Raw genomic sequence first — 113,469 nt, forward strand, 5'->3', positions numbered from 1 at the left:
CGGCCGCGCCTACATGCAGGAGATCGCGCGCGTGAAGAGCGGTTTCCAGGGCCTCAACTACGCGATCTACCACGATCGTTACCGCCGCACCGACGAAGGCTGGAAGTTCTCCGAGCGGGTCTACGAGATCCGGTACTTCGACACCACCCCGCTCACGGGCTCGGCGCCGGCCTGGGACCCCCACACGACCGAGGAGGCACGATGACCGTCTCGACTCCCGCCACACAGTTCACCGACCCGGCGCCCGCCGACCGCTTGGAGCGGGCGGCCGGCGCACTGGCGGGGCACGGCTTCACCGTCGAGATCCTCGATGACGCCACGGGCGCGCGGAACCGGGTGCAGGAGTTGATCCCGGAGAACGCCAGTGTGTTCACCGCGGCCAGCGAGACGCTGCGGCTGTCCGGCGTCGACGAGGACATCAACACCAGCGGGCGGTACCGGGCAGCCGTCAAACCCCGCGCGGTGACCATGGACCGGGTCGCCGAGGCGGACGACATCCGGCGCCTGATCGCCGTCCCCGACGTCGTCGTGGGCAGCGTCGCCGCGCTCACCGAGACCGGATCCCTCGTGGTCGCCTCGGCCTCCGGAAGTCAGTTGCCCGCGTACGCCGGTGGCGCCGGGCGCGCCATCTGGATCGTCGGGGCGCAGAAGGTGGTGCCCGATCTGGACACCGCACTGCGCCGCCTCGAGGAACACGCCCTCCCGCTCGAAACCGCCCGCGCCCTGGAGGTGTACGGACAGCCCAGCGCCGTCAACCAACTCCTGGTCCTCAACGCGCAACCCCTCACCGGCCAGGGAATCGTCCTGCTGCTCCGCGAGGCGATCGGGTTCTGAACGGGACGCCGGACGTGGCCTCCCCCAGCTGACGCCGGGGGAGGCTCACGGCGCGTGTGGGTGTCAGGCCACGACGTCGATGTACGTCGAGGGGCCGTAGCTGGATCCGCTGACCGGGGTGACGTACATGCGGACGGTCCTGCCCTCCTTGAGGTCTCCGCCCTTCCACGGGCTGCAGTAACCGGCGGTGTGGCCGCGGGTGTCGACGCGCCGGTCCATGATGCCGTCGTAGTCGTAGTCGAGCGCGGTCTCGATGCCCCAGCCGTCCGACTTGGTGTCGCAGGCGCGGATCGCGTCGCCGGGGATCGAGCCGTCCGGGTCGGCGTTCCACGTGGCGCTGCCGGCGCCGCTGGGCGCGTAGATGGTGACCGTTCCGGCCCAGGCCTGGCCTTGCAGGCCGACGACCAGACCGATCGCGCAGGCGCCGGTGGCGAGCGCTCTGATCACGGTGCTTCGGGTCTTCATGGTGTCCCCTCCCCTTGCCGGCGGACCGGTGCCCGCCGACGCTCGGGAGGAGAATGCCATACGTAGATCAACTTCGGGAGACGGGACGCCCGCTCTCCGCACCGCTCACTTCTCCACCAGCCGCTCCATGAGGGCGGTGGCGGCGGCGAGCGTGCGCAGTTCGGCCTCGTCGAGCTCGCCGGCCAGGGCCTGGACGAGCCAACTGTGCTTGGCGGCGCGGACCGAGGCCAGGGTGCGCCGGCCGCTCTCCGTGATGGCGACGACGGACTGACGGCGGTCGTCCGGGTCGGGCGTGCGCGCCACGAAGTCCTGTTCCTCCAGGGCGGCCAGGGTGAGCCGCATCGACTGGGGCCGCACGTACTCGGCGCGCGCGAGCGCGGCCGTGGTGGCGGGACCTTCGCCGTCGAGGCGCGCCAGTACGGTCCGCTGCGTCGGGGTGAGGAGGCTGTCGGGCGACGCGGTGCGCAGTCGCCTGAGCAGCCGTCCGACGACGGCCGACAGATCGGCGGCCACCTGTTCTGCGAGCGGATCGTCCGCGGTTTCTCGCTGCATGGCCTCACCGTAGAAGGTCGACAGGCAGCCTTGCAATTTCACCCTATTTCGCCTGACGGGTCGGCATGGGGAAACCATGCGCCGTCACCCCTCTTCCTGCTGGTCCGACCAGTCGGTATGTTCACCTCCTGCGGACCCATCCCGACTTGCCCTGACTCACCGCTTCAGCCCACGGAGACGCCATGACCCTGCACGCGCCCGGCATCCAAGGACACTGCGACGCGCGCTTCGACGCCGTCCGAGCCGCCTTCGAGGAGAACTTCGACGAGCGCGGCGAACTGGGCGCGGCCGTCACCGTCCTGGTCGACGGCGCGCCCGTCGTCGACCTGTGGGGCGGCTGGGCCGACGCGGCCCGCACGCGCGCGTGGGAGCGCGACACGGTCGTCAATGTGTGGTCGACGACCAAGGGGCCGACCGCCCTGTGTGCCCACATCCTCATCGACCGCGGCCTGCTCGACCCGGACGCGCCGGTCGCCACGTACTGGCCGGAGTTCGCCGCGGCCGGCAAGGGCGGCGTACTCGTACGGCATCTGCTGTCGCACCGTGCCGGGCTGGCCGGGCTGCGCGAGCCGCACTCCCTGGAGCAGCTCTTCGACTGGGAGCTCACCACGTCCCGGCTTGCGGCGCAGGAGCCCTGGTGGGAGCCCGGCACGGTCTCCGGCTACCACGCGCTGACGTACGGGTTCCTGGTCGGCGAGGTGGTCCGGCGCGTCAGCGGGCTGCTGCCGGGCGCGTTCCTGGAGCGCGAGGTGACGGGCCCGCTCGGCATCGACTTCACGATCGGGCTGCCGGACAAGGAGGCGGGCCGCGCGGCGGAGATGGTGCACCCGCGCGCGCAGGCCGACAGCGAACAGGCCGCGATCTTCGCCCAGTTGGCGCCGGCCGCCCTCGCCGCGCTGACCAATCCGATCGCGGGCGCGTCCGAGGCCAACACCGCGGCATGGCGGGCCGCCGAGATCCCGGCCGCCAACGGTCACGGCACGGCGCGCGCCGTCGCCGCGCTGTACGCGATCGTCGCGGGCAAGGGCCGGTCCGGCGACCATCAGATCCTGTCCCCGGAGGCCGCCGAGCGGATCCGCGAGGGTCAGGGCAGCTGTCGCGACCTGGTCCTGGGCGCCGGGTTCACGCACGAGACGGAGCTGGGCCTCGGCCTCTGGCTGAGCGGGCCGAACGGCTCGTACGGGCCGAACCCGCGCGCGGTCGGACACGACGGCTTCGGCGGCTCCTTCGGCTCGGCCGACCCCGAGTCGGGTGTCGCGATGGGCTATGTGATGAACCGGATGGGCCCTCACATCGCCGACGACCCGCGGAAGATGGCCCTGATCAGCGCCGTGTACGACGCTCTCGGCTGACATCCGACCGCCGGAAACCGGCCACCACGCGCCCCTCCCGCGCGCCCTTACCGCCGCGCAACCTTACGGTAACCACATGGGCAGTTCGCCAGGCTAATCTGCTAACTGCCCAAGAGGATTACGAGGCGACGCGACCAGGGAGCCGACCGGATGGCACGCGGCACGACGACAGCGAGGGCCTGCCTGATGGCCCTCACCGTCGGCATGCTCGTCCTCCAACTCCTGGTCAGGAGCGCCCCCTCCGCGTCCGCCCACGAGTCGGTGTCACACACCGGCGGCCCGGTCGCCACCTGCGACGACACCGACCTGCCCCGGAGTTCGTCCCACCACTACCTGCCCCGCGACCGGCACCGCGCCGAGGAGTACGTGCCCGACGGCCCCGTGCGCGGGGCCGCGTGCCCGTGGCAGGTCCAGGCCGGGGAGCCCGGCGTCGCGCCGACGGCAGGCGCCGGCGAGAGGTCCCCGCACCGCCAGCCGAGACGGGCGGCCGACTCCCTCCCCGTCATACTCCAGGTCTTCCGCTGCTGAGAGCGCCCTGGGCAGGAGCAGTTCCCGCGGGTCTTCGGCGCACCCTCCTGCCCGCCTCCCGTGACACTCAGCACGTGTAGGACTACGCGCCCCGCACGGGGCGCGCTGGAGGTATGCGCTCGTGAAGCGTTTGGTACCGCGGCAGGACTTCGCCGCGTCTCTCGTCGTGTTCCTGGTCGCCCTGCCGCTGTGCGTGGGCGTGGCCGTGGCGTCCGGCGTCCCGGCCGAACTCGGCCTCGTCACCGGCATCGTGGGCGGTCTGGTTGCCGGGTCCATGCCCGGCAGCAGTCTTCAGGTGAGCGGGCCCGCGGCCGGGCTCACCGTGCTCGTGTACGAGGCCGTGCAGGCGTACGGCCTGCCGGTGCTCGGCGTCATCGTGCTCGGGGCAGGGCTGCTCCAGCTCCTCATGGGCAGCCTGCGCCTGGGCCGCTGGTTCCGGGCGATCTCCGTGGCGGTCGTCGAGGGCATGCTTGCCGGGATCGGTCTCGTACTGATCGCCGGGCAGCTCTACGCGATGGCCGACACACCGGCGCCCTCCTCGGGGCCGGACAAACTCGCCGGGCTGCCCAGTCTGTTGATCGACTCGGCCTCCTCGCCGAAGGCGCTCGCCGCGCTCGCCCTCGGCGTGGGCACGATCGTCGTGCTGCTCGGCTGGAAGCGGCTGCCCAACGCGGCCCAGGTAGTGCCCGCGCCGCTCGCCGCGGCGGGGCTCGCGACGCTCGCGGCCGCCGGGTTCGGGCTGCCGGTCGCGCGGGTCGAGGTGCAGGGTCTGATCGAGGCCGTGCAACCGCCCGGCGCCGACGCGTTCGGGCAGCTCGCGAGCGTCGGGGTGATCGGCACCGTCCTCGCGTTCACCCTCATCGCCTCCGCCGAGAGCCTGTTCAGCGCGGCCGCCGTCGACCGGATGCACGACGGGGCGCGCACGTCGTACGACAAGGAACTCATCGCGCAGGGCGCGGGCAACACCGTGTGCGGGCTGCTCGGCGCACTGCCGATGACGGCGGTGATCGTACGCAGCTCCGCCAACGTCCAGGCGGGGGCCCGCACCAAGGCGTCCCGGATCCTGCACGGGGTGTGGCTCCTGCTGTTCGCGGCGCTGCTGCCCGCCGCGCTCGGCGTCATCCCGGTCGCGGCGCTCGCTGCCGTCCTGGTCCACGCGGGCTGCAAGCTCGTCCCCGTACGGCAGATCGTGGGGCTGTGGCGTGAACACCGGGGCGAGGCGCTGGTGCTGCTCGTCACGGCGGTGTCGATCGTGGCGGTCAGCATGTTCGAGGGCGTGCTCATCGGCCTGGCGCTCGCGGTGGCGAAGACGGCGTGGGAGGCCTCGCACGTACGGCTCGACGTCATAGACAAGGGCGCGGGACCGATCCAGGTGTATCTGACGGGCAACGCGACCTTCCTGCGGCTGCCGAAGATCCTCGACAGCCTGGAGGCGCTGCCGCAGGACCGGCCCGTCGTGCTCGACCTGTCCGGTCTTCACCACCTCGACCACGCCTTCGGGACGGCGCTGCGGAACTGGGTGGACCGGCACAGCGGCGCCGACACGGAGCCCGTCAAGGTCACTCCGGGCCAGGCGACTCCGGGGGGCTGAGACCGGCCCGTGCGGCGCGCTACGCCGTGATCGCGCCGAGCAGGGCCCGCGCGCACAGGTCGCGCACCTGATCCCGTGACAGCTCCGGCTCGTCGAGCCACTCCAGGCACACGGCCACCATGAAGGCCAGCCAGCCGCGGACGGCGAGCCGGAGCACAGGGGATTCGCCGTCGATGTGGGAGCTGTCGGGGTCGGCGGCGAGCGCCTCGACGATCTGGCGCTCCTGCGCGGCCAGGCCCTGCCGGTACACCTCGCGCACGGCCGGGTCGCCCGCGGCCTCGGCGCGGTGAAAGGCGCGGAAGCCCTCGCCGTGGGCCTCCACATAACCGAGGAACGTGTCCAGGCCCACGGCGATCTGCTCGCGCACGGGGATCCCGGGAACGGCCGCGGTCAGGCGCAGCATCCGCTCGCTCTCGCGCTGGACGACGGCGGCGAAGAAGTCCCGTTTCGTCGGGAAGTAGTGGTAGAGCAGCCCGCGCGAGACGCCGGCGATCTCGGCGACCTGCTCGATCCAGACGTCGTCGTACGTGCTCTGCGCGAAGAGCCGCGCACCCACGCTGAGCAGCTGTTCCCGGCGCTCCTGCGTGCTCAGCCGACGGCGCGTGCGCTCCTGCTCCCTGGCGGCCATGCCAGCACTTTACCCGCATTACTTGACGTGAATTCAATAGCGGGACCACACTGGGAGGCGTATTGAACCCACGTATAACAGCGGCTCGGGTACACGCACTCTCTACGTCCAGCAGGTGGGGATCATGGCTCAGTTGACGCAGCCGGCAACGGATTCGGCACCGCCGAAGGGCTTTCGCAGCGCCGAGCTCGGCTGGCCCGGACTCGACCGGATTCCGCACCCGCCGCGACGTGTGCCTTTCGTCGGCGACATCCTCGGCGCGAACGTGCGCACGCCGGTGCAGGACTCCATGCGGATCGGCAAGGAGCTCGGGCCCGTCTTCCGCCGCAAGGCCTTCGGCAACGAGATCGTGTTCGTCTGGGGCACGCGGTTCGCCGCCGACATGGCCGACGAGTCGCGCTTCGCCAAGCATGTCGGCCTGGGCGTGGCCAATCTGCGGCCGGTGGCCGGTGACGGCCTGTTCACCGCGTACAACCACGAGCCCAACTGGCAGCTGGCGCACGACGTGCTCGCTCCCGGTTTCGGCCGTGACGCGATGGAGGGCTACCACCCGCTGATGCTGGACGTCGCGGGGCGCCTGATGGCGGCCTGGGACGCCCGGGAGGCGGCGGGCGAGGCCGTGGACGTGCCCGGCGACATGACGAAGCTGACCCTGGAGACGATCGCGCGGACCGGTTTCGGCCATGACTTCGGATCGTTCGAGCGGGAGCGGCCCCACCCGTTCGTGACGGCCATGGTCGGCACGCTGTCGTTCGCGCAGCGCCGCAACGTGGTGCCACCGGCGCTCGCTCCCCTGCTCCTGCGGAGCGCGGAGCGGCGCAACGCCGCGGACATGGCGTACCTCAACCGGACCGTGGACGACGTCGTCGCCGCGCGGCGGGCCGCGTCCGGATCACGCACCGGCGGGCAGGGCGACCTGCTCGACCGCATGCTGGAGGTCGCCCACCCCGACACCGGGGAACAGCTCTCCCCCGAGAACACACGACGCCAGGTCATCACCTTCCTCGTCGCCGGACACGAGACGACGTCGGGGGCGCTGTCGTTCGCGCTGCACTATCTGGCGCACCATCCCGACGTCCTCGCGAAGGCGCGCGAAGAGGTGGAGCGGGTGTGGGGCGACGCGGACGAGCCCGCGTACGAGCAGGTGGCCAAGCTGCGCTATCTGCGCCGGGTTCTCGACGAGTCCCTGCGGCTGTGGCCGACGGCTCCGGCGTTCGCCCGCGAGGCCACCGTCGACACGACGCTCGGCGGGATCCACCCGATGCGCAGGGGTGCTTGGGCGCTGGTCCTGACCGCGCTCCTGCACCGCGACCCGGAGGCGTGGGGTGACGACCCGGAGGCCTTCGACCCGGACCGCTTCGCTCCCGCGGCCGTGCGTGCGCGCGCCCCGCATGTCTTCAAACCGTTCGGCACAGGTGCACGTGCGTGCATCGGCCGCCAATTCGCCCTGCACGAGGCGACGTTGGTACTCGGCCTGCTGCTGCGGCGTTACGACCTGCACGCCGAACCGGGCTACCGACTGCGTGTGGCGGAACGCCTGACGCTGATGCCGGAGGGCCTGCGGCTCAACCTGGGACGCCGGGCGAAGGTCCGTACAGCGGACTGAGTCCGACGCCCGAGTTCGACGACCGAGTCCCCCTCGGCTCTCGCGTCGAAGGCGAATTGTCAGACCCGTGCGCAAGAGTGGAGGCACATGTCTGTACATCCACGTCTTCGCCGAGCTGAGGGGCCCATCGATATGAACGCGACCAGGAGTGCCGAACTCGCCGCGGCCCAGGCCTGCCTGCGCCTGCTGCACACCGCGCGCGCCGCACTGACCGGATGCGAGCCGGCCACCGCCGCCTCACTGCTCGCCCTGCCGATCGCGGAAGCCGACGCGGCTCTGGACAGGGCGGGACTCGCGGGGAACGAGGCGTGGCTGCTGGAGAAGCTCTACGACTTGGGAACGGAGAAGCGCGTTCATACGTGAGGCAGGTGTACTCGTCGCGTACTCGTCCCCAGGTGAGGCGTGTGTGCGTCCGTAGGTGACCTGTGTACGTCCGCTTCCCGCGTTCCCGCGCATTCCCTCGACCGGTCAGGAGAGCTCGTTGACGATCCCACCCGTGGTCCCGCACCGCATCGACCCGGCCGGTGGCTGCCCGCACGCGGCGAACGCGCGGCTGCTCGACCAGGGGGTCGTCGCCCCGGTCGTGCTGCCCGGTGACGTCGAAGGCATGGTGGTCCTCGGCCACGACGCCCTCAAGGACTTCCTCGCGCACCCCGATGTCGCCAAGAGCGCCCGGCACTTCACCGCCCTGATCGAGGGCCGCATACCCGACGGCTGGCCGCTCATGACCTTCGCGACCGTGCAGGGCATGACGACCGCGGACGACGAGGACCACCGGCGGCTGCGGTCGCTGGTGAGCCGGGCGTTCACGGCGCGGCGCGTCGAGGCTCTGCGGCCGCGCGTCGAGGAGCTGACCGGCGAGCTGCTCGACGGGCTGGAGGCAGCCGTGGCCGAGGGCGAGGACGTCGTGGAGCTGCGGCGGCAGTTCGCGCTGCCGCTCCCGATGAGCGTGATCTGTGAACTGCTCGGTGTGGACGAGGAGTTCAGGGGACGGCTGCACCATCTGTCGGGCCAGGTCGTGGCCACCGACATCGGCCCACGCGAGGCAGTGGCCGCCAACCGTGAGCTGGTGTCCGTCCTCGCGGCGGTCGCCGCGTCCCGGGCGAGCCGGCCGGGCGACAACCTGACGAGCGCGCTGATCGCGGCGCGCGAGGAGGACGGCGACCGGCTGAGCGAGCAGGAGCTGATCGGCACCCTGCTCCTGATGATCGTCGCCGGGCACGAGACGACGCTGAACCTGATCACGAACGCCGTGCGCGCCCTGTGCGCCCACCCCGACCAGCTCGACCTCGTCCTGTCGGGCGGGGCGTCCTGGTCCGACGTGGTCGAGGAAACCCTGCGCTGGGACAGCCCCGTCAGCTACTTCCCGTTCCGCTACCCGAAGTGTGATCTGACGGTGGGCGGCACGGTGATCCCCCGGGGCACTCCGGTGCTCGCGGGCTACTCGGCGGCGGGGCGTGACCGGAGCGCGCACGGCCCGGACGCCGACCGGTTCGACGTCACCCGAGCCTCGGCCGCCCGCCATCTCTCGCTCGGCCACGGCCCGCACTACTGCCTGGGGGCGCCGCTCGCCCGTATGGAGGCCACCGTCGCCCTGGAGCGCCTGTTCACCCGTTTTCCCGGTCTCGATCTCGCCGCGCCCGACGCGGAGCCGGCGCGGAAGGCGGGCTTCGTGGGCAACAGCGTCGACCAACTCCCGGTGCGCCTGCGGCCGGTGGCCGGGGCGGCCTGAGGAACGGCACCCGGGATACCTGGTCCTACGCCGCGCGACCTGCGCCGATACGGTCCCTCCGCCCCTGTGCCCAGGTCCGCCCGGCCCCCCAGACTGACCCTATGGACGCCTCACACACCGACGCCTACCTCCGCCGCATCGCGACGCCGCGCCCCGCGGCGCCGACCGCGCAGGCGCTACGCACCCTGCACCTCGCACACCAGCGGACGTTCACGCGGTCGCTGGTCTGCTCGCTGGTCACGGACGAGGGCCGGCTGACCCTGAGCGGACGCACGCTGAAGACGACGGCCGGCGGCGAGCGCCGCAGTACGGAGCTCGCGTCCGACCGGGAGGTGCTGGACACATACCGTGACTCGTTCGGCATCGAGCTCGACCGGGTGCCGCCGGAACCGGCCGCCTGATCCGGCCCTGCGGCCCTCCGGCTGCGCACCCCTCTGCGGCTCTCCGGTCTCTGCGACTGCCCGGTTCTCAGCTGCCGGCGGTGTGCTCGGCGACGGTGCGGTCGAGGGCGGGGGCGAGCCAGTCGAGGGTCAACTCGGCGCGGCGCGCGAGCCACCCGGGGCCGGGGGCGGTGTCGGCTTGGCCTCCCTCGTACCGTCGGCGTTCGATGTCCGCCACGACCTCGGCGGGCGCGCCCAGTTCGGTGAGGACGGCGAGTGCCTCGGCCTTGCTGATCAGGGTTCCCTCGCGCAGGGTGACCGTGGCCCGGGCCAGGACCATCAGTCCCAGGTCGACCCAGACGTTCTCCAGCCACAACTCGGGGCGCCCGGTCCTGGGCCGCCAGTACCCGGCCAGGTCGGTGAGGATGTACTCCCTGAGCGTGCGGTCGTCCACCGGCGGCAGGGTGCCCGCGATGGGATCTCCATGGAGCACCAGGCCGTAGGTGTGGAGTTCGCGCCGAGTGATGGGCGTGACGGTGCGGGTGTAGGCCTCCCGGTGGGCCCAGGTGAAGTGCGTGCGGTCAGGGTCGTCGAGGTCCCCGTGCGGCATGTAGGAGCAGTGGAGGTGGGCCGCGAGGGGCAGTTCCGCGTCGATTCCCTCGTGCAGCGTGGCGAGCCGCGTCTCCTCGTCCGGCTCGAGCGGGTGCGGGACGACGACGATCAGGTCGAGGTCGCTGCGCCCTTCCTGATAGTCCCCACCGGCGAGCGACCCGTGCGCCCACAGCGAGAACGGGGCAGGCGATGTCTCGCGCAGCCCGGCCAGAAAGCGGTCGAGCAGGTCGGTCGTGGCCGCCGGATGTGCCTCCGCTGTAGTCATCCGGTCAGTCTGCCAGGAGTCAACTGGGCTTGTACGGCTGGTCCGTAGCGTTCGGTGATCTCCTCAACCGGGGCGGAGCGCACATGGGCGCCACGTGCGATTCCGTACATGACGCCGAGACCGAGGAGCAGGGAGACGGCAAGCTCGGCGCGCAGGCCCGCATCCGGTCCGTGCAGGCGCTCGGCGAGGCGGTCGCTGACCTGCGCACGGAAGTTGGCGCGCAGGATGTCGCCCTGTTCGCCGTGGAGCGGGGCGAACACGATGCGCAGGATGGGGTCGGCGCCGTGCTCGGACTGGCCGGTGAGGATGTGGCGCACCATGTGCCGGCCGAGGTCCTCGAGGGGCGCGTCGAGGAAGGTCTCCACGTCCGCCTCGAAGTTCATGACCTGGGAGAACAGGGCGTCCTTGTTGCCGAAGTACTTCAGGATCAGCGGGGCGCTGACCCCCGCGCGCTCGGCGACGGCCTTGAGGGTGATGTCGGTGTGCGCGTGCCGGGCGAGGAGGTGGCGGCAGGCGCGGATGATCGCGGTCTTGGTCGCCTCCGCGTCGCGGCGCGCCGGCCCCGACCGGTGGTCATCTCTCACACCGGAGGTGGATTCCGACGCGGCGGATGCCGTCGGGGCCGGGCTCGTCACGGGGTCACGCTCCTTCGAGGGCCTTGTCCGTCCGCCCGGTCGTGCCGCCGGCGGACGTGCGCCTTCCATTGTCCGCCGCGTCGGCCGGGACGGTGAACGCCGCCGCTGTCACCACGAGGGCGACCGCACCGGCCATGACGAAGGCCATCTGGTAGCCGCGCAGCGCGGGGAAGCCGGCGCCGGTGGCGTGGTGGACGAGGATCGCTGCGACGGCGGCGCTGGAGACGGCCTGGCCGATGGTCCGCATCAGGACGTTCACGCCGTTCGCGGACGCGGTCTGGCCCACGGGCACGGCCCGCAGGATGAGGGTCGGCAGCGCCGAGTACGCGAACGTGGTGCCGGTCGACACGATCGCGGCGCCCAGGACGATCACCCACAGGTCGCGGCTGTCCGCGATGCGGACGACATAGCCGAGCGCCATCGCGGCGCCGCCGATGGCGAGGCTCACGCGGGGGCCGCGCGCGGCGGAGACGCGGGCCGACACCGGTGACAGGAGCAGCATGATCACGCCGTTGGGCAGCAGGCACAGGCCGGTCTGCACGATGGAGAGGCCGAGCCCGTAACCGCTGGACCTGGGCGCCTGGACCAGTTGCGCCGTGACGAGCGAATTGGCGTAGAAGGCGAATCCGGCGAGCAGGGCGGCGAGGTGCGGCAGGCCGACGCGGCGGCCCACGGCGAGCCGGAGGTCCACCAGCGGTCGGTCGGCCCGCAGCTGCTGCCACGACCACAGCGCGAGGATCACGACGGCACCGGCGAACAGGCCGACCACGCGGGCGCTGTCCCAGCCCCACTGGCCGCCCTGCGACACGGCGAGCAGCAGGCAGACGAGGCCGCCGGCGAGCCCGGCCGCGCCGAGCGTGTCGAACCGGCCCGGTTCGCGTACGGGTGACTCGCGCACGGCCCAGCAGGCGAGCGCGAATCCGAGCGCGCCGAGGGCGCTGGTCGCCCAGAACATGACGTGCCAGTTCGCGTACTGGACGATCAGGGCGGCGAGCGGCAGGCCGAGCGCGGCGCCGATCCCGACGGTCGAGCTCATGAGGGCGACCGCGGATCCCGTGCGGTGGGGCGGGAGTTCGTCGCGCAGGATGCTGATGGAGAGCGGAACGACCGCGGCGGCCGCGCCCTGGAGCGCGCGTGCCGCGATCAGGACGCGGATGTCGGAGGTGAGCGCGCACAGCACCGACCCGCCGGTCATCAGCCCCAGCGCGAGCAGCAGCACGCGCCGCTTGCCGTACATGTCGCCCGCCCTGCCGAGCACGGGGGTGAGGACGGCGCCGGCGAGGAGGGTCGCGGTGACCGTCCAGGAGACCGCGCCGGGCGAGGCTCCGGTCAGCCGGGGCAGGTCGGGCAGCAGCGGGACCACGACGGTCTGCATGACGGCCATGAGGATGCCGCCGAAGGCGAGGACCGGGATCGTCAGCCGGCCACGCAGGCCGGACAGAGGAGCCATTTCGGGGCGTATGTCGCTTTTTATGTCGGGGTTTATCGCGGGCTCCATGGGCGCTCCGGTGGACGCCTCCAGGTCGGGGGCGGGAGGTGTGGTGAATTTCCATTCACCTACGTGGTGAATCAGTATTCACCAGAGCGCTCGCATATGGCCAGAGCGCCCGAACGAAGCCCCCGCATACCCCTGCATACCGGCCTGAACAGTCGGCCCGTCGCCGCCTCGCGCACCGCATCGACGAACCCCTGGAGGGCCGGCCGCGAGGGGGCCGTGTCGCGGATGGCCGCGCGGATCACCCGGATCGGCTCCGGTTTTCGGAGCTTGCGCAGGACGACGTCGGGGTGCCGGTTCCTCAGGCCCATCAGAGGCATCAGGCCGATTCCCATTCCGTCGCCGACGAAGCCCTGGGCGGTCGCGTGATCCTGGCTCGCGACGGAGAAGTCGGGGCTGAATCCGGCGGCGGCGCAGGCGTCGCGAAGGGCCTCCGCCCGCGCGGTGACGCACGGCGGGGCCGCGGCGCCGGCCGTTCCTGTTCCGGCCGCGGACCGCCAGCCATACTGCCGACCATGACTTCTGCTGCCACCATCCTTCGCGTCGGGCTCGTCGGCACCGGCGCCTGGGCCTCGAAGACGCACGCCGCCGCACTGCGGGCCCATCCCGGGACGGATCTCGTGGGTGTCTGGGGGCGCAGGCCCGAGGCCTCGGCCGCGGTCGCCGCCGCCCATGGGACGCAGGTCTTCGAGGACGTCGACGAGCTGTTCGCGGCGTGCGACGCGGTGGCGTTCGCGGTGCCGCCGGACGTACAGGCCCCGCTCGCCGCGCGGGCCGCCGCCGCGGGCTGTCACCTTCTCCTCGACAAGCCACTGGCCACGTCGGTGCCCGCGGCCAGGGAGGTCGTGGACGCCGCACGGGCCGCCGGGGTGGCGTCCGTCGTATTCTTCACGATGCGCTTCGCGAGCGTCACCTCCGGCTGGCTGGCCCGACAGGCCGCCGAGGGCGGCTGGTTCACGGGCCGGGCCGACTGGTACGGGGCCCTGTACACCCCCGGCGACACCTCGGAGCTGACCACGTCGCCGTGGCGGGTCGGGCGCGGCGCTCTGTGGGACGTCGGCCCGCACGCCCTGTCCGTACTGCTTCCGGTGCTCGGCGACGTCACGTCCGTGACGGCCGCGCGGGGCCCGGCGGACACCGTGCATCTGGTCCTCGCGCACGCCTCGGGCGCGTCCGCCACAGCGGCGCTGAGTCTGACCACTCCGGCGAAGGCGGCGGACGTCGCCGTGGAACTGCGCGGGGAGTCCGGCATCGCGTCGATGCCGACGGGCGGTGAGTCGGTCGACGCGTTCGGGGCGGCCGTCGACGCGCTCCTGGAGTCGGTGCGCACGGGACGGCCGCACGCCTGCGACGCCGCGTTCGCGCTGCGTGTCACGGAGATCCTCGCGACGGCCGAGGCCCGCCTCGCGTCACCCGGCGGCGAACCAGGCCCCGGCGAGTGAGTCGAGCGTCGCCTCCGGCGGCGCGGGCAGTTCCCGCAGGTACCAGGGCAGATCGCTGTACACGTGCAGGAGGGTGTACGCCATCACAGTGCGGGGCGCGAACGCGCGGCCGTAGGCCTCGGTGAAGCGGCTCATCAGGCGCGGGTCGCCCCCGGTGACGAACAGGCCGACGGCCACGAAGTCGTACGCCGGGTCGCCGATCATGGCGGGCTCGAAGTCGAGGAGTCCGGTCAGCTTGCGGTTCCGGGGGCCGACGACGAGGTGCTGGCGCATGAACTCCGTGTGCAGCAGGACGCGTTCGGGCCCGCGCGGCAGCGTGACGGAGTCGAGGAAGGCGGGGATCTGCTCCAACCAGCCCTCCGCGAGGCCGCGTTCGCGCTGCTGCTGTACGGCGCCCGCGCGCTGCCTGCGCATGAATGTGTCCCAGTCCTCCGGGCCCACCCCGCCTGCGAGGGGCGTGGGGTCGAGGGCATGCAGTGCGGCGAGGCATGCTCCGGCCTCGCCGACGATGCGGTCCTGGTCGGCGCGCGGGATGCCGGGCCAGGCCACGGCCAGGTCCGCGCCGTGCAGCCGGGACATCAGGACGTAGTGCCACCCGTTCTCGTACGCGCCCGCCGAGCGGACCTCGGGGGTGGGGACGGGGAGCCGGCCTTCGAGGTGGGCGAGGACCCGGGCCTCGGTGACGCCGTCCTTGGCGGAGGCGGCCGGAAACAGCTTCAGGACGTGCTCGTCACCGACGGCGTAGACGGGCTGAGTGCCCGCTTCGAAGCGCGTGAGCGGGATGCCGGTGAGGCCGAGCCGGGCGCAGAGGTGGTCCGCTCCCCGCCGCATGACCGCTTCGTCGGGGACCACGGCGTCCCATTGTTCGTCGGTTTCCACCAGGGGCAGCATGGCTCGCACCTTAGGGCGCGGGCCGGAGGGCCTCAATCGGGAATCCGGTGCCGTTGCCTGCCGAAAGCGGGTCCCGCCCGGGACTTGACCCGCGCGGCCCCTTCGGGGTCCGATCACCCATGGCCCCGCCGCGCGACCCAGGGACTGTGACCGCATGACATTGCAGATCAGCGCCACCAACCCCGAACACCCGGCCCTCCTCCTCGAACTCCCCTGGCACGTCCCCCTGGAGCAGTGGCCGGACGAGTATCTGGTGCCGCTCCCCCGTGGCATCTCGCGGCACGTCGTGCGCTACGCCCGCGCGGGCAGCGAGGTCGTCGCCGTGAAGGAGCTCGCCGAACGGCCGGCGCTGCGCGAGTACGAGCTCCTGCGCACCCTCGACCGACTCGCGATCCCCGCGGTCGACCCCCTCGCCGTGGTCACCGGCCGCACCGATACCGAAGGCGCGCCCCTCGAACCCGTCCTCATCACCCGCCACTTGGGCGGCTCGCTCCCCTACCGCTCCATGTTCGAGACGACGATGCGCCCCGGCACCGTGCACCGCCTCATGGACGCCCTCGCCGTCCTCCTCGTACGGCTGCATCTGGCGGGGTTCGCCTGGGGGGACTGCTCGCTGTCCAACACCCTGTTCCGCAGGGACGCGGGCGCGTACGCCGCCTACCTCGTGGACGCCGAGACCGGGGAGCTGCACCCCCGGCTCAGCGACGGGCAGCGGGCGTACGACATCGAGCTCGCCCGGGTCAACATCAGCGGCGAGATGCTCGACCTGGAGGCGTCCGGCGCCCTGCATCCCTCCATCGACCCGATCGCGTTCGGCACGGAGATCGGGGAGCGGTACGACGCGCTCTGGACGGAGCTGACGCGCACCTCCGTCTACCCGGCCGGCAAGCACCACTACATGGAGCGCCGCATCCGCCGTCTCAACGACCTCGGCTTCGACGTCGCGGAGATGCAGATCTCGCACGCGGACCAAGGGGACACCGTCACGTTCGTGCCGAAGGTCGTGGACGCGGGCCACCACCAGCGTCAGCTCCTGCGCCTCACCGGCATGGACGCCGAGGAGAACCAGGCCCGTCGTCTCCTGAACGACCTGGAGAGCTGGATGGCCACGCAGGACGACTACGCGCCGGACGATCCTCCCGCAAGTTCTCGGCTGCGCTCGAACAGGGGGGACCCCCATGGGGCGCGCGCCGAGGTCCTCGCGCACCGATGGGTGCGCGACGTCTTCCGCCCGACGGTACGCGCGGTGCGCGACCACGTGCCGGACCGGACGGACGCGGCCGAGCTCTACCACGAGCTCCTCGAACACCGCTGGTACCTGTCCGAGCGGGCGCAGCACGACATCGGTCTCGACGCGGCGGTCGCGGACTACGTCAAGAACATCGCCGGCCGCTCGCGCCCCTTCAACTCCCCCTCCGCGAACGGACCGCAGCCTCCCGCCTGACCGGAACTCTGCCGCTACGAAGATCGTCGGGGACGGAACCGGTGACGCGGCCCGGTCGTGGTACCACCGAGGAAGACGCACGACGAGGGGAGACGGACATGTCCGGGAGTGTGCGGGTCGACGGGAACAGTCTGGTGCTGCCGGGCGGTGCGCGGGTGCGGTTCGTGCGCACGCTGCGCCTGCCGGAGACCGGAACGCATCCGCTGCCTCCGGGGCTCGGCGAGTTCCCGGTGCGGCGGGTCGAGGACTACGCGGACTCGGTGCCGCCTCAGTGGCGGGCGCGCGGCGGCGTGATGCTGCCGATGTATCTGCGCGAGGCGATGTGGCTGAGCTTCGCGGGAACGGTCGAACCGGCCGCGCTCCAGGTGGGCGTGGGCAAGGTGTGCGCCATCTCGGGGCTGCCGTGGAGCAGCCGGCTGTCCCGGGATCCGCAGAACTACGTCGTGCTGCCTCGCCAGCCGTGGCTCGACGGCATCAAGTCCGGTAAGGGCACGGTACGGCAGTTCGTGGCGCTGCCCCTGGGGCTCGGCGCCACGGTCGAGGGCCAGGTCACGGGCGAGGAGACCTGGGGCGGGATCCAGCTCCAGGCCTTCACCCTGAGCGAGCCGGCGCTGGGGGCCTGGCGCGCGGAGGAGGCCCGCAAGCGGGAGGCCGCCGCGCGGGCGGTGCCGCCTGCTCCCGGCGGCATGCAGTGGATGGGGGGCTCCTCCGGCGGTTACGGGGCCGCGCCCATGCCGGCCGCGCCAGGTGCGGCGCCGATGCCGGCCGCGCCGGGTGGGGCGCCGCAGGCTCAGGCGGCGCGTTCGATGGGTCTCGGCGCGGGCGGCACGATGCGCCAGCAGGTGTTCCGGGACGACCGGCCCGCGTCCGACTGGGCCGAAACGGCCGCGGGCCGCGTATTTGTGCACCTGGTGACGCCGCCGGACTGGCGCCGCATCACGGGCGAGGAGCCGCCGCCGTCGCCGGTGGACCGGGCCGCGTACACGAGGGCGGGGCTGCCCTGGTTCAACTACTACGACGAGAGCGCGGAGGATCTCGCGCCGTCGGACACGCTGGGGGCGGTGAAGCCCGCGGGTGAGTGGCTCGGCGACGACCACGAGCCGTGGCAGGCGCCGGGCGCGCACCAGGTCAAGCCCCTGGGGGACGCGGGCAAGCCGGTGGAGGACGGCGACTGGTGAGTGCGCTGTGCGGCGGGGTCGGTCATCCGCCGGCCCCGCCCTGCGGCCGGCCCGCGTGCGCGGCAGCCGTCGCGCGGCTGGGCATGCGCGGGCGGCCGGTACCGTGGCCGCTACGTAATGGCGAGTGACGGCACCGGCCGCAGCCAGTGAGCCCTTGATCTGCCCGGGAGAAGTGCCCGAACTGGGCCAAGCGATGCACTTTCCGGTCACATGGATCGGAATATGACAACTGGCCTTGCACTGTTCCCGAAACGGATCCGAGGGTTCGACGGATACCCAACACCGGGAAATTCAGCCATTTTCGAGCGTCCCGGTCCAGGTGTCCCATCGGCGTGGCCGTGCAGCCCCTGGCGTTCAAACCAGCAGGTCGCCGACCCCACGGGCTCCATCATGACGCACTGGCTGATCGTTTTCTTCGGGCAATGTTTATTACCAAAGGCGATGGGAGTAATTAGACTGGACTCGCTCAACTCGGCGTGGACCTCAAGGGATTACCCACCATGAACAAGACGGCGCTCCGCGCCCTGCTCCGTGAACGGCGCGCCCTGATAGCCCCCGAATCCCACGGCTTCACCCGCCCCACGGGCCAGGGCCGGCGCGCCCCTGGCCTCTCCCAGCACCAGGTGGACCAACTGCTCCACCGCACCCTGGGGACGTACCACCGGCTGGAATCGGGCAGTTACCCGAACCCGCCGACCGATCTGCTGCGCGAAGTGGCTCACCTCTTCGATCTCAACGAGCAGGAATGGGTCTCTCTCTGCCGGTACGCCCTGCTTCAGGATCCCCCGGGCCCGCTGCGCCCGTCGTCCGGCAAGGAGATCCCAGGCATCTGGCAGGAGGCTGTCGACGGCATCGAGCACATGGCGTACATCACGGACGCCTCCTGGGACATGCTCACCTACAACAGCGCGTTCGCGGCGCTGTTCCCCGGCGGCCACGCTCCGGCGAACACCATGCGGTGGATGCTGCTCGACCCGGAGGGACGCAAGCAGCTGACCGACTGGGACACCGCCTGGGTGCCCTGGATCCTGCCGCAGCTGCAGGCGGCCATCGCCACGCGGCCGCATGACGAGATCCTGGCGCAGATCGAGAAGGAGGTCCTCGCCGATCCCCAGCTGGCCGGCGTCTACGAGGCGGGCGGCGCACTGTTCCACCCCGACGGACACGAACGCCCTCTGTGTCACACGGAGAAGGGCCCTGGCTGGGTGTCGATCTGCGCCGCACAGCCCATGACCGCGCCGGGTTCGCGCCTGTTCATCCTCATCTTCCGTCCGGGTCAGGTGCTGAATCACCCTCGGCCACCGATACTTCGAGCGCGTTGAAGTAATTTGAGCAGCACCCCCCACGCCCAACCCTTCCCTGTGGGAGCCGCTCGATGACCGCCTACGTCTCACCACCCCGGACAGTTCTCGGTGCCCACAAGGTCACCACCGAGGAGATATCCGACGACATCCGCACCCACCATCCGGATCACCCCCGGCTTGCCACGCTCCTGCGTGTAGTGGACAACTGCGGTGTACGGACCCGCTACTTCACGCGCCCCCTGGACTCCCCCACGATCTCAGGGGCGGCAGACGTCCACGAGCGCACCCAGGCCGCGTTCGACGACGCACTCGAACTGTCGGAGAACGCCGCGATCCTCGCCCTCGAGGCGGCAAACCTGCACACGAACGACATCGACGCGATCGTCACGACGCACGCAACGGGGTGGGCCGTACCCAACCTGGACATCCATCTCGTCAACCGGCTGGGCCTGCGCCCCACGACGCGCCGTATCGCGATGACCACCGCAGCCTGCGGCGGGGGCGCCCAGGCTCTCATCCGCGCTGCTGACCTGGTCGCCGTCCGCCCCGGCAGCAAGGTCCTGGTCGTGGCGTCGGAGGTCCTCTCCACCTCCTACAACCACAGCAACGCGACGATCGAGTCGATGATCTACAAGGCGCTGTTCGCCGACTCCGCCGCGGCGACCGTCGTCACCAGCAGCCCGCTCTCCCCCGGATTCGCCATTGAGGACACCTTCGAGTACACGCTCCCCGCGAGTCAGGAGCGGTATCGCGGGCGGCTCGACGCCATGGGAATGCACTTCGAGTCCACCAAGCAGGCACCCACGACCGCGGCCGAGACCCTGTCCGTGGTCGCGGACTGGGTCGGCGCACGTCCTGTCGACTTCGCGGTGATCCACCCCGGGAGCCACAGCATCATCTCCACCACGGGCGACACCTTCGGCCTCGGCGAACACGGCACCAGGCACTCGACGGAGTCGCTGGTCAACGAGGGAAACCTCGGCGGGGCCAGCGTTCTGCGCGTGCTCGAACGCACCCACAGCGACCCGCCCGCCGCAGGATCCCAGGGCCTCGCCGTCGCCTACGGCCCCGGCTTCTTCACCGCCGCCCTCCACGGCCACTGGCACGCCTGAAACGGCACCCAGCCCCTCATCCCATGCCCTCAGGCGGGATCGGCTCTCCCCGGCTCATGACGAACCGCAGGTCCGCGAGCGCCTCGAGGCCGGCGCGGGGGTCGCCGGAAACGGCGATCAGGTCGGCCGGGCGCCCCGGGGCGAGCAGTCCCGCACGGCCGCCGGCGCCGAGCGCGTCGGCGGCCTCCGTGGTGGCCATGTCGACGACGCGCGGCGCCGGCATCCCGATGTGCTCGAAGAACGTCAGGCTCTGGCGCAGGCCGTCGAACCCGGCGCGCTGCACCCCGGCGTCGGTACCGGCGATGAACCGAACCCCGCGCTCCGCCATGGTCCGCACCTGGCCGAACAGCCTCTCGGCGCGCTCGGCCCCGAACACGGCCGGCAGCTTCCGCCAGTGCGGACTGACGGTCGGGCAGACGCGGATCCCGCGCTCCACGATGGCGTCGAGCACGTCGTCGCGCAGATCGTTGCCGTCCTCGGTCATCCAGGTGCAGTGTTCGAGTGTGTCGACGCCCGCGGTCACCGCGGCCTCGATCCCCGCGGTGCCGTGCGCATGAGCGGCGACCGGCAGCCCGGCATCGCGCGCCTCCTCGACGACGACGGCCAGCTCCCTCGCGCCGAACTGGGCCTGCCACGTGGCCGGTCCGCCTCGCGTCAGGGCGCCGCCGGTCGCCATGACCTTGATCACGTCAGCGCCCAGCTCGGCGTTCCGCCGTACCAGGTCGCGCAGTTCGCCCTCGCCGGTGACCTCTCCGCCAAGGAACCAGCAGTGACCGCCCTTAGGGGTGACAGGCGTCGTCGCGGCGACGATCCGGGGTCCCGGTACCGCGCCGGACTCGATCTCCTGGCGCAGCCGCAGCGTGAGCCGCCCCCGGTCCCCCAGGTCCCGCACCGTGGTGACGCCGCTCGCCACGAGCCGCGCCGCACGCTCCCTCATGACGGCGAGCAGCGCCTCGTCGTCCTGCCCTTCGAGCGTCCCGACCGGGTCCGTACCCGCGTCGAAGACGAGGTGGACGTGCGCGTCGACGAGTCCCGGCAGCACGGTGGTGCCCGGCAGCGTGATGCGCTCGTGCCGCTCGTCCGCCAGGGCCTCGACGTCGGAGCGTCTCCCCGCCGCGACCACGGTGTCCCCGTCCGTGAGAACGGCACCGTCCTCGACACAGCGGCCGCCGGGACCGGTCACCACACGCGCCGCCGTGATCAACTTCCTGCTGCTCATCCTGACCTTCCGAACGGTCGGAAAAAGGGCACCCGGGAGTGTGTCATGAAACGGGCCCTATCGGGCAGGGCACCAAGGGTCATGCACCGCGAGGGGCTCAAGGGGAACAATGGACAGGCGGCACGGACCGGGCACCCTGGGAGCACGGGACCCGTACTTCGACAACGCGAAATACCTGACGATCGTGCTCGTGGCATGCGGGCACGCGTGGGAACCACTGACGTACGGGAGCCGCACCGTGACGGCGGTGTATCTGGGCGTGTACGCCTTCCACATGCCGGCGTTCGCTCTCATCTCCGGCTATTTCTCCCGAAGTTTTGACATGGCGCCCGGCCGGCTGCGCCGCCTCGTCGGCGGGGTCGTGGTGCCGTACGTGCTGTTCGAGGTCGCGTACACACTGTTCTACCGGTGGGCACAGGACGATCCGGAGTATCCGATCAGCCTGCTCGACCCCTGGTATCTGATGTGGTTCCTGGTCGCGCTGTTCATCTGGCGGCTCACCACGCCCCTTTGGCTGCAACTGCGTCACCCGGTGCCCGTCGCTCTGGCGCTGGCCGTGTTCGTGTCGATGACGCCCGACGCGGGCGGTGACCTGGCGCTCCAACGGGTGATGGGCTTCCTGCCGTTCTTCGTCCTCGGGCTGACGCTGCGGCCCGAGCACTTCGAGCGGCTGCGCACACGGCGGGCCCGGCTGTGGGCGCTGCCCGTGGCGGCCGCGGCGCTGATCGCCGCATACGTGGTGGCGCCCTGGTTCGACGCGGGCTGGTTCTACCACCGGGGCAGCGTCACCGGCCTCGGCGCCCCCGCCTGGGCGGGACTGGTCACGACCCCGGCCCTGTTCGCCCTCGCCGTCGTCCTCAGCGCCTGCTTCCTGGCGTGGGTGCCGGGACGCAGGACACTGTTCACGACACTGGGCACCGGGACGCTGTACGCGTACCTGCTGCACGGCTTCCTCATCAAGTCGTCCCGCTTCTGGGGCTGGTACGACCACCCGTGGCTGCACACTCCGGCGGGCGAACTGGCGGTGACCGCCACGGCGGTCGCCGTCATCACCCTTCTGTGTACGTCTCCCGTGCGGTGGGCCTTCCGGTTCGCCGTGGAGCCGCGCGTGCCGTGGGCGTTTCGGCGTACGGAACCGGTGCGGGAGGCCGAACCGCCGGTGACCGGCGTCCCCGGCGAGCGGGTCCTGCGCCCCTAGCCTGTGCCGAGTCGCCGAACCTTCAGCCGGACATTCAGCCGGCCCCCAGAGAGGCACCCTCGTGAACCGCACCCGCTTCCGCCGCTTCCGGCTGCTGCTCCCCGCGGCCCTGCTCCTCGCCTCCCTGCCCCTGCTCGGCGGCACGGCGCACGCGGGCGGCACGTGTTTCGCCACGCACGAGGACGCCCCGATCTACGCGGGCAACAATCCGTGGACGGACATCGTCGGCCATCTGGACCCGGGCATCCCGGTCAACGGCACACGGCAGGGCGCGGACGAGTTGTGGCGGGTCTCGCGTACGGACAACGGCGCGCCCCTCGGATTCATGCGCGCCGCCGACCTCACCTGCGACGGCGGCTGATCGCCTGCGCCGAGGAAAGCAGGGCGTGCATGCGCTCGTTGAGCTGCCCCAGGTCGTCGGCGGGCGCGTGGAACGGGAGGCGCACGTCGGCCTGGCCGCGGATGCGTTCGAGCCGGAGGGTGATCCCGTGCCGGTCGACGGCCAGGGGCTGGACCCGGACGACGCCGTGCAGGCTGTCCACGTCGACGAGCCGGGTGAGCTGCTCGACGGCTTCGGGGTGGCAGTCGGCAAGATGGGTGAGCAGGCGGGGTTCTGCCGCGGTGAGGGGGTCGGGCACGGTCTCGGCGAGTTCGTCGAGACCGATGCCCGTGCGACCGGTACGCGTCTGGAGTACGGCGCGGACGGGCCTGAGCACGAACTGCTCGCCGTCGGGCTCGAGCGCCCCGGACAGCAACAGACGCGCGCGGATCCGGTCCCTGACGGGTACCGGCGCGGCGTCCGCGAACTCGATGAGCGCGGTCGGCTCACCCCGGGGCGCGCAGACCACGGCGGCGGACAGGAGGCTGTCGGCCGGCGGCTGGATCCGTACCTCGCCCTCATCGGTGACGCGATGGGATCCGACGAGGTCCTCCCGCCCGATGTCCGTCGTCACTTCGCACGACCAGGCGGTGGCCAGAATTGATCGCGCGCGTGCCGCCGCGGTGGGAGCGGCGGCACTGATCTGTCGGACACCCATCCGAACCTCCTTAGGTAAGCCTTGCCTAACTTATCGGAGATTCGCGGAGGGGGCCAGTACGCGTGAGGGCGGCGAACGCCACGCGATCGGGCGGTGAATATGCCATACGCCCACGCGTGTCGGCCGGGAGCGGCATCATGCCGCCATGGACGGTACTGCCCTTCTGCGGGACCTCTTCACGCCGGACGAGTACGACGCGGTCCGCTCGCACGCGGACCACCTGGGCGTGACGGTGGTCGAGTACGTACGTCAGACAGCCGCCGAACGTGCCCTGGAACGACTGCACTTGGCGCAGGCCATGGAGGCGCAGGACCTGCGCCTGGGGAAGCTGTCGATACCGCACGTCGAGCGCGGCCGCTGCGGCGAAGGATCCCCCGCGCTGCAGCGGTTCCTGGACTCCCTGACGCATCCTCCGGAGGCGAAGAGCTGACGCGAACGGTCCCGAGCCGGATTGGCCGGGGCGCGCCGGGGCAACCGGCCTCCATGACCCCAGAGACTGCGGCACGTCGGAGAAAGGGCCAGGATCGCAAGGGCCGGGATCGCAAGGGCGAGGCACGGAAGCGGGCGCCACGGAAACCGGCGGCGCGGAAACCTGTGGCGCGCAAGCCGGCGACACGGAAGCCGGTGCCGTGGGGGCGGATCGTCGCCCGGGCGCTCATCGCCGGCTTCGCGTTCTCGGCTCTCGTGGCGTTCTCCGCGGTCCTCGCCCGGCTGACCCTGACGCCGTCCCCGGCGTCGGCGGACGTCGCGGGGTCCAACATGCGGCCGGGACACTCCCTGCGCCAGTACGCCGAGTCGTACACGTTCCTCGGCGCGTGCAAGCAGATCGGCGGGAATCTGCTGCTCGGTGCGCCCTTCGGGCTGCTGCTTCCGGTGCTCGTGCCGCGCAAGGGCCGCATGCTGCGGGTGCTCGCGGTGACGGTGCTCGTGATGGCGCTCGTGGAGCTGGCGCAGGGCGCGATCGTCGAGGGACGCGCCTTCGATGTGGACGACGTGATCCTGAATACGACGGGCGCCCTGATCGCCTACTTCCTGCTCGGGCGTCGCATCGGGCACAGCTACCACGCCCTCGCGCGGCCGTCGGGCCGTAACCGCTTGGCGATCAGAATCCCGGGGAATGGGGCTCGTTACCGGGGAACACCCGGCGCCACAGGCGACGGAAGGAAGTGATCGTCATGCGTGCGCCCAAGCGCGCCGTACGGCGGCCCGCACGCGTGGAGTACCTCTTGCCGCAGGGCTCGGGCTCGGCCCGCTGGGCCCGGCGCCTCACCCAGGAATTTCTCGCGGGACGGAGCGCCGGCGGCACGCACGACGCGGTACTCGTCGTCTCGGAGCTGGTCGCCAACGCGGCCCGGATCAAGGGCAGTCACTGCCGTATGAGTCTGTGCCTGGACGCGGACGAGCTGACCGTCTCGGTCCATGACGACAGCCCCCACCACCCGCGCCTCAAGCCGGCTTCCGTGTCCGCGGAGTCGGGCCGCGGCATCCCGCTCGTCGACGCGCTGTCACGCCGTCTGTGCGTGGTCCCGGACCCGTACGGCGGCAAGACGGTACGCGCGGTACTCGCCCACCCCTGACGGCCGGCGAGCACCCGGGCGGCAGCACTCCGTCCGCCGCCCGGCCTGATCGCCCGGCTCAGTGCCCCCTGGCGATCCACTCCTCCAGGTGAGGCGCCTCGGCCCCGATGGTCGTGCTGTCGCCGTGCCCGGTCCGCACGACGGTCTCCGGCGGCAGCGTGAGGAGCCGCTCCCTGATCGACTCTACGATGGTCGGGAAGTCGCTGAACGACCGGCCCGTCGCCCCGGGGCCGCCCGCGAACAGCGTGTCGCCGGTGAAGACGGCACCGAGGTCCGGCGCGTACAGGCTGACCGCGCCGTGGCAGTGCCCCGGCGTGTGCAGCACGGTCAACTCCACGCCCGCCACCGCCAGTTGCTGACCATCGGCGAGTTCTCCGTCAGGCGTGCGGTCGGGGTGCTTCTGCTTCCACAGCTCCGTGTCCGCGGGGTGCAGGAGGATGGGCGCCCCGGTGCGCTCGGCGAGCGCGGGCGCCGCGTCGATGTGGTCGTCGTGCGCGTGGGTGCACACGATGGCGACGAGCCGCCGGTCACCCACGGCCTCGGCGATCGCGTCGGCGTCGTGCGCCGCGTCGATCACGACGACCTCGCTGTCGTCCCCGACGAGCCATACGTTGTTGTCGACGTCCCAGGTGCCCCCGTCGAGGGAGAACGTGGCGGACGTGACGAGGTGTTCGATGCGCGCGCCCGCCATCAGAAGACCACCACCGAGCGCAGCACGTCGCCGTGGTGCATTCGCTCGAACGCCTTCTCCACGTCCTCCAGGGCGATCGTCTCGGTCACGAAAGTGTCGAGGTCGAGCCGGCCCTGCCGGTAGAGGTCGATCAGCATCGGGAAGTCGCGCGAGGGCAGACAGTCGCCGTACCAGGACGACTTGAGCGCGCCGCCGCGCCCGAACACGTCGAGCAGGGGCAGTTCGAGCCGCATCTCGGGCGTGGGGACGCCGACGAGGACGACGGTTCCGGCGAGGTCGCGGGCGTAGAAGGCCTGCTTGTAGGTCTCCGGGCGGCCGACCGCCTCGATGACGACGTCGGCGCCGAACCCTCCGGTCAGCTCGCGTACGGCCTCGACCGGATCGGAGGAGCGGGAGTTGACGGTGTGCGTGGCGCCGAGCTTCTTCGCCGTCGCCAGCTTCTTGTCGTCGAGGTCGATGGCGATGATCTTCCCGGCACCGGCGAGGTGGGCGCCGGTCACGGCCGCCGCGCCGACCCCTCCGCAGCCGATGACGGCGACCGAGTCGCCGCGGCCCACGTTGCCGGTGTTGATGGCGGCTCCGAGACCGGCCATGACGCCGCAGCCGAGCAGACCCGCTGCGGCGGGCGACGCCTCCGGGTCGACCTTGGTGCACTGCCCGGCGGCGACGAGCGTCTTCTCGGCGAACGCGCCGATGCCGAGCGCGGGCGACAGCTCCGTGCCGTCGAGGAGCGTCATCTTCTGCTTCGCGTTGTGCGTGTCGAAGCAGTACTGGGGACGCCCGCGCAGGCAGGCACGGCACTGCCCGCACACGGCACGCCAGTTGAGGATCACGAAGTCGCCCGGCGCTACCTCCGTGACGCCCTCGCCCACGGACTCCACGACGCCGGCCGCCTCATGACCGAGCAGGAACGGGAACTCGTCGTTGATGCCGCCCTCCCGGTAGTGCAGGTCGGTATGACAGACCCCGCACGCCTGGATCTCGACCACGGCCTCCCCGGGCCCGGGATCCGGCACGACGATCGTCTCGATCCGCACCGGCTCTCCCTTGGCCCGCGCGATCACGCCTCGCACCTGCTGCGCCATGACGATCAGCCCTCCACTCGCTCGTCGCATCGTTCTTCGCCATCTTCACAGACGGGCCCCCGATCCGGGGCGGGGTGACGAGGAGCGCGACCGCACGGGTCGCTAGCATCCGAAGCATGTCTGTCTACGAGAATGTCGAGATCGCCGCCCTCCAGGGCGGCCCCGCCGACCTCCCCCAGTACGAGGGCAAGGCCGTCCTCATCGTCAATGTGGCCTCGAAGTGCGGCCTCACCCCGCAGTACGCGGCCCTGGAGCAGCTCCACGCCGAGTACGCGGGCCGCGGCTTCAGCGTGCTCGGGGTCCCCTGCAACCAGTTCATGGGCCAGGAGCCCGGCAGCGCCGAGGAGATCGCCGAGTTCTGCTCGGCGACGTACGGCGTGACGTTCCCGATGACCGAGAAGGTCGAGGTGAACGGCGAGGGGCGCCACCCGCTGTACGAGCGTCTGGTCACCACGGCGGACGCGGAGGGCCACGACGGGGACATCCGCTGGAACTTCGAGAAGTTCGTGCTCTCCCCCAAGGGCGAGGTCGTCGCCCGCTTCTCGCCGCAGGTCGTGCCGGACGCCCCCGAGGTCCTCGCCGCGATCGAGGCCAACCTTCCCAAGTAGCGGTTACGCGGGTACTCCGCTCGCCGGCCTCCGTCATACCCCGCTCCGAACAGTCGGCGCGGGGTGTGTCGAAGGCTCCGTGGCCGACCGGGCCGGGCGCGATGACGGCGCGGCGGAACGGCTCGCCCGCGGCGCGGCCTCGCGCCGCTCCCCCGCGTCCACGACAATGGCTGCGATGGCACCCGAACCCGTCGAGTCCGCCCCCGGAATCCGGCTCTCCTCCGCCAGGGGTCGCTGGATCCTCGCCTGTGTCGTCCTGGCCTCCGGGATGGCGATGCTCGACGGCACGGTGGTGAATGTCGCCCTGCCGACCATCGGCCGCGATCTCGACGCGTCCCTGTCGAGCCTCCAGTGGGTCGTGAACGCCTACATGCTGACCCTGTCCGCCCTGCTCCTGTGGGGCGGAGCGCTCGGTGACCGGATCGGGCGGCGGCGCACTCTCGTGCTCGGCGTGGCCTGGTTCGCGGTCGCGTCGGCGCTGTGCGGGCTCGCCCCCGACCAGGGTGTACTCATCGCGGCCCGCGCGTTGCAAGGAGTGGGCGGTGCGCTCCTCACCCCCGGGTCGCTGGCCCTCGTACGGTCCTCGTTCTGCCCCGAGGACCAGTCGCGGGCCGTGGGCGCCTGGTCGGGGCTCACGGGTGTGGCGGGGGCGCTCGGGCCGTTCCTCGGCGGGTATCTGATCGACGGACCCGGGTGGCGGTGGATCTTCCTGATCAATGTGCCGCTGGCCGTGATCGTGCTGCTGATCGCGGTGCGGCACGTGCCGGAGAGCCGTGAGGCCGGGGTCGCCGGGACCCGCTTCGACATGGCGGGCGCATCCCTCGCCGCCCTGTGTCTGGTGGGCGTCAGTTACGCGCTGATCGGGTCGTCCGGCGGCGCGTCCCTCGTGTCGACGGCGCTGCCCGCCGTACTCGGTGTCGCGGCCGGCATCGTCTTCGTCTTCGTGGAGCACCGGCGCGCCGAGCCGATGCTGCCGCCCTCGCTGTTCCGCTCCCGGCTGTTCAGCGCGGCCAACGCGATGACGCTGTGCCTGTACGCGGGGATCGGCGGCATCCTCTTCCTCATGCCCGTACAGCTCCAGATCGCGCTCGGCTACAGCGCGCTGGAGGCGGGTACGGCGACGCTGCCGATCACCGTCCTGATGCTGCTGCTCTCCCCCCGTGCGGGCGATCTCGCGCGCCGTGTCGGGCCGACGCCGCCCCTGGTCGCCGGGCCGCTGATCGCGGCAGTGGGCCTGCTCCTGATGCTGCGGATCGGGCCCGGTGCGTCGTACGTGGCCGATGTGCTGCCCGCGGTGGCGGTGCTCGGTCTGGGCATGAGCGTGTTCGTCGCGCCTCTGACTGCCACCGTCCTGGCGTCGGTGGAGCCGGGCCGCGCCGGGCTCGCCAGCGGCGTCAACAACACGGCGGCCCGGATCGCGCAGCTCCTCGTGGTGGCGGCGCTGCCGCTTGCGGTGGGCCTGTCCGGGGACGCGTACACGCAGCCGGACTCCGTCAACACGTCGTTCCACCGGGCGGCCATGGGGTGCGCCCTGCTGTTCGCGCTGGGGTCGGCGACGGCCGTCGTGTTCATCCGTCCGGCGGCGGTCCGGCCGCGGCTGGAGGAGGCTCCGAAGCCGCAGTGCCGCTCGCATCTGGGTGTGGCGGCGCCGGCGTTGGAGCCCGGGCCGCACAAGCGGGACCAGGGGAAGGTTCCGTAGCGGCGGGCCTGCGGACCGGCTCAGCTCCCGAACGGGACCTGGGGTGCTGTCAGTGCTGCCGCTTCCTTGTGCGGGTGTGCCCAGAGCCCGCGCGCTTGCAGCCGCGGCAGGACGCCCTCACCGAACCAGTACGCCTCCTCCAGGTGCGGGTATCCGGAGAGCACGAACTCGTCGATGCCGAGGCGGTGGTACTCCTCGACGCGGTCGGCGACCTCGTCATGGCTGCCCACCAGCGCGGTACCGGCGCCGCCGCGCACGAGTCCGATGCCGGCCCACAGGTTCGGGTGGATCTCCAGGCTGCCGGAGCTTCCGCCGTGCAGGGCGAGCATGCGCTGCTGGCCCTCGGACTCGCTGCGCGCCAGCCCCTCCTGGACGGACCTGACGGTGGCCGGGTCGAAGCCCTGGAGGAGCCGGTCGGCCTCCGCCCAGGCCTGCTCGGCGGTGTCGCGCGTGATGACGTGCAGCCGGATCCCGAAGCGGACGGTGCGGCCCTCCTTCTCGGCGAGGCCGCGGATCCAGGCGATCTTCTCGGCGACCTGGGCGGGCGGCTCGCCCCAGGTGAGGTAGACGTCGCTGTGCCGCGCCGCGATCTCCCCCGCGACGGGCGAGGAGCCACCGAAGTACACCTCGGGAACGGGGTCGGGCAGCCGGGCGAGCCGGGCGTCCTGCACCTGGAGGTGTTCGCCCGCCAGGTCGACGGTGTCGCCGGCCCACAGCCTCCGGACGATCTCCAGGAATTCACCGGTGCGCGCGTACCGGGATTCCTTGTCGAGGAAGTCGCCGTAGGCGCGCTGCTCGCGGCTCTCGCCGCCCGTCACGACGTTCAGCAGAAGCCTGCCGCCGGTCTGACGCTGGTACGTGGACGCCATCTGCGCGGCGAGCGTGGGCGAGACGAAGCCGGGCCGGAACGCGACGAGGAACTTCAGGCGCTCGGTCTGCTGGCTGAGCATCGCGGTGGTCAGCCACGCGTCCTCGCACCAGGCGCCGGTGGGGGTCAGCGCGCCGACGAAGCCGAGGTCCTCGGCGGCGCGGGCGATCTGCGTGAGGTAGCCGATGGACGGGGGCCGGTCACCGCCCGCCGCGGTCACGGGTGTGCCGTGACCACCGCCGACGACGTGGCGGCTGTCGCCGTTGGTCGGCAGGAACCAGTGGAAGGTGAGGGACACGGGCGGACTCCGATCGCAAGGGACTACAACAGGCTGTCAACAGGCCCCGACTGGACCGGAGTTGACGCGTCAGCTCGCCGCGGCGAGCAGGGGCCTCGCGGTGCGTGTGAGCGCGCCGGAGAACTGGTCGACGACGCGGCCGAGCGCCTCGGCCGACCCCGGCGCGACACCGACCGTGCCGTCCGGGGCTACGGTGATGTCCTTGTCGAGGGTGAACCACCCCTGGACGATGTGGTCGGCGCCCATGGAGTTGAGGACGGGCCGCAGCGCGTAGTCGAGGGCGAGGACATGGGCGGTGGTGCCGCCGGTGGCGAGCGGCAGCACGGTCTTGCCGTCGAGTCCGTACTGCGGCAGCAGGTCGAGGAGCGCCTTGAGGAGCCCGGAGTACGCGGCCTTGTAGACGGGCGTCGCGACGACGACCCCGTCGGCGCGGGCGAGGAGCTCGGTCGCCTCGACGATGGCCGGGTGGGCGAAGTCCGCGCCGAGGAGCGCCTCGGCGGGCAGGGCGCGGACGTCGAGCGCATGGACGTCGTGGCCCTGCGCTTCGAGCCGCGCGTCGAGGTGACGCAGGAGTCGCGCCGTGCGGGAGGTGGCGGACGGACTTCCGGAAATGGAGAGGACGGTGGCCATGACGGGACCCTTCGGACTGGAATTCGGCACGTGGAACACGGGCACTGCGAAAGGACCGAACGCGGGAAACTCGGGAGTGCCGGAATTCAGGAATTCACGCGTGCCGAATACACGGTGCGGTTCAGTGCGGTGTGGTGGGAAGCCGTGCGGAAACCGATCGGCACGGTGGAGGTTCGACGACGGCGGTCGCCGCGGAGGCGGCCTGGTCGCCGGGGCGCGTGTGGCTCGTCAGAGGGCGCGGCAACAGAAGGAGCTGGAGACGCGCGCGAGGTCGACATGGCGTCGCCGCGTGAGGTCCAGTCTCGTGTTCATGCCACCGATCCAACCAGGGGCGCGTCGCGCCAGTCAAGAAACCTCCGTGCCGGTCTCGCATCGCGGAACGGCCTTTTGATGACGGGAGAATAGACACGAAGGGCGAGTCCCTTTCGGGAATCCTTTGGCGAGTGCGGTTTATTCGGCGCGAGCCCGTACCCTCGTGCGCCGCACCGCGACCCGGTGCACGATGGCTGCATGCTGTTCTCCCGGCTCGCACAGGTGTCCCAGGAGGTCGCGGCCACCAGGGCGCGGTCGCGGAAGATCGCGCTGCTCGCCGAGCTCTTCCGGGCGGCGGAGCCGGACGACGTAGCGATCGTGATCCCTTACCTGGCGGGACGCCTCCCGCAGGGGCGTCTCGGCATCGGATGGCGGGTGCTGCGCGACCCGGTGGCGCCGGCCGCGCAGCCCCGGCTGACGGTCCAGGACGTCGACGCCGCGCTGACCGCCCTCGGCAATGTGGCAGGCGCCGGGTCGCAGGCCGAACGGACCCGTCTCGTCGGGGAGTTGATGGGCGCCGCGACCGAGGACGAGCAGCGGTTCCTGTTCGGTCTGCTCACCGGCGAGGTGCGGCAGGGGGCGCTCGACGCGGTGGCTCTGGAGGGGCTGGCGCGGGCGACCGGCGCGTCGCCGGAGGAGGTCCGGCGCGCGGTGATGCTGACCGGGTCGCTCCAGGTCGTGGCACAGGCCCTGCTGACCGAGGGCCCGGACGCGCTGGGCGAGTTCCGACTGACCGTCGGGCGCCCGGTGTTCCCGATGCTGGCGCACAGCGCGTCCTCGGTCGGGGAGGCCGTGGACAAGCTCGGGGCGTGCGCGGTGGAGGAGAAGCTGGACGGCATCCGCGTACAGGTCCACCGCGACGGCGACGTCGTAGGCGTCTACACGCGCACGCTCGACGACATCACCGACCGGCTGCCCGAGGTCACGGCCGTGGCCGCCGGGATCGACGGGGACCGCTTCATCCTCGACGGGGAGGTCATCGCGCTCGACGGGGACGGCCGGCCGCGCCCGTTCCAGGAGATCGCGAGCCGTGTGGGTTCGCGGGTGGACGTGGTGACGGCCGCCGGGTCCGTCCCCGTGGTGCCGGTGTTCTTCGACGTCTTGTACGCGGGCGGGGACGAGCTGCTCGATCTGCCGTTCGCCGAGCGCCACGCGTGCCTGGCGCGGCTGGTGCCGCAGGTGATGCGGGTGCGGCACGTCGTCGTTCCGGACGGAGAGGACGCGGCGGCCCGTGGGGCGGCCGACGCGTTCTTCGCCGACGCCCTGCGCCGCGGTCATGAGGGCGTCGTCGTGAAGGCGCTCGACGCCCCGTACAGCGCGGGGCGGCGCGGCGCGTCCTGGCTGAAGGTGAAGCCCGTACACACGCTGGACCTGGTGGTGCTCGCGGCGGAGTGGGGGCACGGCCGGCGCACGGGCAAGCTGTCGAATCTGCACCTCGGTGCGCGCAGGCCGGACGGCTCTTTCGCGATGCTGGGCAAGACGTTCAAGGGGCTCACGGACGCGCTGCTCGCCTGGCAGACGGAACGGCTGCGGGAGCTGGCCACGAGCGACGACGGACATGTCGTCACGGTGCGGCCCGAGCTGGTCGTGGAGATCGCCTACGACGGTCTGCAGAGGTCCACCCGCTACCCGGCCGGCGTCACGCTGCGCTTCGCGCGCGTGGTGCGGTACCGCGAGGACAAGAGGGCCGAGGACGCGGACACGGTCGAGACGGTGCTCGCCGCGCACCCGGCCCCGTAACAAGACCGTTCCTTTGCCAAATATTGGGGCCGATAGGGTGACACCTGGCGCCCGGTAAGTGCAGGCGCCATGCATCACCCAGGACAAGCACGGACAAGGGGAGAGCTGTGCCCGCTTCACGTCTGAGCCGCACGCCACTGCCGGGGATCGGCTTCCGGTACGACCTGACCACCCGCGACCGACGCCAGGTGTCGGTGGTCGCGCACCGGGACGGCGGGCGCACCCTGAGCGCCTACCGGACCGACGACCCGGACGCCTGCGACCTGTCGCTGAAGCTGACGTCCGGTGAGGCGGCCGCGCTGATCGACGCGCTGATGCCGTCCCACCACAGCCCCAACCTGCTGCACACCACCGATCTGGGCCTCGTCGCCGAGCGCGTCGAGATCGGCGCGACCTCGCACTGGAACGGGCGCCTGCTCGGCGAGACGCAGCTGCGCACCGAGACCGGCGCCTCGATCGTGGCCGTGCTGCGGCGCGCCGAGGCGATCCCGTCGCCCACCCCCGACTTCCGGCTCGCCGGCGGGGACACCGTGATCGTCATCGGCACCCGCGAGGGCGTGGAAGCGGCGGCGACGATACTCGGAAGGGAGTGATCGGATGCACTCCGCGGTGTTCCTCATCGAATTCGGGGCGATCATCCTCGCGCTCGGCCTCCTGGGCAGATTCGCCGGGCGGTTCCGGTTCTCACCCATCCCCCTCTACCTCCTCGCGGGCCTCGCGTTCGGCGAGGGCGGGCTGCTCCCGCTCGGCGCGAGCGAGGAGTTCGTGGCGATCGGCGCCGAGATCGGCGTCATCCTGCTGCTGCTGATGCTGGGCCTGGAGTACACGGCCAGCGATCTCGTCAGCAACCTCAAGACGCAGTACCCGGCGGGCCTCGTCGACTGCGCGTTCAACGCACTGCCGGGCGCCGCGGCGGCGCTGCTGATGGGCTGGGGCCCGGTGGCGGCCGTCGTCCTCGCCGGTGTCACGTGGATCTCGTCGTCGGGTGTGATCGCCAAGGTGCTCGGCGACCTCGGCCGGGTCGGCAACCGGGAGACCCCGGTGATCCTCAGCATCCTGGTCCTCGAGGACCTGGCGATGGCGGTCTATCTGCCGATCATCACGGCGCTGCTGGCAGGGGTCGGCTGGGCGGCGGGCGGTGTCACGCTGGCCATCGCCCTCGGAGCGGCGGGCCTCGTCCTGTTCCTCGCCGTTCGGTACGGCCGTCACATCTCCCGGTTCGTCTCCAGCGACGACCCGGAGAAGCTGCTCCTGGTGGTGCTCGGCCTGACGATCCTGGTCGCGGGGATCGCGCAGCAGCTCCAGGTGTCGGCGGCGGTCGGCGCGTTCCTCGTCGGCATCGCCCTGTCCGGTGAGGTCGCCGAGGGCGCCCACTCGCTGCTGCTGCCGCTGCGCGACCTGTTCGCCGCCGTGTTCTTCGTCTTCTTCGGCCTGCACACCGATCCCGCGAGCATTCCGCCGGTCCTGCTTCCGGCGCTCGCTCTCGCGGTCGTCACGGCCTGCACGAAGATCGCAACCGGCTACTGGGCGGCGCGGCGGGCGAAGATCTCCGTCAAGGGCCGCTGGCGTGCCGGCGGCGCTCTCGTGGCGCGCGGCGAGTTCTCCATCGTCATCGCGGGCCTTGCGGTCACGGCCGGGATCGAGCCCAGGCTCGGTCCGCTGGCGACCGCGTACGTCCTGATCCTCGTCATCGTCGGACCGCTGACGGCACGCTTCACCGAGCCCGTCGCGATGCGCGTCTCGCGGTGGCGGCAGCGCGGCGACGCACCGGCCCCGGCGGTCACCGCGGGCGCGGGGATCGTGCCCGCGCCGCGGGACGCGCAGGAGCCGCTCGGCCCCGAGGCCGAGGCCCAGTCCGGGCGGGCATCGAACTCCTCGTCCTGATCCGGTCACCCGCCCGGTCGTCGGCCGTCCAGGTCGCCGCCCGGAGCGGGGGCCTTCGGCGGGGGGCGGGGGCGTCAGAGTCGCCGTACTCGGAGGGCCGCACGGAGAGCGCCGTTCACCTGTAGCCCGCCGACACTGGTCCCATGGCGTACAAGAAGCAGAGCGCGGGCCTGCTCCTGTTCCGGCGCTCGGCCGCCGGTACGGAGGTGCTGCTCGGACACATGGGCGGCCCGTTCTGGGAGCGGCGCAAGGCCGGGGCGTGGACGGTGCCGAAGGGCGAGTACGAGGACGACGAGGAGCCGTGGGCGGCGGCGCGCAGGGAGTTCCAGGAGGAACTGGGACTTGCGCCGCCCGACGGCACGCCCATGCCGCTCGGCGACATCGTGCAGTCCGGCGGCAAGCACGTCACCGTGTGGGCCGTGGAAGGTGACCTCGACCTGGACGGATTCGTGCCCGGCACGTTCACGATGGAGTGGCCGAAGGGCTCGGGGCGCAGGGCCGAGTTCCCCGAGCTGGACCGCGCGGCCTGGCTCGGGCTCGACGCGGCGCGTCCCCTTGTGGTGCGGGCGCAGACCGTCTTCCTCGACCGGCTCGCCGAGCACGTCTGACGGCCGCGCCACCGGGTACCCGGTCCGTCCGCGTTGCGCGGCGCGACGTGGCGCGGCAAGGTCGAAGCACCGCGCAGAGGAGGTCACCCCCATGCCCATCGCGACGGTCAACCCCGCGAACGGCGAGACGCTCAAGACGTACGACGCCCTGACCGACGAGGAGATCGAGCACCGGCTCCTTCTCGCCGCCGGCACGTTCCGCACGTACCGCACCACCACGTTCTTCGAGCGGGCCCGGCTGCTCCAGGCCGCCGCGGACCTGCTCGACGCGGACCGTGACGACATCGCGCGCGTCATGACCACCGAGATGGGCAAGCCCGTCGTGGCGGCCCGCGCGGAGGCCGCGAAGTGCGCGAAGGCGATGCGCTGGTACGCGGAGCACGCGCAGGAGCTTCTTGCCGACGAGCACCCCTCGGCCAAGGACGTGGAGGACTCCGGCGCGGTCAGCGCCCATGTCCGCTACCGGCCGCTGGGCATCGTCCTCGCCGTGATGCCGTGGAACTTCCCGCTGTGGCAGGTCGTACGGTTCGCCGCGCCCGCCCTGATGGCAGGAAACGTGGGACTGCTCAAGCACGCGTCGAACGTGCCGCAGACCGCGCTCTACCTCCAGGATCTGTTCCGCAGGGCCGGGTTCCCCGACGGGTGTTTCCAGACGCTGCTCATCGGCTCGCGCGCGGTCGAGGGCGTACTGCGCGATGAGCGGGTCGTGGCGGCGACGCTGACCGGAAGCGAGCCGGCGGGGCGTTCCGTCGCCTCGATCGCGGGCGACGAGGTCAAGAAGACAGTCCTGGAGCTGGGCGGCAGCGACCCGTTCGTCGTGCTGCCGTCGGCCGACGTGGCGAAGGCGGCGAAGGTCGCTGTGACGGCGCGGGCGCAGAACAACGGGCAGTCGTGCATCGCGGCGAAGCGGTTCATCGTGCACACGGACGTGTACGACGAGTTCGCCGAGCTGTTCGTCTCCGGGATGCGGGCCCTGCGGGTGGGCGACCCGATGGACGAGAACACCGACGTCGGGCCGCTCGCCAGCGAGCAGGGCCGCTCCGACCTGGAAGAACTCGTGGACGACGCCGTGGAGAGCGGCGCGACGGTGCTGTGCGGCGGCCGACGGCCCGAGGCGTACGCCAAGAGCGGCTGGTACTACGAGCCGACGGTCATCACCGACATCACGGAAGACATGCGCATCCACCGCGAGGAGACCTTCGGCCCGGTCGCCACGCTGTACCGCATCGGCGACCTGGACGAGGCCGTCGCCCTGGCCAACGACACACCGTTCGGGCTGAGTTCCAACGTGTGGACCCATGACGCGGCGGAGATCGACCGCTTCGCCCGCGACATCGAGGCAGGCGGCGTCTACGTCAACGGAATGACCGCCTCGCACCCGGCCTTCCCGTTCGGCGGCGTCAAGCGCTCCGGCTACGGCAGAGAGCTCTCGGCCCACGGGATCCGCGAGTTCTGCAACATCACTACGGTATGGGTCGGGGCCTGAACCGTCCGCGCCGGCCCTTGAGGTCAGGGATCAGGGGCGGGCCTGCGGCATGACCCGTGGGGCACGCACCATGAACACGTCGACCGGGTCCTCCGATTCGAGGGTGAAGCCGTGGCGCTCGTAGAGGCGGCGGGCCGCGCTGCCCTGGATGACGTCCAGGCGTACGGTTTCGCCCGCCGCGTCGGCCCGGTCGAGCAGTGCGCGCAGGACGGCCGTGCCGAGACCCCTGCCCTGCTGTTCCGGGGCGAGGTAGAAGTGCTCGATCCACTGGCCCCCGGACTGTGCGGGGCGCATCGTGACGCTGCCCGCGAACGCGCCGTCGGCCAGGACGACGGAGGTGTACCGCTCGGAGAAGGTGTCGCGCAGCCGCTGCCGCACTCGGTGCTCGTCGTAGCGGCCGAGGCGCACCAGGTCCGGTCGCATGACGACGGCGCGCAGCTCGGCGATCGGCTCCACGTCGGCAGGCCGGGCAGCCCTCAGCTCCCACCGGACGCCGGGCGGCCGGCATGCCTCAGAAGCCTCCTGACCAGGCGGTTCCGCGTACTCCGTCGTGCGTATGTCCATCGCCGAAGTATCACAGAGGCCACGTACGTCCCGGTGCGCCGCCCGGGGGCAACGGCTGAGGTTCGGCCCCCGCACGTGAGTTGGCGGGGGCCGAACCGCGCACTACGCGCGCGTGACGGTCAGCCGCGGGCCGCCAGCAGGTGGTCCATCGCCAGCTGGTCGAGGCGCTCGAAGGCCATGCCGCGGGCGGCGGCCGCCTCCACGTCGAAGCCCTCGAAGGCGCTCGCGTCGGCGAGCAGCCCCGACAGACCGTCGGCAGCGGTGGGCTGCATCAGCTCGTCGAGCCGCGAGGCGCGCAGCGCCTCCTGAACCTCCGGGTCGGCCCGGAACGCGGCCGCACGCTCACGCAGGATCAGGTAGTTGCGCATGCAGCCCTCGGCCGACGCCCACACGCCGTCGTAGTCCTCGGTGCGCGGCGGCTTGAAGTCGAAGTGCCGCGGCCCCTCGTACCCGGCGGTCTCCAGCAGGTCGACCAGCCAGAACGCCGAGCGCAGGTCGCCCGCGCCGAAGCGGAGGTCCTGGTCGTACTTGATGCCCGTCTGGCCGTTGAGGTCGATGTGGAAGAGCTTGCCCGCCCACAGCGCCTGGGCGATGCCGTGCGAGAAGTTGAGCCCCGCCATCTGCTCGTGGCCCACTTCCGGGTTCACGCCGTACATCTCGGGCCGCTCCAGGCGCTCGATGAAGGCGAGGGCGTGGCCGACCGTGGGCAGGAGGATGTCGCCGCGCGGCTCGTTCGGCTTCGGCTCGATCGCGAACTTCAGGTCGTAGCCCTGCTGGACGACGTACTCGCCGAGCAGGTCGAACGCCTCCTTCATCCGGTCGAGCGCGGCCCGTACGTCCTTGGCCGCGCCGGACTCGGCGCCCTCGCGTCCGCCCCAGGCGACGTACGTCTTCGCGCCGAGTTCGACGGCGAGATCGATGTTGCGGATGGTCTTGCGCAGGGCGTACCGGCGTACGTCCCGGTCGTTCGCGGTGAACGCCCCGTCCTTGAAGACGGGGTGCGTGAAGAGGTTCGTGGTGGCCATCGGGACGATCAGGCCGGTGGCGTCGAGGGCCTGGCGGAAGCGCTTGACGTGGGACTCGCGCTCGGTGTCCGAGGCCCCGAAGGGGATCAGGTCGTCGTCGTGGAACGTCACCCCGTAGGCGCCGAGGTCGGCCAGGCGCCGCACGGACTCGGCCGGGTCGATGGCGGCGCGGGTGGCGTCGCCGAACGGGTCGCGTCCCTGCCAGCCGACCGTCCACAGGCCGAAGCTGAACTTGTCGTCGGGGGTGGGTCGGTACGTCATGTCGCGGCTCCTCGTCAGTCATGCCTATTTCGTCATGGCACTTTACAAATTAGTATGCAGACACGTCGCTGGGAAGAGGCATCTGGGGGGAGCATTAGGTGAACGCTCTGTCGCACATGCACTTCGGACTGCCACGGAATCGTCTTGTCGGGAACGGGAGAGCCGCATGTCATCAGCCGATGGACCACTCGTCGTCGGGGTGGACAGCTCCACGCAGTCCACGAAGGCCCTGGTCGTCGACGCCGCCACGGGCGCGGTCGTGGCGAGCGGCCAGGCACCGCACACGGTGAGCGCGGGGCAGGGCCGCGAGAGCGACCCCGAGCAGTGGTGGACCGCCCTGTGCGAGGCGCTGCGCCAGTGCGGTGAGGCGGCGCACCGGGCCTCGGCGGTGTCGGTCGGCGGTCAGCAGCACGGCCTCGTCACGCTCGACGCCGCCGGCCGGCCGGTACGTCCCGCGCTGCTCTGGAACGATGTGCGCTCGGCGCCCCAGGCCCGCCGCCTCATCGACGAGGTGGGCGGCCCCAAGGCGTGGGCCGAGCGGGTGGGCAGTGTGCCCGGGGCCTCGTTCACCGTCACCAAGTGGGCATGGCTGGCCGAGCACGAACCGGACGCCGTACGCGCCACGGCCGCGGTGCGGCTGCCGCACGACTACCTCACACAGCGGCTGACCGGCGACGGCACGACGGACCGGGGCGACGCCTCGGGCACGGGCTGGTGGGCCTCGGCCACGGAGTCGTACGACGACGACATCCTCGCGCGCGTGGGGCTCGATCCGGCGCTGCTCCCCCGGGTCGTGCGCCCCGGAGAGGTGGCCGGTACGGTCCACGGCTCGGGTGAACTTCCCTTCTCCAAGGGGACGCTGGTGGCCGCGGGCACGGGCGACAACGCGGCGGCCGCCCTCGGCCTCGGACTCCGGCCCGGCACCCCGGTCCTCAGCCTCGGCACGTCCGGCACGGTGTACGCGGTGTCGCGGCACCGTCCCGCGGACCCGACCGGCACCGTCGCCGGCTTCGCCGACGCGCGCGGCGACTGGCTGCCGCTCGCGTGCACCCTGAACTGCACGCTGGCCGTCGACCGGATCGCCGCGCTGCTCGGCCGGGACCGCGAGGCCGTCGAACCCGGCGGCGACATCACGCTGCTGCCCTACCTGGACGGCGAGCGCACCCCCGACCTGCCGAACGCCTCAGGGCTCTTGCACGGACTGCGGCACGACACCACGGGAGGCCAGCTCCTGCAGGCCGCCTACGACGGTGCCGTCCACGCCCTCCTGGGCGCGCTCGACCTCGTCCTCGACGCGGACGCCGACCTGTCGGTGCCGCTGCTGCTCATCGGGGGCGGCGCCCGGGGAACGGCCTGGCAGCAGACCGTACGACGACTCTCGGGCCGTGCCGTGCAGGTGCCCGAGGCCCGCGAGCTGGTCGCGCTCGGCGCCGCGGCACAGGCCGCCGGGCTGTTGACCGGGGAGGATCCGGCGGCGGTGGCACGGCGCTGGGGAACGGCGCAGGGGCCTGTTCTGGATCCTGTGGAGCAGGACGAGGCGGCGCTGGCGCGGATCTCCGGGGTACTCTCCGACGCGGCCCCGCTCCTGGACAGGGGTCCGCGCTGACCACCCCGCCGACCGAGGATCCAGGAAGGCCGACGGCCGCGTGCGCCGGCCCGACCCCATGGGAGCGTCCGGAGGCATGACCGCACCACTGCACGAGCCCCGGCCCGGCACGCCCGACACCCAGCAGGCCATGCGCCGGCGCAACCTCTCGCGGGTCATGCACGCCGTCGCCACGGACGGACCGCTGTCGCGGGCCACGGTCGCCCAGCACATCGGGCTGACCAGGGCCGCGGTGTCGACGCTCGTCGACGAACTGATCCGGTCGGGTCTGATCGAGGAGCTCGGCCCACAGCGGCCCGGCAGGGTCGGGCGTCCCGGCTCGGCGCTCGTCGTCAGCCGCAGCGGTCCCGCCGGGATCGGGGCCGAGGTCGGCGTCGATCATCTCGCGGTGTGCGCGGTCGATCTGAGCGGCGAGGTACGCGCGCGTGCCGTGCGCCGCGTCGCCAACCGCGGGCGCGCGCCCGGGCCCGTCCTCAAGGAACTGTCCGTGCTGGTCCGGGAGGTGACGGCCCGTGCCGAACGAGAGGGGCTGCGCCCGGCGGGCCTCGCGGTCGCGGTGCCGGGCCTGGTCGCGCGCGGCACGCACACGGTGGTCCGGGCGCCCAACCTGGACTGGCACGACACGGACGTCTCCGCGCTGCTCCCGACACTGACCGAGCCACGGTCCGTCCTGCCGCTGAGCGTCGGCAACGAGGCGAACTTCGGGGCCCTCGCCGAGCTCTGGCTCGGCGAGGACACCCCGGCCGACTTCCTGCACGTCTCGGCCGAGATCGGCATCGGCGCGGCGCTCGTCGTCGACGGCAAGCTGCTGCGCGGAACCCGTGGATTCGCGGGCGAGTTGGGGCACGTTCCGGTCCGCCCGGAGGGACCTGCGTGCCCGTGCGGAGGGCGCGGCTGCCTGGAGCAGTACGCGGGCGAGGAGGCCGTGCTGCGCGCGGCGGGTCTCGGTCCCGGCGAGGACCGGGTGGGCCTGCTCGCCGAGCGCGCCGCGGCAGGGGACACGGATGCGCGGCGGGCGCTGCGCGGCGCCGGGGCCGCCCTGGGCATCGCGCTGACCGGGGCGGTGAACCTCCTCGACCCTCGGGCGGTCGTGCTGGGCGGGGCGCTGTCGCGGCTCGCGCCGTGGCTACTGCCCGCGCTGGAACGGGAGTTGACGCGCCGGACGGCGACGCCGGCCGACGGGGTGACGGTGTCGCGCCTGGGGTCCGACGGCCCTCTGCTGGGTGCGGCGCACTCGGTGGTGCGGGCGGTGCTCGACGATCCGGTGGCGGCGAGCGTGTAGCACGCGGGTGGCCGTCCGGACCCTTGGACGTGGCTGTCCGGACCCTTGGACCATGGCGCGCGGGTCGCGTGGACCTCTGCGCCGTGGCGCGCGAAGTGCCAGAGGTTCGGACCTCTGACGTGCGGTTGTTCACAAACGGCGAGTTATCCACAGGTGCGCCGCGCCCTCTTCCGCCCCAACCGCCAAGGCGCTTAACGTAATTCACGCGGGACGCCACCGCCTCGGCGCGGTGGCGCGGTCACGTGGATCGGGGGATTCAGGTGTCGGGGGTGGACGTTCAGAACGGAACGGGACTACGACGCGGGGCGATCGGGCTGCGTGAGGTCCTGTTCCAGAGCATCACGGCGATGGCGCCGGCGGCCGCGGTCGCCGCGTCGATCCCGGCGGGTACGGCGTTCGCGGGCGGCAGTCTGCCGCTGTCCGTGCTGATCGCGCTGGTGGCCTGCCTGTTCACCGCGTCGTGCGTGGCGGAGCTGGCACGCGAACTGCCCGCGGCCGGCTCCGTATCGACGTATGCCGCGCGCGGCCTCCATCCGAGCGTGGGGTTCCTCGTCGGCTGGGGCTATGTGTTCGTCGAGGCCCTTGTGCCGCCTCTGCTTCTGCTGCAACTGGGCTTCACCACGGCCGGGACGCTGCACAACGAGTGGTCGTCGTACCCGGCGGACCTGTGGTGGCCGTGGTCCCTAGCCGGAGCCATGATCATCGCCGTGGCAGGCTATTTCGGAGTGCGCGCGTCGGCCCGCTTCGGGACGGTGCTCGGTGCCTTCGAAGTCGTCGTCTTCCTGGCCTTCGCGATCCTGCTGATCTCGAAGGCGGGCAGCGACAACACCCTTTCGGTGTTCGGCACTTCGCACTCGGCACAGGGGTACGAGGGCTGGAGCGGCGTCTTCGCCGGTTCGGTGTACACGGTGCTGGCGTTCGCCGGGTTCGAGGCGGCGGCGCCCCTCGCCGAGGAGACCCGCGACCCGCGACGCACCATGCACCGGGCGGTCCTCGGGGCGGCCCTGGCGATCGGGCTCTTCTACGTACTGACGACGTACGCGATGTCGGTGTACTTCGGGCCCGACAGGTTCGCGACGTTCGGAGCGGAGGGCGCCGCGTCGTGGGAGGGCGTGGCCCGCGCCTCGTTCGGCCTCTTCTGGGTCCTGGTGTTCCTGGCGGTGGTGAACTCGACGATCGCGAACGCCAACGCGTGCGCCAACGTCTCGACCCGCACGGCCTTCGCCCTCGGACGGATCGGCGTCTTCCCGAGCGGCTTCGCGCGCCTGCACCCGGTGCGCCGCTCCCCCGTCACCGGCGTCGCCGTCCAGTTCGCCGTCGCGGTCGCGGCGATGCTCGGGCTCGGTTTCGCCTACGACCCGGTGACGGCGTTCCTGCTCCTGGCGACGGTGATCGTCACGGTCATCATCGGTGTGTACATCGTGGCCAACCTCGCCTGTGCCGGGTACTTCCTGCGCCGCGGCCGCTCCGCGCTGCGTCCGGTGCGCCATCTCGTCCTCCCGCTCCTCGGCATCGTCGCCTTCGTGCCCGCGCTGCTGACGGCCGCGGGCCTGCCGGTCTTCGACTTCGTGTCGGAGCTGACGGCGCCGGTTTCCTACGCGGGCCCGGTCGTCGCCGTGTGGATGCTCGCGGGGGTCGTGGTGCTCGCCGTGCTCCTGCGGCGCCATCCAGAACGCATAGCGCAGACCGGACGTGTCCATCTCGACGACGACGCACCGGACGGAGAACCGGACCCGGGCCCGGACCCTGACGCACCCACCTCACAGAGCGGAGCAGCACAGCGATGAACGACGCCAGGATCCTGACCGTGCGGCCCGAACCGGGCGAGTACGCCTACACGTTCGGCGGCGCGCCGCCCGTAGCCCGGATCGCGCCGGGCACGGTCCTGGACCTGTACACGGAGGACTGTTTCGACGGGCGGGTGCGGTCCGAGAAGGACCTGGTGTCGCAGGTGTGCGAGTTCCCGTTCCTCAATCCGCAGACCGGGCCCTTCCACATCGAGGGCGCCGAACCCGGCGACACGGTCGCGGTGCACTTCGTCTCGGTCGAGCCGGCCCGCGACTGGGCGGCGTCCACGACCGTCCCGCTCTTCGGCGCACTCACGTCCACCCACACCACCGCCACGCTCCAGCCCCCGCTGCCCGAGGTCGTATGGATGTGGCACCTCGACCGGGAACGACGCACCGCCCGGTTCACCGCGCACGACAGCGACCTCCAGGTCGAGCTGCCGATGGACCCGATGCACGGAACGGTCGGCGTGGCACCGGCGAACCTCGAGGTCCGCTCGGCCCTCGTCCCGGACGCGCACGGCGGCAACATGGACTCGCCGGAAATGCGGGCGGGCGTCACCTGCTACCTCGGGGTGAACGTCGAGGGCGCGCTGCTCAGCCTCGGCGACGGGCACGCGCGGCAGGGCGAGGGCGAGACGTGCGGCGTCGCCGTCGAGTGCGCCATGCGGACCGTCGTGATCGTCGAGCTCCTCAAGGGCGTCGCCACGCCGTGGCCGCGCATCGAGTCGGACACGCACATCATCTCGACCGGGTCGGCGCGGCCCCTCGAGGACGCGTTCCGGATATCCCAACTCGACCTGGTGCGCTGGCTGGAGCGCGACTACGGCTTCAGTGAGCTGGACGCCTACCAGTTCGCCTCGCAGACCGTCGAGTCGCCGCTCGCCAACGTCTGCGATACGAACTACACGTGCGTGGCGAAGCTCCGTAAGGAGTGGCTGCCGGCGCGGGAGACGCATCGCGGGCTGCACGCGCACTTGAGGGACGTCGCCGCGACGCTCCCCCGCCCGGACCACCGCACCTTCTGACGACCCACCGTTCGCTGTTCGCTGTTCGCTGTTCGCTGTTCGTTCGCTGTTCGCAGACAGAGCCCTGCCCCACCGTCCCCACCAGAGAGGCAGACCAGTCATGGACCGAAGGCCACTTCCGAGCCGGCGCCGGTTACTCCAGGCCGGCGCGCTCGCCGCCGTGCCCGCAGCACTGCTCCCCGCCGCCCGCGCCTCCGCCGGGGCGCAGGCCGTCGACTATCCGGGCGCCGAGTCCGTTCCTGCCAGCACCTCCAACTACACGGCGTCCAGCCGCCCCACCAGCTATCCCCTGAACTACGTGATCATCCACGTAACCCAGGAGACGTACGCCGACGCCCTGGCCATCTTCCAGAACCCGGCCAAGCAGGTCTCCGCGCACTACGTGGTCCGCTCGTCCGACGGCCACATCGCCCAGTGCGTCCGCGAACGCAACATCGCTTGGCACGCGGGGAATTGGGACTACAACACCCGAAGCATCGGCATCGAGCACGAGGGCTGGGTCGACCAGCCGCAGTATTTCACCGACGCGCTCTACCAGTCGTCCGCCAACCTGACGGCCGCGATCTGCGCCAAGTACGGCATTCCGATGGACCGCGCGCACATCCTCGGGCACTACGAGGTCCCCGGCACGGACCACACCGACCCGGGCCCGTACTGGGACTGGACCCGCTACATCAGGATGGTCAACTTCGCCTGAGCGGTGGCCAGGAGCGCAGGGGGGTCGGCCTGCCCGACGCGCACGCACTGTGACGCATCCGTGCGGATCAGTGTCGGGACGCTTGTCCGTATGCGTCCCCGGCGCGACGATGTCCCCACAGCGATGCACCGCCGCATCGCCCGCCGGGGAGGCCGACTTGACCGATCCATGGGTGGCGCTGGAGCCGGGCACCGATCCGTCCGAGCGGGTACGGGTCCTGCGCCGCGCGCACGAGACGTTCACCGCCGCGGGGACCGTGTCCCGCCCGGTGCGCTCCGTGGTGGCCGATTCCTGGCGGCGCTCCGCCACAGCGCACGTCAGCCCGGACGCCTCGGCGTCGGTGGAGCTGAGCGACGGCGACCTCGGGACGTACCGCGCCGAGCATCCGCTGGCCCGGGTCATGCCGCTGTTCCGTGAACTCATGGGCACGTTCGCCCAGGACGGTGAGCATCTGCTCGCCGTGTGCGACGCGCACGGCCGGCTCCTGTGGGTCGAGGGCGACCGGACGACGCGGCAGCGGGCGGGGAAGATGAACTTCGTGCCAGGCGCGCGCTGGTCGGAGACGGCGATGGGGACGAACGCGCCGGGGACGGCCGTGGCGGTCGACCGGCCCGTCCAGGTGTTCGCAGCCGAGCACTTCATCCGGCGCGTCCAGCCGTGGACCTGTGCGGCGGCCCCCGTGCACGATCCGCGTTCGGGACGGCTGCTCGGTGCCGTCGACATCACCGGCGGGGACGGGCTTGCCCATCCGCACAGCCTGGCGTTCGTGCAGGCGGTGGCCCGTGCGGCGGAGTCCCAGCTGGCGCTGCTCGCGCCGCCGCCTTCGGACGCGGACAGCCTCCGACTCACCGCGCTGGGCCGGGACGAGGCGCTCCTCATCACGAGCGGCGGACGCAAGATCCGCCTCAGCCGCCGGCACAGCGAGATCCTCGTCCTGCTGGCCCGCCACCCGGAGGGCCTGACCGGCGACGAGCTGCTGTGCGCCCTGTACGAGGACGAGTCGGTCACGCCAGTGACGCTGCGGGCCGAACTGGCGCGCCTGCGCCGCGTACTCGGCCCCGACATCCTCGGCTCGCGCCCCTACCGCCTGGCGGCGCCCGTCGAATCCGACTTCGGGACGGTCGAGCGGCGCCTGGGGACGGGCGCGGTGACGGCGGCCGCCGCCGCGTTCGGCGGACCGCTGCTGCCCGGCTCGCAGGCCCCTGCCGTCGTTCGTATACGGCGTAGGCTCACCGACGAGATGCGTGCCGCGCTCATCGCGCGGGGCGACCCCGACCTGCTGGCGGACTGGGCGCACGCGCCGTGGGGCGAGGAGGACCTCGACGTGTGGCGGGCGCTGGCCACGGTGCGCCCCGCGCCGCCCGTCCTTGCCCGCCTCAGGGAACTCGACGCGGAGCAGGCCTCGCCCGGCCCTCCGGCGTCGTACGCAACGTATCTGCAACGTCCGCGCGCCTAGCCTCCGTGCGAAAGCTGCCCAACGGCGGGCGGCTCGCACGGGAGGCCAGCCAAGATGACCCTTTACGCAGCGCCCGGTACCAACGGCTCAGTCGTCTCCTACCAGGCCCGCTACGACCACTTCATCGGCGGCGAGTACGTGCCGCCGGCCCTCGGCCAGTACTTCGAGAACCCGAGTCCGGTCAACGGGAAGCCGTTCACGGAGATCGCCAGGGGCACCGAGGCGGACGTCGAGCGCGCCCTCGACGCGGCGCACGCCGCCGCGCCCGCCTGGGGCCGTACGTCGCCCACCGCGCGCGCCGACATCCTCCTCAAGATCGCCGACCGGATGGAGGCGAACCTCGAGAAGCTGGCGGTCGCCGAGAGCTGGGAGAACGGCAAGCCGGTCCGCGAGACGCTCGCCGCCGACATCCCGCTCGCCATCGACCACTTCCGCTACTTCGCCGGCGCCCTGCGCGCCCAGGAGGGCTCGCTCAGCGAGATCGACGACGACACGATCGCGTACCACTTCCACGAGCCGCTCGGCGTCGTGGCGCAGATCATTCCGTGGAACTTCCCGATCCTGATGGCCACTTGGAAGCTCGCCCCGGCCCTCGCGGCGGGCAACGCGGTGGTCCTCAAGCCCGCGGAGCAGACCCCGGCGTCCATCCACTTCTGGCTGAGCCTGGTCGCCGACCTGCTGCCGCCGGGCGTCGTGAACGTCGTCAACGGCTTCGGCGTGGAGGCGGGCAAGCCGCTCGCGTCCAGCGCGCGCGTGGCCAAGGTCGCGTTCACCGGCGAGACCACGACGGGCCGGCTGATCATGCAGTACGCGTCCGAGAACATCAAGCCGGTCACCCTCGAACTCGGCGGCAAGTCGCCGAACATCTTCTTCGACGACGTGTGGGCGAAGGACGACGACTTCCGCGACAAGGCCCTCGAGGGCTTCACGATGTTCGCCCTCAACCAGGGCGAGGTCTGCACGTGTCCCTCGCGCGCGCTGATCCAGCAGGGCCACTACAGCGAGTTCCTCGACGCGGCGATCGCCCGCACGGAGGCCATCAGGCCGGGCAACCCGCTCGACACCGACACTATGATCGGCGCCCAGGCGTCCAACGACCAGCTCCAGAAGATCCTCTCCTACCTGGACATCGGCCAGCAGGAGGGCGCGAAGGTCCTGACGGGCGGTCAGCGCATCGAATACGACGGCGAGTTGGCGGGCGGCTACTACGTCCAGCCCACCATCTTCGAGGGCAACAACCGCATGCGGATCTTCCAGGAGGAGATCTTCGGCCCGGTCGTCTCCGTCGCCTCGTTCGCCGACTACGACGACGCGATCAAAATCGCCAACGACACGCTGTACGGCCTCGGCGCGGGCGTGTGGACCCGCGACATCAACACGGCGTACCGCGCGGGCCGTTCGATCCAGGCGGGCCGGGTCTGGACGAACTGCTACCACGCGTACCCGGCCCACGCCGCCTTCGGCGGCTACAAGCAGTCGGGCATCGGCCGCGAGAACCACAAGATGATGCTGGAGCACTACCAGCAGACGAAGAACCTTCTGGTGTCCTACTCGGCGCAGAAGCTCGGGTTCTTCTAGGACCAGACAGAAGGCGCCTGACCTGGGCTTTCACCCGTCAGGCGCCTTCCGTCCGACCCACTCATACCCGAGCCCGACGCGGTCCCACTCCTCCATCAACTGCTCGATGAGGCGGTTGGCCTGCTCCCGCGCGCCGTCCAGGAACTTGGTGTAGAGGCGCCAGAACGCCTCAATGCTCTGGCCGGCGCGGCGGGCACATTCGGCCGGGTCCACACCGGAGTGCAGCCAGATCGGATATCGCCAACACGTCGCCGAGCGGTGTCAGCAGTTCGGTCTCGTCATTGCGGATCCGGCGGGACAGCAGACGCTTGCCCTCCGCGATGATCGCCACGGCGTGGTGATGTGTCTTGCCGATGTCCACACCGGCCCAGATGTCGGGCACACGTTCCCCTCCGCCCGTTCGTCGCACATGGCACCCGCAGACGACCGCGCCGGCGTTGTCCTACAGCAGCGATCAAGTCGCGCATCCCAATTGGAAGGTAGGACAACCCTTAGTCTGAGCAAGTAGTTGGGCAGGTGCTCGGGGAGGATTGTTGTGGCTCAGGTGGTGCTGGTGCACGGGGTGGCTCAGCAGTTCGAAGGACCGGAGTTGCTGTCGTTGCGGCTCGGTGCCGCGCTCCGTGACGGGGTGAAGCTGGCCACCGGGACGGCGCTCCGGCCGGAGGACGTGACATGCGCGTTCTACGGGCACTGCTTCATCGAGCCCGGGACCCGGTCCAACGGTCTCCCCGCCTGGAACGAGCACGATGTGGAGGACGGCCTGGAGGCCGAACTCCTCGACGCGTGGTGGCGGCAGGCCGCCGAGATCGACGACGGAGTGGAGCCGCCTGAGGAGGAGGGGTCGCGGGGCCCGGCCGCCTACGCCGCCTCCCGGATGCTGCTCTCCCGGTGGGTGCGCGAACGGCTGAACGGTCTGACGCAGGCCCGGTTCTTCCAGCCGGCGTCGGAGCGGATGCTGATCGGCGAGCTGAAGCAGGTGCGCCGCTACCTGGACGAACCGCCGGTGTGGCAGGCCGCCCGCGCGGCGGTCACGGCGGAGATCGGTCCGGACACCCGGGTCGTGGTGGCGCATTCGCTGGGTTCGGTCGTCGCGTACGAGGCGCTGTGCGAGAAACCCGACTGGCCGGTGACGGATCTCGTGACGGTGGGCTCCCCACTGGGCCTGCCGGTGATCCACCGGCGGCTGAGCCCGCTGCCGGTGGAGGGGCGCGGGGCGTGGCCCGGCGGGGTGGCGCGGTGGACGAACGTCGCGGACCCGGGGGACATCGTCGCGCTGGTGGGCCAGTTGGCCCCGCACTTCGTGTCCGGCCCCGGCACGGGAGTGGACGACCGGACGATCACCAACGGGGTGCGGATGCATGACTTCGAGCGCTATCTGACGGCGCCGAAGACCGGGACAGCCGTAGCTGCCGGGCTGTGAGAGTCGCACGCATGACTGACGCCGGGGGCGACATGGTGGGTCGCCGGTTCCTGATCGCGGTCGGGGCCGGGGCATTCCGGGATCCGGGCATCGACGGCCTGCCCGGTGTCGCGGAGGACGTGCGCCGCGTACGGGAGTTGCTGGAGCCGATGGGTTACACGCCCGTCCTCACCGGCCTGGCCGACGCCCCGACCCGGGACGAGCTGGCCGAGGGCATCGAGGACTGGACGCTGGACACGTCCCTCGGCCCCGAGGACGTCGTGGTCGTGTATTTCGCCGGGCACGGCGTCAGCGAGGAGGACCGCCACTACCTGCTCTGCACGGACACCAGGCCCGGCCGCTGGACCCGGGCACTGGCGGCCGAGGACCTGGCCCGCCCGCTGGTGAAGAGCCCGGTCGGGCATCTGCTGGTCATGCTCGACACCTGCTACGCCGGGGCCGGCACCGCCGACATCAGCCGGCTCGCCTCCGACCTGGCGGACCTGCACCGCGGGCGGGCCAACCGCTGGCACCTGGCCTCCACCCGCGCCCGGGGACGGGCAAAGGAGAACGCGTTCGTCGACGCCCTCACCGACGTCTTCGCCCACCCGCGGCACGGCGCCACCCAGCGGTACGTGAGCGTCCGCGAGGTCACCGAACGCGTCAACGACCACTTCCGCGCCCACCGCCCCAGCCAGCAGGCCCGGTTGACCACCACCGAGACCGACGGCCAGGACCCGTTCTTCCCCAGCCCCCGCTACCTGCCCGGCCTGCCCGCCGACGGCATCGACCTGGCGAGTCTCGTCCTGCTGCGCCGGCGGCACGCCGGGCACTTCGATCCACGTAGCCGCGGCCTCGAACACTCCGGGGAACTCGGCGACTACTTCACCGGCCGCGTCCTCGCCCTGGAGGAACTCGCCGGGTTCCTCACAACCTGCGACGCGAACCACGACCGCAAGGCCCGGGTCGTCACAGGGGATCCGGGCTCGGGCAAGTCGGCGCTGCTGGGGCGCCTCCTGACCCTGACCGACCCGGACGCCTCCAGCCCTCATGTCATCGCCCTGCACGCGCGCCGCGCCTCCCTGACCGAACTGGTGACCGCCCTCGCCGAAGCCCTGCACCTGCCCGCCCCGGCCGACCGCGACACCGTGCTCACCGCCCTGTCCGCCCGCACCACACCGGTCGCCGTCGTGGTGGACTCCCTCGACGAGGCCGGCACCGCGGGCGACGCCCAAGAGAGCCGCCGCATCGCCCGCGAACTCCTCCAGCCCCTCTCCGCCCTCCCCTCTGTTCGGCTCGTCGTCGGCACCCGGCGTCCCCAGATCCCCTCCCTCGGCCACGCCGTACACATCCTCGACCTCGACGCGCCCGAACACCTCACCCGCGCCGACATCACCGCGTACGCCCGCGCCGTCCTGGAAGACGCCCAGGACCCCGACAGCCGCTCCCCCTACCGCCACGACCCCGCCCTCGCCGCCACGATCGCCGACGGCATCGCCGAACGAGCAGGCTCCTCCTACCTCGTAGCCCGCATGACCGCCCGCGCCCTCGTCCACAGCCAGATCACCGTCGACACCGCACGCCCCGACTGGCGCGAACGCCTCCCCAGCGACGCGAAGGAAGCCTTCGCCACCTACCTCGACCGCTTCGGCCCCGACCATCCCAAGGCCGAACGCCTCCTGCGCCCCCTCGCCTACGCCCAGGGCGCCGGCCTCCCCTGGTCCACCATCTGGGCCCCCCTCGCCGAGGCCCTGTCCGGCCTGCCTTGCTCCCAGGACGACCTCGACTGGCTCCACCGGCACGCGGGCGCCTACATCGTGGAGACCCCGACACCGAACGGCTCGGCCTACCGTCTCTTCCACGAGACGATGGCCGAACACCTGCGCCGCACGGGCAACGAGTCCGACGACCACGCCACGATCGCCCGCACGCTCATCGCCCTGGTCCACCGCGACCCTGCCACGGGCGTGAACGACTGGCCCGCCGCCCACCCCTACATCCGTCGCCACGTGGCCACGCACGCGGCGGCGGGCGGCGTTCTGACAAGGCTGTTGGAGGACCCGGAGTACCTGGTCCACTCGGACGCCGCGCCGCTGCTGCGGGCATTGGACACGGTCATCGACCCGGTCCACCGCACCGTTGCGGACATCTACCGCGCGTCCGCCGCCGTCCACGCATCGCTCACCTCGGACGGGCGCCGCGACATCCTGGCCATCGACGCCGCCCGCTACCAACAACCCCAGCTTGCCGCCGAGTTCGCCCGGACCCGGCCCTGGGCACCACGGTGGGCCACGGGCAACCTTGTGCATCCCGCGTACCAGGCGACCCTCACCGGACACACCGGATACGTGAACGCGGTCGTGGTGACGGAGATCGACAACCGCGCCCACGCCGTCTCCGTCGGCAGCGACAGGACGGTACGGGTGTGGGACCTCGAAGCCAACACCCAGCGTGCCACCCTCACCGGACACACCGACAACGTGAACGCAGTCGGGGTGACGGAGATCGACGGCCGTCCCCACGCCGTCACCGCCGGCGATGACCGGACCGTGTGCGTGTGGGACCTGGTCTCCGGCACCGAGCGCGCTGTCCTCACCGGCCACACCAGCGGGGTGGAAACGGTCGTGATGGCGGAGATCGACGGACGTCCGCACGCCCTCACGGGCAGCCGCGACGGGACGGTCCGGCTGTGGGATGTTGTCTCTGCCGTCGAACGCGCCGTTCTCACAGGTCACACCGACCGGGTGCGCACGGTCGTGGTGACGGAGATCGACGGACGTCCGCACGCCCTCACGGGCAGCCGCGACGGGACGGTCCGGCTGTGGGACCTGCTTTCCGGAACCGAGCGGGACGTTCTCACCGATCGCGTCGGTCGAGTCGGCGAAGTAAAGATGGTGGCGGTGGTCGAGCTCGACAACGCCCCCCACGCCGTCGTCGTCGGCATCGACGGGCAAGTGCGAACATGGAATCTGGCTACAGGCACCGAACGCGCTCCGATCGCCGTCCCATCCCGTTGGGTGAATGCGGCGGTGGTGACGGAGCTCCACGACCGCCCCCATGTCCTCACTGCCAGCAGTGACGACGGGACCGTACGGGTGTGGGATCTCGTCGCCGGTGTTGAACGTGACGATCTCGCCGTCTCTACGCGCGCACTGCGGTTGATGGTTGTCGCGGACATCGGCGGCCGTCCCCATGCCCTTGCAACCGGTGACGACGGAACGGTGCAGGTGTGGGACGTCGCCTCCGGCACCGAACGCACCGTCCTCACCGGCCACACCGGTTCGGTGCTCATGATGGCGGTGGCACAGATCGGCGGTCGCCTCCATGCCCTCAGCACCGGCACGGAGGGACTCGACGGCCGCTACTACGCCCTCACCGTCGACGAAACAGCGAAGATATGGGATGTGGCCTCCGGCACCCTCCGCGGTGTCTTCACCGGCCGCACCAGCCTGGTGAACTCACTGGCGGTGGTCGAGATCGACGGACGGCCCCACGCGGTGACCGCCGGCGCGGACTCGACGGTGCGGGTATGGGATGTGGCCTCGGGCAGCGAACGAGCCGTCCTGGAGGGCCACACCGGCGGGGTGACCGAGGCGGTGGTGACGGAGATCGACGGCCGCCCCCACGCCATCTCCGCCGGCTTCGACGGAACCGTGCGGGTATGGGACGTGATCTCCGGTACCGAACGAGCTGTCCTCACTGGCCACACTCGGTGGGTGCGGATGCTGCTGGTGACGGAGATCGACGGTCGTCCGCACGTCGTCACCTCCAGTGAGGACCGGACGGTGCGGGTATGGGATCTCGTCGCAGGAGCTGAACGAGCTGTCCTCACTGGGCACGCTCGATCGTTGATCGCGGTGAAGGTGACAGAACTCCGAGGCCGCACGCATGCCCTCACGACGAGCTTCGACAGGACCGTGCGGGTGTGGGACCTCGTCACAGGCATCGAACGCCCCGCGCTCACAGGCCCCGCGAACTTGCTGAACGCGATGGCGGTGGTAGAGATCGACGGTCGCCCTCATGTCATCACCAACTGTGACGATCGGAAAGTTCGAGTGTGGGACCTGCTCTCGGCCCGTGTGACGGCCGTCCTCACGCTGCCGCTGTCGGCCCAAGTCATCATGGCGAACGACGATCTGCTCCTTCTGGGAATGGCCAGTGAAGTCATCGCCCTGCAGCACACCGCCGTGCCATAGCGCACACTGCTCGGTCAAACTGGTGGGTTCGCTCGATCTGCTCCGGGCCGACCGGCCCGAAGCCGCGTATGCCAGCGACAACACCCTGGTGCCGACGTGGCCAGCCCTCTGCCAGTCGCCCCCAACGCGAGACGGAGTCGTAAGACACTCGCTCTGGACCTCCACGGCCGCCTTCGACGCGGCGTAGTGGACGTACTGGCCGGGACTGCCGAGGGTGGCGGCGCCGGAGGACACGTGGACGATGGCCCCGGCATCCGCCCGAGTCATGTCGCGCGCGGCGCGACGGCAGCACTTCATGACACCAAGCACGTTCACATCGAGGACGCGCCGCAGGTCTTCGGTACGCGCCTCGGCGAACGGGCCGACGGGCGAGGTGACGCCCGCGTTGTTCACCAGGCCGCCCGTGCGACTCATGCCTCATCCACTCGCCACCTCAGTGATCGGGAAGGCGACCAAGGGTGCGCAGCGGGCGTCCGCGCTGCGGGCAGCCAGGCTTCGGCCCCGCGGACCCATGAGGTAAGAAGGCATCCGTGACCCAAACGCCGCAGACCGCCACCCAGCACGCGTTCATCGCCCTCGCACCACCCGACGATGCGAAGAACGAGCTGGCGCACGCGCTGAGCCCGGCCTACGCCGTCTATCCTGACCTGCGCTGGAACCGCATCGAGGACTGGCACATCACCCTGGCCTTCCTGGGCGAGCTGCCGGTGCAGGCCGTCCAGCGGCTTCGTTCACCCCTCGCCGACCTGGCGGCTGCCCGCCCCTCTCTCGAACTGGCACTGCTCGGTGGCGGACACTTCGACGAACGAGTGCTGTGGAGCGGCATCGAGGGCGATCTCGACGGACTGCACGAGCTGGCCGAAGCAGTACGGGCACGGGTAAGGGACTGCGACGTCGCCTTCGCCGAACGTCCGCTGCGCCCCCACCTCACGCTGGCCCGCGCTCGCCGCTACGACAACGCGTCACTAAAAGCGGCGGCCGCCTGCCTCGACGGCTTCACCGGACGCCCTTGGCAGACCGAACGCCTCCACCTGGTCGGCAGCACGGTAAGAGGCCACCCAGGCCCGCGGCGCTATCAGGACATGGACGCATGGACCCTCGTCACTGGTCAAAGGCGTCCCGATCCGAAACCGCCACAGGCTGCTGCGCATGAGCGCCAGGACGGTTCGGGTCCCGCGATGATGCCGGCTCGGCCCCACGCGCCCTGAACCCGGTCAGACGGTCACCCCGCCAGTCAACGGGTCGGGCCATCGCATGCCCCTCTGGTTGCCGATGCACGGCCCGGGCAAGCAGCCGCGCACTCTGGCAACGACGCAATGGATCTCGCCGGAACAGCCGGAACAGTTCGACGACGACCGTCATAACTGGTCTCTTCTACTCAGGATCCCCGCCGCACAGGGCCCCGCGCCGCAGATCAAGAGCATGGGCTTGGACCGACATCTCTTGCCAAGGTGATTTGAACGTGTTCAAATATCTGCGTACGGATGACCTCGAAGCTCTTGCATGCGTCGAGGCAGGGACAGTTGGGGGAAGCTGTGGCCTCGGGCGCTGGCTACGTCGTCTTGGCGGCGTACATGTTGTACCTGGCACTCATGACGCCGTTCTGCATTCTGATCGGGGTGAAGGTGTCCGCCGGAATGGGCTGGCTGTTCTCGGCGGGCTTGATCTTCTTGCCCCTGGCCCTGCTGTTCAGCTTCGTGATCGCCGGCGTCACCACCTAGGGCTCGGCCCAGTCACTACTACGGTGTGATGCCCTCCGGCGCGCTCACGCAGCCGCCGACGAAAGGCTCTTTCCCGTCGTCGCCGAGGTCGTCCTGCCGACGCTCGACGTCCCACCGCTCCTCGACGTCCCACCGCTCCTCGAGGTCCTCCCGGCTCGGATGCCGTGCCTCCACGACTCCTGCCGCTCTGCGCTGCTTGAGCAGCTCGCTCGGCGGAGAACTCCGCCATCCGCGTGAGCGCACACGGAGCCTTCTGCCCCGGACCGGACGGGTTCCCGGACCGTGGGCAGCCGGGAAACAGCCCGCCCACGCCCAAGGCTTCCTGATCAAGAGTTCACGGACAGGTTCTGGCGTCCCACTCGACCGGAACTTCGGGCGCAGGGAGAGCTCCCCCGTCTGCACGCGTCCTGATCAGCCGCCCCTCCACCGTGCCGATCACCAGGTCCCCGTCCGGTCCTGCGCTCATGCAAGTCGGTGTGTAGAGGTGCCCGCTGAGGGTGAGCGTCCTCCGCCGTACCACCGTGCCTTCCTCTGCTCGCAGCGTGAGCAGCTCGCAGGCCCCGGCTCCGGTCACGGCGTGGACGAGACCGCCGTGCACGTCGACCCCGGTCACCCGCGCGTCGAAACGGTGGACCCAGGCCACAGCACCGTCCGGGTAAGCGCGACGTACGAGGTAGGTGCCGTCGCGCGCCGTGCACGTGTGGACAAGCCCCTGTCCGGCGTCGTCGTCGACGTATACGGCGGGACCGCCGCGCAGGTGAGGGCCGAGTGCCTCGTGCCAGGCGAGCGGGAACAACTTCTCGACCCCGTTGGGGTCGGCCCGCACGACCCACTTCTCCAACAGTTCCGTCCTTACCTCCCCGCCGCCGACGCCGTAGAGGAAAAGCAGATGGGGCGAACGTCGCACGGTGAAGTCGTAGGAACTGTCACTCTCCCCCAACGCCAGGGTGGCCAGCTGTCGCCCGGACGGCGTGAGCACGACGCTGTCGTACGGCGGCCAGCGCGGCCCGGGAAACAGCTCCCGTGAGTCCCTGGCCACCCAGGCACCATCCGTGCGCGCAGCGATGGCAACCGGAAAGTCGAGGCGGCTCTCGGCGAGTTGAGCACCGTCGGTGAGGGCGAACCGGCACAGCAGTGTGCGCCGGTCGCTGCTGTCGCCCACCAGGACGGTGATCCACGCGCTCTCCTCGTCCGGGGTGACGTACACCCGACAGCCGTTGCGTTGCCGCTGGCTGTCAGGCACCGGCACCGACCACTGCGGGGTACCGTCCGGCGACCAGCACTCCAGGAGGAGCCCGCTCTGCGCCGCAGCAAGAATCCGGCCGTCCCGGAGCACCTCCACGACGGCCACCCCCGGCCGCCGGGCCCAGGCGCGGCCCCGCTCGGCGGCGACGCCGGCAAGGTACCGCTGAGGTTGGTCGATGTCCGGTCCCTTGATGCCGCTCCAGTCGACCTCCACCGGCACCTGCGGCCAGGAGACCAGCGCGGCGAGCACGTCGGCAGTAACGTCCTGCCAATCGGGGCGCTCGACGACAGACCGCGTGTACGTCACCCGGCCCAGGTCTTCGTAGTCGACAACCGGCCGAGCGAACGTCACCTCCAGGCGGCACGCATCCCGCCAGCGCAGGGCGCTGACACCTGCCCCGGCGACGGCCACGTCAGTGCGGCGCCGTGTCTCCGGCTCGTACAGGTGCAACCCTCCCCGCAGTTCGAACTCGTCGCCCTCCTCCGTCCCCACGGCGAGCACGGGCAAGGCCGGATGGAAGGCGAGCCCCTCGATGCCTTGCTCCAGCACAATCTGGTCCCACAAAGCGAGATCGCTCGTCTGGTAGACCGCGATCCGGCCACCGTCGCCGCGTCCGCTCGCGTAACAACTGACGGCGATCCAGCGGCCGTCCGCACTCACGTCGGTCGTGAAAGGGTGGCCGACCTCCGGGAACGGGTCGTCGGGTATCAGACGCATCGCAGGAGCGTATCGGCCGACGATCCCTGGTGAGCGGTCCAGTCGCTGCCACTGTCCCCTATGAGCAGGACCTTGGAGGAGATGACCGCCTGCCCCTCCCGCGACATTCTCGTCATCCCCGGCGATGTCCTCGGCCGGGCCTGCCGGGCCGGCCTGCTCCCCATGGAGCCGTCAGCCCATCTGGTCCTCGGCGGACAGGCAATCCAGCCGAGATCCGGACCAGGCGTGGACCAACTGGACTTCCCATCAAGCGATATCGCCCGTTACCGCAGGTCAGGCGCCAAAGAGGCCCTGTACCGCAAGGAGACGAAGAGCCTCCTCGTCTCGTACTCACCGAGGCGTCTCGGCTTCTTCTGGAAGCGCGAGAAAAGGCGCCTGCCCTGGGCCTTGGCCCGGCAGGCGCGTTTGGCCCGACTCGCTCGAAGCGAGAATCGAGGGGATCGCCGACAGCAGCAGTCTGCCTGCAGCCGTCGGCGGTCGGCCCGGCCGGCGGCGTCCGCGTCGGTCAGCGGGTGCGGAGACTGCTGGTGTACACGTCCGTACGGTTGTGTGGTGCGCGGGAGTTGGTCTCGGTGAGCACCGCCCGTACTCCCTTGCCGTCTGCCACCAGGCCCTGGTAGTCGCCGAGGAAGTAGCCCCCGGCGAACGGCGCCTGCAGCCAGTCGAAGACCCGCGAGATCCGTCGTTCCGTCCGGAGCTTCGGGTTTCCGTGCGGCAACGTGGCCAGTTGGTAGGCGGTGGGCAGGGTGGTGGTGTCGCCGGGCTTGAGGAAGCGCAGGTCGTAGTAGGTGAGCGCGACTGTGCCCCGCGCGTCGACCGCGATCGACGGGGAGAAGGCCGGTACACCCTTGGGGCTGATCAGCTCCGGGGTCCCCCAGGTGCGTCCGTGGTCGGTGGACCGCACGAGCTGCACGGAGTTGAACTTTCCACCGGAGAAGTCCGAGGCCTCGTAGGCCATGTACAGCGTGCCGGTCTTGGGGTCGACGGCCGGGCTGGGCAGGGTGGACGCGGCGCGCAGCAGCTTGGTGGGGTCGTTCGGGTCGACCTCCGGTACGGCGGTGTCCCGGGCCACGGTGACCGGGGCGCTCCAGGTCTTCCCGGCGTCGGTCGAGGTGACCACCGCGTAGTGGGCTTCGACGACGGTGCTCAGGTCGTCGGCGTAGGTGATCTGGTCGAAGAAGTCGTACAGGGTGCCGGTGCGCCGGTCTACGACGATCAGATGGCCGATGGTCTGCGTGTTGGGCACGGTGCTGGTGTCGACGAACCGCCGGGCCTCGCTCCAGGTCCGGCCGCCGTCGCGGGTGAGGGAGATGTAGCCGGGACCGTCGAGGGAGCTGGGGCCGAGCGGGTCGTTGTCGAGGCGGTTCCAGACCTGGTAGGCGGTGCCCTTGCGGATGGGGTCGGCGGTGAGTGAGGGCTTGTCGTTGAAGAACGGCTCCTTGTCGACGTGCGTGGTGGTGAGGTTCCGCCAGGTGCGGCCGCCGTCACGGGACGTGGCGGCCAGGAGGGCACTGCGCGTGCTCCTCGTGAAGTCGACGCCCTCTCCGCCGGCGTAGACGATGCCGTCCGGTCCGGTGCTCACCCAGGGGTCGGTGGCCCGTTCGAAGTCCGCGCCGCCGGGGGCGCACAGGCTGAACGGCAGCGTGCTCCGGTGGAAGGTGTGGCCGTCCGTGGTCCAGCCGGCCACCAGGCCACGGGCCCCGCCGTCGTTCCAGCGGTCCTGCTGGAACACGGTGACCACGCGCTTGGGGTCGCGCGGATCGACGGACAGGTACGGCTCGACCTCGGTGGCCGGGTAGACGATGCTGTCGGGAGACCTCGCGCCGATGGTGCAGTGCGCGTACGGGTCGCCGTGGGACACCTTGACCAGTGCTGTGCCGTCGGGGTTCGGGTCTGCTGCGGCGGTAGTCGCGCCGGTGACAAGCAGTAGCGCGGCGGTGGTGACGGCGGTCAGGGGCAGGAAGACGCGCATGCGGGATCTCCTCCGGGCCTCGCGGCCGGGGTACGGGACCGCCGCCATCGGGGCGGCCTGGGGCGCGGAGGCGTACCGGAACGCGGGGGTGGGGCGACTCCGCTTGATCCTTTTCGGCGTTGCAGCCGGTGCCCTTGATGCGCCGAACGGCGGAGTCCTCCCCGAGGTCATCCAGGGCACGACGGAGCCGACCGGCGGTGCACGTGCCGGTCGGCTCCTTGGTCACGCTGTTACGGCGCCGTCTCGTAGAGCTCGGGAGAGGGCAGTGGGCGGCCTTGGGCCGCTTGGCGGTTGGCGATGTCGGCGGGGTCGGCCTTGGCCCGGACGGGATGGCAGAGCGAAATGACCTGCTGGACCTCTTCCACGGTGGGGATGAGTCAGGGCGTCCGCAAAGGCCGCAACGCGGACAGCGGCGCGCTCATCGCCCGCGCCAGAAGGAAGACTTCATCACCGTCGGCACATCCAGGCCCGGGGCCGGCGGGACTGTTCGTTCTGCTGCGCCTTCCCCAGGACATCTCCCGGGAAAAGGGTCCTGTCTCCGATCGGTACCGGCGGTCGGCGGCCGCGCGGTCCTTCAACGCGGTTCGTGGGCTGCGGCCCGGCAGGCACCGGTCGCGGCGCCGCCCGCCACTCCGGCCCCGGTCAGTCCGGTCACACAACTCTGCAGGTCTCCGACCACGCCACGGCTGCAGGCCGCTGTGACAGCGCCGGAATCGGTGGCGCCGGCCAGTTCGGCCATCTGTGTGCAGGCGGGGATGTCCGCCCGGACCGCGGGGGCGGCGAGGACCGCACCGCCGAGGGTGAGGGTCAGGCCGGTGAGGACACCGGTGATACGGGTCGACGTGCGCATGGGACGCACCTGCCTTCCGGGTCGGTCGCGCGGTCGCGGTCCCGGCGGGCCGGATCCACGCGGTAGCGCCGCCTGGCGACGCTCGGTGAGTGGTGCCCGTAGCCGGCAGGCTCAGAGACTGACCGTACGGTTCTGCGTTGCGGCCATTGAGCCGCACCGGGACATGGTCAACAGGCCGAAGGAGATGGCCACGGACCGCATGAGACGCACTCGGACCTCCACTCGCGGGCCCCTCACTCCAGCGTCGCATCCTCTCCGCCGCCCGTCCTGGGCACCCGGGGGCGGTCGCGCTGAGTAACTGCGCCTGCGCGAAGCGCGGTAGGACCTACGGTCACCGGAGTCGCCCGGAAGCAACGCCCCTCCGTCGTGGGGCGCGGGCAGGACGGCGACGTGATCCCGCAACGCCCGACGCTGCGCATGGTGGACAAGAAGGTCGCCACCGCGGGTCGACCGGACGCGGCGGACGTGTGACAGGTCGGCCGGCGACCGCGTGGCCGGCCGACCGGCTGGGCGATCGGACAGCCACCGCCGGTCGGCGAGCGCGTCGCTGACATTACGTCACGTCCCGTCCCGTCACGACAAGCGGCGGAATACGGGCTTCACCGGCCGCCCCGCCATCCAGGGGGTGGGGTCGGCGGCGTCCAGTGCCTTCCGGTATACCGCACACGCCTGGGCCACCACGTCGACGGTGCGGTCGATGTCGGCTTCGCCGAGCGCGCTGCTCACCACGAACGACGGGGCAAGCACTCCGCCCGCGAGGAGTTGGCGCAGGAACAAGGTGCGGTACTGCTGCGACGGCTGCCCGTTCTCGTCGAGGGTGGCGAAGACCAGGTTGCTGGCCCGGCCCCGGACGACGAGGTGGTCGCCGACGCCCGTGCTCGATGCGGCCTCGCCAACACCGGCGGCCAACCGCTCGCCGAGGGCGTGCAGTTGTGCGGTGATGCCCTCCTCGACGTACGTGCTGAGCACGGCCGTCGCGGCGGCCAGCGAGTGCGTTTCCGCACCGTGCGTGGTGGACAGCAGGAACACCCGCTCGCTCGAGTGACGAAGGCCGCCCCGCTCCATCAGATCGCGGCGCCCGGCCAGCGCGGAGACGGCGAACCCGTTGCCCAGCGCCTTGCCGAACGTGGAGAGGTCGGGAACAACGCCGTACAGACCCTGGGCGCCCGCCTCGGACCAGCGCAGGCCGGTGATCATCTCGTCGAAGATCAGTACGCACCCGTGCCGGTCGGCCAGCGCGCGCAGGCCCTCGAGGTACCCGGGAGGCGGCTCGGTGTGGCCGGCGGGTTCGAGGATCAGGCAGGCGACCTCGTCCTGGTACCGGGTCAGCAGCTCCTCCGTGGCGACCAGGTCCCCGTAGGGAAATGCCACGGTGAGTTCGGTGGTCGCCGCCGGCACACCGGCGGACATCGATGATGTGCCGATGAACCAGTCGTCGACGGAGAAGAACGGATGGTCGCCGCAGATGGCCACCCGCGTGCGCCCGGTGACGGCGCGGGCGAGGCGCACCGCGGCGGTGGTGACGTCGGAGCCGTTCTTCGCGAACTTGACCATGTCGGCGGTCGGCACCGTGGCCAGGAAGCGTTCCGCCGCCTCGACCTCCACGATGGACGGCCGCACGAAGTTGCTGCCGCGGTCGAGTTCGCGCCGCACCGCCTCGAGCACGCGCGGGTGGGCGTGGCCGAGGCTGACCGACCGCAGGCCGGACCCGTACTCGATGTAGCGGTTGTCGTCGACGTCCCACACGTGGGCACCGCTGCCGTGGCTGATGACCGGGGCCAGGTTCTCGGGGTACTGGTCGTCGCCCTTGGCGTAGGTGTGCGCGCCCCCGGGGATCATGGCGTGCAGCCGCTCGTTCGCCAGCTGTGACCGGGGCAGGAGGAACTCTTCGGCGTCCACGCTGACTTCACGTCTCCTTTCGCTTCAGTGCCTCGGCGAGTCCCGGCGCCTCCCGGTCCCGCCGGGACATCGATATGGCCGGCAGCGGCCAGGGGATGGCGAGCTCCGGGTCGTCGAAGGCGATCGTCACGTCCTCGGCCGGATCGTGCGGACGGTCGATCCGGTACGAGGTGTCGGCGGTCTCGGTCAGCGCCTGGAAGCCGTGCGCGCACCCCGCCGGGATGTACAGGGTCGCCTGTGTCTCGCCGGACAGTTCGAAGAAGGCCCGGCCCAGGTAGGTCGGCGAGTCGGGCCGCAGGTCCACGACGACGTCGAAGATGCTCCCGTACGAGCACCGCACCAGCTTGGCCTCGCCTGCGCCGGAGCGCAGGTGCAGGCCGCGCAGCACGCCCCGGACCGAGCGGGACACGCTGTCCTGGACGAAGGCGTCCGGGTCGAGGCCCACCGAGCGGACCACCTCGGCGTCGAAGGTGCGGCAGAAGAAGCCGCGTTCGTCTGCGTACGGGGTCGGCTCGAACAGGTACGCGCCGTCGATCGCAGGGACTTCGGTCGCTTTCATGGGGCCTCCCGCTTGGCGTGGGTGTGGACGTGGCCGGCCGCCGGGAACAGGGCCGAGGTCAAGGCGCTGAACTGGTACTCAAGTTGCCGACCGGCGACCAGGTTCCGCTCGGTGAGGATCCGCCGCAGCTGAGCCGAGCGCTGCTCCAGCGCCCGGAACTGCTCGAGCAGCCGGTCCGCGTCGACCTCGCGGGCCGGGTGGCAGTACGCGCCGAGGCCCATCCGGTCCATGAGCGCGTCGCTCTTCGCCGCATAGGTGAGGGCGAGCGTCGGCGTGCCGACCCTCAGCGCGCAGATGAGGTTGTGGTAGCGGGTCGCCACCACGGTGTCGACCGCCGCCATCTCCTTCATCAGGTCGGCCAGCGAGGCCGCCTCGGCAGCGGTGACCAGCGGCGAGTCCACCGCGTCGAGGATCGCGGCGACCACCGGTGTGTCGACCTCGTCGCCGCTCAGCAGCCGGACCGGCCTGCCGTCCTCGACCAGCGCGCGGACGAACCCGATCGTCCCGTCGAGGTAGCGCCGGTGGATCTCCCCGGCCCGGGCACGGTCGTCGTTGCCGCCGTGGAAGGCCATGACGCCGACGCCGACCGGGCCCGGCGGACCCGAGGGCGCTTCCCCAAGCTCTCCGACAAGCTCCGAGCAGGGGATACCCCATTCCCGCAGCGTCGGCAGGGAGAAGGTGAGGTCCGGGTAGACCTCGTCGCGGGTGGTGTCCACGCCCATCGCCCGCATCGCGTCGCGGGACAGGGTGTCCCGGTACGACCGGTACGCGGCCAGCCGCGCCGACCAGCGCACGAGGGCCCGGGTGGGCCGGTTGCCGATCGGGGCGGCGCCGACGCCGACCAGAGCGACCCGGGTGCCGAACAGCCGGCCGGACGCGCAGAGCAGGAACAGCGCGTACGGGAAGCCCCACGGCCGCAGCGGCAGCGTGGCCTCCAGGACGCCCATGCCCGGCACGATCACCGCGTCGTGCCGGCGCACCCAGGCGGCGGTGCGAACGGCGTCGACGAGTTTGCCCAGTCCCTTCGCCGCGATCGCGCCCGCCCGCGAAGCGGTCCGGTACTCGCCGCGGTACCAGTGCAGCCGCGTCGCGGGGATCCCGTACCGGGCCGCGACGGCCTCGGGTCCGCCGCACAGCGCGTCCACGACCGCCTCCGGGTGCTCGGCGCGGAGGTAGCCGAGCACGGCCTCGAGCGATCCGTCGTTGCCGAGGTTGCCGGAGCCGAGCAGGCCGAACACCCCGACGCGCACCGGGGTTTCGTTCTCCCGCGTCATGCCTGCCTCCCCTCACGGCCGGCGACGAGGGCGTCGACGGAGACAGTGAGCCCGCTCGGGTCGACCGGCGCGCGGTCCTCGACCCGCTCGCCGGCGCCGGGCCGGACCCGGCTGGTCATCCATGCGGCCAGGTGGCTGTAGCACGCGCGCCGGTCCGCCGGGGACAGCGGCGCCCGCCGGATCGCCGAGACGAAACCCCACATGTATTCGGCGAGCAGCCGGGGCGTGGGGTGCAGCGGGCCTGCCCGGCGCGGGTCCAGGTTGACGCACCGGGCGCGCTTGGACGGGTTCGCCCGCTCGGCGCGGGTGGGGTGGTCGCGGCGGAAGTACAGCAGTTCCGGCACCTGGTGGAAGGGCCCGTGCAGGGTGATCTCGGCGACGAAGGTGCGGTCCGCGTGGTGGTAGCTGTCGAGCGGCTTCACCCGGCGCAGCACGTCGGCCCGCATCACCCCGTAGAAGTCGTCGCCACCGGGCTCGAACAGCAGACTGCGGAAGCGTTCCGGCGGGTGCGGCGAGTCGGTGGCGAGCCCGTATTCGTACGGGACCTTCACCTGACCGTCGCCGTCGATGACCGCCTGGCCGCTGTGCGCGAGGATCACGTCCGGCCGCTCGTCCAGCGCCTCCACACAGCGCCGCAACAGGTCCCGGCCGTACAGGTCGTCGTGCGAGGCCCACTTGAACAGCTCGCCGCGGCACTCGGCGAACACACGGTTGTGGTTCGGTGTGGCGCCGATGTTCCGGGGCAGCCGGAGGTAGCGGATGCGCGGGTCCAGCGCGGCGTACCGGCGGCAGATGTCCTCGGTCGCGTCGGTCGAGTCGTTGTCGGAGATGACCAGCTCGAAGTCCTCGTAGGTCTGGCCGAGCAGGGCGTCGAGCGACTCGGCCAGGTACTCCTCGCCGTTGTACACGGGCAGGCCGATGCTCAGCCTGGGGTGGGAGGTCATGAAGTCCTCACTTCGGGGATGGGGTTGTGGTGACGCTCGCGCAGAGCGGACCGCAGGTGCAGCCACCACACGGCCGAGCCGCTGACGGTCGCTGCGGCGACGCCCCAGGCCGAGCCGACCGTGCCGTCGGCGGCCGCCCCGCCGAGCCCGCAGCCGACGTAACAGGCGGAGGCGAACAACTGGCTGCGCAGGCTGCGCCGGGCCGCGCCGAGCGCGCGCAGCCCCGCCGCCGCGCCGGTGCCGAGGCCGGCGCCCGCGACGCTGAGCGTGACCGGCACGATGAGCTCCGCGGCGGACGGCCAGACGCCGCCGAGCACGAGCTCGCCGAGCCGGTCGGGCATCAGCAGCAGCGCCCCGCCCCAGAGCAGCGCGGCGGCGGCCTGCCCGCCGCCAAGGAGGAGGCAGAAGTGGCCGAGGCGCTGCGGGGCCCGCCGCAGCACCCGTGCCGCCTCCGGGACGGTGACCAGCGAAAGGCCCATCAGCACGGCGAGGAACGGGCCGAGCAGGAGCTCGGCGCCCCGGACCGCACCCACCGCGCCGACTCCGACGATCGCGCCGAGCCCGTACGCCCGCAGCTGGCTCGCGCCGCTGAGGCTGACGTTCTCGACCAGGTACCGGTAGCCGAGATCGCGCTGCTCGCGGAGCCACCCGCGTGCTCCGGTCAACCGGGGCCGGATACCGGACTGGAGGCAGCCGTACCCCGCAGCCACCGTGGCGGACGCGCCCCAGGCGAGCACGAAGGCGGCCACGGTGCCCACGTGGGCCGCCACGACCAGGGCCGGGACGAGTGCGACGCCCCAGACGAGGTCGTTGACGAACGCCTTCCGCCCGGTACCGGCGGCGAAGAACGAGAACCGCCAGGCGTCCTGCAGAAGCAGCCCGGGCAGCAGGACGCCGAGACAGGCGAAGGCGGGCCCCACGCTGCCGCCGAGACCGAGCCCGACCACCAGACACGCCACGCCGATGGCGGCACCGACGCCGAGCGCGGTACCCGACGACCGGGCCACCGCCCCGCGCCAGGAGGCGTCCGACACGCCGCTGAAGCGCACCACGAGCGGGTCGGTGGCAAGGCCGCGGGAGACGTTGAGCACCACGCCGTAGGTCACCCAGGCCAGGCTGAACACGCCGAAGGCGGTCACCCCGAGGGAGCGGGCCACGTAGATCCCTACGACGAAGTTGCTCAGGCTGGAGGCAGCCTGGTCCGCCAGTCCCCAGGACAGCCGGCCGACGAGGGCCCGCCGGGCGGATCCGCCCGGCGGCGCCGTTGCCGGCGGATTCTCCCCCTCGGTGGTCATCGGCGTCATGCCTTGATCAGCCCGGCGGCGCCCAGGGCGTCGGCCGCGACGGCGACGGAGCTGAACGGCAGCCCGGCCCGCTCGGCGACGTCCAGCAGACTGTGCTCGCCGTCGGACAGGTTCAGCACCCAGAGCATGGCCATCTGGGCCTGCTTGGTGTCGCTGCGGCCGCCGAGCGCGTCGTACAACCCGCGTCGGCCCAGCTGTGGTTCGCCGTAAGGGCTGAGGTTGACGTACCGCCGGTTGCGGTCGAGGACGCCGAACGCCTCCCGGCAGACGGCGAGGGTGTCCGCCATCGCCTCCGGGGAGACGAAGTCCGGGTTGTCCGCCGAGGTGTGGTACTCGGGGTACCCGGCGTACGGGGTCCGGCTGAGCGAGCCGACGCCGAGGTTGAACCCGGGCGAGCAGAACTGCCGCTCGTCGTAGCCGTACGGAGTGAACTCGGTGACGTGGTGCGGGCGTTCGGAGGCGGCAAGGACGTGCCGCATCACCCGGTCGATCTCCGCGTCGCCGCGCCTGCTCTGCTTGTACGTCAGTCGGCCCGAGTCACCGGCGCAGGCCAGCACGAGCCCGTGCCTGACCCGCTCGATCCGCTCCGCGTTGCGGGCCAGCCACGTGATCGCCCCGATGGTGCCGGGCGCGTAGATGAACCGGTACGTGTAGTACGGCGTCTCCTGTGCAAGGGCGCGGGCCAGGTACGTCGCCACCGCGATACCGGCGAGGTTGTCGTTGGCCAGCGACGGGTGGCACACGTGGCAGGAGACGATCACCTCGTCGGGGACCTGTCCGGGGATCACGTGCTCGGCGTAGGTGAGGTGGCCGTCCGCGAGCGTCGAGTCGATGCGCACCTCGTACTCGCCGTCCGGCAGCGCGTCCAAGGTCTCCTGGGCCAGGCAGAATCCCCATGTCGGCTGGTAGTAACTGGTGCGGTACGGCACCCAGGTCGGGTGGTCCGGCAGGGTGTGCAGGTGGTTCCGCAGCTCGGCCAGCGGCATGGTCGCCGACACCGGCACGCTGTAGCCGAGCACGTGCAGGCTGGACGCGGCGAAGTCGACGACCCGGTTTCCGGCGGTGTCGGCGATGTACGCGTCCCGGATGTTCCACTCCTGCGGCACCGTCCAGTCGAGCACGTGCGTCCCGGTCGGCACCTCGTGCACCTGGAGCGGGACGTACTCGCCGACGATGTCCAGGGTGGCACGCACACCGTCGCCGGTGATGCTCCGGCAGAGCGGGTACAGCCGCTCCACCAGTGCGTGCATCTCTTCGCCGACCGCTGTCATCGGCGCCACCGCAGGGTGTCGTCGACAGCGCCGGCTTCGGATGCCGCACGCAGCACGGCAAGGCGGGTGAAGCGTCGCTCGAAGTCCTCCCGGGTCAGCCCGAACTTCCGGTAGACGTCGGCGAGTTCGAGCGCGCCCCGCTTCACCGTCCACTCGCAGTCGAAGCCCGGGATCGCGGCGCGGAACCGCGAGAAGTCCACTCGGTACGACCGCGGATCGGCGCCGTTCTCCCCGGTGATCCTCACCTTCGCGCCGGGCACCGCCTCGGCGACCTGCTCGGCGATCTCGGCGACCGTGACGTTGTTGGTCTCGCTGCCGATGTTGAACGCCCGGTCGTGCACGGCCTCTTGGGGTGCGGTGAGCGCGGCCGTGAAGGCCCGTGCGATGTCGGCGGCGTGCACCAGCGGGCGCCAGGGGGTGCCGTCGGAGAGCACCAACACCTCGCCGGACAGGAGCGCGTGGCCCACCAGGTTGTTCAGCACGATGTCCGCGCGCAGCCGGGGTGAGTAGCCGAAGGCGGTGGCGTTGCGCATGAACACCGGGGTGAAGTCGCCGTCGGCGAGCGCGTGCAGGTCGTCCTCGACCCGCACCTTGGACTCCGCGTAGGGCGTCACCGGGCGCAGCGGGGCGTCCTCGGCCACCAGGTCGTCTCCGCCCGCGGCGCCGTAGACAGAGCAGGTGGACGCGTACAGGAAGCGCCGCACTCCGGCGTCGCGGGCCAGCCGGGCGAGGCGTACGGACGCGTGGTGATTGATGTCGTAGGTGAGGTCCGGAGCCAGCGATCCCAGCGGGTCGTTGGACAGCGCGGCCAAGTGGATGACGGCGTCGACGCCTGCCACGTGTTCGGCCGTGACGTCGCGCAGGTCCACCCGGTGCCCCTGCGGGTCCGCGGGTGTCTCGCCGAGGACGCAGTCCGCGAACAGGCCGGCGTCGAGGCCGACGACCTCGTGTCCGGCGGCGGCGAGGACCGGGGCCATGACGGTTCCCAGGTAGCCCTGGTGTCCGGTCAGCAGTACGCGCAAAGTTCAGTCCCCCAGGTTGAGCGTGAGTTTGGTGACGGCGAACGCTTCGGCGTATCGCTCGTGGCATTCGATGCCGCGGATCCGGGCGAGGCCGAGGAAGGCCTCCCGGTCGTACCAGGGCCGGTGCCGCTGCGAGGGGTAGTGCTCCTGCAGCAGCCGCACCTTCTGTTCGGCGATCTCCGGCGACAGCGGCTGGTACGCCGCCGGACGGCCGAGATCGCCGTCCCATTTGACGATCTCGTAGCCGAGCACGAGGTGGTCGCGGAACGCGGTGGGTATCAGCTGCGCCAGGCCGCGGTGGTCCTGGTGCGCGTCGTCGGTGCGCGGGGCCAGGATCAGATCCGGGTCGCTCTGCGCGCGCAGTTCCTCGACCGCGGCCTTGGCCTCGTCCCAGTGCACGGGCAGTCGGCCGTCGGGCAACTTGTGCACGGTCAGCCGCAGTTCGGCGCCCGGGCAGAAGGCGGCGAGCGCGGCCTGCTCCTCCTGCTCGCGCTCGCTGCCACCGCCGGAGAGCACCAGTGCGTCGACACGGAGACCCGGACGCGCGAGGCACAGCGTCAGCAGCGTGCCGCCCGCGCCGATGGCGATGTCGTCGCAGTGCGCGCCCACCGCGACGATCCGGTCCAGGGGCCCGGCCCCGAGCCGGATCACGCGGTCCTCACCGCGGCGTCCGTCCCCGCGCCGTCCCGTTCCCACACGGCCCACGGGCGGTCGCCCCGGGCGTACGCGTCGTCGAGCGCGGCCCGCTCCTTCACGGTGTCGGTCGGCTTCCAGAAGCCGCGGTGCTGATGTGCCACAAGGCGGCCCTGCTTGGCCAGCTGGGCACATCCGTCGGCGACCAGGTCCCCGTTCTCCGGTATGTGGTCGAAGACCTCCTGGCGGAGCACGAAGTAGCCGCCGTTCTCCCACAGCGGCATGTCGCTCACCGCGGTGATGCCCCCCACCAGGCCGTCCTCGCCCAGGTCCACGCAGTGGAACGAGGACTGCGGCGGCACCACCATCATCGACGCACCGGCGTCGCGCCGGGCGAACCGGTCGATCATCTCCGGCAGCGGGGCATCGGTCAGCACGTCGGCGTAGTTGGCGAGGAACATCTCGTCGCCGTCCAGGTGGTGCCGCACCCGGCGCAGCCGCTCCCCGATCGGCGACTCGATGCCGGTCTGCGCGAAGGTGATCGTCCAGTCGGCGATGTCGGTGGAAAGGAGTTCGGTCCGCCCGCCCCGCAGCACGAAGTCGTTGGACGTCGTCTCCTCGTAGTTGAGGAAGAAGTCCTTGATGTGGTGCGCCCCGTACCCGAGACACAGGATGAACTCCGTGTGGCCGAAGTGCGCGTAGTAGCGCATGACGTGCCAGATCAGCGGTCGCGGGCCGACCATCGCCATCGGCTTGGGCGCTTCGTCGTAGACGCCGGCTCCGCTGCGCATCCGCATCCCGTAACCGCCGCAGAACAGTACGACCTTCATGCCTTGACCTCGACAATGCTCAGTTCCGGTATGGGGAAGACAAGCCGGCCGCCCCAGTCGTGGATGAAGGACAGCTGCCCGACCAGCTCGTCCCGCAGGTTCCACGGGAGGACGAGGACGTAGTCGGGCTTGTCCGCGGCTATCTGCTCGGGCGGCAGGATCGGGATGCGGGTGCCCGGGGTGAACCTGCCGTGCTTGTAGGGGTTGCGGTCGACCGTGTACGGGAGCAGGTCGGGCCGGATGCCGCAGTGGTTGAGCAGGGTGTTGCCCTTGCCGGGGGCGCCGTAGCCGACGACCGTCCTGCCCTGCTCGGCCGCCTCGATGAGGAACGTGAGAAGGTCACGGCGCACCTTGGCCACCCGGGCGGCGAACTCCGCGTACCCGGCGAGCTCCTGCAGCCCGGCGGCCTTCTCCCGGGCCAGCACGTCGGACACCCGCTGGGACGGCTCCCCCGCCACCTCTGCCGGCCGGGCCCACAGCCGGATCGAGCCGCCATGTGTGGGCAGCAACTCGACGTCCACGAGCACGAGTCCGCCGCTCGCGAGGGCCCGGATCGCGGACGCGACCGTGTAGTACTGGAAGTGCTCGTGGTAGATCGTGTCGTACTGGTTCTCCTCGATCAGGGTCAGCAGGTGCTGCACCTCGATGGAGACCCAGCCGTCGTCGGCGACCAGGGCGCGCAGCCCCTGGGTGAACCCGACCACGTCGGGGATGTGCGCGTACACGTTGTTGGCCACGACCAGGTCGGCCGGGCCGTGCTCGGCGCGGACGGCCGAGCCGGTGGCCGGGTCCAGGAACTCCGTGAGCGTGGGCACACCCGCGTCCCGCGCCGCGGCGCCGACGTTCACCGACGGCTCGATGCCCAGGCAGCGGATCCCCCGGTCCACCATGTGCTGGAGCAGGTAGCCGTCGTTGCTCGCGACCTCGACCACGAAGGCGTCGGCGCCGAGAGCAAGGCGCCGTACGGCGTCGGCGGTGAACTTGCGCGCGTGCTCCACCCAGGAGGTCGAGAAGGAGGAGAAGTACGCGTACTCGCTGAACGTCTCCTCCGGCGTGATCAGCGGCGGGATCTGCGCGAGCCAGCAGTCGGTGCAGACCCGCAGGTGCAGCGGGTACGCCGGCTCCGGCTTGTCCAGTTGGTCCGCGGCGAGAAAGCTCTCACACGGCGGGGTCGCCCCCAGATCGACGACGCTCCCCATCGCCGCCGAGCCGCACAGTCGGCATCGTGTCATTTACTGCCCCCATCCCCCCTGCTCGCGCGGGTGCCCCCACCGCGAGCCAGTGCTGACCGACCCGCGATCGCGGTGCGGTACTCCTCCACCAGGCGCTCGAGGCCGACGGCCGGGCTGAACCCCAGCTCGTAACGGCGCCGGGCCGCCTGGCCCATCTCCTGGTTGCGGGCCGTCCCGGCCGTGATCCGGCGCACGCAGTCCGCGAGCGAGGCAAGGTCGCCCGGCGGGTGGAGCAGCCCGGTCACCCCGTCCTCGACGAGTTCGACGAAGGCGCCGTGACCGGCGGCGACGGTCGGGACCCCGGCCGCCATCGCCTCCACGACCACCAGGCCGAACGCCTCCAGCCACGTCGAGGGGGCCACCACGGCGACCGACCGCGCGATGGCCTCCCGGCACTGGGCGGTGTCGTACAGGCCGACGTACCGGACGTCGTCCCGGCCCGCCGCCCAGGCGGTGACCTCGCGCTCCAGCGGTCCCGTGCCGGCGATCACGAGCGGTACGCCCACACCCCCGTCCGCGGCGATCCGGTCCCACGCGGCCATGAGCAGCCGCACGCCCTTGGCCTCCGCGAGGCGGCCGAGATAGAGCACGTGCTCTCCCGTGCCCGTTCGGCAAGTGCCCGGCTCCGGCACGAAGTTGTGCTTCACCGCCAGCCGCTCGGGTGGCATGCCGGCCCGCACCAGGACGTCGCGCTGCGCCGCGGAGATGCAGAAGAACCGCTCCACGCCGGACCACCACCGCCGCCGGTTGACCGACAGGCTGACCGCGAGCGGCACCGTCGCAAGGCGGGAGTTGCGGTAGCAGCCGTGCCGGACGGCGGGCAGCGGCGTCGACCCGACGCACTCGGTGCACGGCCGGCCGTCCCGCTGCAGCGTGCCGGGCGGGCAGACCTGGCTGTAGTTGTGCAGCGTGGCGACGGCGGGGACGCCGGCGTCGGCGCAGGCGGCAAGGACCGCGGGCGACAGGAGCGGGAAGACGTTGTGGATGTGGACCACGTCCGGCCGCTCGGTGCGCAGCCGGGCGGCGAGTTCCGCGCGGACCGCGGGGTTCCACGGCACGAGGAGCGGCACCGCGACCTTGCCCGGCAGGGACCGCGCGGCGATGGTGTCGCTGCGCCGCTCCAACACCTCGACCCGGTGGCCGGCCGCGCGCAGCAGCTCCACCTCCTGGTCGACGACCTTGTTCTCCCCGCTCGGCTGCGCCGACGCGTAGCGGTTGTGCACTACGAGGACGTGCATGCTCAGGTCATCTCCGATCTCCGGGCCCATCGCGGGATGTGCCGTCGAGGGGCCGCGGGCATCGGGAGGGGCGTGGCCGCGGCAGGCGTCGCCAGCAGCGAGGCGGCCACGGCCAGATGCAGCAGATACGGCGAGGCGTCGCCAAGGCCTGCCTCGGTGTACGACGCGATCGCGCAGTAGCTGATCAGGAAGATCGCGCAGGCCCTCGACAGCGACGGTGGCCGCAGCAACGCGACGCCGCCGAGGACGATGATGATCGCCGCCACCAGGATGACGCCGGTCAGACCCTGCTCCTGGTAGACGGCCAGCCAGCTGTTGTCGATCGGCAGCCCGCCGAACGACTTGTCGCCCAGGCCCATGCCGAACAGCTGCTCCGAGGTCGTCCGGGGCGCTGCCAGCAGGGCATCCCAGACCTTGGCCCGACCCGTGAGGCTGGCGAAGTTCTCCTGGCTCTGTCCGCGCAGGAACCACGCGTGCAGCGCGGAGCCGAACCCCACCGCGGCCACGGCGGCGCACAGCACTGCCCAGGTGAAGAACCGGCGGGCGGCGGCGCTGGTCAGGACGAGTGAGCCGATCGCCAGCACAAGGCCGACGAACAGGCCGAGCGTGGCCGTCCGGGTGTGGGTCAGCGCGAGCAGGACGAGTGACGGCACGATGATCACCGCCGCGCTCGCCCTGTCGGTCCGGCGCCCCAGTACGAGCAGCACGGTGAGCCCGATGATCACCGCGGCGTACTGTCCGATCTGTGGCGGGGTGAGCGGCCACAACGCGCCGACAAGGCGTCCGCCGTAGAGATCGGGCAGGGCCGCGCCCGGTGAGATGACCAGGCCGGCCGCCACCGACCCGAGCACCGCGAAGTACATCCGGATGTGGTGCCGGACGAACGTCAGTCCGCCGTCCCACCAGCGGCTGAGCAGCCACAGCGTGCCGATGAAGAGAGCCAGCCTGGCGCAGCGGAACAGGGCGCCGAACCCGGACTCCAGGTTCGCGCTGGAGATCACGCTGGGCACGAGGAGCAGGGTGAGCAGGAACGCGAAGGCGCCGGCTCGGATGCGCAGGCGGAGATTGACCGCGAGCGCCAGCGCGAACGCGGCGACGAGCGCGCCCATGGTGACCATCTGGATGAGGGAACGGGGCAGCGGGATGATGGTCTCCGCCCCGGCGGAGCCGAGCGTGTTGAGGACCAGCAGCCCCCAGACGATCCCGACGATCTTCGCTGTGCCGGCAGGGCGCGATTCCGCGCCGGTCTGCGTGCCCGCCGTGACCGGTCCGCCCGGCAGCCCGCCGCTCCGCAAGGCCTCACCCATCTCAACCACCTGCCCGTGAGTCGAGGGTGCTGCCCGCGTCCTGCTGGTACGGCGTGCCCTGCCACTGCCCGAAGTCGAGCACCCGGCTCTGGTCCTGGGCGACGAATTTCCACGGCCCGAGGTAGACGTTGTCGTGCCAGCGGTTGTGTTGCTCATGGGTGATCGCCTCGGCCACCCGCTCGCCCTGGTAGGGCGACCAGTCCGGATAGGTGCCGTAGTTGGCGAGCACCGCCATCCGGTCGCACTTCACCGTGCACTTGACGACAGACGTGTCGAGCACGAAGCGGTTGTCGTGGATGTCCACCCGCTGGGTCTTCCACCGGCAGTCGGCGTAGAGCGGTGCGGTGGCGATCGCCGGCTTCGCGCAGCGGTCGGTGTCCTTCACCAGCAAGGTGCAGTCACCGGACGAGGTGTTGGCCGGGCTGTTGCAGAACCGGTCGGCGTTCTCCCACAGGGTGATCCCCGACCAGTTGTTCTCCAGCATGTTCCGGTCGACCTCGATCTTGTCGGTGCGGGCCTTGATCCGTGGTTCGCCGCCCGACTCGGACAAGTAGACGGTCGCGTAAGGGAAGTTGTCACCGCTGTCGGCTTCTCTGCGGCCCTCGACCCAGTTGTTCCGCCGGATCGTGTTGTTCCGGATGACCGCGTTGTAGCTGGTCTCGTAGATCAGCGCGGCACCGTCGTTGTTCTCGAGCACGTTCTTCTCGATGCGGAAGTCGTTGTTGTTGGTGTCCGCCCACAAACCGGTTCCGCGGTTGTCGTGCACCCAGTTGCCGCGTACGTCGGCGCCGTTGACGGCCCAGAACTTGATGCCTCCGGTGCAGCCGCAGCCCTTACGCCGCCGCTCCCAGTCGCCGGTGTTGTTGCCCACGATCTCGTTGCCCTCGACCACCAGGCCGCTGATACGGCCGGTGGCCTTGTAGGCGTTCATTCCGTACTGACCGTTTTCGCGCAGGCAGTTGGCGCGGACCTCCTGGCGGGCGCCGGCCATCAGTCCGGCACCGGAGTTGTGCTGGATCGTCGCGTGCTCGATCGCCCACCCGTCGGCCGAGTCATGGTTGACCACGCCCTCGTCCTGCGGCGCAACGAAACGTTGCACGGTCAGATAGCGGATGGTGACGTTGCGGGCGGTGCCGCCGAACGCGTACTGGTTCTTCTTCCCGCCGTCGAGCACCGCGCCCGGCGCACCGAGGTAGCGGTTCCCCTCCTTGGGGATGACCTGCGCGAAGCGGTCCGGGTCGAGCCTGTGCTTGCCCGGTCGAAGCCAGAACGTGGTGTTCGGGGGGCTGCTCTTGGTCTTCGCCGCCAGGTCACCGACCACCGTGGGGTCGACCGTCACCGCGCCCGCCGGCGCCTTCGCCGGACCGGCCGCGGGCTTGGCGCACACCCGGGCCACGGGCGTGGCCGGCGCGGCGGTCGGGATGGCCCGGGTGTGCGCCGTGTTTCCCCGGGCGCCCGGCGTGTCGGCCCGGGCGCCCGGCGTGTTGTCGCAGCCGGTCGCCGCCAGCAGGGCCAGCGCCAGCGGTGCCGCCGCCAGCGCCCAGTGCCGCCTTCTGTTCCCCACGCGCCCCCCTAGCCGCGGAACCTGAGCACAGTGGTGAACTCCCCCGACAGCGCGGTGCCGTCGGCGAAGCCGGTGCCGACCAGTGTTGTGGCGGGTTCCTTGCGGCCGAAGCCGGCGGAGTACCAGCCCAGCGGCGGGTCGGTCTCTGCGCGATGCGCCCGCCAGCTCAGCTGCCCGGGCAGGTCGAGCACGGCGGAGCGGTCCTCGCCGTCCCGGGTCCAGGTGAGCTGTGCCCGGTTGCCCTCCAGGTCCGCGGCGATCGCCGGGCCGAGGTGGAACGCCAGACGCACGTCCCGGCGCGGGCCGCGCACCTCGTCGACCACCCGCAACTCCTTGCTCGTGGCGGTCAGTTCGACCCGGCGGCGGTGCACGGAGCGCTGGTAGCCGTCGTGTTCGGCGCACCAGCGGGCCGTCCCCCCGTCGCAGCCGCCCGATGTGTCCGTGGCCAGGACGCGGGTGTGGGCATGCCGGGTCCACAGGAACGGGCCGCCGGAGACGGACTGGTCACTGCCGTCCAGTTGCAGGGTGTTGTGGCCGAGGGTCGACCGGAAGTACTGCCGCCACTCGGGTTGCCCGTGGTAGCAGAACGTTCCCGGGTCGGCGAGCACGTCGACCCCGTCGTGCCGGACCTCCACGGACAGCGCGTCCGCGTGGGCGTGCGCGGCGATGGACAGGAACCCGTGCGGACCGCCGTCGCAGCGGCACCAGATCTCTTCCGGACCGCGCAGGATGGTCATGCCCGCGTCGGCGAAGTGGGCCGGTCTGCTTGCCGGGCGGGTCACGGCCGGTGCCGCTTCGTTTTTCGAGTACGGCCGGATGAGCGCGGCGAGGAGCGGGGTGCGCACATCGGTCCCGGTCACCGCCGGCCACCAGTCCAGCCGGCCGAACACGGCGTCCCCGGTGGCAAGGAGCGAGGCCCAGCGGTCGGTGCCCGCTCCGTCCACGACCAGACCGTGCCCGTCGTCCGCGTCCCCCTGGCGGGGCGGACGCAGCCGGTTGTCCACGACGGCCGCGAGCGCGTCGGTCATCCGCAGCAGTACCAGCCGGACCGACGCGGGGACCGGCACGCCTGCGGCATCCGCCTCGGCCACCGCGGCCAGGCCGAGCTCAAGGACAAGTCCGTGATACTCGGTGGCCAGCTCGCGGTTGAGTCCGGAGCCGAAGGTGTTGCCGCGCAGATGCCGCTCAAGGGACCGCAGCGCACCGGCTCGCCAGCGCGCCGAGGAGGGGAACCACCCGAACGCGCAGGCTGCGGCCAACTGCCCGCCGGCCTCGGCGATGACGTGGTTGTTCGCCGAGGACCCCCGGCTGGGGAAGGCGGCCAGCCAGCGCTGGTGGTGCCAGATCTGGTGCAGCGCCACCGGGTTGCCCTCGAACAGCTCGGCCGCGCCCGGCCAGCCGTCGAGCAGCCGGCGTATCCACACCCAGGAAAGGAGCCGGATCCCCAGCTCGATGCCGCTGATCCAGTGCACGCCGCGCAGCGGTGGGTTGGCCTTCCACCACGACCGCAGGTGCTCGGCGACTCGCTCGGCGTACCGCTCGTTCCCGGTGATCGCGTAGGCGGCGGCGAGCACGGTGAGGTACTGATGCCGGGACAGCTCCCAGATCTGCTTGATGTCCCCGACCGCGTCCTCGCTCCGGTACGGCACGTCGAAGGCGTAGCCCCAGGGAGCCCGGCGCCCCGTCTTCGGGTCGTACCACCAGTCCGGGTCGTCCAGGTCGTCGCGGACCACCCCGAAATACTCGACGTGCCCGTACATCAGCCGATCCGCCTCGGCGATGAGACGTTTCGCGGCGTCCGGGGGTATCGCTGCGATCGTCCCGGCGGGCAGCGCCGCGGTGAACCGGGCGCCGGTCACGGTCGGGCAGTCGGGCCGCGCCGACCGCCACCGCCGCCTGCGCACCGCGTCGCCCACCCGGCCGCCGACCTCCCGCGGTCCCATCCGGGACAGCCGCCGCAGGTACCAGCCCGCACTCCCCGAGCTCACCGTCATCGCGCCCTCGCCAGCGTCACCGGCGCGCCGCCGGCCAGGCCTGCCTGCACGGCGAGGGTGGCCGACGTGGTGGCGACCAGCGACTCCAGCGGCACCGGCATCGGCCCGCCGGTCCGCACGGCCTTGATGAACGCGGCCAGTTCGGCGTTCTGGCCCTTGTCCCGGGCCTTGGGCAGCCGCGAACTGACCCACTTCTTAGGGCGGCCATCGTATACAGCGGCGCGTACGAAGTCGTCGAGCCGCAGCACCTTGCCGTCCGCGACCAGGTCCAGCGTCTCCTTGGGGAATCCGGCCGCGCCGGTGGTGACGTAGCTGATGGTGGCGGTGGACCCGTCCGGGTAGCGCAGCACGACCTGCAGGTCCTCGTTGCCTGACGCGGCGACCGCGTACACCGAGACCGGGTCGGCCTCGAGCAGCCAGCTCGCCGTGTCGATGAAGTGTCCGCCCTCGCCGGCGAACCGCGAGCCCTCGGTGCCCTGTTGGAGGTACCAGCTGCCGTGTCCGAGGCGGCCCGCGTTGACCAGGTAGCGCAGGCTCCCCGGACCGGTGCGGGTGCCGAACCGCTTCCTGGCCTCCTGCAGCAGGGGCGCGAACCGGCGGTTGAAGCCCACTTGCAGCCGGTCGTTGCCCGACTCCTCCACCGCCGCGAGCACCCCGGCCAGCTCGTCCTGGGTGAGGGCCAGGGGCTTCTCCACGAACACCGCCTTGCCGGCAAGCAGCGCCCTGCGGGTCAGTTCGGCGTGCGAGCTGTGCCGGGTGACCACGAACACCGCGTCGACGGACTTGTCGCCGAGCACGGCGTCGAGGTCGGTGGTCGCCTCGGCGAAGCCGAACTTCCGCTTCGCGTTGGCGGCGGACAGCGCCGTCGTGGTGACGACCGTGGACAACTCGACGCCGTCGCGCTGTGCCAGGTGCGGCAGCAGCATCGACGTCGCGTAGTTGCCCGCGCCGACGAACGCGACGCGCACCGGCGCCTTGGCGGCCCGGGCCGGGGTGAACGCTCCGCCGCCGCGTCGCACCGCGGGCACGGCCACCGCCGGGGCCTCCGCTTCCGCGGCCTGGTCGGGGCGGCCGGGGTAGCGGAACAGCACGGCCACGGCCTTGAGGTCGCCGTCCTTCAAACGCTGGTACGTCTCGACGGCGTCGTCGAAGTCTGCGATGTGGGAGACCAAGGGCGCCACGTCGACGCTGCCGCGGGCGAGGAGATCGAGGAAGCACGCCAGGTTCCGGCGCTCGGTCCAGCGCACGTAGCCGACCGGGTAGTCCCGCCCTTCGAGCTCGTACTCCGGGTCGTAGCGCCCGGGGCCGTAGCTGCGCGAGAAACGGACGTCGAGCTCTTTCTCGTAGTACGCGTTCCACGGCAGGTCCAGGCGGCACTTGCCGATGTCGACGACCCGGCCGCGGTCCCGGCAGAGCCGGGCGGCCAGCTCTACGGGCTGGTTGCTGCCGCCGCCGGCGGCCAGATACACCTGGTCCACGCCGTGGCCGTCGGTGAGTTCGGCGACGGCGGCCTCCACGGCCGCGGACTCGGGATCGCCGCAGGCCGCGGCGCCGAGGCGTTCGGCGAGCTCGCAGCGCGCCGGGTCGGGGTCGACGCCGACGACGCGGGCGCCGGAGGCGGCAAGGAGCTGCACCACCAGCTGCCCGATCAGTCCGAGCCCGATGACGAGGGCCACGTCGCCGAGTTGGGGTTCGCCGCGGCGGACGCCCTGCATCGCGATCGACCCGACGGTGCCGAAGGCCGCGTGCCGCGGCGCGAGGCCGTCCGGCACCGGGGCGTAGAGGTTCTTCGGCACCCAGTTCAACTCGGCATGCAGCGCGTGCTCGTTGCCGGCGCAGGCCACGAGGTCGCCGACCTTCACGTCGTCGATCCCAGGGCCGACCTGCTCGACCACCCCGCACAGGGAGTAGCCCAGCGGCGTGTAGGAGTCCAGTTTGCCCATCACCTTGCGGTACGTGGCGGGCACCCCGTTGGTGGCCACGCTCTGCATGACCTTGGCCACCTGGTCAGGACGGGAGCGGGCCTTGCCCAGCATCGACATGCCGGCCTCGGACACCTTCATGAGCTCGGTCCCGGTGGATATCAGGGAGTAGTCGGTGCGGACCAGCACACCGCCCGGCTTGCATCCCGGCACTGGCACGTCGAGCACCGCGAGCTCGCCACTCTTGTAGTTCTGAACTACCTGCTTCACCCGAAGTCCCCTTGTTTCTAGCCGTCTTCTACGCTGCCGAGCGAGTGCTCCGGGCGGAGCCGGAGGTCGCGCCGCGGTACCAGTACTCGAGCGTCAGCACATGCCACAGATGCTTGGAGAAGTCCCGCTGCCCGGCGGCGTCCTCGGCGACCATGCGCGCCAGGGCGTCGCGGCGCAGGAGCCCTGAGCTGACGAGCACGCCGTCGTTGACCACCTCGCGCACCAGCGGTGCCAGATCCCGGCTCATCCAGGCCCGCAGCGGTGCGCTGAACAGGCCCTTGGGCCGGTACACGATCTCCCGGGGCAGGATCGAGGTGGCCGCCTCCTTGAGGACGGCCTTGCCCTGCCGTCCGACGATCTTGCGGTCGCCGGGCACGGCGAACGCGGCCTTGACCACCTCGACGTCCACGTACGGCACCCGCACCTCGGTCGAGGCGGCCATGCTCGACCGGTCTGTGTAGGCGAGGTTCAGGCCCGGCAGGAACATCCGGGCGTCGCCCAGGCACATGCGGTTGACGAAGTCGTCGAGCTCGTTGTCCTGGTAGATGTCCGCATGCTCGGTCAGCACGTCGTCGACCGTCCCGGCCAGGTCCGGACTGACCAGGGAGAGCAGCTCGTCCTGGTCGTACATGGTGTAGCTGCGCCGGAACGCGGTCTCCTCGGGCAGGTCGGCGAAGGAGAGGAACCGCTTCGCGAAGCGCACCGACCGGTACCCCCTGCGGGCCGTGGCGACCGGCAGCCGGTCCACGGCCTTGAACACCCCGCGCCGCAGGGGCCGCGGGACGCGCTGGTAGCGCAGTGCGAGCAGGTTGGCCAGGTGTTTGCGATATCCGGCGAACAGCTCGTCGGCACCCATCCCCGAGAGCATCACCTTGACCCCGGCCTCCCGGGCGGCCGAGCAGATCAGGAACGTGTTGATCGCGGCGGGGTCGCCGATCGGCTCGTCCAGGCTGTACGTCATCTGCGGCAGCAGGTCGAGTACGTTCGGGGCGATCTCGATCTCGTGCAGGTCGACGCCGAACCGCTCGGCCACCTGCCGGGCGTAGCGCAGGTCGTCCGGCATCGCCTCGAACTTGGCGTCCTCGGCGCGGAATCCGATCGTGTAGGCGGAGATCCCGGGCTGGTGGCGGGCCGCAAGGGCGGTCAGGTAGCTGGAGTCGAGACCGCCGGAGAGGAAGGTCGCCACGGGTACGTCGGAGAGCAGGTGCTGTCGGGTCGACTCCTCGACGACGGCAGCCAGGTCCGGCTGCTCGCCGCTGCGTGCTCGCTCCCGGCCCTCGGCGGCGACGTCCTTCAGGTTCCAGTACCGGCCGCGCTCCACTCGGCCGTCGGGCCGGCACCTGAGCCAGCTGCCCGGCGGCAGCTTCTCCGCTTCGCGGAACGCACAGCGCGAGTCCGGCACCCAGTAGTACAGCAGCGAGGCCACCAGCGCCGCATGGTCCACCTGCAGCGACCCGCCGGTCACGGCGGCGAGCGCCTTGAGCTCGGAGGCGAACACCAGGCCCGCGCCGCGCCGGAGCAGGAACAGCGGCTTGATGCCCAACTGGTCGCGGGCGAGGACCAGTTCACCGGTGCGCTCGTCGAAGATCCCGAACGCGAACATGCCGCGCAGCCGGGGCAGGGAGTCGGTGCCCCAGCGCCGCCAGGCCTCGAGGAGCACCTCGGTGTCGGAGGTACCGCGGAAGCGCACCCCGGCGGCTGCCAGTTCGGCACGCAGCTCGGGGGCGTTGTACAGCTCACCGTTGTAGGTGAGGACGAGACCGTCCTTGGCCATCGGCTGGGCGCCTGTCCCGGACAGGTCGATGATGGCCAGCCGGCGGTGCCCGAGGTGCACTTCGCCGTCACCGGCGGGGTGGCTGTACCGGCCCGCCCCGTCCGGACCGCGGTGGGCGAGGGTGTCGGTGAGCCGGTCGGTCACGACCTTTCCGTCCGGCCATCGATAAGTGCCTGCGATGCCACACATGTGCTTACCGCGCCTCCTGGTCGCTGTCCGGGACTCGTACTGCCCATGAAGGCCGTTCCGTCCGCACCCGGCCCGTCGCGTTCTCCCGTGCCAGCTGCTCGTTGTGGCCGCGCAGCGCGGTGTGCAGCCCGTCCCACAGGGTGCCGTCGGTCCGGTCCCGCGGATCGGGGTCGATCAGCACCACGCCGATCACCGGTATGAGCAGGTCGGCGAGCTGCCGCGCCACGGTGTGCAGCCATGCGGCGCTGCCGTGCCCGGCACGTACGACGAGCACGGTTCGGGTACCGAGCTCCGGGAGGCCGGTCCACGCCGTGCCGGGCGCGACCGAGCCGACACCGAGCCGGCGCACCGCATGCGGCACGGCCGCGGCACCCTCGACGCCGACCACGTCCGGGCCTCCTGGCTTCTGGCCGCGTTGGGCGCGCCGCAGGGCCGGCAGATCGTCGATGATGACCACCGGCCCCTCCGCCGCCAGTGCCCGGGCGAGGTCCAGGGCGATCACGCTCGTGCTGCGCGCACAGCCCAGTTCCAGCAGTGACACCGGTTCCGCTGAGCCACGCACGGTGCGGGCCAGCGTCGCGGTGAGCCGTTCGCGTGCCGACCGGGTCCGTCGGCGCTGCCACAGTCTGGCCGGCCGGTGGGGCGCGCGGCGCAGTTCCGCGAGGACCGAGGCGCCCAGGTTCGCCGCGATCTCCCGGCGCAGCACGGGGCGGTCCGCCACCACCGTGCCGACCGCGGCCACCGCGAGCCCGAGGACGAGCCCGAGGACGAGCCCGATCGCGGCGTTGGTGGCAGCGGCCCTGGGCAGGGAGTGCCGCACCGCTCGCGGGGCGTCCACGATCTGAGTGCCGGCGACGATCTGGGGCGTGCCCATGCGCGCCTCCTCGGCGCGCTGGTCGAAATCGGCGATCCGCGAGTTGAGTTCCGCCCGGCGGGCGAAAAGCGACTCGATGCTCGCCGACGCCTTCGGGTCGCTCTCCGGCGTTCTGTCCCCGATCGCCTTGTTGACCTGGGCGAGTTCGCCCCGCATGCGGTCACCCTGGTCGCGCAGGGCCTTGGCCTCGGACTTCGCGGCTTCCTGCATCCGCCTCACATGGTCCGCGACGAACGCGTCCGCCAACGCCTTGGCTCGGGCCACGGCGTCCGCGTCGCTGTCTCCTGTCACCTCGATCTGCAGCAGGTTGTTGGTCAAGCCGGTGCCCCGGTAGTCCCGCATGAAGTCTTCCGTGCGTTCCGAGGAGTTGAGGGACCCCAGGGCCTTGTCGGCGATCCGCGTGGTCCGCAGCAGCTCCACGTCGGTGCGGATCAGCGTTCCGGGGTCGTTCGGCTGGTCCGCCTGATGCGCGACCAGCACCTTGGTCACCGCGGACGGCGGCGGCGGCCGCAGGACCGCCAGCGCCGCGCCGACCAGCAGCCCCAGTAGCGCCAGGGAGCACCAGAGGCGGCGGCGTCTGCGCACCGCCACCACCAGTGCCTGCAGGTCCAGCAGGTGAGTGGCTGCCGACGACTGGGAAGTCGTGCTCGTCGTCACGCGGAACCTCCCGTCGAGTGGCCGGGAACCGCGAGCGCCAGAGTGGCGTCGTGCGGAGGATGGCCGGCGGATCGCGTCGGACGGTCCCGGACCGTGCCGGCGACGACGATGCCGACGACTTCATGTCTGCCGTCGGCACACGCCCCGGCGATGCCGGCGAGCTGCTCTGCGGTCCAGTTGCCCGCGCTGAGCACGACCAGGGCACCGGACTCGGTGTCGCGGTCCGGCACCATCGGCCGGTCGACCGAGACTTCGACCACCCGCAGCAGCGGATCACCCTGGGCCTCGGCCACGAGCTGCCCGGCGGCCCGGAGGGCGATCTCGTCGCCGTTCGGTACGACAACCAGCAGCCGCCGGGAGGCCGGCAGTTGGTCCCGGAGGCGCGCGCACACCCGCCGGTAGCGGATCCGCCTGCCGGCCTCGTCGTCGGACCTCTGCGGGTTCGGCATGTCCCACCGGGTGTCGACGCCGAGGAGTCGGCGGAACCGAGCTCGCGTGCCACGGCCCTGGGGCCGGTCCGCGGGCCGTTCACCAGGCACGTCGACAGTGCCGATGAGCGCCGATCCCAGCGCCGCGGCGATCTCCGGTTCGGTGCGCAGCCTGCGGTTCACCCGTGCGACGGCGAGATGTCCGATGACCGCGAGAAGGAAGAACAGCAGCGCCCCAGCGGCGATGAGTTGCATCCTTGTCGGCGGCGCCTCGCTGGTAGGCCGGGCCGCCGGTCCCATGACGACCAGGCCGGTCTTGTCGGCCGCCGGGTCGGCCTGGTCCAGCTTCGTCATGGCCTCCTCCAGCGCGGTGCGCAGCTTCTCGAGTTCGGTGCGGGCCTGCACGCTCTCCACGGTCTTGCCGGGATCGGCCGCGTTGGCCAGGTCGGTGATGCGGCGGTTGGTCTCCACCACCTGCTGCCGCAGCGCCTCGGGCCCGGTAGCCGCGTCGGGGTCGGTGCTGCCGCCTGCGAGCCGCGCGGCGAATCCGGTGAATTCCTGGGCCACCCGGTCGGAGAGCTGCTGCGCGCGCTTCGGGGTGTCGGCCGTTCCCGAGATCCTGATGATGTTCCCGTCGGCGGCCTTGGCGCTCACCCGGTCCCGCAGCTCGGCGGCGCTGACGCCCCTCCAGCCGAGCTTTGCGGCCACGGGGTCGACCACCGACGAACTGGTCGCGATGTCCACCTGGGTCAGTAGTTCGCGCTCTTCCCACTGCCCCGGCAGCAGTACCGATGTCGACGCCGTGTAGCGCGGCGGAAACAGCACCACCGAGGCGCCGTAGCCGACGAGCGCGCCCACCACGGTGAGAACGGCGAGAAGCCGCCAGCGCCGACGGAGAATCCGTCCGATCGTGACCAGACGTATCGTGTCTTCGCTCAAGGGTGCTGCCTCCCCCGTGCCCGGACCGGGTCGCCCGCCGGCACCGGAGTGCGGTCACGGCACGCGGCGGCGTAGGCGGCGAGCAGCGACGCTTGTGAGTTCTTCCAGGAAAGCTGCCCGCTGATCCGCTCCTGGCCGATCTTGCCCATCCGGGCCCGCTGCTCCGGATCGTCGAGCAGCATCGCGATGAGCCCGGCGAATTCGGCCTCGTCGTTGGCGGGCGCGTAGACGGCGGCGTCACCGGCGGAGACGCGCGCCTCCCGGAGGTCGAAGGAGACGATCGGACGGCCCATCACCATGTACTCCAGGACCTTGTTCATGGTCGAGACGTCGTTGAGCGGATTGCGCGGGTCGGGGGAAAGGCACACGTCGGCGGTGGACAAGTAGCGCACCAGGTCGGCGTCCGGAACGCGCCCGGTGAACTGCACCTGGTCCGAGAGCCCGAGCTGCCGGGACAGCTCCACCATCGCGTCGAATGCGTCTCCGGCGCCGACGAACACCGCATGCCAGTCGGTCCGCCCGAGGTCGTCGCGCAGCTTCGCGAGGGCCCGCAAGGCGTAGTCGACGCCGTCCTGCGGTCCCATGACGCCGAGGTAGCACAGCAGATGAGGCTTGCCGCGCCTCAGCTCCGGCTCGGGCGGCACCGGATGGAACCGGTCGATGTCGGGTGCGCTGCGCACCACGAAAACGTCCGCCGGCCGCCGGCCGCCACGGCGCACCGCGACGTCCCGGTAGCTCTCGTTCGTGGCGAGCACGATGTCCGCGGCCCGGTAGGTCCGCCGTTCCAGCGCGCACACAGCGCGGTAGAGCAGGTCCTCGCCGCGGTCGAACCGGGAGAGGTACAGCTCGGGTACCAGATCGTGCTGGTCGAAGATGAACCGCGCCCCGTGCCGCTTCATCCACAGTGCCGGCAGGAACAGCAGGTCGGGCGGGTTGCAGGCGTGCACCACGTCGACCGGGCCGACCTTGCGGGCCAGCCGGACCGTATGCCACAACGCCGTTCCGTACTCCCGCAGGTAGCCGGCCGGACCGCCGGTGGCCGCGCGCAACGGGTAGCGGTGGATCCGCACCCCGTCGATCGAGGTCTCCAACTCCGTGTCCCGCTTCTCCCCTTGAGGACAGATGACGTGCACCGTCCAGCCCGCGTCGCGCAGGGTCGTGCACTCCTGCCACACCCGCCGGTCGAACGGCACCGACAGGTTCTCCACCAGGATCAGCGCGCGTCGGGCCGGCCCGGCGCCGCTGCGTATGTCACCAAGCAAGGCCCATGTATCCCGGTTCGGCCCGGCGCGCGTCGGCGTCGGGAATGCGGATGAGGTCGACGAGCAGCGTGCCGTCGTCATGGGGCAGCGCCGACAGCACGGCCGGATCCTTGGTCCCGACCAGGCACACCTCGGCGTGCTCGAGCACCTCGTCGACGGAGTCCACGAGCAGTTGCGCGATGTGCGGCAGCCGGGTCTCGATGTACTCGCGGTTGGCGCCGAGCAATCGTGACAGGTTCACGTTGGCGTCATAGATCCGCAGGTCGTATCCCTTGCCGATGAGCCGCTCCGCCAGTTCGACGAGCGGGCTCTCACGGAGGTCGTCCGTGCCGGGTTTGAAGGACAGCCCGAACAGCCCCGCCCGGCGCTTGCCGGTGCGCTCGACCAGCTCCACCGCCCGTTGCAGATGTGCGGAGTTGGAGGTCAGCACGTGGGCGAGTATGGGCACCGAGACGTCGGCCCGCTGCGCCGCGTGGACCAGGCTGCGCAGGTCCTTGGGCAGGCAGGAACCGCCGAAGGCGAAGCCGGGCCGCAGGTAGGCGGGGCTGATGTTCAGCTTGCGGTCGGCCAGGAACACGTCCATCACCTGGTGCGAGTCCACCCCGAGCGCCTGGCACACCGCGCCGAGCTCGTTCGCGAAGCCGATCTTCAGGCCGTGGAACGCGTTGTCCGCGTATTTGATGGCCTCGGCCGTCGAGATCGGCACCCGGAACAGCTCGCCGGGCAGGCCTTCGTACAGCGCCGCCACCGCGTCGCCGCTCGCCGGATCGAGCTCGCCGATGACGGTCTTCGGCGGGTCGAAGAAGTCCCGCACGCTCGTGCCCTCGCGCAGGAACTCCGGGTTGACCGCGACCCCGAAGTCCACCCCGGCCGTGCCGCCGACGTACTTCTCCAGGATCGGTACCAGGAGGTTCAGGCAGGTGCCCGGGAGCATGGTGCTGCGCAGCACGACGGTATGCCGACCGTTCCGCTCGGCCAGCGCGGCGCCGATCTGCTCGGTGACCCGCTCCAAGTACGTGGTGCACAGGCTGCCGTTGGGCTCCGACGGCGTGCCCACGCAGACCAGCGACACCTCGCTGCCCTTGATCGCCTCGTGGACGTCGGTGGTGGCGCGCAGCGCTCCGGTCCGCACGGCCTCGGCGATGAGCTCGCCGATCCGCTCCTCGACCACCGGCGCCCTGCCGTCGTTGACCAGGTCGACCTTGACCTGGTTCACGTCCACGCCGATGACCTCGTGACCCAGGCTGGCCAAGCACGCGGCCGACACGCAGCCCACGTAGCCGAGCCCGAACACGCTTACTCTCATGACCCGTTCCTCCCCCCAGGCAGGCCTTTGTGGCCTGCGATCCGCGCGCCGGACGGACGATGACCCTCGCGCATCAGTAAGCCCCCTGGCCCTGCAGCACCGCACGCAGCGTCTTCCACAAGATCACTGCGTCCAGGGCGAGCGACCAGTCCTCCACGTACCGCAGGTCGAGCCTGACCGCCTCCTCCCACGGCAGGTCGCTGCGTCCGCTGATCTGCCACAGACCGGTGAGCCCGGGCCTGACCAGCAGCCGCCGCCGGATGTCCGGGCCGTACGCAGCGGACTCCTCCGGCAGCGGAGGCCTCGGACCGACGAGCGACATCGATCCGGTGAGCACGTTGAAAAGCTGCGGGAGCTCGTCGATCGAGTACCGGCGCAGCACTGCTCCCACCCGGGTCACCCGCGGATCCCGGCGAAGCTTGAACAGCAGGCCCGCGCCCTCGTTGCGGTCGGCCAGCGCGGCCCGGGCCCCGTCAGCCCCGGCGACCATGGTGCGGAACTTGAAGATGGTGAACTCGCGGCCGTCCTTGCCGACTCTGCGCTGGCGGTAGACCGCCCCGCCCCGGCTGTCCACCAGTACGAGCAGCGCGACGAGCACCATCAGCGGCGCGAACAGGAGCAGCAGGATCGCCGCGCCCATCCGATCGACGACCCCCTTGATCGCCCGGCGGCCCCCGGTGAAGGTCGGCATGCTGACCCGCAGCAGAGGGATCCCGAGCACCGCGTCGACGTGCAGCCGCGGGCCGGCCACCTCCATCAGCACGGGGGCCACGACCATCTCGGCATCGCTGCCTTCGAGGTTCCAGGCCAATCGCTGCAGCCGGTCCGGTGACCAGTGCGGGTCCGGCGTGACCGCGACGACACGGTAGCCGTCGCGGCAGACGTGGCCCGCGACGTCCGACAGCCGGCCGACGACCGGCACTCCGTCCAGCTGGTCACCGTCGAGCCCGAGACCGTCCGTCGTGCACACCGCGTCCACTCGCCAGCCGAGGTGCGGGAACTTACGGGTTCGGGCGATCAGGTCGCGCACGGTGGCCACGCTCCCGGCAGCGAGCACCGGTCTCAGGCTCCGTCCTTCCTTCCGCTGTTTGTGCAGCGAGAGGCGGAGCACATACCGCTCCGTCATGGTGACGAGCGCGATCGCGGGGATCGCGACGAAGATCCAGAGCTTGATGTTGCGCGAGGTGAGGGCGATCCCGCCGAGCGCCAGCGCGACGGTCGCCATGAACAGCGAGCGTCCGAGCCGGCGGAATTCCTCCGCGCCCTGGCCGAGCACGGCCGGAGCCCACGACCGGCTCACCGCAAGCGCTCCCAGCACAAGGAGCTCGGTGCCGAATGCGAGAATTCCCCACTTCTCGTGCCAGTTGGCCGCGTCCCGGGCCCCGAAAAAGTTGCCGATCGCCGCCACCACCAAGGCGGTGGCCACGGTGTCGGTGGTGATCACGGTACGGCGGTACCGCTGCTCCCAGTCATTGGTCAGCTGGTTGATCGCCCCGTTCGTCAGACGCTCGCGCGCCGACGGAAAAGGGCCGGCTAATTCCCCCTGCCGCACAGAACCCACCCCGGTCCCCAGTCGTTCGACATGGTCGCCCAACACTGTCCCTCCCCCCAGAAGGCCCCCGCCCCGCACAGTCCTTCCCCTCGGGAGGCCCCCGCCCCCCGCACCGCGCTGTTCCTCCCCCCGGGAGGCCCCCGCCCCCCGCGCACGACATCCCCGTTATTTCAGCGCTACTTGAGCAACCCACGCCGGCAACCGCAGAATCGCGTGTCCTGCCAGGCCCTCGATGTGCGTGCGAACCCGTCGAAACCTCGGGTGCTCCCCCCACCCGAAACCCCTCGCAGGCGCCAAGAATTGATCACCCCCACGCCCGGCGCCGGAGGCCCAGTTGCCGGCCGCCCGTAACGCCTGACCTATAGATCATCATTTGTCGCCTGGTGTCCCACCATGTGAAGCACGGTCAATCTAGACCATCGAGGCCCCTCTGGAGAGAGGGATGTGTGGAATTTGTGCTCAAGATTTGAAGCCGGATGCACGGACCGGTGACCACCCGCGGCGCCTTGATGACGAAGACGTGGCTCTGACCTGTGACGACGGTAGTTCTCCGGCTGCCGGCACCGGCAACCCCGAGGCCGACACATCACCGCCTGAGTACTCGGTGAGGCACCAGTCGACGCATCGCCGCCGCAGGAGAGACGACACCCCCGCATGCGCCAGGCCGCAGCTCGCACATCGGGCACTACGCTGCGGCCCATGGAATGTTTCGCCGCCTGGCGCACCCGCCGCTGAGGGCCCGCCTCACCGTCGATCCTTCGGCTGCGAGCGGGCCGACCGATGCCCCTGTTCTGTCCGGGTATCAAGCCCTCAGCCCGAAAGGCGCACTTCCATGTTCATCCGCCCGTTCTCTCGGCGCGACCTGGCGCCACTCACCGAACTGACCATCGAGACGTTCCGGCCGTTCTACGAGGACTCCTTCCGCCCTCTGACGGGCGACGTCATCTTTGCCGTCCAGCACGGCAATTGGCGCGACGACTACCGCGAGCAGGTCGCCGAGCTCCACGCACCCGAACGGCACGCCTACGTCGCCGTCGCCGAGGCCGAGGACGGGATGGCCGGCTACGTGGCGTGGAATGTCGAACCGGTCGGCAGGAAGGGCAGTGTCACGATCCTCGCCGTCGCGGCCAAGCACCGTCGACACCGCGTAGGCACCGCACTGTGCGAGCACGCCTTCGCGGAGATGCGGGCCCTCGGAGCCGAACTGGTCGAGATCGGTACCGGAGGAGACCCCTTCCACGCACCTGCTCGTGCCCTCTACGAGCAGCTCGGGTGCACACCGTTTCCGGCGATGGTCTACTTCCGGCGGCTCTGAATGCCGCGGCGGGGCACAGTGGAGGCATGAACGCGGACAACAGGAACATTCTGGCCCGGGGGCGTGTGGCGACCCGGCTGCCTGCCCAGGACCTGGACCGGGCACGGCGCTTCTACGCCGAGCAGCTCGGTCTCGAGCCCGTCGACGAACGGCCCGGCGGACTGCTGTACCGGTGCGGAGACACCGAGTTCGCCCTGTTCGAGTCGACGGGAGCCGCGCCCGGCACCTTCACCCAGATGGGGTGGCAGGTCGACGACGTCGAGACGATCGTGGCGGAACTCAAGCAACGCGGCGTGATGTTCGAAGAGGTCGACATGCCCGGGTTGCGGACGAAGGACGGGATCGCCGAGATCGACGGCAACTACCCGAGCAAGGACGCACGGGGAGAACGCGCCGCCTGGTTCCGTGACAGCGAGGGAAACCTGCTGGGCATCGGCGAACCGGTCGTCTGATCCGGGCACACCCTGATCCGGACCGGGTCCGGCCCCGGTCCGGGTGACGCACGCGCGGCCGGGGCGGCCGTCGGCCGGCAAGCATCGGCGACACTTGGGGCATGCAGCTTTCCCCGCCCGGCCCTCCCTCCTCGCCCGATGCCGCCGCGCACGGCGGTGGTGCGCCCACGCTGGGGCAGGCCATCGGCGTGGTCGGGCCCGACGTGGTGGAGGTGCTGCGGGCGCCGTGCGGGACGGACGTGCCGGTGAGCGGTGCCGGGGTGTTCGACGAGGGGGAGACCCTGCAGGCACCGGGGCGGATTCTCATCGCGCCCGGCGTCGACACGTCCGCGCCGGGCGCCGCGGGCGTACTGCGCGCGGCGGACCGCGCCGGGGCGGCGGCCGTGGTGCTGCGACGTGGCGCTCAGGGCATCGCGCCGTCGCTCGCCGAGGCGGCCGATGAGGTGTCGACCGCCCTGCTCTCCCGGGCCGCGTGGATCGAGTGGGGCGAGCTGATCGGGCTGCTGCGGGCGGCCATCGCCCGCACCGGTACGGCGGCGCCCGCCGAGGCGTCGGCCGATGTGGCGCTCGGTGATCTGCCGGGGCTCGCCCTGGCGCTTGCCGCGCTGGTGGGCGGAGCGATCACCGTCGAGGACCCCGAGTCGAACGTGCTGGCGTACTCGCCGACCGCCGACACCGCCGACCCGCTGCGCAGGCTGACCATCCTGGGCCGCCGGGTGCCGAGCTGGCGGGTGACCGAACTCGCCGAGAGCGGGTTCCTCACCACCCTGTGGGCGAGCGGCGACGTGGTGCACCGGCCCGCGGACGCGCGCTTTCCCGAACGCCTCGCCGTCGCCGTGCGGGCCGGCGACGAGATCCTCGGGTCGCTGTGGGCGGCCGCCGACGGTGAACCGCTGCCGCCCGGGGCCAGGGAAGCGCTGCGGCAGGCGGCGGCCATCGCCGTACCGCATCTGCTGCACCACCGGCTACGGTCCCGGTCCGCCGCCGGCCGCCGCCGGTACGCGGTGCGGGCCCTGTTCGAGGAGCGCACGCCGGACGTGTCCGCGGCGGCGGCCGTACTCGGGGTCGAGGCCGGACAGCCGTGCACCGTACTCACGGCGGCCGTCGCGGTGCCGATCGCGGCGGACGTTCTGGACCGGGCCTTCCGCCTGGCCTCCCTGCGCGCCGCCGCGCATCACACCCCGGCCTTCGCGCACCGCGACGCCGACCGGCTCGACGTCCTGGTGACCGGTACCGGGGCGGGGGACGGCGTGGACCGGCTGGCACGCGACCTGGCCGGCGTGCTGCGCGGCGCCGGGGTGCGGCCGCTGGTCGCGGTGGGGCCCGCCGTCGGGGGCCTCGGCGACGCCGCCGCCTCCCGTGCGGGGGCCGGCCAGGTGCTGCGGGTACTGCGCGAACGCGGCGGGCCCGAGACGGCCTGCGCCGAGGATGTCCGGTTCGCCATGGACGCGCTGCGGGTGACCGACGCGGTCGCCGAGCACGTGCCTTCGGCCGCGGACGCCGTGGCGGCGCTGCTCGAGCACGACGAGCGGCACGGAACGGACCTGCCGCGCACCGTCGCCGCCCACCTGGTGTTCTTCGGCGACGCGGCAGCCACCGCCCGCTATGTGGGGGTCCACACCAATACGCTGCGGTACCGACTGCGCCGGGCCGGGGAGCTGTGCGGCATCGACCTCACCGATCCCGACGTACGGCTGCTGGTGGAGCTGGGGCTGCGGCGGGCCGGGCTGATCCCGCTGCCCTGAGCGGGTGTGGTGCGGGCACACCACGACCGCCCCCTCCGCATCGTGCGGGCGCACCATGGAGAGGTGGGCGGGGTCCGACGGTTGTGCGCGTCCACGACGGGAGCGGCCCGGACTTCGTGCCGGAGCACGCAGACAGCGCGAGGCCCGGGGCCGCACAGTGAACCGGGGCGGAGCGCACGGGCGACGAGCCGGTGGCACGGACACCGCCCGCGGCCGCCGCAGTCGGCGGCCCGCCCGGCGGACGGTCCCCCGGGCACGTAGCCGGCAGTGCGCAGCGAGAAGGCAGGAACCTCATGACCATGGCCCCGGACTCCGTCCTCCGCAGGGAGGCGGCCGTGCGCGCCGCCGCCGAGCAGGGCCTGGTCGGCGCGCAGGCGCCGGTCCTGGGCCTGCTCGATGTGGACGGGATCCGTGGCGCCGCCCGCGAGCTGCGCGAAGCCTTCGCCTTCGACGGGGTCCCGGTGCAGCACACGTTCGCGGTGAAGGCCGCCTCGCTGGTGCCGGTCCTCGCGCTGCTGAACGAGGAGGGCATCGGCGCGGAGGTGGCCAGCGCGGGTGAGCTGGAACTGGCCCGCGCCGCGGGCGTCCCCGCCGAGCGGATCGTCTTCGACTCCCCGGCCAAGACGATGGACGAGCTGCGCGACGCTCTCGCCCACGGCATCGCGGTCAACGCCGACAACCCGCAGGAGCTGGACCGTGTCGACGCCGTCGTCGCCGGTCTCGGGGCCGGCTGCGCGCCCGTGGGCCTACGGGTCAACCCGCAGGTCGGCAGCGGTTCGATCGGGGCGATGAGCACGGCGACGGCCACGTCCAAGTTCGGTGTGGCGCTGCGCGACGAGGGCGCGGAACAGTGGGTGCTCGACGCGTACCGGCTGCGCCCGTGGATGACCCGGCTGCACACCCACACCGGCTCCCAGGGTGTCGCCCTGGAACTGATGGCCGAAGGGGTGCGGGCCGCGTACGAGCTGGCGGAGAAGATCAACGCGCATGTCGGCGGGCAGCAGATCGACACCCTCGACATCGGCGGCGGCCTGCCGGTGAACTTCGCCTCGGACGAGGTGACCCCCACGTTCGCGCAGTACGCGCGGCTGCTGCGGGAGACCGTGCCCGGCCTGTTCGACGGGCGCTACACGCTCGTCACCGAGTTCGGCCGTTCACTGCTGGCCAAGCAGGGGCTGATCATGGCGTACGTCGAGTACACCAAGACCTCCGGCGGCCGGCGGATCGCCGTCACGCACGCCGGCGCGCAGGTGGCCACGCGCACCGTGTTCGCGCCCGAGTCGTGGCCGCTGCGCGTGGGCGCGTACGACCCCGCCGGGCGGCCCAGGACGACCGAGCCGCTGGTACAGGACGTCGCCGGGCCGTGCTGCTTCGCCGGGGACCTGGTCGCGCGGGAGCGGGAGCTGCCCGAGCTGGCGCCCGGTGATCTGGTCGCGCTGTACGACACCGGGGCCTACTACTTCTCGACCCATTTCCACTACAACAGCCTGCCGCGTCCCGCTGTCCACGGATATGCCGTGTCCGATGCGGGCGCTGTGACGTTCGCTCCGGTCAGGCCCGCGCAGACGGTGGCCGAGGTGGTCGCGGAGTCCGGTGCGGCGCAGGCCGGCTCGCTTCTCGGGCTGACCGCCCGGGCCTCCTCGTAGGACCCCTCCCCACCTGGGTGATGATTGCGGCCCGCTGGCGCACGTGGTTGCCGCGCCGCCCGTCAGAGGGTGTTCAGGGTCCGCCGGGCCTCGGCGACAAAGGCCAGCTTCGCTCGGTCGAGGTCGTCCAGCGCCAGGTGCCGGCGCAGGCCGTCCACGAAGACGGTCGCGGCGTGGGCCACCTCTGCCGGCCCCTCCAACACGACTCCGCCGAGAGCCCGTTGCAGCACGATCTCGTCGTCCGCCTGACCGCGCCCGGTCCGCTCGGTCAGGATCCGGGCCTCAGCGGCTCCGAGGAACTCCGCGTAGACCTGGCGCCGACGGGCGGACCCACGCTGATCGGCCTCTCCCCGCAGCGTGAGCCGCACCGAGTCGAGCAGCGCGTCCGCCTGCCGATCACCCGCATGGCGTGCCGCGGCGGCCTGTTGGATGCCCGCGTTACGGGTGTACCAGCCCGTGACGATGCTGCCGGCGATCGCCGCCCCCGCCGCGACCAGCGCAATGCCCCACTCACCCATCCTGAGATCCTCCCCATGCCCCTTACGCGGGGTACAACTCCTGGCGCATGTGCGTCCCAAGTCACCGTCTGCCCCGGACACCACGAACGGTACGATCGCATCATGTCGCCGGAGGACGCCAACGAACCAGCCCCCACCTGCGGAAACAGCGACTCCCGCCGTCCGCTCCCCACTAGAATCGGAGAATTGCGGGCGACGGGCGACGGGCGACGGGCGACGGGCGACGGTGCTTCTTGCCGCTCGCTCAGCGGTGGCCCTGTACCGCCTTCTCGACGCACTCCCCGCGCTCTCCGGCGACGACCGGATCACACGCCTGTTCACACTGGTGCCGGGTTCCGTATTCGGTGTCGACGTTCTCGCGGCCATCGAGAGTGTCGGCGGCCGGACGGTGCCGTGGGGCGAGGCGTGCAGGCGCTCGTACGATCTGGTCCTCACGGCCAGTCCCAAGGGCGACCTTCATCTGCTGCGCGGGCGGCATGTGCTGCTGCCGCACGGCGCCGGATACAACAAGTGGATCCCTGGCGAGGGTTCGGACTCGGCGACCGGGCTCGACGCCGCGAACCTCCTCCGGCGCAACGACAGTGACGCGCCGATAGCGCTGCACGCGGTGGCTCATCCCGATCAAGTAACTCGGCTCGCCGCATCCGACGAGCGTGCCGCCCAGCAGGCCAAGGTGACCGGCGACCCCACTCTGGAGCGCGTCCTCGCCTCCCGCCCGCTGCGCGAGCAGTACCGGGCAGCACTCCACACGGGCCCACGCAGGCTTCTCGTTCTCGTCTCCACGTGGGGACCCGAGTCGCTCCTGCGGCGGACCCCCGACCTGCCGGCCCAGCTCGCCGCTCAACTCCCGCAGGACGACTACCAGTTGGCGTTGGTGGTGCACCCCAATGAGCGAAGCCTCCTCGGCAGCTACGACCTGACCGAGCGACTCGCACCGGCCCTCGATGCGGGCATGGTGCTCGTATACCCCCACGAAGAGTGGGCCTCCGTTCTCATCGCAGCCGATGCACTGATCACCGATCATGGATCGACGGCTCTGTACTACTGCGCCGCCGAGGACCGGCCCGTCGTCAGCGCCTACCAGGGCGGCTCCGAGCTGATCCCCGGCAGCCCGATGGACTCGCTGCTGCGCCGAATCCCTCGGCTGGGAGCCGTCGAAGCCGTGGAGGACGCGCTCGACGCGTACCGGCCAGGTGTCGGGCGGCAAGCCGCGCAGGCGGCCTTCGCCCACCAAGGCCGCGCGCTGAGCAGGCTGCGGACCGAGCTGTACGCCCTGCTCGGCCTCACTCCCCCGGCCGTGGCCAGTCCGCCGCGGCTCCTGTCCCCTCCCCGTCCCGCCGAACGCACACCCACGGCGTTCGACGTGGACGCCGAGGTCACCATGGAGGGCATCCGCATCGCACGGCGCCCCGCAGGCATCGGCCGTCCCGGTCACCATCTGGCCGTGGAACAGAACACCTCTGGCGACCAACTCACCCGCTCCGCAGGCCTGTTGTACCGACGAGCGCACCCTTCACCGGCCACCCGGGCGGACCTCTCGTGGACGGCCGACGCGTGGGCCAGGCATGCGTTGTCCGCTTACCCCGGGTGCCGTTCGGCCGCCGCGATTCTGCCGTCGGGGGTGTGTCTGTTCCGATTCCGTGGCCATGCCCGTGCATACGCCGTCCAGGTCGAGCCGAGGAACGAGGGCGGCCGGGTCGTCCGCGCCGACCCTGCCACGCTCGCCTCCGCCGTCCACGCCTGGCTCCTCGCCGGTCGCACACAACCGGCCGTGCCGACGCGCCTGACCTGCTGGATCGGCGAGCGAACCTTCGGCCTCCTGCTGCGCCCGGCGACGAGCGGCGAGGGCGCTCAGCCCGTCTAGGGCCCGTCTAGTGCCGGGTTGTCATTCCGGGCGGGATCCGTAGGGAGAGGCACCGTCGTCGTCCAGCCCGTTGCGTCGCCTGATGTCGCGGGCAGCCGCCTCGTGCTCCACGGCCTCGGCTCTGTGTCCCTCCGCATCGGCCAAGGCGGCCATCGCGTCGTGGATGCGTGCCTGGTCGAACCCGGAACGCCGTTGGCGTGCGCCCCTGAGCGACTCCTCGTACAGCGGCCGGGCCTCCGCCGTCCGGCCGAGGCGGCACAGCACGCCGGCGAGCGCGAATCCGGTGCGCCGGGTCATCCTCTCGCGGTGCTGGTCCGCGGCCTCGGCATGGGCTTCGGACAGCAGGCGGTGCGCCGTCTCCAGCTCGCCGAGTGCCGCCTCGGCCTCACCCAGCCGATAGGTCTGGAGCATGGCGCCGTAGGGGTTGGGAATGGCGAGGTGCATGTCGCGGGAGCGGGTGAAGTGAGTGACGGCGGCCCTCCATTCCCCTCGTGCTCCATGGAGCATGCCGCGGAACTCGATCGTCGATGCGGCGAGCTTGCGGTCCCGCTGATCGTCTCCAAGGAGTGCGAGGACGGCTTCGGCGCCGTCGAGTTCGCGTCCCGCCTCGTCATACAGTCCGCTCTCCCACAGGTAACGCGCGAGCTGGCATCGTGTGCGCACCAGCCACGAAGCGGGCCCGCCGCACCGGACCGCGGAGGCCACCGCGAGCCGGAAGGCGCCGACGACGTCGGACTGGTGGGGATGGTCCAGCGCGAACGTCCAGATGGGCTCGGACAGCGCCACGACCTCGGCGTCCCACTCTCGCTCGTGGGCCAGCCGCACGGACGCGAACAGCGCGTGCCGTTCTTCGTACAGCCACTGGGAAGCGCGCTCGGCCCGCTCGGCCTTGACCGCCGGGTCCTCTGCCTCCGCCGGATCCTCGAGAGGAACATCCGGTGCTCCGGCACGGGCATCGAACTCTTCCACGACGGTCAGCCTCCGACCCGCGGCAAACCGGTCGGCCCGCTGCGCCTGCCGTACGAACCAGCGCAGCAGGAGCGTCAGGGACTCCTCCACCTCTCCGTCCCGCGCATCCGTGCGCGACCGACGCAGGGCATGTGCCCGAAGCGGGCCGGGCAGCCGCATGCGGCCGTCCCCGGGGCCCAACGCCGCGCGCAGGTCCAGTAATCCTGCCCTGTCCAACTCCTCGAGCGCGTCCTCGGCCGCGTCGGGTCCCAGCCCCAGCAGTGCCGTCGCCGAGTGCGGCGTGAACGTCGCGCCGGGGTGGTGAGGCAGGAGGCGATAGAGCAGTGCCGCGGGCCGGGACAGGCCGTCGTAAGCGGTGTCCCATACCTGCTCCACGCCGGGGATTCCCTTCTCGTCCAGCTCGCCGCGCAGCTGCGTGACGAGACGGGCCAAGGGCCGCAGCCGATGCGTGCGCACCCACCGCCCGGCCACGTGCAGGGCAGCCGGCATCCCGTCGCACAGCCGCACCAGCGTCCGTACGGCATCGGGGTCGGCGGCGAGCCGGGGGTCCTGAACCACGAGCCCCAGCAGCTCCGTCGCCGCCCACTCCTCCAGTGGCGGCAGCGGCAGGCCTACTGCGGCACCGTCCTCCAGGTCATGGAGCGGGCCGTGGCTGGCGACGATCACGAGACTGCCGCCCGACGCCGGGAGCAGCGGGACGATCTCCGAGGCGTACCGTGCGTTGTCGACGATCAGGATCAGTCTCGCGTCGGCGGTCTTCGACCAGTACTGCTTGCACCGCGCCTTGAACCGCGCCGCCAAGAGGGTCGGATCCGTGCCGAGGGACTCGAGCAGCTGCGCCAGTACGTCGCCGGTGTCCACGATGCCGCTCAGCCGGAAGTCGTCGAGGTCGGCCGACAGGACACCATCCGGGAAACGGTCGCGCAGAACCCGTGCGACCAGGTGGGCCAGCTCCGTCTTGCCCACACCTCCCGGCCCGCTCAGGGCCACGACCAAGGGCCGGGAACGCCCCCGCCACTCCTCCACCGCCCGCACTACGCGCCCACGTTGCTCGTCTCGGTCGACGAAGTGCGCCGGTTCCGGCGGAAGTTCGACCCTCATGTGATGCTTCTCAGCCCCTCTCGTCCCGGTCCAACTGCTCAGGATATGCACGGAAGTCGCACTCTTCCAGGACGACTCCCTCGCCGTCCGGAATGCAGGTGAACTGGTCCATCAGAGGGCGGCCTGACGGGTCCTCACCACACCGGCCGTCCGTTCACCGCCGGCAGTTCGGCGCGCACCAGAGCGGGCTGCTGCGCCCCGAGGGCTGAGCGCCGGCGGCCATGAGCTCTTCGGGGATTGCTCCAGATGGAGCTCTCCTCCGCGCAGATGACGATCTTCCGGCCCCCTCCCTGCCGCGGTTCTGGCCCCCTCCCTGGCGCGGATCGAATTCCCGCGCGACATGGTCGTAACAGCGCACACATTGCCCGAGCTGCGGCGACAATCGACCGGAGAGCCGCCGACGCTCTCGCCCGCACTCGGCCAACTCATGTGGAGCCGCTGATGACCACCGCACGTGACCTCGCGATCGTTGCCCTGGGGGTGACACCCGACCACCCCGTCGAGCAGGGCGAGCTGTCGCTGGCGCTCGCGGGAGCCGAGGTGTTCGACCTCGTCGAAGCCAAGGCCCTGGTCCTGGACGGCGACCGCATCCTGCCCAGCGCTCAGGCACCGACAGGGGACCGCCTGCTGGACGAGGCCACCGGGGCTCTCGTGCGGCAGGAGCCGTACGAGTCGGTCGAGGACTGGCTGTGGCGCCGGGGCCGCGGGCTCTCCTCGGCGTACGTCGACGAGCTGGAGCGGCAGGGGCTGACGGCCCGGCCGCGGGGCCTGCGCAATCCACTGCGGACCGGGCGGACGGAGCCGGTCGACTCGGCGGACCGGCACCAGGCGGAGGAACGCTTGACGTCGGGTGAACCCGTGTTCGCCGCGCTGGCGGCCGCCGCCGGAATCCGGGAGGAGCCGGCCGAGGACGCGCCCGAGCTCTCCGGGGACGCGGTCGCGGCGGTACTGGCCGCCGTCGGGAACGCCGTCCAGGAGCTGCAGGCCGTACGGCAGCGCAGGGCGATCGAGGACGCGGCGTACGACAACGTCTGGCGCGGCTACTGAGGGCGGTCCCTGACCCGGCCCATGGCCTGAGACGGTGTGCTGACGACGGTGGGCCGCGGGCGAGGCACGGCTCCCGGCGACTCAGGCCGCCGTCCTGGTCCTGATGAGCGGCGCGTCCCGCGTCAGCTCCCGGAACCCGACGCCGTCGTACAGCCCGCGCGCCTGGGGATGCCCCGGCGCGCCCAGGCAGGCGACGGCCATGTGAGTGGCCCCGGCCGCCCGCGCCAGCCGCATCCCGTGCAGGAGCATCGCCCTCGCCGGCCCCATGCCCGCTCGTTGAGCTGGGTCCAGGACCCGGTGTCGCCGAGCGAGGCAGGGTCGGTCTCGTCGCCGTGCGCCGCCCATCGTTTCAGGGCGAACTCATCGGCGGCCGACGGCGGCACCGTACGGCGTTTCCTGTGGAGTGTTCGACGGGCCTCGGCTCACCAGCCGCCAGCCGCCAGCCGCCAGCCGGAGATGCCTGCCCCTGCTGATTCGCCGGAGTCCCAGGCCCTCAGAAGTCCAGTACGTGCGGCAGTCCGAGGCGGTAGCGCGTCCGGTCGGTGGCCTTGAGCACGTCGAAGCCGGGCGGCTCGGCGCCGGTGAAGAGGCGGACCTCGTCCGCGCCGTCGGCTCCCGCGGCCGCGAGGACGCCGTTCGCGGCGCGCCGGCCCGTCTCGTTCGCCGTCTCCATGCACGTGAAGTCGGTGTTGCTGTGGGCGCGGACGTGGTCGCCCGCGAGGAAGAGGTTCGGGATCGCGGTGACCGCCTCGGAGCGCAGTTCCCAGGACGAGACGTCGTTGAGGAAGTACTCGTCGTCGTTGGTGAGCCCACCGCCCGCGGCCCGGGCGACCGCCGGGTCGAGGAACCAGGAGTGCACGATGCCGTCGGGCAGGACGACATCGCCGTTGTCCTCCAGACCCGCCTTCATCTGCGCCCAGACTTCCTCGGCGATCTCCTTCGGCGTGCACTGCCGCGCGGGCTTTCCATGGATCCGGCCCGGTGTCTCCCAGTCGGAGATGACGACGGAGAGGGACTCGGCGGCCACCCCGTCGCCCCAGGTACCGGCGAACGGCTCCGACCAGAAGCGGGACTGCGCCACCGGGCACAGCGCCCACGGCGAGTCCATGAGGCTGAGATGGGCGAGCGGTCCGCGGAACCTCTCCTTGAGCCAGAACACGATGCCCTGGCACCAGGCCGTGCGCAGCTTGTCCATCGCCGCGAGCCGCGGATCCGCACGGCGGATGCCGTCGGACCACAACTGCCGTACCCGGTCGACCGGGAGAGCCGCCACGAACCAGTCGGCGTCGATGCGCGCGGGCCCGGCCGCCGTGCGGGCGTGGGCGGCGGTGATGCGACCGTCGGAACCGAGTTCGAGGGACTCGACGAGATGCCCGGTCGCGAACCGGACGCCGAGCGAGGTCAGATGTCGCACCCATGGGTCGATGAAGCGTTCGCTGGTGGGGCCGTCGAGGATCCGGTCGAAAGGGCCGTCGGGGCCCATGCCGAGGATCGCGTAGAGAATCTTGCTGATGCCCTGCCCGCAGGTGCGCGTGCTGGCCGTCTCGGGGCGCAGTGCCTGGATCACCTTCGCCGAGCCGCCCCACATCACCTGGTAGAAGTCGGACTTGCCCGCCGCCTCGATGAACTTCAGCCAGTTCAGGTGCTCCCACTGCCCGAACTGCCGCTCGTCGCAGCTCGTCATGACGATCGCCAGCTTGCGGGCGAGCAACACGACTTCGTGCGGCAGGAGTTGGGGCATGACCCGTAGCAGGCCCTCCAGGACGGCCGGCAGCGTCACGGGGTCGAGGGTGCGTGTGCCGGCCGGCAGGGTGGGCAGGTACAGGTCGCCCTTCCCGTTCTCCCGGTTGAACGCGAAGTACGGCACGGTGGTGAGGTTGTCCCGGACACCGTGTGCCTGCCCCTCGAAGGGGATCCGGCGCATGGTGTCGGGCAGGTTGGTGTAGAAGCCGAAGAAGCCACGGTGGCCGTGTTCCCCGGGCAGATCGCGGCGGCCACCGGAGGCCGTGCCGCTCACCGGCACACTGCGCGCCTTGCCGCCCCACTCGGCCCGCCGGTCGTACACCGTGACGTCGAAGCCGCGCTCGGCGAGTTCGTGGGCGGCGGTGAGGCCGCCGATCCCGCCGCCGAGCACCGCCACTTTCGTACGTGCCCGCTGCGCCGCGGTCGCCCGCGAGGGCCGCAGCCCCAGTGCGCCCGCCGCCGCCATCGATCCGCCCAGGGCCAGTAACTGCCTGCGTCCCGGCATCGTGCTCCCCCGTCCCGTCCGACATTGCTGTCGACGGGACGCTAGGGGCGACTGCTCAAGATCGGAACGAGCGGCCCGCGATATTCGCAGCTTTCACACGTGGTGGGCGCCCTGTGCCGGGACGTTCGGGCTCGTCCCGTCATGCGCCTCACCCACGCTTTCGGCTCTGCCCCAGCCCGGCCGCGAAGTCCGCGAACCACGCCAGCATGTCGGGGCGGGTCACCGCGCCCTCCGCGCTGACATCCGTGACGCGGGCGCCCTGGAGGATGCGCTTGACGGGGACCTCCAGTTTCTTGCCCGTCAGGGTGCGGGGCACGGCCTCGATGGGGACTACGGCGTCGGGGACGTGCCGGGGAGAGAGGCTGTGCCTGATCGCGCCGACGATCTCGTCGCGCAGCGCGTCGTCGAACCGCTCGCCGTCCGCGGGCACCACGAACAGCGGCATGTAGTACTGGCCGTCCGCCATTTCGGCGCCGATGACAAGGCTGTCCGCGATCCGCGGGAGCCGTTCGACGACGGCGTAGAGGTCGGCGGATCCCATGCGCACGCCCATGCGGTTGAGCGTGGAGTCGGAGCGTCCGGCCACGACGACGGACAGGTCGGAGTCCAGGGTGACCCAGTCGCCGTGCCGCCACACGCCGGGATAGACGTCGAAGTAGCTGCTCCTGTAGCGCTCGTGGCCGGGGTCGTCGACGAAGTGGAGCGGCATCGACGGCAGGGGTGCCGTGACCACGAGTTCGCCCTGCTCCCCCACGAGCGGCTGCCCGGTGGCGTCCCAGGAGGCGAGGGCGACGCCCAGGGAGGGGCCGGAAAGCCGGCCCGTGCGTACCGGCAGCAGTGGGGAGCCTCCGGCGAGAACCGAGCAGATGTCGGTGCCGCCGCAGATCGACTGGAGCCGGGCGTCGGGGGCGAGCCGGTCGTGGACCCAGTGCCAGGTGCTGTCGGGCATCGCCGACCCCGTCTGCAGGATCGTCCGCAGCGCGCCGAGGTCCGTGTCGGCGGCCGGGTGGGCGCCCGCCTTCTCCGCCGCGATCAGGTAGGCGGCACCGACGCCGACCGTCGTGGCGCGGGTGCGTTCGGCGATCCGCCAGAGACCGTTGATGTCGGGGTGGGTGGGGCTGCCGTCGTAGAGGACGAGCGTGCTGCCGTGCAGGAGGCCCGCGACCATGAAGTTCCACACCATCCAGCTGGTGGAGGTGTGGAAGAGGTAGCGGTCGTCGGCGCGCAGGTCCGCGCCGAGCCCGAGTGCCTTGAGCAGTTCGACGACGATGCCGCCGTGGCCGTGAACGATTCCCTTCGGGACGCCGGTGGTGCCCGAAGACCAGAGGATCCACAGCGGATGGTCGAACGCTACGTCGGAGTACGTGAGTTGGGCTTCGCGGTCGGCCAGGTCGGACCAGTTGTGCTGCGTCACGTCCGCCCGCCGTGACCATGCCGGTCCACCGGCGGACGCGCGCAGGGGGCCGACGGCAACGAGGTCGCGGACCGTGGGCAGGCCGTCCAGGATCTCGGCGATGTGCGGGCGCCGGTCGTATTCCTTGCCGCCGTGGACGTAGCCGTCCGCGGCCATCAGGACCTTCGGGCGGGCCTGGCGCAGCCGCGCGAGGACACTGGGCGTGCCGAATTCCGGAGAGCACACCGTCCAGGTCGCGCCGACGGCGGCGGTGGCCAGGAGCGCGACCACGGCCTGTGGGATGTTCGGCAGGTACCCGGCCACGCAGTCACCGGGGCGGACCCCCATCTCGCGCAGGGCCGCGGCCGTGCCGGCCACTTCCCTGGTGAGCCGGTCCCAGGAGATCTCCACGGGGTCGCCGGTCTCGGACACGGCGATGAGCGCGGGGCGTTCGTCGGTGGCGTGGGCGAGGCACTGCTGCGCGAAGTTGAGGCGTGCTCCGGTGAACCAGGTCGCGCCGGGCATCCTCGCATCGGCGAGCACCTCGTCGTAGTCGCTGACCGTGTCCAGGCCGTAGAACTCCCACACCGCCGACCAGAAGCCGGGCAGGTCGTCGGTGCTCCACCGCCACAGCTCGGCGTAGTCGGTGAACGACAGCCCGCGCTCCTGCGCCAACCAGGCCAGGAACTCCGTGATGTTGGAGTTCCGGGCGCTCACGCCGACACCTTCGGGTCCGGTGCCGTACGGCAGCCGAAGGCCTGGAGGAATTCCAGGGCGCGGGGCCACTCGCCGTACCCGGAGGCGGGGTTGAGGTGTCCCACCGGGCCGAGATCCACCAGACGGCTGCCCCACGCGTCGGCCAGTGCGGCGATCCGGTCGAAGCGGGCCAAGGGGTCGTTCGTGCTCGCCGCGACCACGCTGGGGAACGGCAGCGTGGCGCCAGGCGTCGGCAGCCAGCCGTTGTCACGCAGGGTCTGCGGTGCGGGGTGGCCGTCCGGCAGCGGGGTGTCGAAGTCGGGCGGCGTCGCGAGGAGGGCGCCGTGCACCGGGCGGGTGTGCCGGGCCGCCCAGTGCACGGTGGTGTGCACGCCGGCGCTGTGCGCGACGAGCACGACCGGCCCCTCGATGCCGGACACCACGTCGTTCAGAGCGGTGACCTGCGCGTCGCGGCTCAGCCTGAGGTCCGTCAGGGGCGGCACGGTCACGGAACCGGCCAGGCCGGCTGCGAGGACCGTCTGCCAGTGGTCGGGGACGTGGTCGCGCAGGCCGGGCACGAGCACGACCGTGGGCGCGGGAGCGGGGTTCATGTGGGGATCTCCGTCTTTTCGAGGGCGGGAGCCGGGGCCGGGGCCGATGCCGAGACGAGGCCCTTGTCGTAGTGGCGTCTGCCGAGGGCGAACGCCAGGCCCGCCACGATGGCGACGAGCGGGACGAGGCGGAGTGCGCCGTCCAGACCCAGGCGGTCGGCGAGCATGCCGGTCACCGCGGGGCCGGGTGCCAGGCCCAGCAGGCTGTTGGCGAGGGTGAGCGTCGCCATGGCCGTCGCCGCGACGGCGGCCGGGGTCAGGCTCGCCACCATGGCGGCGGCGGGTCCCGCTGTTGCGTTGCACAGCAGCGTCCCGGCGCCGATGACGAGGAGTTGCGCTACGCCGGACGGAAGTTGGAACCCGCCGGCGAGCAGGACCAGCGAGCCGAAGCTGCACACGAGGGCGACGGTCCACTTGAGGTGGGGGTTGCTGCGGCCGAGACGGTCGCTGACGATGCCGCCGCCGATCATGCCGATCCCGGTGATCAGCGCGAATCCTCCGGCGGCGAGTCCGGCCCTGCCGGGCGGCAAGCCGTAGTAGCGGTCGAGGAAGCTGGGCATCCAGGCCAGCAGTGCCATCGCGATGAACATCTGCAGGCCGCTGCCGACGTAGGCGCACAGCACGGACACTGACGAGAACAGCCGGGGCAGCAAGGTCCGTACCGGGCCTCCCGTATCCGGTGCGGGGCCGGTGGTGCCGTGGCCGGACGGCGCCAGTCTCCGCTCCGTCACGACGACGGCGTAGACCGCGGCCAGGACCAGCCCGAACAGGCCCATGACGGCGAACGTCCAGCGCCAGCCCAGGTCTTGGGCCACCACACCGCCGATCGACACACCGAGTACGGAGCCGAAGGCGCCGCCCGCGATGAAGGCGCCCGACAGCGTGGCCCGCAGGCCCACCGGGAAGACGCTCAGCATCACCGCGATGCCCACACTCCCGTACGCCGCCTCGCCGACGCCCACCATGAAGCGGCCGAAGAACATCTGGCCGTAGCTCGCGGAGACGGCACAGCCCAGGGTGGCCAGGCTCCACACCACCGCCGCGAGGACCAGGCTCCTGACCCGGCCCCAGCGGTCCGCGAGCAGCGACAGCGGAAAGGTCAACAGGCCGACCATGAGGGCGACGATGCCGCTCAGCGACCCCAACTGGGTGTCGGAGAGCAGCCATTCGGCCTTCAGGAGCGGGAACACCGCGTTCAGTACCTGCCGCGACATGTAGTCGGACAGCAACAGCCCGAAACTGAGGGCGAACACCAGCCACGCGTAGCGACGGGACATCGGCTCAGCAGGGCCTGTCACCGGCGATGCCGGCGCGCTCCATCTTGCGGACGGCGGGCCAGTAGTCCTGGACCGCGTAGTGCTGCGTGGAGCGGTTGTCCCAGAGGGCGACGCTGTTCGGGGTCCAGCGCCAGCGGACCTGGTACTCGGGGACGGCCGCCTGGCTCGTGAGGTAGTTGAGCAGGTGGCTCGCGCCGGGCGCGTGGTCCTGGCCGAACCGCACGTTCTCGGGGGTGTGGTAGTTGACGAAGTGGGTGGTGAAGGAGTTGACGAAGAGGATCTTCTCTCCGGTCTCGGGGCGGGTGCGCACGACCGGGTGCTCGGCGTCCGGGTAGCGGGCCTTGAGCTGGTGGCGCTGTTCCGTCGGCATGACCGCGCCGAAGCTGGCCTCGATGCTGTGCCGGGCGCGCAGTCCGTCGATCTGGGCGCGGATGTGCTCGGGGAGCCTGCGGTACGCCTCGGCCATGTTCACCCAGATCGTGTCGCCGCCGACCTCGGGCGTCTCGACGCAGCGGAGCAGGGCGCCCATGGGCGGACGGTCGCGCCAGGTCGCGTCGCAGTGCAGGGCGTTCTCGTAGTGCTCGGGCTTGCTGTCCAGGTCCTTGTAGATGCGGACGAGGCCCGGGTGGTCGGGGTCGCTGCCGAGGACCGGGTGGTCCTCCAGCGGCCCGAGCCGGGAGGCGAACGCGACGTGTTCCTCGCGGCTCATGTCCTGGTCGCGCAGGAACAACACCTTGTGGCGGAGCAGGAGTTCCTTGATCTTGGCGAAGAGCGCGTCGTCATGGACGGCGTCGCCGAGCTGGACGCCGTGCAGTTCGGCGCCGATGGTGCAGGTCAGCGGTTCGACCTGGATCCGGGTGCGGGCAGCGGTCCGGGGCATGGGCGTTCTCCAGGGGGTACGGGGGACGGGTGGCTCAGGGGACGAGGACGGACGAGCCCGTGGTGCGGCCCGCTTCCAGCGTGCGGTGCGCGGTCACGGCGTCGTCGAGGGCGAAGCGCTGGCCGACCCGGATCCCGATGCGGCCGGCGGCGACATGGCCGAACAGCTCCCCGGCGAGGTCGTCCCGCTCGGCCGGGTCGGCGATGTAGTCGGCAAGGGCCGGCCGGGTCACGAACAGGGAGCCGTGCTGGACGAGTTTCATCGCGTCCAGCGGCGGCACTCCGGACGAGGTGCCGAAACAGACAAGCAGGCCGCGGCGGCGCAGCGAGGCCATGGACCCGGCGACCGTGTCCTTGCCGACGCTGTCGAGGACGAGCGGGACACCGGCCCCGTCGGTCAGTTCCCGCACGCGCTCAGCGACGTTCTCCTGCCGGTACAGGATGGTGTGGTCGCAGCCGTGGGCGCGGGCGAGTACGGCCTTCTCCTCGGTGGACACGGTACCGATGACGGTGAGGCCGAGCAGCTTCGCCCACTGGCAGACGATCAGCCCCACGCCGCCCGCGGCGGCGTGCAGCAGGATCGTGTCCCCGGGCTTCAGGGGATGGATACGGCGCAGCAGGTACGAGGCGGTGAGGCCGCGCATGGTCATGGCGGCCGCGGTCTCGCAGTCGATGCCGTCGGGGAGCCGGATCAGGGAACCGGCGGGCATGACCCGCTCGGAGCTGTACGCGCCGAGCGGGCTGCCGGTGTACGTGACGCGGTCGCCCTCGCCGACGTGAGTGACACCCTGGCCGACGGCCTCGACGACACCGGCGGCCTCGACGCCGATTCCCGCGGGCAGCGGCGCCGGGTACAGGCCGGTGCGGAAATAGGTGTCGGCGAAGTTGAGGCCTACGGCCTCGTGCCGGACCCGGACCTCGCCGGGGCCGGGGGCGCCGACGGTGACCTGTTCGCGGCGCAGGACCTCGGGGCCGCCGGTCTCGTGGAAGCGGATGGCGTATGCCACGGGATGCTCTCTTCGTTCTGCTTGTTCGGCGTGTGCGGCGGTGTGTGCGGCTTGCTGGGCTTGTGCGGCGTGTGCTGCTTGCTCGCCTTGCTCGGCTTGTCTGGCTGCCGTCAGCGGGCGGATCCGCCGAGCATGAAGCCGCGCTGGCCCGGACGCCGGTTGGGCACCATGCCGAGCGCGGCCAGGGTCTCGTCGGTGCCGGCGTAGTACTCGCCGATGTGGTAGATCTCCCTGGCCTCCGCGCCGTTCGCGATGTCGCGGCCGAGCGTGTCGGCGATGCTGACCATCTGCTCGACCTGCTGCACCGAGCTCATGGGCTCGCCCTTACGGGCCCACAGGTTGTCCTCGTTGCCCACGCGGACGTGGACGCCGAGGGCGATGGCGATGGCGTTCATGGGGGCGACGGCGCGCATCGAGGACTCGATGGTGAGGACGGCGCCGTCGGGAACACGGCGGACGAACTCGATGAGGTCGGCCGGGTGGCGCCCGGAGAACCCACCGCCGATGGCCACGTAGTTGAGGACGAGGGGGCCGGTGTACACACCGCTGCGGATGAGACGCTCGACGGTCTCCAGCTGGGCCAGGGTGGCGAGCTGGAAGTGCGGCTGGATGTCATTCGCGCGCAGACGCTTGAGGTGTTCGAGGTAGAAGTCGGGGCCCGCCTCGACGACCATGTCCCGGTACGCCGCGTAGTAATCGGGCTTGGCGATGGAGGTCCCGGCGAGGTCGTCGTCAGACATGATCTCGACGATGTTCATCTGGCTGGTGTTGATGGCGATCGTCACCTGGTCGGGCCGCGGGTCGAGTTCGGCCAGCAGGTGGCGGGTGTCGTAGCTGAGCCACTTCGCCTCGGAGCCCTCGTCCTCGGGGGCGAACGAGATGGAACCGCCGATCTGCAGGACCATGTCCGGGACGGCCTCGCGCAGCCGGCCGATGAGTTCGTTGAACATCGACATGCGCTTGGAGCCGTGGCCGTCAAGCTCACGTACGTGAATGTGGAGCACGGTGGCACCGGCGTTGTAGCAGTCCACGGCGGCCTGGACGTGCTCGTCCATGGTGAGGGGCAGGTCGTCGGCGTCACCGGGGAGCCACTCGGGGCCGTAGGGGGCCGCCTGGATCACCAGCTTCTGCTGGTTCTCGTGCAGCAGGGAGTCGTCGAGGAAGTGCATGGTCATCTCCTGGTACGTGGACGCGCCGGGCGGCAGGCCCTTCGTGGGCACACCGGCCCAACTGACAGCTGGCGCAAGGGCGTTGAGCTGTCGAGCCGTGGTGGCCCTTTCCGTACGGCCACGTTAAGAGCGGGTTACGCGCGGCGCTTCACCACAGGTGACAGGAGACTTGCCGGTTGGGGACACGGCCGGTGGCCGGGTGGGAAAACGGCCGGTGGCCGGGTGGGGACAGGGCCGGTGGTCAGTCCTGGACAGGGCCGGTGGCGGCCCGGTGAGCGCGCCATTCGCGTGCGCTGCTGCCGAACTGGTCACGGAACCAACGGGAGAAGGCACTGGGCGCGGAGAAGCCGAGGAGCCCGGCGATCTCGGTGAGGGAACGGCTCGGGTTCGCCACGAGCTGCTGGGCAAGACGCGTGCGTGTGGCGTTGACGATCGAGGAGAAGGTCTCGTCCGACGCGGCGAGATGCCGGTGGACGGTCCTGCGGTCGACGCCGAGGCTGCCGGCGACCTGTTCGATGGAGCAGCGCCCCGTCGGCAGCAGTACCTCGATCAGCTCGCGCACCCGGTCGAGCTCGGTGGTGTCCTCGGAGACCGCGATGGAGTCGAAGTACTGCCGGGCGTAGCCGCGCAGCAAGGGGTCCGACATCGCGTTGGGGGTGTCGAGTTCAGCCGCGTAGAAAACGACGCCGTTGAATTCCCGGTCGAATTCCACGACGGGCCCGAAGAATCGCCGGTGTGCGGAGAGGTCGAGGGGTGCGCCGTGGGAGAAGCACACGGACAGCGGCTGCCATCGGGCGCCGAGGAACACCCGGAGGAATCCGTGGACCACGCCGACGGCCAGTTCGACGGACTGCCGGGCCTCGCGCGCCTCGCCGTCGAGGCTCACCTTCACCGTGGCGAGACCGTTCGCCTCCGTGAGCCTGCTGCGCAGCATCTCGTTGTACATGCGCTCGTGGCGCACCAGGAGCCGCAGGGCGCTGCGCGCGTCGGGTTCCTCGCGCAGGACGAGGCTGATCGGGCCGAGATTGGAGAAACGGCGCCGCTCCGCCAGGAGCAGGCCGAAGTCATCGCGCCGCGCCGCTGCCGCCGACAGTTCGAGCAGCTCGGCGACGGCCGCGCCGGGGATCCAGCGGTCTTGAATCGTGAGTCCGACGGGGTCGAGGCCCACGCGCTTCATGAGGGCACGGGGGTCGATGCCGAGGGACTGGCTGACCTCGATGTAGCGGCTCAGTGCCGCGTTGCGGACCAGCGGTTTCATCGGCGCGCTCCAGGGCTGTGTCCCAGATTGATAAGTCATTCGTCCCGTGACGTCAAGCGACTCCCGGGGTCGTGACTTAGCGTGGCAGCACCGCGAAGCACGCACGGAATTCCGATGGACGACACCTTGGCAAAGTATCGCCGCCTTGAAAAGGGGTCGATATCTCGGCGATAGAGGCCGTGAAAGAGCCGGTGAATCCATGTCTCGGCACCTGCCTCTCACGGAATTCCCCGACGGAGAAAGGATGAATGTGGTGCGTGGGCAATCCCCAGAACTTCCCCGCCGCCCCTGCACCGGTCCGGCCGTGTGGCGGGGACGGGATCTCGCAGCCTCCCGCGCCTGGGCGCTGCACCTGTCACCGGCCGGGCTCGACGAGCTGGACGCGGCCGTGCGGACGGTGCGCGCCCGGGGCACGCCTCTGTTGAAGGTGACGGCCGGCGACTTCCCGCTGCCGACCCTGGCGGGCGAGCTGCGGAGTGTGGCCGACGAGCTGGAGAACGGCCGGGGCTTCGTGCTGGTCAGAGGCATCCCGGTGGAGCGGTACAGCGAGGAGGCGGCCGGTGTCCTCCTGTGGGGTGTGGGTCAGCACCTCGGCATCCCCGTGTCGCAGGACGCGACCGGTCACATGCTCAGGCATCTGCGGGACGCGCCCGACGCACGGGCCGCGCTGTCGCCGCGCACCGAACCGGCCGACGCGCTCGCACTGCTGTGCCTGCGGGCGGGCGGCGGCTCCAGCGGGCGTACGACACTCGCCGGCTCGGCGGCGGTGCACAATGCCGTGCTGGCTCGCCGGCCCGAGCTCCTGGACGGCCTGAGCCGTACACACTTCCTCGACCGCCGCGGAGAACAGCTCCCGGGCCAACTCCCCTGGCAGGCCGTGCCGCTCGCCCACCGGGACGGGGAGAGGCTCAGCCTGCGCTACGACCGCGACCGTCTGGAGTCGGCGCAGCGGTTTCCCGAGGTGCCGCGCCTGAGTCCGGCCGATCGGGAGCTTTTCGACCTGATGGACGAGGCGGCGTCATCGCCAAAGCTGCGCCTCGACATCGACCTCGCCCCCGGCGACCTGCTGCTCCTCAACAATCACGCGGTCCTGCACACCTGCGCACCGCACGACGAGGACAGGCCGCAGCGCGAACGGCCTCGGCATCTGCTGCAGTTGTGGCTGACGCCTCATCAATCACGCGTCCTGCCAGTGGAGTTCTGGGGTGATGAGATCTCCGGGCCCGGTGGGCGCGGTGGGGTCACGCCTCGCGATGTGATCACCCCGCGCACCCCGCGCACCCCGCACACCCCGACGAAAGGTAGGCAGCCACATGTCCGACCTCTGCGCACTCCTGGCGCGTTCGGCCCGGTCCCACGCTGACCGGACCGCCGTCCGTCAGCGCAGCAGCGTCCTCACGTACGGCGAGCTCGACGACTTGACCGCCCGGTTCGCGTCCCTGCTGCGGGCCAGGGGCGTGCGCGCGGGCGACCGGGTGGCGATGGTCCTGCCCAACGTCGTGCACTTTCCCGTCGTGTACTACGGCATCCTGCGCGCGGGCGGCGTCGTGGTCCCGATGAATCCGCTGCTGAAGGCGGACGAGATGGCGTTCGTGCTGCAGGACTGTGCCGCCCGGTTCGTGGTGGCCGCGCCTTCCGCCTCCGGCGAGGCCGTGCCGGCGGCGGCGGCGGCCGGCGCGGAGTGCCTGGTCGCGGACCCGGTGACCCTCGACGCGCAACTGCGCCTCGCCGTGCCGTGGACCGAAGCGGCCGTGAACGCCGACGACGCCACCGCGGTGATCCTCTACACCTCCGGCACGACGGGGACGCCCAAGGGTGCCGAGCTGACGCACCGCAATCTGGTGAGCAACGCGCTGACGGCGACCCGGACGCTGCTGTGCGTCGGGCCGGACGACGTCCTGTTCGGCGGGCTCCCGCTGTTCCACGCCTTCGGGCAGACCTGCGCCCTGAACACCGCGGTCGCTGCGGGCGCCTGTCTGACCCTCCTGCCTCGCTTCGACGCGGCGGCGGCACTGGAGACCATGCGCCGCGACGAGGTGACGGTCTTCCTGGGCGTGCCCACGATGTACACCGCGCTGCTCCAGACCGGCATCGGGCCGGCCCTGCCGCGGCTGCGTCTTGCGGTCTCGGGCGGCGCCTCGCTGCCCGTCGAACTGCTGCACGCCGCCGAGCGAGAGCTGGGGGTCACGGTGCTGGAGGGCTACGGCCTGTCGGAGACATCGCCGGTGGCCTGCTTCAACCCGCCGGACCGGCCCCGTAAGCCGGGTTCCATCGGTCTTCCCGTGCGAGGGGTCGAGTTGCGGCTCGTCGGGGATGACGGCCGGATGGTCGGCCCCGGTGCGGTCGGCGAGCTGGTGATCCGGGGTGAGAACGTGATGAAGGGGTACTGGAACCGGCCGGACGCCACGGCGGGGGCGTTCCAGGAGGGCTGGTTCCACAGCGGCGATCTCGCCCGCGTCGACGAGGACGGCTACTACTTCATCGTCGACCGCAAGAAGGACCTCGTCATTCGCGGCGGTTACAACGTCTATCCGCGCGAGATCGAGGAGGTCCTGTACCGGCACCCGGATGTCGCGGAGGCGGCGGTGATCGGTGTGCCCGATCCGGCGCGCGGCGAGGAGGTGGCCGCCGTGGTGGTGCTCCGGCCCGGCGCAGGCACCACGACGGACGAACTGCGCGACTACGTACGGCAGCGGGTGGCGGCCTACAAGTACCCGCGGATCGTGAGATTCGTCGACGCGCTGCCCAAGGGGGCGACCGGCAAGATCCTCAAGCGGGACATCGTGCTCGCCCCGCCGGCACCTTCGGGAGCCTGATCCGGCGACGCACCCGAATCCGGCCGGAACCGCCCTCCGCGCGACACGCCATCCCTCAAATGGGTAACCAACCCCGCACGGGTGATGCGGAAAGTAGATGAAGGCACCACCGCCGGAGGCCACCTGCCGCGTTCCCCGCGTTCGAACTTTCGAGCGACAAATCGCCCCCTCAACACCGTTACGAGTCACAGATCGCCCCCGTTCTCCGAGCATCTGTCCGATCGTCGGCGTAGGAGGTCACATGGAGCAGCATCAGGTGTCGAGCGGAACGGGGACAGGTGGATGAGGCTGTTGCGCCGTCCGGAGCCGGGGGCTCCCGTTGTCTCGGCCAGTGAGAGGGAGCTGTTCGGCGGACCCTTGCGTTACGACGCGGGCTGGAGCAAGCACGAGTACGCCCGCCTCGACCTCACTCTGTGGAGTGCTCTGAGGTCCTTGCCGCACCTGGTGCTGCAGACCGTCCGACTGGCCTGGCGCACGGACCGACGCTCACTGATCACCGTAGGAGTGACGGAAGTGGGCCAAGGCATCGCGGCCGCACTGAAGTTGCTCGCCGTCAACGCCGCTCTGCACGCCGTCGTCGCCGCCGGCACCGACGTGCGCGGCCTGCGCGACGCGCTGCCCGCCGTGGTGATGACGGCCGTCGTGCTGGCGGCCAACGCGCTGCTCGCCTCCCGGTCCACCGCGGCAGCCGGGAGCCTGGAGCCGAAGGTCGAACGCGCCGCGTCCGAACAGTACTTGGCGGCATGTCAGCGGGTCGAGATGTCGGCGATCGAGGACGGTACGTTTCGTGAGTTGATCGACCGGGCCCAGTTCGGGGCCAACGAAGCCCGTCACATGATCGGT

General features: G+C 71.4%; 100 protein-coding genes and 2 pseudogenes (2 of these 102 cut by a window edge). 45 read left to right on the forward strand and 57 right to left on the reverse strand.

What is annotated here, in order from left to right:
* Both ACWIGU_RS15885 and ACWIGU_RS15890 read left to right on the forward strand, forming a co-directional pair.
* Positions 1-205, forward strand: the 3' end of a protein-coding gene (locus tag ACWIGU_RS15885; protein WP_454401215.1) for a nuclear transport factor 2 family protein. It extends 263 nt beyond the left edge of the window; only the last 205 of its 468 coding nucleotides appear in the window; its start codon lies off the left edge, out of view; it ends in the stop codon at positions 203-205.
* Entirely contained in the window at positions 202-834 is a 633-nt protein-coding gene (locus ACWIGU_RS15890; protein WP_454401217.1) for an LUD domain-containing protein, read from the forward strand. The genes ACWIGU_RS15885 and ACWIGU_RS15890 overlap by 4 nt, the downstream gene beginning before the upstream one ends.
* Before the next feature lie 63 nt (positions 835-897).
* Here the strand turns inward: ACWIGU_RS15890 and ACWIGU_RS15895 are convergent, their stop codons facing one another.
* Both ACWIGU_RS15895 and ACWIGU_RS15900 read right to left on the reverse strand, forming a co-directional pair.
* The gene (locus ACWIGU_RS15895) at positions 898-1,299 is read right to left on the reverse strand and encodes a hypothetical protein (RefSeq protein WP_454401219.1); all 402 of its coding nucleotides are present in this window, start codon (positions 1,297-1,299) and stop codon (positions 898-900) included.
* Between the two features lie 105 nt (positions 1,300-1,404).
* On the reverse strand, positions 1,405-1,851 hold the full coding sequence (locus tag ACWIGU_RS15900) for a MarR family winged helix-turn-helix transcriptional regulator (RefSeq protein WP_454401221.1): 447 nt from the start codon (positions 1,849-1,851) through the stop codon (positions 1,405-1,407).
* A 182-nt stretch (positions 1,852-2,033) separates the two neighbouring features.
* Between ACWIGU_RS15900 and ACWIGU_RS15905 the strand changes: the two genes are divergently transcribed.
* The 3 genes from ACWIGU_RS15905 (at position 2,034) to ACWIGU_RS15915 (ending at position 5,322) form a co-directional block, all read left to right on the forward strand.
* On the forward strand, positions 2,034-3,203 hold the full coding sequence (locus ACWIGU_RS15905; protein ID WP_454401222.1) for a serine hydrolase domain-containing protein: 1,170 nt from the start codon (positions 2,034-2,036) through the stop codon (positions 3,201-3,203).
* Positions 3,204-3,353: 150 nt separating this feature from the next.
* Positions 3,354-3,731: a hypothetical protein gene (locus ACWIGU_RS15910; RefSeq protein WP_454401224.1), complete on the forward strand. Its 378-nt coding sequence runs from the start codon at positions 3,354-3,356 to the stop codon at positions 3,729-3,731.
* A gap of 121 nt (positions 3,732-3,852) precedes the next feature.
* The gene (locus ACWIGU_RS15915) at positions 3,853-5,322 is read left to right on the forward strand and encodes a SulP family inorganic anion transporter (RefSeq protein ID WP_454401226.1); all 1,470 of its coding nucleotides are present in this window, start codon (positions 3,853-3,855) and stop codon (positions 5,320-5,322) included.
* Between the two features lie 19 nt (positions 5,323-5,341).
* Here the strand turns inward: ACWIGU_RS15915 and ACWIGU_RS15920 are convergent, their stop codons facing one another.
* The gene (locus ACWIGU_RS15920; protein WP_454401228.1) at positions 5,342-5,950 is read right to left on the reverse strand and encodes a TetR/AcrR family transcriptional regulator; all 609 of its coding nucleotides are present in this window, start codon (positions 5,948-5,950) and stop codon (positions 5,342-5,344) included.
* A gap of 124 nt (positions 5,951-6,074) precedes the next feature.
* Between ACWIGU_RS15920 and ACWIGU_RS15925 the strand changes: the two genes are divergently transcribed.
* The 4 genes from ACWIGU_RS15925 to ACWIGU_RS15940 all read left to right on the forward strand — a co-directional run bounded on the left by ACWIGU_RS15925 (position 6,075) and on the right by ACWIGU_RS15940 (position 9,689).
* Positions 6,075-7,556, forward strand: a complete 1,482-nt coding sequence (locus tag ACWIGU_RS15925; RefSeq protein ID WP_454401230.1) for a cytochrome P450 — start codon at positions 6,075-6,077, stop codon at positions 7,554-7,556.
* 132 nt (positions 7,557-7,688) lie between these two features.
* Entirely contained in the window at positions 7,689-7,919 is a 231-nt protein-coding gene (locus ACWIGU_RS15930) for a hypothetical protein (RefSeq protein ID WP_356278309.1), read from the forward strand.
* Positions 7,920-8,037: 118 nt separating this feature from the next.
* Complete coding sequence (locus ACWIGU_RS15935; RefSeq protein WP_454401233.1) at positions 8,038-9,288, forward strand: cytochrome P450 family protein; 1,251 nt, start codon at positions 8,038-8,040, stop codon at positions 9,286-9,288.
* 101 nt (positions 9,289-9,389) lie between these two features.
* Positions 9,390-9,689, forward strand: a complete 300-nt coding sequence (locus ACWIGU_RS15940; RefSeq protein ID WP_454401235.1) for an arylamine N-acetyltransferase — start codon at positions 9,390-9,392, stop codon at positions 9,687-9,689.
* 67 nt (positions 9,690-9,756) lie between these two features.
* On the opposite strand, the gene ACWIGU_RS15945 is transcribed toward ACWIGU_RS15940, so the two are convergent.
* The 4 genes from ACWIGU_RS15945 to ACWIGU_RS15960 form a co-directional block, all read right to left on the reverse strand.
* Positions 9,757-10,545, reverse strand: a complete 789-nt coding sequence (locus tag ACWIGU_RS15945; RefSeq protein WP_454401237.1) for a nucleotidyltransferase domain-containing protein — start codon at positions 10,543-10,545, stop codon at positions 9,757-9,759.
* A complete protein-coding gene (locus tag ACWIGU_RS15950) occupies positions 10,542-11,180 on the reverse strand; it encodes a TetR/AcrR family transcriptional regulator (protein WP_454401239.1) in 639 nt (212 codons plus the stop codon). The genes ACWIGU_RS15945 and ACWIGU_RS15950 overlap by 4 nt, the downstream gene beginning before the upstream one ends.
* Positions 11,181-11,184: 4 nt before the next feature.
* Complete coding sequence (locus ACWIGU_RS15955) at positions 11,185-12,630, reverse strand: MFS transporter (RefSeq protein WP_454401605.1); 1,446 nt, start codon at positions 12,628-12,630, stop codon at positions 11,185-11,187.
* Between the two features lie 119 nt (positions 12,631-12,749).
* A complete protein-coding gene (locus ACWIGU_RS15960; RefSeq protein ID WP_454401241.1) occupies positions 12,750-13,280 on the reverse strand; it encodes a LysR substrate-binding domain-containing protein in 531 nt (176 codons plus the stop codon).
* Here ACWIGU_RS15960 and ACWIGU_RS15965 point away from each other — a divergent pair.
* The gene (locus ACWIGU_RS15965; protein WP_454401243.1) at positions 13,191-14,117 is read left to right on the forward strand and encodes a Gfo/Idh/MocA family protein; all 927 of its coding nucleotides are present in this window, start codon (positions 13,191-13,193) and stop codon (positions 14,115-14,117) included. The genes ACWIGU_RS15960 and ACWIGU_RS15965 overlap by 90 nt on opposite strands.
* On the opposite strand, the gene ACWIGU_RS15970 is transcribed toward ACWIGU_RS15965, so the two are convergent.
* Entirely contained in the window at positions 14,085-15,008 is a 924-nt protein-coding gene (locus ACWIGU_RS15970; protein WP_454401245.1) for a phosphotransferase family protein, read from the reverse strand. The genes ACWIGU_RS15965 and ACWIGU_RS15970 overlap by 33 nt on opposite strands.
* A 154-nt stretch (positions 15,009-15,162) precedes the next feature.
* On the opposite strand from ACWIGU_RS15970, the gene ACWIGU_RS15975 reads away from it, so the two are divergent.
* The 4 genes from ACWIGU_RS15975 (at position 15,163) to ACWIGU_RS15990 (ending at position 20,046) form a co-directional block, all read left to right on the forward strand.
* Entirely contained in the window at positions 15,163-16,452 is a 1,290-nt protein-coding gene (locus ACWIGU_RS15975; protein WP_454401247.1) for a DUF4032 domain-containing protein, read from the forward strand.
* Between the two features lie 98 nt (positions 16,453-16,550).
* Positions 16,551-17,630 (forward strand): hypothetical protein, encoded by a 1,080-nt coding sequence (locus ACWIGU_RS15980; RefSeq protein WP_454401248.1) that lies wholly within the window; start codon positions 16,551-16,553, stop codon positions 17,628-17,630.
* A 500-nt stretch (positions 17,631-18,130) separates the two neighbouring features.
* Complete coding sequence (locus tag ACWIGU_RS15985; RefSeq protein WP_454401250.1) at positions 18,131-18,952, forward strand: MmyB family transcriptional regulator; 822 nt, start codon at positions 18,131-18,133, stop codon at positions 18,950-18,952.
* Between the two features lie 53 nt (positions 18,953-19,005).
* On the forward strand, positions 19,006-20,046 hold the full coding sequence (locus ACWIGU_RS15990) for a PhlD (RefSeq protein ID WP_454401252.1): 1,041 nt from the start codon (positions 19,006-19,008) through the stop codon (positions 20,044-20,046).
* Between the two features lie 16 nt (positions 20,047-20,062).
* Here the strand turns inward: ACWIGU_RS15990 and ACWIGU_RS15995 are convergent, their stop codons facing one another.
* A complete protein-coding gene (locus tag ACWIGU_RS15995; RefSeq protein WP_454401254.1) occupies positions 20,063-21,265 on the reverse strand; it encodes an amidohydrolase family protein in 1,203 nt (400 codons plus the stop codon).
* Positions 21,266-21,374: 109 nt separating this feature from the next.
* On the opposite strand from ACWIGU_RS15995, the gene ACWIGU_RS16000 reads away from it, so the two are divergent.
* Positions 21,375-22,463 (forward strand): acyltransferase family protein, encoded by a 1,089-nt coding sequence (locus ACWIGU_RS16000; protein ID WP_454401256.1) that lies wholly within the window; start codon positions 21,375-21,377, stop codon positions 22,461-22,463.
* Between the two features lie 61 nt (positions 22,464-22,524).
* Positions 22,525-22,824, forward strand: a complete 300-nt coding sequence (locus ACWIGU_RS16005) for a hypothetical protein (RefSeq protein WP_454401258.1) — start codon at positions 22,525-22,527, stop codon at positions 22,822-22,824.
* Here the strand turns inward: ACWIGU_RS16005 and ACWIGU_RS16010 are convergent.
* Positions 22,805-23,500, reverse strand: coding sequence for a DUF2470 domain-containing protein (locus ACWIGU_RS16010; protein ID WP_454401260.1), 696 nt, complete (start codon positions 23,498-23,500; stop codon positions 22,805-22,807). The two genes, ACWIGU_RS16005 and ACWIGU_RS16010, sit on opposite strands and share 20 nt — an antisense overlap.
* Before the next feature lie 145 nt (positions 23,501-23,645).
* Between ACWIGU_RS16010 and ACWIGU_RS16015 the strand changes: the two genes are divergently transcribed.
* The 3 genes from ACWIGU_RS16015 to ACWIGU_RS16025 all read left to right on the forward strand — a co-directional run bounded on the left by ACWIGU_RS16015 (position 23,646) and on the right by ACWIGU_RS16025 (position 25,077).
* Entirely contained in the window at positions 23,646-23,930 is a 285-nt protein-coding gene (locus ACWIGU_RS16015; protein WP_454401262.1) for a hypothetical protein, read from the forward strand.
* A 164-nt stretch (positions 23,931-24,094) separates the two neighbouring features.
* Positions 24,095-24,670, forward strand: a complete 576-nt coding sequence (locus ACWIGU_RS16020; protein WP_454401263.1) for a VanZ family protein — start codon at positions 24,095-24,097, stop codon at positions 24,668-24,670.
* 5 nt (positions 24,671-24,675) lie between these two features.
* On the forward strand, positions 24,676-25,077 hold the full coding sequence (locus tag ACWIGU_RS16025) for an ATP-binding protein (RefSeq protein ID WP_454401265.1): 402 nt from the start codon (positions 24,676-24,678) through the stop codon (positions 25,075-25,077).
* Between the two features lie 58 nt (positions 25,078-25,135).
* Here the strand turns inward: ACWIGU_RS16025 and ACWIGU_RS16030 are convergent, their stop codons facing one another.
* Positions 25,136-25,768: an MBL fold metallo-hydrolase gene (locus ACWIGU_RS16030; RefSeq protein WP_454401266.1), complete on the reverse strand. Its 633-nt coding sequence runs from the start codon at positions 25,766-25,768 to the stop codon at positions 25,136-25,138.
* Positions 25,768-26,853 carry an S-(hydroxymethyl)mycothiol dehydrogenase gene (locus tag ACWIGU_RS16035; RefSeq protein ID WP_454401268.1) on the reverse strand — a complete coding sequence of 362 codons (1,086 nt, stop codon included), beginning with the start codon at positions 26,851-26,853 and terminating at the stop codon, positions 25,768-25,770. Before ACWIGU_RS16035 ends, ACWIGU_RS16030 begins: the two co-directional genes overlap by 1 nt.
* 116 nt (positions 26,854-26,969) lie before the next feature.
* On the opposite strand from ACWIGU_RS16035, the gene ACWIGU_RS16040 reads away from it, so the two are divergent.
* Together ACWIGU_RS16040 and ACWIGU_RS16045 are read left to right on the forward strand one after the other, a co-directional pair.
* On the forward strand, positions 26,970-27,461 hold the full coding sequence (locus ACWIGU_RS16040; RefSeq protein ID WP_399971524.1) for a glutathione peroxidase: 492 nt from the start codon (positions 26,970-26,972) through the stop codon (positions 27,459-27,461).
* Between the two features lie 175 nt (positions 27,462-27,636).
* Positions 27,637-29,160 carry an MFS transporter gene (locus ACWIGU_RS16045; protein ID WP_454401270.1) on the forward strand — a complete coding sequence of 508 codons (1,524 nt, stop codon included), beginning with the start codon at positions 27,637-27,639 and terminating at the stop codon, positions 29,158-29,160.
* Positions 29,161-29,180: 20 nt separating this feature from the next.
* Here ACWIGU_RS16045 and ACWIGU_RS16050 read toward each other — a convergent pair whose 3' ends face one another.
* From ACWIGU_RS16050 to ACWIGU_RS16060, 3 genes are all read right to left on the reverse strand, one after another.
* On the reverse strand, positions 29,181-30,326 hold the full coding sequence (locus tag ACWIGU_RS16050; protein ID WP_454401272.1) for an LLM class flavin-dependent oxidoreductase: 1,146 nt from the start codon (positions 30,324-30,326) through the stop codon (positions 29,181-29,183).
* Positions 30,327-30,395: 69 nt separating this feature from the next.
* Positions 30,396-30,956: an NADPH-dependent FMN reductase gene (gene ssuE / locus ACWIGU_RS16055; protein ID WP_454401274.1), complete on the reverse strand. Its 561-nt coding sequence runs from the start codon at positions 30,954-30,956 to the stop codon at positions 30,396-30,398.
* Positions 30,957-31,184: 228 nt separating this feature from the next.
* Positions 31,185-31,268 carry a putative leader peptide gene (locus ACWIGU_RS16060; protein WP_351255852.1) on the reverse strand — a complete coding sequence of 28 codons (84 nt, stop codon included), beginning with the start codon at positions 31,266-31,268 and terminating at the stop codon, positions 31,185-31,187.
* A 198-nt stretch (positions 31,269-31,466) separates the two neighbouring features.
* On the opposite strand from ACWIGU_RS16060, the gene ACWIGU_RS16065 reads away from it, so the two are divergent.
* From ACWIGU_RS16065 to ACWIGU_RS16085, 5 genes are all read left to right on the forward strand, one after another.
* A complete protein-coding gene (locus ACWIGU_RS16065) occupies positions 31,467-33,008 on the forward strand; it encodes an ATP-dependent DNA ligase (RefSeq protein WP_454401276.1) in 1,542 nt (513 codons plus the stop codon).
* 122 nt (positions 33,009-33,130) lie between these two features.
* Positions 33,131-33,601, forward strand: coding sequence for a cation:proton antiporter regulatory subunit (locus ACWIGU_RS16070; protein WP_454401607.1), 471 nt, complete (start codon positions 33,131-33,133; stop codon positions 33,599-33,601).
* 4 nt (positions 33,602-33,605) lie between these two features.
* Positions 33,606-34,892, forward strand: coding sequence for a cation:proton antiporter (locus ACWIGU_RS16075; RefSeq protein ID WP_454401278.1), 1,287 nt, complete (start codon positions 33,606-33,608; stop codon positions 34,890-34,892).
* 143 nt (positions 34,893-35,035) lie between these two features.
* Complete coding sequence (locus ACWIGU_RS16080; protein ID WP_454401280.1) at positions 35,036-35,500, forward strand: NUDIX domain-containing protein; 465 nt, start codon at positions 35,036-35,038, stop codon at positions 35,498-35,500.
* A 91-nt stretch (positions 35,501-35,591) separates the two neighbouring features.
* Positions 35,592-36,986 carry an NADP-dependent succinic semialdehyde dehydrogenase gene (locus ACWIGU_RS16085; RefSeq protein ID WP_454401282.1) on the forward strand — a complete coding sequence of 465 codons (1,395 nt, stop codon included), beginning with the start codon at positions 35,592-35,594 and terminating at the stop codon, positions 36,984-36,986.
* A gap of 30 nt (positions 36,987-37,016) precedes the next feature.
* On the opposite strand, the gene ACWIGU_RS16090 is transcribed toward ACWIGU_RS16085, so the two are convergent.
* Together ACWIGU_RS16090 and xylA are read right to left on the reverse strand one after the other, a co-directional pair.
* The gene (locus ACWIGU_RS16090; RefSeq protein ID WP_454401609.1) at positions 37,017-37,466 is read right to left on the reverse strand and encodes an N-acetyltransferase family protein; all 450 of its coding nucleotides are present in this window, start codon (positions 37,464-37,466) and stop codon (positions 37,017-37,019) included.
* A gap of 203 nt (positions 37,467-37,669) precedes the next feature.
* Positions 37,670-38,836, reverse strand: a complete 1,167-nt coding sequence (xylA, locus tag ACWIGU_RS16095; protein WP_454401284.1) for a xylose isomerase — start codon at positions 38,834-38,836, stop codon at positions 37,670-37,672.
* A gap of 166 nt (positions 38,837-39,002) precedes the next feature.
* Between xylA and xylB the strand changes: the two genes are divergently transcribed.
* The 7 genes from xylB to exaC all read left to right on the forward strand — a co-directional run bounded on the left by xylB (position 39,003) and on the right by exaC (position 48,270).
* Positions 39,003-40,442: a xylulokinase gene (gene xylB / locus ACWIGU_RS16100; RefSeq protein WP_454401286.1), complete on the forward strand. Its 1,440-nt coding sequence runs from the start codon at positions 39,003-39,005 to the stop codon at positions 40,440-40,442.
* Positions 40,443-40,518: 76 nt separating this feature from the next.
* Positions 40,519-41,724 (forward strand): ROK family protein, encoded by a 1,206-nt coding sequence (locus ACWIGU_RS16105; protein WP_454401288.1) that lies wholly within the window; start codon positions 40,519-40,521, stop codon positions 41,722-41,724.
* A 269-nt stretch (positions 41,725-41,993) separates the two neighbouring features.
* Positions 41,994-43,511, forward strand: a complete 1,518-nt coding sequence (locus ACWIGU_RS16110; protein ID WP_454401290.1) for an APC family permease — start codon at positions 41,994-41,996, stop codon at positions 43,509-43,511.
* On the forward strand, positions 43,508-44,539 hold the full coding sequence (locus tag ACWIGU_RS16115) for an acetamidase/formamidase family protein (protein WP_454401292.1): 1,032 nt from the start codon (positions 43,508-43,510) through the stop codon (positions 44,537-44,539). Before ACWIGU_RS16110 ends, ACWIGU_RS16115 begins: the two co-directional genes overlap by 4 nt.
* Positions 44,540-44,639: 100 nt before the next feature.
* Positions 44,640-45,236: an N-acetylmuramoyl-L-alanine amidase gene (locus ACWIGU_RS16120; protein ID WP_454401294.1), complete on the forward strand. Its 597-nt coding sequence runs from the start codon at positions 44,640-44,642 to the stop codon at positions 45,234-45,236.
* A gap of 157 nt (positions 45,237-45,393) precedes the next feature.
* Entirely contained in the window at positions 45,394-46,692 is a 1,299-nt protein-coding gene (locus ACWIGU_RS16125) for a GAF domain-containing protein (RefSeq protein ID WP_454401296.1), read from the forward strand.
* A 54-nt stretch (positions 46,693-46,746) separates the two neighbouring features.
* Complete coding sequence (gene exaC, locus ACWIGU_RS16130) at positions 46,747-48,270, forward strand: acetaldehyde dehydrogenase ExaC (protein ID WP_454401298.1); 1,524 nt, start codon at positions 46,747-46,749, stop codon at positions 48,268-48,270.
* Positions 48,271-48,300: 30 nt separating this feature from the next.
* On the opposite strand, the gene ACWIGU_RS16135 is transcribed toward exaC, so the two are convergent.
* Positions 48,301-48,483: an integrase gene (locus ACWIGU_RS16135; RefSeq protein ID WP_454401300.1), complete on the reverse strand. Its 183-nt coding sequence runs from the start codon at positions 48,481-48,483 to the stop codon at positions 48,301-48,303.
* Positions 48,484-48,499: 16 nt separating this feature from the next.
* Positions 48,500-48,652, reverse strand: a pseudogene (locus tag ACWIGU_RS16140) (IS110 family transposase); the annotation flags it as partial.
* A 153-nt stretch (positions 48,653-48,805) separates the two neighbouring features.
* On the opposite strand from ACWIGU_RS16140, the gene ACWIGU_RS16145 reads away from it, so the two are divergent.
* Positions 48,806-49,690: an antibiotic ABC transporter ATP-binding protein gene (locus ACWIGU_RS16145; protein WP_454401302.1), complete on the forward strand. Its 885-nt coding sequence runs from the start codon at positions 48,806-48,808 to the stop codon at positions 49,688-49,690.
* 11 nt (positions 49,691-49,701) lie between these two features.
* A complete protein-coding gene (locus ACWIGU_RS16150; RefSeq protein WP_454401304.1) occupies positions 49,702-53,865 on the forward strand; it encodes a caspase family protein in 4,164 nt (1,387 codons plus the stop codon).
* 201 nt (positions 53,866-54,066) lie between these two features.
* Here ACWIGU_RS16150 and ACWIGU_RS16155 read toward each other — a convergent pair.
* Positions 54,067-54,279, reverse strand: a pseudogene (locus tag ACWIGU_RS16155) (SDR family NAD(P)-dependent oxidoreductase); the annotation flags it as partial.
* 116 nt (positions 54,280-54,395) lie between these two features.
* Here ACWIGU_RS16155 and thpR point away from each other — a divergent pair.
* Positions 54,396-55,073: an RNA 2',3'-cyclic phosphodiesterase gene (gene thpR, locus ACWIGU_RS16160; RefSeq protein ID WP_454401306.1), complete on the forward strand. Its 678-nt coding sequence runs from the start codon at positions 54,396-54,398 to the stop codon at positions 55,071-55,073.
* A gap of 276 nt (positions 55,074-55,349) precedes the next feature.
* On the forward strand, positions 55,350-55,586 hold the full coding sequence (locus ACWIGU_RS16165) for a hypothetical protein (protein WP_454401308.1): 237 nt from the start codon (positions 55,350-55,352) through the stop codon (positions 55,584-55,586).
* An 18-nt stretch (positions 55,587-55,604) separates the two neighbouring features.
* Here ACWIGU_RS16165 and ACWIGU_RS16170 read toward each other — a convergent pair whose 3' ends face one another.
* From ACWIGU_RS16170 to ACWIGU_RS16290, 25 genes are all read right to left on the reverse strand, one after another.
* Complete coding sequence (locus tag ACWIGU_RS16170) at positions 55,605-55,829, reverse strand: hypothetical protein (protein ID WP_454401310.1); 225 nt, start codon at positions 55,827-55,829, stop codon at positions 55,605-55,607.
* A gap of 91 nt (positions 55,830-55,920) precedes the next feature.
* Complete coding sequence (locus tag ACWIGU_RS16175; RefSeq protein ID WP_454401312.1) at positions 55,921-57,549, reverse strand: hypothetical protein; 1,629 nt, start codon at positions 57,547-57,549, stop codon at positions 55,921-55,923.
* A gap of 505 nt (positions 57,550-58,054) precedes the next feature.
* Positions 58,055-59,521 carry a sialidase family protein gene (locus ACWIGU_RS16180; RefSeq protein ID WP_454401313.1) on the reverse strand — a complete coding sequence of 489 codons (1,467 nt, stop codon included), beginning with the start codon at positions 59,519-59,521 and terminating at the stop codon, positions 58,055-58,057.
* Between the two features lie 574 nt (positions 59,522-60,095).
* Positions 60,096-60,371 (reverse strand): hypothetical protein, encoded by a 276-nt coding sequence (locus tag ACWIGU_RS16185; protein WP_454401315.1) that lies wholly within the window; start codon positions 60,369-60,371, stop codon positions 60,096-60,098.
* A 573-nt stretch (positions 60,372-60,944) separates the two neighbouring features.
* The gene (locus ACWIGU_RS16190) at positions 60,945-62,270 is read right to left on the reverse strand and encodes a glutamate-1-semialdehyde 2,1-aminomutase (RefSeq protein WP_454401317.1); all 1,326 of its coding nucleotides are present in this window, start codon (positions 62,268-62,270) and stop codon (positions 60,945-60,947) included.
* A 7-nt stretch (positions 62,271-62,277) separates the two neighbouring features.
* Entirely contained in the window at positions 62,278-62,829 is a 552-nt protein-coding gene (locus tag ACWIGU_RS16195) for a dTDP-4-dehydrorhamnose 3,5-epimerase family protein (RefSeq protein ID WP_454401319.1), read from the reverse strand.
* Positions 62,826-64,103: a polysaccharide pyruvyl transferase family protein gene (locus ACWIGU_RS16200; RefSeq protein WP_454401321.1), complete on the reverse strand. Its 1,278-nt coding sequence runs from the start codon at positions 64,101-64,103 to the stop codon at positions 62,826-62,828. Before ACWIGU_RS16200 ends, ACWIGU_RS16195 begins: the two co-directional genes overlap by 4 nt.
* On the reverse strand, positions 64,100-65,047 hold the full coding sequence (locus ACWIGU_RS16205) for a glycosyltransferase family 2 protein (protein WP_454401323.1): 948 nt from the start codon (positions 65,045-65,047) through the stop codon (positions 64,100-64,102). The genes ACWIGU_RS16200 and ACWIGU_RS16205 overlap by 4 nt, the downstream gene beginning before the upstream one ends.
* A complete protein-coding gene (locus tag ACWIGU_RS16210) occupies positions 65,044-66,342 on the reverse strand; it encodes a hypothetical protein (RefSeq protein ID WP_454401325.1) in 1,299 nt (432 codons plus the stop codon). Before ACWIGU_RS16210 ends, ACWIGU_RS16205 begins: the two co-directional genes overlap by 4 nt.
* Positions 66,343-66,347: 5 nt before the next feature.
* Positions 66,348-67,622 (reverse strand): DUF4910 domain-containing protein, encoded by a 1,275-nt coding sequence (locus ACWIGU_RS16215; RefSeq protein ID WP_454401327.1) that lies wholly within the window; start codon positions 67,620-67,622, stop codon positions 66,348-66,350.
* The gene (locus ACWIGU_RS16220) at positions 67,619-68,644 is read right to left on the reverse strand and encodes an NAD-dependent epimerase/dehydratase family protein (RefSeq protein WP_454401329.1); all 1,026 of its coding nucleotides are present in this window, start codon (positions 68,642-68,644) and stop codon (positions 67,619-67,621) included. Before ACWIGU_RS16220 ends, ACWIGU_RS16215 begins: the two co-directional genes overlap by 4 nt.
* A 3-nt stretch (positions 68,645-68,647) precedes the next feature.
* Entirely contained in the window at positions 68,648-69,295 is a 648-nt protein-coding gene (locus ACWIGU_RS16225) for a PIG-L deacetylase family protein (protein WP_454401331.1), read from the reverse strand.
* Positions 69,292-70,107 carry a glycosyltransferase family protein gene (locus tag ACWIGU_RS16230; protein ID WP_356282969.1) on the reverse strand — a complete coding sequence of 272 codons (816 nt, stop codon included), beginning with the start codon at positions 70,105-70,107 and terminating at the stop codon, positions 69,292-69,294. The genes ACWIGU_RS16225 and ACWIGU_RS16230 overlap by 4 nt, the downstream gene beginning before the upstream one ends.
* Entirely contained in the window at positions 70,104-71,339 is a 1,236-nt protein-coding gene (locus ACWIGU_RS16235) for a class I SAM-dependent methyltransferase (protein WP_454401333.1), read from the reverse strand. Before ACWIGU_RS16235 ends, ACWIGU_RS16230 begins: the two co-directional genes overlap by 4 nt.
* Entirely contained in the window at positions 71,336-72,577 is a 1,242-nt protein-coding gene (locus tag ACWIGU_RS16240; RefSeq protein ID WP_454401335.1) for a glycosyltransferase, read from the reverse strand. Before ACWIGU_RS16240 ends, ACWIGU_RS16235 begins: the two co-directional genes overlap by 4 nt.
* 2 nt (positions 72,578-72,579) lie before the next feature.
* Positions 72,580-73,884: an O-antigen ligase domain-containing protein gene (locus ACWIGU_RS16245; protein ID WP_454401337.1), complete on the reverse strand. Its 1,305-nt coding sequence runs from the start codon at positions 73,882-73,884 to the stop codon at positions 72,580-72,582.
* A gap of 1 nt (position 73,885) precedes the next feature.
* Positions 73,886-75,448, reverse strand: coding sequence for a right-handed parallel beta-helix repeat-containing protein (locus ACWIGU_RS16250; protein ID WP_454401339.1), 1,563 nt, complete (start codon positions 75,446-75,448; stop codon positions 73,886-73,888).
* 8 nt (positions 75,449-75,456) lie between these two features.
* Positions 75,457-77,442: an alginate lyase family protein gene (locus ACWIGU_RS16255; RefSeq protein ID WP_454401340.1), complete on the reverse strand. Its 1,986-nt coding sequence runs from the start codon at positions 77,440-77,442 to the stop codon at positions 75,457-75,459.
* The gene (locus ACWIGU_RS16260) at positions 77,439-79,634 is read right to left on the reverse strand and encodes a bi-domain-containing oxidoreductase (RefSeq protein WP_454401342.1); all 2,196 of its coding nucleotides are present in this window, start codon (positions 79,632-79,634) and stop codon (positions 77,439-77,441) included. Before ACWIGU_RS16260 ends, ACWIGU_RS16255 begins: the two co-directional genes overlap by 4 nt.
* Positions 79,635-79,662: 28 nt before the next feature.
* Entirely contained in the window at positions 79,663-81,597 is a 1,935-nt protein-coding gene (asnB, locus tag ACWIGU_RS16265; protein WP_454401344.1) for an asparagine synthase (glutamine-hydrolyzing), read from the reverse strand.
* A gap of 4 nt (positions 81,598-81,601) precedes the next feature.
* On the reverse strand, positions 81,602-83,128 hold the full coding sequence (locus tag ACWIGU_RS16270) for a Wzz/FepE/Etk N-terminal domain-containing protein (RefSeq protein ID WP_454401346.1): 1,527 nt from the start codon (positions 83,126-83,128) through the stop codon (positions 81,602-81,604).
* On the reverse strand, positions 83,125-84,495 hold the full coding sequence (locus ACWIGU_RS16275; RefSeq protein ID WP_454401347.1) for a Wzz/FepE/Etk N-terminal domain-containing protein: 1,371 nt from the start codon (positions 84,493-84,495) through the stop codon (positions 83,125-83,127). Before ACWIGU_RS16275 ends, ACWIGU_RS16270 begins: the two co-directional genes overlap by 4 nt.
* A complete protein-coding gene (locus ACWIGU_RS16280; RefSeq protein WP_454401349.1) occupies positions 84,492-85,757 on the reverse strand; it encodes a glycosyltransferase family 4 protein in 1,266 nt (421 codons plus the stop codon). The genes ACWIGU_RS16275 and ACWIGU_RS16280 overlap by 4 nt, the downstream gene beginning before the upstream one ends.
* Positions 85,747-87,063 carry a nucleotide sugar dehydrogenase gene (locus ACWIGU_RS16285; RefSeq protein WP_454401351.1) on the reverse strand — a complete coding sequence of 439 codons (1,317 nt, stop codon included), beginning with the start codon at positions 87,061-87,063 and terminating at the stop codon, positions 85,747-85,749. Before ACWIGU_RS16285 ends, ACWIGU_RS16280 begins: the two co-directional genes overlap by 11 nt.
* 73 nt (positions 87,064-87,136) lie before the next feature.
* Entirely contained in the window at positions 87,137-88,615 is a 1,479-nt protein-coding gene (locus ACWIGU_RS16290; protein WP_454401611.1) for a sugar transferase, read from the reverse strand.
* Between the two features lie 832 nt (positions 88,616-89,447).
* Between ACWIGU_RS16290 and ACWIGU_RS16295 the strand changes: the two genes are divergently transcribed.
* The 4 genes from ACWIGU_RS16295 (at position 89,448) to ACWIGU_RS16310 (ending at position 93,773) form a co-directional block, all read left to right on the forward strand.
* Entirely contained in the window at positions 89,448-89,930 is a 483-nt protein-coding gene (locus tag ACWIGU_RS16295) for a GNAT family N-acetyltransferase (protein ID WP_454401352.1), read from the forward strand.
* A gap of 26 nt (positions 89,931-89,956) precedes the next feature.
* A complete protein-coding gene (locus tag ACWIGU_RS16300; protein ID WP_454401354.1) occupies positions 89,957-90,382 on the forward strand; it encodes a VOC family protein in 426 nt (141 codons plus the stop codon).
* A 101-nt stretch (positions 90,383-90,483) separates the two neighbouring features.
* A complete protein-coding gene (locus ACWIGU_RS16305) occupies positions 90,484-92,127 on the forward strand; it encodes a PucR family transcriptional regulator (RefSeq protein WP_454401356.1) in 1,644 nt (547 codons plus the stop codon).
* A 299-nt stretch (positions 92,128-92,426) separates the two neighbouring features.
* The gene (locus ACWIGU_RS16310) at positions 92,427-93,773 is read left to right on the forward strand and encodes a diaminopimelate decarboxylase (protein WP_454401613.1); all 1,347 of its coding nucleotides are present in this window, start codon (positions 92,427-92,429) and stop codon (positions 93,771-93,773) included.
* Between the two features lie 62 nt (positions 93,774-93,835).
* Here ACWIGU_RS16310 and ACWIGU_RS16315 read toward each other — a convergent pair whose 3' ends face one another.
* Positions 93,836-94,291 (reverse strand): hypothetical protein, encoded by a 456-nt coding sequence (locus ACWIGU_RS16315; protein WP_454401358.1) that lies wholly within the window; start codon positions 94,289-94,291, stop codon positions 93,836-93,838.
* A 226-nt stretch (positions 94,292-94,517) separates the two neighbouring features.
* Here ACWIGU_RS16315 and ACWIGU_RS16320 point away from each other — a divergent pair, with 226 nt between their 5' ends.
* Entirely contained in the window at positions 94,518-96,155 is a 1,638-nt protein-coding gene (locus ACWIGU_RS16320) for a translation initiation factor 2 (RefSeq protein WP_454401360.1), read from the forward strand.
* A 21-nt stretch (positions 96,156-96,176) separates the two neighbouring features.
* Here the strand turns inward: ACWIGU_RS16320 and ACWIGU_RS16325 are convergent, their stop codons facing one another.
* Positions 96,177-98,225: a hypothetical protein gene (locus ACWIGU_RS16325; protein ID WP_454401362.1), complete on the reverse strand. Its 2,049-nt coding sequence runs from the start codon at positions 98,223-98,225 to the stop codon at positions 96,177-96,179.
* Between the two features lie 441 nt (positions 98,226-98,666).
* Here ACWIGU_RS16325 and ACWIGU_RS16330 point away from each other — a divergent pair, with 441 nt between their 5' ends.
* Entirely contained in the window at positions 98,667-99,272 is a 606-nt protein-coding gene (locus ACWIGU_RS16330; protein WP_454401364.1) for a GOLPH3/VPS74 family protein, read from the forward strand.
* An 81-nt stretch (positions 99,273-99,353) separates the two neighbouring features.
* On the opposite strand, the gene ACWIGU_RS16335 is transcribed toward ACWIGU_RS16330, so the two are convergent.
* The 9 genes from ACWIGU_RS16335 to ACWIGU_RS16375 all read right to left on the reverse strand — a co-directional run bounded on the left by ACWIGU_RS16335 (position 99,354) and on the right by ACWIGU_RS16375 (position 109,810).
* Entirely contained in the window at positions 99,354-99,539 is a 186-nt protein-coding gene (locus ACWIGU_RS16335) for a hypothetical protein (protein ID WP_454401366.1), read from the reverse strand.
* 226 nt (positions 99,540-99,765) lie between these two features.
* A complete protein-coding gene (locus ACWIGU_RS16340) occupies positions 99,766-101,520 on the reverse strand; it encodes a hydroxysqualene dehydroxylase (RefSeq protein WP_454401368.1) in 1,755 nt (584 codons plus the stop codon).
* 148 nt (positions 101,521-101,668) lie between these two features.
* Positions 101,669-103,630 carry an acetoacetate--CoA ligase gene (locus ACWIGU_RS16345; protein ID WP_454401370.1) on the reverse strand — a complete coding sequence of 654 codons (1,962 nt, stop codon included), beginning with the start codon at positions 103,628-103,630 and terminating at the stop codon, positions 101,669-101,671.
* Positions 103,627-104,220 (reverse strand): RBBP9/YdeN family alpha/beta hydrolase, encoded by a 594-nt coding sequence (locus tag ACWIGU_RS16350; RefSeq protein WP_454401372.1) that lies wholly within the window; start codon positions 104,218-104,220, stop codon positions 103,627-103,629. The genes ACWIGU_RS16345 and ACWIGU_RS16350 overlap by 4 nt, the downstream gene beginning before the upstream one ends.
* Positions 104,217-105,497 (reverse strand): MFS transporter, encoded by a 1,281-nt coding sequence (locus ACWIGU_RS16355; protein ID WP_454401374.1) that lies wholly within the window; start codon positions 105,495-105,497, stop codon positions 104,217-104,219. The genes ACWIGU_RS16350 and ACWIGU_RS16355 overlap by 4 nt, the downstream gene beginning before the upstream one ends.
* Before the next feature lie 4 nt (positions 105,498-105,501).
* Positions 105,502-106,377 carry a TauD/TfdA dioxygenase family protein gene (locus ACWIGU_RS16360; RefSeq protein ID WP_454401376.1) on the reverse strand — a complete coding sequence of 292 codons (876 nt, stop codon included), beginning with the start codon at positions 106,375-106,377 and terminating at the stop codon, positions 105,502-105,504.
* Positions 106,378-106,411: 34 nt separating this feature from the next.
* Positions 106,412-107,383 carry a quinone oxidoreductase family protein gene (locus tag ACWIGU_RS16365; protein WP_454401378.1) on the reverse strand — a complete coding sequence of 324 codons (972 nt, stop codon included), beginning with the start codon at positions 107,381-107,383 and terminating at the stop codon, positions 106,412-106,414.
* A gap of 110 nt (positions 107,384-107,493) precedes the next feature.
* On the reverse strand, positions 107,494-108,603 hold the full coding sequence (locus tag ACWIGU_RS16370; RefSeq protein WP_454401380.1) for a 3-keto-5-aminohexanoate cleavage protein: 1,110 nt from the start codon (positions 108,601-108,603) through the stop codon (positions 107,494-107,496).
* Between the two features lie 190 nt (positions 108,604-108,793).
* Positions 108,794-109,810, reverse strand: coding sequence for an AraC family transcriptional regulator (locus tag ACWIGU_RS16375; RefSeq protein WP_454401382.1), 1,017 nt, complete (start codon positions 109,808-109,810; stop codon positions 108,794-108,796).
* 253 nt (positions 109,811-110,063) lie between these two features.
* On the opposite strand from ACWIGU_RS16375, the gene ACWIGU_RS16380 reads away from it, so the two are divergent.
* Together ACWIGU_RS16380 and ACWIGU_RS16385 are read left to right on the forward strand one after the other, a co-directional pair.
* On the forward strand, positions 110,064-111,173 hold the full coding sequence (locus tag ACWIGU_RS16380; protein ID WP_454401384.1) for a TauD/TfdA family dioxygenase: 1,110 nt from the start codon (positions 110,064-110,066) through the stop codon (positions 111,171-111,173).
* Positions 111,124-112,626: a long-chain-fatty-acid--CoA ligase gene (locus ACWIGU_RS16385; RefSeq protein ID WP_454401386.1), complete on the forward strand. Its 1,503-nt coding sequence runs from the start codon at positions 111,124-111,126 to the stop codon at positions 112,624-112,626. Before ACWIGU_RS16380 ends, ACWIGU_RS16385 begins: the two co-directional genes overlap by 50 nt.
* Before the next feature lie 486 nt (positions 112,627-113,112).
* Here ACWIGU_RS16385 and ACWIGU_RS16390 read toward each other — a convergent pair whose 3' ends face one another.
* Positions 113,113-113,469, reverse strand: the 3' end of a protein-coding gene (locus tag ACWIGU_RS16390) for a hypothetical protein (RefSeq protein ID WP_454401387.1). Its footprint extends 531 nt past the window's final position; the window shows 357 of its 888 coding nt (coding positions 532-888); the start codon falls outside the window, past its right edge; its stop codon occupies positions 113,113-113,115.

The organism is Streptomyces sp. NPDC055400 (assembly GCF_053644375.1).

Bases quoted from the DNA above. Each gene is read 5' to 3' on its own strand.
- ACWIGU_RS15920 (WP_454401228.1), bottom strand. From the start codon at position 5,950: ATGGCCGCCAGGGAGCAGGAGCGCACGCGCCGTCGGCTGAGCACGCAG.
- ACWIGU_RS15970 (WP_454401245.1), bottom strand. From the start codon at position 15,008: ATGCTGCCCCTGGTGGAAACCGACGAACAATGGGACGCCGTGGTCCCC.
- ACWIGU_RS15955 (WP_454401605.1), bottom strand. From the start codon at position 12,630: ATGGCTCCTCTGTCCGGCCTGCGTGGCCGGCTGACGATCCCGGTCCTC.
- ACWIGU_RS16200 (WP_454401321.1), bottom strand. From the start codon at position 64,103: ATGACGCGGGAGAACGAAACCCCGGTGCGCGTCGGGGTGTTCGGCCTG.
- ACWIGU_RS16060 (WP_351255852.1), bottom strand. From the start codon at position 31,268: ATGAACACGAGACTGGACCTCACGCGGCGACGCCATGTCGACCTCGCG.
- ACWIGU_RS16040 (WP_399971524.1), top strand. From the start codon at position 26,970: ATGTCTGTCTACGAGAATGTCGAGATCGCCGCCCTCCAGGGCGGCCCC.
- ACWIGU_RS16065 (WP_454401276.1), top strand. From the start codon at position 31,467: ATGCTGTTCTCCCGGCTCGCACAGGTGTCCCAGGAGGTCGCGGCCACC.
- ACWIGU_RS16255 (WP_454401340.1), bottom strand. From the start codon at position 77,442: ATGACGGTGAGCTCGGGGAGTGCGGGCTGGTACCTGCGGCGGCTGTCC.
- ACWIGU_RS16195 (WP_454401319.1), bottom strand. From the start codon at position 62,829: ATGAAAGCGACCGAAGTCCCTGCGATCGACGGCGCGTACCTGTTCGAG.
- ACWIGU_RS16045 (WP_454401270.1), top strand. From the start codon at position 27,637: ATGGCACCCGAACCCGTCGAGTCCGCCCCCGGAATCCGGCTCTCCTCC.
- ACWIGU_RS16085 (WP_454401282.1), top strand. From the start codon at position 35,592: ATGCCCATCGCGACGGTCAACCCCGCGAACGGCGAGACGCTCAAGACG.
- ACWIGU_RS15985 (WP_454401250.1), top strand. From the start codon at position 18,131: ATGAACAAGACGGCGCTCCGCGCCCTGCTCCGTGAACGGCGCGCCCTG.
- ACWIGU_RS16300 (WP_454401354.1), top strand. From the start codon at position 89,957: ATGAACGCGGACAACAGGAACATTCTGGCCCGGGGGCGTGTGGCGACC.
- ACWIGU_RS16355 (WP_454401374.1), bottom strand. From the start codon at position 105,497: ATGTCCCGTCGCTACGCGTGGCTGGTGTTCGCCCTCAGTTTCGGGCTG.
- ACWIGU_RS16305 (WP_454401356.1), top strand. From the start codon at position 90,484: ATGCAGCTTTCCCCGCCCGGCCCTCCCTCCTCGCCCGATGCCGCCGCG.
- xylA (WP_454401284.1), bottom strand. From the start codon at position 38,836: ATGACGTACCGACCCACCCCCGACGACAAGTTCAGCTTCGGCCTGTGG.
- ACWIGU_RS16325 (WP_454401362.1), bottom strand. From the start codon at position 98,225: ATGAGGGTCGAACTTCCGCCGGAACCGGCGCACTTCGTCGACCGAGAC.
- ACWIGU_RS16025 (WP_454401265.1), top strand. From the start codon at position 24,676: ATGCGTGCGCCCAAGCGCGCCGTACGGCGGCCCGCACGCGTGGAGTAC.
- ACWIGU_RS15895 (WP_454401219.1), bottom strand. From the start codon at position 1,299: ATGAAGACCCGAAGCACCGTGATCAGAGCGCTCGCCACCGGCGCCTGC.
- ACWIGU_RS15990 (WP_454401252.1), top strand. From the start codon at position 19,006: ATGACCGCCTACGTCTCACCACCCCGGACAGTTCTCGGTGCCCACAAG.
- ACWIGU_RS15960 (WP_454401241.1), bottom strand. From the start codon at position 13,280: ATGGGCCCGCAGTGCGGCGGCGTGCGTCTTCGAGGCCCAGGCGCCGGT.
- ACWIGU_RS15890 (WP_454401217.1), top strand. From the start codon at position 202: ATGACCGTCTCGACTCCCGCCACACAGTTCACCGACCCGGCGCCCGCC.
- ACWIGU_RS16115 (WP_454401292.1), top strand. From the start codon at position 43,508: ATGAACGACGCCAGGATCCTGACCGTGCGGCCCGAACCGGGCGAGTAC.
- ACWIGU_RS15925 (WP_454401230.1), top strand. From the start codon at position 6,075: ATGGCTCAGTTGACGCAGCCGGCAACGGATTCGGCACCGCCGAAGGGC.
- ACWIGU_RS16185 (WP_454401315.1), bottom strand. From the start codon at position 60,371: ATGCGCACGTCGACCCGTATCACCGGTGTCCTCACCGGCCTGACCCTC.
- ACWIGU_RS16360 (WP_454401376.1), bottom strand. From the start codon at position 106,377: ATGCCCCGGACCGCTGCCCGCACCCGGATCCAGGTCGAACCGCTGACC.
- ACWIGU_RS16080 (WP_454401280.1), top strand. From the start codon at position 35,036: ATGGCGTACAAGAAGCAGAGCGCGGGCCTGCTCCTGTTCCGGCGCTCG.
- ACWIGU_RS16245 (WP_454401337.1), bottom strand. From the start codon at position 73,884: ATGGGTGAGGCCTTGCGGAGCGGCGGGCTGCCGGGCGGACCGGTCACG.
- ACWIGU_RS16330 (WP_454401364.1), top strand. From the start codon at position 98,667: ATGACCACCGCACGTGACCTCGCGATCGTTGCCCTGGGGGTGACACCC.
- ACWIGU_RS16385 (WP_454401386.1), top strand. From the start codon at position 111,124: ATGTCCGACCTCTGCGCACTCCTGGCGCGTTCGGCCCGGTCCCACGCT.
- ACWIGU_RS16335 (WP_454401366.1), bottom strand. From the start codon at position 99,539: ATGGGGCCGGCGAGGGCGATGCTCCTGCACGGGATGCGGCTGGCGCGG.
- ACWIGU_RS16340 (WP_454401368.1), bottom strand. From the start codon at position 101,520: ATGCCGGGACGCAGGCAGTTACTGGCCCTGGGCGGATCGATGGCGGCG.
- xylB (WP_454401286.1), top strand. From the start codon at position 39,003: ATGTCATCAGCCGATGGACCACTCGTCGTCGGGGTGGACAGCTCCACG.
- ACWIGU_RS16375 (WP_454401382.1), bottom strand. From the start codon at position 109,810: ATGAAACCGCTGGTCCGCAACGCGGCACTGAGCCGCTACATCGAGGTC.
- ACWIGU_RS16010 (WP_454401260.1), bottom strand. From the start codon at position 23,500: ATGGGTGTCCGACAGATCAGTGCCGCCGCTCCCACCGCGGCGGCACGC.
- ACWIGU_RS16105 (WP_454401288.1), top strand. From the start codon at position 40,519: ATGACCGCACCACTGCACGAGCCCCGGCCCGGCACGCCCGACACCCAG.
- ACWIGU_RS16150 (WP_454401304.1), top strand. From the start codon at position 49,702: ATGACTGACGCCGGGGGCGACATGGTGGGTCGCCGGTTCCTGATCGCG.
- ACWIGU_RS16310 (WP_454401613.1), top strand. From the start codon at position 92,427: ATGGCCCCGGACTCCGTCCTCCGCAGGGAGGCGGCCGTGCGCGCCGCC.
- ACWIGU_RS16240 (WP_454401335.1), bottom strand. From the start codon at position 72,577: ATGCACGTCCTCGTAGTGCACAACCGCTACGCGTCGGCGCAGCCGAGC.
- ACWIGU_RS15965 (WP_454401243.1), top strand. From the start codon at position 13,191: ATGACTTCTGCTGCCACCATCCTTCGCGTCGGGCTCGTCGGCACCGGC.
- ACWIGU_RS15975 (WP_454401247.1), top strand. From the start codon at position 15,163: ATGACATTGCAGATCAGCGCCACCAACCCCGAACACCCGGCCCTCCTC.
- ACWIGU_RS15940 (WP_454401235.1), top strand. From the start codon at position 9,390: ATGGACGCCTCACACACCGACGCCTACCTCCGCCGCATCGCGACGCCG.
- asnB (WP_454401344.1), bottom strand. From the start codon at position 81,597: ATGTGTGGCATCGCAGGCACTTATCGATGGCCGGACGGAAAGGTCGTG.
- ACWIGU_RS16120 (WP_454401294.1), top strand. From the start codon at position 44,640: ATGGACCGAAGGCCACTTCCGAGCCGGCGCCGGTTACTCCAGGCCGGC.
- ACWIGU_RS15910 (WP_454401224.1), top strand. From the start codon at position 3,354: ATGGCACGCGGCACGACGACAGCGAGGGCCTGCCTGATGGCCCTCACC.
- ACWIGU_RS16285 (WP_454401351.1), bottom strand. From the start codon at position 87,063: ATGAGAGTAAGCGTGTTCGGGCTCGGCTACGTGGGCTGCGTGTCGGCC.
- exaC (WP_454401298.1), top strand. From the start codon at position 46,747: ATGACCCTTTACGCAGCGCCCGGTACCAACGGCTCAGTCGTCTCCTAC.
- ACWIGU_RS16210 (WP_454401325.1), bottom strand. From the start codon at position 66,342: ATGACCACCGAGGGGGAGAATCCGCCGGCAACGGCGCCGCCGGGCGGA.
- ssuE (WP_454401274.1), bottom strand. From the start codon at position 30,956: ATGGCCACCGTCCTCTCCATTTCCGGAAGTCCGTCCGCCACCTCCCGC.
- ACWIGU_RS15980 (WP_454401248.1), top strand. From the start codon at position 16,551: ATGTCCGGGAGTGTGCGGGTCGACGGGAACAGTCTGGTGCTGCCGGGC.
- ACWIGU_RS16000 (WP_454401256.1), top strand. From the start codon at position 21,375: ATGGACAGGCGGCACGGACCGGGCACCCTGGGAGCACGGGACCCGTAC.
- ACWIGU_RS16215 (WP_454401327.1), bottom strand. From the start codon at position 67,622: ATGACAGCGGTCGGCGAAGAGATGCACGCACTGGTGGAGCGGCTGTAC.
- ACWIGU_RS15995 (WP_454401254.1), bottom strand. From the start codon at position 21,265: ATGAGCAGCAGGAAGTTGATCACGGCGGCGCGTGTGGTGACCGGTCCC.
- ACWIGU_RS16180 (WP_454401313.1), bottom strand. From the start codon at position 59,521: ATGCGCGTCTTCCTGCCCCTGACCGCCGTCACCACCGCCGCGCTACTG.
- ACWIGU_RS16175 (WP_454401312.1), bottom strand. From the start codon at position 57,549: ATGCGTCTGATACCCGACGACCCGTTCCCGGAGGTCGGCCACCCTTTC.
- ACWIGU_RS16235 (WP_454401333.1), bottom strand. From the start codon at position 71,339: ATGACACGATGCCGACTGTGCGGCTCGGCGGCGATGGGGAGCGTCGTC.
- ACWIGU_RS16035 (WP_454401268.1), bottom strand. From the start codon at position 26,853: ATGGCGCAGCAGGTGCGAGGCGTGATCGCGCGGGCCAAGGGAGAGCCG.
- ACWIGU_RS16315 (WP_454401358.1), bottom strand. From the start codon at position 94,291: ATGGGTGAGTGGGGCATTGCGCTGGTCGCGGCGGGGGCGGCGATCGCC.
- ACWIGU_RS16295 (WP_454401352.1), top strand. From the start codon at position 89,448: ATGTTCATCCGCCCGTTCTCTCGGCGCGACCTGGCGCCACTCACCGAA.
- ACWIGU_RS16205 (WP_454401323.1), bottom strand. From the start codon at position 65,047: ATGACCTCCCACCCCAGGCTGAGCATCGGCCTGCCCGTGTACAACGGC.
- ACWIGU_RS16165 (WP_454401308.1), top strand. From the start codon at position 55,350: ATGACCTCGAAGCTCTTGCATGCGTCGAGGCAGGGACAGTTGGGGGAA.
- ACWIGU_RS16350 (WP_454401372.1), bottom strand. From the start codon at position 104,220: ATGAACCCCGCTCCCGCGCCCACGGTCGTGCTCGTGCCCGGCCTGCGC.
- ACWIGU_RS15900 (WP_454401221.1), bottom strand. From the start codon at position 1,851: ATGCAGCGAGAAACCGCGGACGATCCGCTCGCAGAACAGGTGGCCGCC.
- ACWIGU_RS16230 (WP_356282969.1), bottom strand. From the start codon at position 70,107: ATGAAGGTCGTACTGTTCTGCGGCGGTTACGGGATGCGGATGCGCAGC.
- ACWIGU_RS16075 (WP_454401278.1), top strand. From the start codon at position 33,606: ATGCACTCCGCGGTGTTCCTCATCGAATTCGGGGCGATCATCCTCGCG.
- ACWIGU_RS16015 (WP_454401262.1), top strand. From the start codon at position 23,646: ATGGACGGTACTGCCCTTCTGCGGGACCTCTTCACGCCGGACGAGTAC.
- ACWIGU_RS15945 (WP_454401237.1), bottom strand. From the start codon at position 10,545: ATGACTACAGCGGAGGCACATCCGGCGGCCACGACCGACCTGCTCGAC.
- ACWIGU_RS15905 (WP_454401222.1), top strand. From the start codon at position 2,034: ATGACCCTGCACGCGCCCGGCATCCAAGGACACTGCGACGCGCGCTTC.
- ACWIGU_RS15930 (WP_356278309.1), top strand. From the start codon at position 7,689: ATGAACGCGACCAGGAGTGCCGAACTCGCCGCGGCCCAGGCCTGCCTG.
- ACWIGU_RS16030 (WP_454401266.1), bottom strand. From the start codon at position 25,768: ATGGCGGGCGCGCGCATCGAACACCTCGTCACGTCCGCCACGTTCTCC.